General features: G+C 64.5%; 104 protein-coding genes (1 of these 104 running past the window's edge). 59 read left to right on the top strand and 45 right to left on the bottom strand.

The window, feature by feature from the left end; all coding sequences use genetic code 11:
• The 5 genes from KVT37_RS13225 to moaB form a co-directional block, all read left to right on the top strand.
• On the top strand, positions 1-114 hold the final stretch of the coding sequence (locus KVT37_RS13225; RefSeq protein WP_217573502.1) for a tRNA1(Val) (adenine(37)-N6)-methyltransferase. The gene continues 684 nt to the left of window position 1, outside the view; the window shows 114 of its 798 coding nt (coding positions 685-798); its start codon lies beyond the left edge, outside the window; the stop codon is at positions 112-114.
• Positions 115-224: 110 nt separating this feature from the next.
• Positions 225-1,082 (top strand): S49 family peptidase, encoded by an 858-nt coding sequence (locus tag KVT37_RS13220; protein ID WP_217573500.1) that lies wholly within the window; start codon positions 225-227, stop codon positions 1,080-1,082.
• 86 nt (positions 1,083-1,168) lie between these two features.
• The gene (locus tag KVT37_RS13215; protein WP_027164591.1) at positions 1,169-1,354 is read left to right on the top strand and encodes a membrane protein; all 186 of its coding nucleotides are present in this window, start codon (positions 1,169-1,171) and stop codon (positions 1,352-1,354) included.
• A 22-nt stretch (positions 1,355-1,376) separates the two neighbouring features.
• Positions 1,377-2,273: a 4-(cytidine 5'-diphospho)-2-C-methyl-D-erythritol kinase gene (locus KVT37_RS13210; protein WP_217573877.1), complete on the top strand. Its 897-nt coding sequence runs from the start codon at positions 1,377-1,379 to the stop codon at positions 2,271-2,273.
• Positions 2,260-2,820: a molybdenum cofactor biosynthesis protein B gene (moaB, locus tag KVT37_RS13205; protein ID WP_217573498.1), complete on the top strand. Its 561-nt coding sequence runs from the start codon at positions 2,260-2,262 to the stop codon at positions 2,818-2,820. Before KVT37_RS13210 ends, moaB begins: the two co-directional genes overlap by 14 nt.
• Positions 2,821-2,828: 8 nt before the next feature.
• Here the strand turns inward: moaB and KVT37_RS13200 are convergent, their stop codons facing one another.
• The 3 genes from KVT37_RS13200 to KVT37_RS13190 form a co-directional block, all read right to left on the bottom strand.
• Entirely contained in the window at positions 2,829-3,182 is a 354-nt protein-coding gene (locus KVT37_RS13200; protein ID WP_217573496.1) for a hypothetical protein, read from the bottom strand.
• A gap of 138 nt (positions 3,183-3,320) precedes the next feature.
• Positions 3,321-4,289 carry a hypothetical protein gene (locus KVT37_RS13195; RefSeq protein WP_217573494.1) on the bottom strand — a complete coding sequence of 323 codons (969 nt, stop codon included), beginning with the start codon at positions 4,287-4,289 and terminating at the stop codon, positions 3,321-3,323.
• A 188-nt stretch (positions 4,290-4,477) separates the two neighbouring features.
• The gene (locus KVT37_RS13190; protein WP_217573492.1) at positions 4,478-4,981 is read right to left on the bottom strand and encodes a glycosyltransferase; all 504 of its coding nucleotides are present in this window, start codon (positions 4,979-4,981) and stop codon (positions 4,478-4,480) included.
• 149 nt (positions 4,982-5,130) lie between these two features.
• Between KVT37_RS13190 and KVT37_RS13185 the strand changes: the two genes are divergently transcribed.
• Together KVT37_RS13185 and KVT37_RS13180 are read left to right on the top strand one after the other, a co-directional pair.
• Positions 5,131-6,285, top strand: coding sequence for a PA0069 family radical SAM protein (locus KVT37_RS13185; RefSeq protein WP_217573490.1), 1,155 nt, complete (start codon positions 5,131-5,133; stop codon positions 6,283-6,285).
• A gap of 195 nt (positions 6,286-6,480) precedes the next feature.
• Positions 6,481-7,182, top strand: coding sequence for a ribonuclease HII (locus tag KVT37_RS13180; RefSeq protein ID WP_217573488.1), 702 nt, complete (start codon positions 6,481-6,483; stop codon positions 7,180-7,182).
• Positions 7,183-7,553: 371 nt separating this feature from the next.
• Here KVT37_RS13180 and KVT37_RS13175 read toward each other — a convergent pair whose 3' ends face one another.
• The 7 genes from KVT37_RS13175 to KVT37_RS13145 all read right to left on the bottom strand — a co-directional run bounded on the left by KVT37_RS13175 (position 7,554) and on the right by KVT37_RS13145 (position 13,252).
• A complete protein-coding gene (locus tag KVT37_RS13175) occupies positions 7,554-8,045 on the bottom strand; it encodes a F0F1 ATP synthase subunit B (RefSeq protein ID WP_112095268.1) in 492 nt (163 codons plus the stop codon).
• 11 nt (positions 8,046-8,056) lie between these two features.
• Positions 8,057-8,638, bottom strand: a complete 582-nt coding sequence (locus KVT37_RS13170) for a F0F1 ATP synthase subunit B (RefSeq protein WP_217573486.1) — start codon at positions 8,636-8,638, stop codon at positions 8,057-8,059.
• Between the two features lie 76 nt (positions 8,639-8,714).
• Positions 8,715-8,939, bottom strand: coding sequence for a F0F1 ATP synthase subunit C (locus KVT37_RS13165; protein WP_027164582.1), 225 nt, complete (start codon positions 8,937-8,939; stop codon positions 8,715-8,717).
• 78 nt (positions 8,940-9,017) lie between these two features.
• Positions 9,018-9,779, bottom strand: coding sequence for a F0F1 ATP synthase subunit A (locus tag KVT37_RS13160; protein ID WP_112095266.1), 762 nt, complete (start codon positions 9,777-9,779; stop codon positions 9,018-9,020).
• Positions 9,780-9,843: 64 nt separating this feature from the next.
• The gene (locus KVT37_RS13155; RefSeq protein WP_217573484.1) at positions 9,844-10,236 is read right to left on the bottom strand and encodes an AtpZ/AtpI family protein; all 393 of its coding nucleotides are present in this window, start codon (positions 10,234-10,236) and stop codon (positions 9,844-9,846) included.
• A gap of 391 nt (positions 10,237-10,627) precedes the next feature.
• Positions 10,628-11,809, bottom strand: coding sequence for a cell wall hydrolase (locus tag KVT37_RS13150; protein WP_217573482.1), 1,182 nt, complete (start codon positions 11,807-11,809; stop codon positions 10,628-10,630).
• 174 nt (positions 11,810-11,983) lie between these two features.
• Entirely contained in the window at positions 11,984-13,252 is a 1,269-nt protein-coding gene (locus KVT37_RS13145; protein ID WP_217573472.1) for an MFS transporter, read from the bottom strand.
• Positions 13,253-13,368: 116 nt separating this feature from the next.
• On the opposite strand from KVT37_RS13145, the gene KVT37_RS13140 reads away from it, so the two are divergent.
• Positions 13,369-14,286, top strand: coding sequence for a LysR substrate-binding domain-containing protein (locus KVT37_RS13140; RefSeq protein WP_217573470.1), 918 nt, complete (start codon positions 13,369-13,371; stop codon positions 14,284-14,286).
• A gap of 222 nt (positions 14,287-14,508) precedes the next feature.
• Here the strand turns inward: KVT37_RS13140 and der are convergent, their stop codons facing one another.
• The gene (gene der / locus KVT37_RS13135; RefSeq protein ID WP_217573468.1) at positions 14,509-15,933 is read right to left on the bottom strand and encodes a ribosome biogenesis GTPase Der; all 1,425 of its coding nucleotides are present in this window, start codon (positions 15,931-15,933) and stop codon (positions 14,509-14,511) included.
• Between the two features lie 67 nt (positions 15,934-16,000).
• Positions 16,001-16,666, bottom strand: coding sequence for a tetratricopeptide repeat protein (locus KVT37_RS13130; protein ID WP_217573466.1), 666 nt, complete (start codon positions 16,664-16,666; stop codon positions 16,001-16,003).
• A 202-nt stretch (positions 16,667-16,868) separates the two neighbouring features.
• Here KVT37_RS13130 and KVT37_RS13125 point away from each other — a divergent pair, with 202 nt between their 5' ends.
• Positions 16,869-17,882: a polysaccharide deacetylase family protein gene (locus KVT37_RS13125; RefSeq protein ID WP_217573464.1), complete on the top strand. Its 1,014-nt coding sequence runs from the start codon at positions 16,869-16,871 to the stop codon at positions 17,880-17,882.
• Between the two features lie 17 nt (positions 17,883-17,899).
• Here KVT37_RS13125 and sbmA read toward each other — a convergent pair whose 3' ends face one another.
• The 3 genes from sbmA to KVT37_RS13110 all read right to left on the bottom strand — a co-directional run bounded on the left by sbmA (position 17,900) and on the right by KVT37_RS13110 (position 20,888).
• Positions 17,900-19,177 (bottom strand): peptide antibiotic transporter SbmA, encoded by a 1,278-nt coding sequence (sbmA, locus tag KVT37_RS13120; RefSeq protein WP_217573462.1) that lies wholly within the window; start codon positions 19,175-19,177, stop codon positions 17,900-17,902.
• 122 nt (positions 19,178-19,299) lie between these two features.
• Positions 19,300-20,415, bottom strand: coding sequence for a YbfB/YjiJ family MFS transporter (locus tag KVT37_RS13115; RefSeq protein ID WP_217573461.1), 1,116 nt, complete (start codon positions 20,413-20,415; stop codon positions 19,300-19,302).
• A 272-nt stretch (positions 20,416-20,687) separates the two neighbouring features.
• Positions 20,688-20,888, bottom strand: coding sequence for a hypothetical protein (locus KVT37_RS13110; protein WP_217573459.1), 201 nt, complete (start codon positions 20,886-20,888; stop codon positions 20,688-20,690).
• A gap of 97 nt (positions 20,889-20,985) precedes the next feature.
• Here KVT37_RS13110 and KVT37_RS13105 point away from each other — a divergent pair, with 97 nt between their 5' ends.
• From KVT37_RS13105 to KVT37_RS13095, 3 genes are all read left to right on the top strand, one after another.
• Entirely contained in the window at positions 20,986-21,900 is a 915-nt protein-coding gene (locus tag KVT37_RS13105) for a LysR substrate-binding domain-containing protein (RefSeq protein ID WP_217573457.1), read from the top strand.
• A 121-nt stretch (positions 21,901-22,021) separates the two neighbouring features.
• Positions 22,022-23,278 (top strand): aminopeptidase, encoded by a 1,257-nt coding sequence (locus tag KVT37_RS13100; RefSeq protein WP_217573455.1) that lies wholly within the window; start codon positions 22,022-22,024, stop codon positions 23,276-23,278.
• Positions 23,279-23,356: 78 nt separating this feature from the next.
• Positions 23,357-23,710, top strand: a complete 354-nt coding sequence (locus KVT37_RS13095) for a DUF488 domain-containing protein (RefSeq protein ID WP_217573453.1) — start codon at positions 23,357-23,359, stop codon at positions 23,708-23,710.
• 245 nt (positions 23,711-23,955) lie between these two features.
• Here the strand turns inward: KVT37_RS13095 and KVT37_RS13090 are convergent, their stop codons facing one another.
• The 9 genes from KVT37_RS13090 to KVT37_RS13050 all read right to left on the bottom strand — a co-directional run bounded on the left by KVT37_RS13090 (position 23,956) and on the right by KVT37_RS13050 (position 33,127).
• The gene (locus KVT37_RS13090; RefSeq protein WP_254633994.1) at positions 23,956-24,303 is read right to left on the bottom strand and encodes an ArsC family reductase; all 348 of its coding nucleotides are present in this window, start codon (positions 24,301-24,303) and stop codon (positions 23,956-23,958) included.
• Between the two features lie 213 nt (positions 24,304-24,516).
• Positions 24,517-24,870, bottom strand: coding sequence for a nuclear transport factor 2 family protein (locus tag KVT37_RS13085; RefSeq protein WP_217573451.1), 354 nt, complete (start codon positions 24,868-24,870; stop codon positions 24,517-24,519).
• Positions 24,871-25,041: 171 nt separating this feature from the next.
• A complete protein-coding gene (locus KVT37_RS13080; RefSeq protein WP_217573449.1) occupies positions 25,042-26,028 on the bottom strand; it encodes a 2-dehydropantoate 2-reductase in 987 nt (328 codons plus the stop codon).
• Positions 26,028-27,557 carry an acyl--CoA ligase gene (locus KVT37_RS13075; RefSeq protein ID WP_217573447.1) on the bottom strand — a complete coding sequence of 510 codons (1,530 nt, stop codon included), beginning with the start codon at positions 27,555-27,557 and terminating at the stop codon, positions 26,028-26,030. Before KVT37_RS13075 ends, KVT37_RS13080 begins: the two co-directional genes overlap by 1 nt.
• Before the next feature lie 50 nt (positions 27,558-27,607).
• Entirely contained in the window at positions 27,608-29,194 is a 1,587-nt protein-coding gene (gene ggt / locus KVT37_RS13070) for a gamma-glutamyltransferase (protein ID WP_217573445.1), read from the bottom strand.
• 22 nt (positions 29,195-29,216) lie between these two features.
• Entirely contained in the window at positions 29,217-30,017 is an 801-nt protein-coding gene (locus KVT37_RS13065; protein ID WP_217573443.1) for an ABC transporter permease, read from the bottom strand.
• Positions 30,014-30,931: an ABC transporter permease gene (locus KVT37_RS13060; protein ID WP_217573441.1), complete on the bottom strand. Its 918-nt coding sequence runs from the start codon at positions 30,929-30,931 to the stop codon at positions 30,014-30,016. The genes KVT37_RS13065 and KVT37_RS13060 overlap by 4 nt, the downstream gene beginning before the upstream one ends.
• Complete coding sequence (locus KVT37_RS13055; protein ID WP_217573439.1) at positions 30,928-32,007, bottom strand: ABC transporter ATP-binding protein; 1,080 nt, start codon at positions 32,005-32,007, stop codon at positions 30,928-30,930. Before KVT37_RS13055 ends, KVT37_RS13060 begins: the two co-directional genes overlap by 4 nt.
• 79 nt (positions 32,008-32,086) lie before the next feature.
• Positions 32,087-33,127 (bottom strand): ABC transporter substrate-binding protein, encoded by a 1,041-nt coding sequence (locus KVT37_RS13050; RefSeq protein ID WP_217573437.1) that lies wholly within the window; start codon positions 33,125-33,127, stop codon positions 32,087-32,089.
• A 233-nt stretch (positions 33,128-33,360) separates the two neighbouring features.
• On the opposite strand from KVT37_RS13050, the gene KVT37_RS13045 reads away from it, so the two are divergent.
• Positions 33,361-34,059 (top strand): GntR family transcriptional regulator, encoded by a 699-nt coding sequence (locus tag KVT37_RS13045; protein ID WP_217573435.1) that lies wholly within the window; start codon positions 33,361-33,363, stop codon positions 34,057-34,059.
• A 13-nt stretch (positions 34,060-34,072) separates the two neighbouring features.
• Here KVT37_RS13045 and KVT37_RS13040 read toward each other — a convergent pair whose 3' ends face one another.
• The 6 genes from KVT37_RS13040 to KVT37_RS13015 all read right to left on the bottom strand — a co-directional run bounded on the left by KVT37_RS13040 (position 34,073) and on the right by KVT37_RS13015 (position 40,171).
• Positions 34,073-35,215, bottom strand: coding sequence for an ABC transporter ATP-binding protein (locus tag KVT37_RS13040; protein WP_217573433.1), 1,143 nt, complete (start codon positions 35,213-35,215; stop codon positions 34,073-34,075).
• Complete coding sequence (locus KVT37_RS13035; RefSeq protein WP_217573431.1) at positions 35,205-35,813, bottom strand: cupin domain-containing protein; 609 nt, start codon at positions 35,811-35,813, stop codon at positions 35,205-35,207. Before KVT37_RS13035 ends, KVT37_RS13040 begins: the two co-directional genes overlap by 11 nt.
• A gap of 179 nt (positions 35,814-35,992) precedes the next feature.
• On the bottom strand, positions 35,993-37,063 hold the full coding sequence (locus KVT37_RS13030) for an ABC transporter substrate-binding protein (RefSeq protein ID WP_217573429.1): 1,071 nt from the start codon (positions 37,061-37,063) through the stop codon (positions 35,993-35,995).
• A 27-nt stretch (positions 37,064-37,090) separates the two neighbouring features.
• Complete coding sequence (locus KVT37_RS13025) at positions 37,091-37,909, bottom strand: ABC transporter permease (RefSeq protein WP_217573427.1); 819 nt, start codon at positions 37,907-37,909, stop codon at positions 37,091-37,093.
• Positions 37,906-38,793, bottom strand: coding sequence for an ABC transporter permease (locus KVT37_RS13020; RefSeq protein ID WP_217573425.1), 888 nt, complete (start codon positions 38,791-38,793; stop codon positions 37,906-37,908). The genes KVT37_RS13025 and KVT37_RS13020 overlap by 4 nt, the downstream gene beginning before the upstream one ends.
• A 94-nt stretch (positions 38,794-38,887) precedes the next feature.
• Complete coding sequence (locus tag KVT37_RS13015) at positions 38,888-40,171, bottom strand: FAD-binding oxidoreductase (RefSeq protein WP_217573423.1); 1,284 nt, start codon at positions 40,169-40,171, stop codon at positions 38,888-38,890.
• 195 nt (positions 40,172-40,366) lie between these two features.
• Here KVT37_RS13015 and KVT37_RS13010 point away from each other — a divergent pair, with 195 nt between their 5' ends.
• From KVT37_RS13010 to KVT37_RS12980, 7 genes are all read left to right on the top strand, one after another.
• Positions 40,367-41,524 (top strand): fumarylacetoacetate hydrolase family protein, encoded by a 1,158-nt coding sequence (locus KVT37_RS13010; RefSeq protein ID WP_217573421.1) that lies wholly within the window; start codon positions 40,367-40,369, stop codon positions 41,522-41,524.
• 105 nt (positions 41,525-41,629) lie between these two features.
• Positions 41,630-43,174, top strand: coding sequence for a sugar ABC transporter ATP-binding protein (locus KVT37_RS13005; RefSeq protein WP_217573418.1), 1,545 nt, complete (start codon positions 41,630-41,632; stop codon positions 43,172-43,174).
• Complete coding sequence (locus KVT37_RS13000; RefSeq protein WP_217573416.1) at positions 43,171-44,205, top strand: ABC transporter permease; 1,035 nt, start codon at positions 43,171-43,173, stop codon at positions 44,203-44,205. Before KVT37_RS13005 ends, KVT37_RS13000 begins: the two co-directional genes overlap by 4 nt.
• A 320-nt stretch (positions 44,206-44,525) precedes the next feature.
• Positions 44,526-45,458, top strand: a complete 933-nt coding sequence (locus tag KVT37_RS12995; RefSeq protein ID WP_217573414.1) for a substrate-binding domain-containing protein — start codon at positions 44,526-44,528, stop codon at positions 45,456-45,458.
• Positions 45,459-45,558: 100 nt separating this feature from the next.
• Positions 45,559-46,545, top strand: coding sequence for an ABC transporter permease (locus tag KVT37_RS12990; protein WP_217573412.1), 987 nt, complete (start codon positions 45,559-45,561; stop codon positions 46,543-46,545).
• Between the two features lie 3 nt (positions 46,546-46,548).
• Entirely contained in the window at positions 46,549-47,343 is a 795-nt protein-coding gene (locus KVT37_RS12985) for an ATP-binding cassette domain-containing protein (RefSeq protein ID WP_217573411.1), read from the top strand.
• 88 nt (positions 47,344-47,431) lie between these two features.
• Entirely contained in the window at positions 47,432-48,454 is a 1,023-nt protein-coding gene (locus tag KVT37_RS12980; protein ID WP_217573409.1) for a LacI family DNA-binding transcriptional regulator, read from the top strand.
• Positions 48,455-48,798: 344 nt separating this feature from the next.
• Here the strand turns inward: KVT37_RS12980 and KVT37_RS12975 are convergent, their stop codons facing one another.
• On the bottom strand, positions 48,799-49,587 hold the full coding sequence (locus KVT37_RS12975; RefSeq protein ID WP_217573407.1) for a class I SAM-dependent methyltransferase: 789 nt from the start codon (positions 49,585-49,587) through the stop codon (positions 48,799-48,801).
• 54 nt (positions 49,588-49,641) lie between these two features.
• Positions 49,642-50,223 (bottom strand): TetR/AcrR family transcriptional regulator, encoded by a 582-nt coding sequence (locus tag KVT37_RS12970; RefSeq protein WP_217573873.1) that lies wholly within the window; start codon positions 50,221-50,223, stop codon positions 49,642-49,644.
• A gap of 250 nt (positions 50,224-50,473) precedes the next feature.
• Here KVT37_RS12970 and KVT37_RS12965 point away from each other — a divergent pair, with 250 nt between their 5' ends.
• From KVT37_RS12965 to KVT37_RS12955, 3 genes are read left to right on the top strand one after another with little or no spacing between them, the layout of a single operon-like run.
• Complete coding sequence (locus KVT37_RS12965; protein WP_217573871.1) at positions 50,474-50,713, top strand: hypothetical protein; 240 nt, start codon at positions 50,474-50,476, stop codon at positions 50,711-50,713.
• A complete protein-coding gene (locus KVT37_RS12960; protein WP_217573405.1) occupies positions 50,707-53,901 on the top strand; it encodes an efflux RND transporter permease subunit in 3,195 nt (1,064 codons plus the stop codon). The genes KVT37_RS12965 and KVT37_RS12960 overlap by 7 nt, the downstream gene beginning before the upstream one ends.
• A 15-nt stretch (positions 53,902-53,916) precedes the next feature.
• Positions 53,917-55,065 (top strand): efflux RND transporter periplasmic adaptor subunit, encoded by a 1,149-nt coding sequence (locus tag KVT37_RS12955; protein ID WP_217573403.1) that lies wholly within the window; start codon positions 53,917-53,919, stop codon positions 55,063-55,065.
• A 61-nt stretch (positions 55,066-55,126) separates the two neighbouring features.
• Here KVT37_RS12955 and KVT37_RS12950 read toward each other — a convergent pair whose 3' ends face one another.
• Positions 55,127-56,065, bottom strand: a complete 939-nt coding sequence (locus KVT37_RS12950) for a LysR substrate-binding domain-containing protein (protein WP_217573401.1) — start codon at positions 56,063-56,065, stop codon at positions 55,127-55,129.
• A 102-nt stretch (positions 56,066-56,167) separates the two neighbouring features.
• On the opposite strand from KVT37_RS12950, the gene KVT37_RS12945 reads away from it, so the two are divergent.
• The 11 genes from KVT37_RS12945 to KVT37_RS12895 all read left to right on the top strand — a co-directional run bounded on the left by KVT37_RS12945 (position 56,168) and on the right by KVT37_RS12895 (position 70,582).
• Positions 56,168-56,959 carry a 2OG-Fe(II) oxygenase gene (locus tag KVT37_RS12945; protein WP_254633993.1) on the top strand — a complete coding sequence of 264 codons (792 nt, stop codon included), beginning with the start codon at positions 56,168-56,170 and terminating at the stop codon, positions 56,957-56,959.
• 97 nt (positions 56,960-57,056) lie between these two features.
• Positions 57,057-57,746, top strand: coding sequence for a GntR family transcriptional regulator (locus KVT37_RS12940; RefSeq protein WP_217573399.1), 690 nt, complete (start codon positions 57,057-57,059; stop codon positions 57,744-57,746).
• 24 nt (positions 57,747-57,770) lie between these two features.
• Positions 57,771-58,874 carry a mandelate racemase/muconate lactonizing enzyme family protein gene (locus KVT37_RS12935; RefSeq protein ID WP_217573397.1) on the top strand — a complete coding sequence of 368 codons (1,104 nt, stop codon included), beginning with the start codon at positions 57,771-57,773 and terminating at the stop codon, positions 58,872-58,874.
• A gap of 1 nt (position 58,875) precedes the next feature.
• The gene (locus KVT37_RS12930) at positions 58,876-60,060 is read left to right on the top strand and encodes a mandelate racemase/muconate lactonizing enzyme family protein (RefSeq protein ID WP_217573395.1); all 1,185 of its coding nucleotides are present in this window, start codon (positions 58,876-58,878) and stop codon (positions 60,058-60,060) included.
• 240 nt (positions 60,061-60,300) lie between these two features.
• Positions 60,301-61,962: an ABC transporter substrate-binding protein gene (locus KVT37_RS12925; RefSeq protein ID WP_217573393.1), complete on the top strand. Its 1,662-nt coding sequence runs from the start codon at positions 60,301-60,303 to the stop codon at positions 61,960-61,962.
• Positions 61,963-62,082: 120 nt separating this feature from the next.
• Entirely contained in the window at positions 62,083-64,437 is a 2,355-nt protein-coding gene (locus tag KVT37_RS12920) for a molybdopterin guanine dinucleotide-containing S/N-oxide reductase (protein ID WP_217573391.1), read from the top strand.
• A gap of 12 nt (positions 64,438-64,449) precedes the next feature.
• Positions 64,450-65,403, top strand: coding sequence for an ABC transporter permease (locus KVT37_RS12915; RefSeq protein ID WP_308642622.1), 954 nt, complete (start codon positions 64,450-64,452; stop codon positions 65,401-65,403).
• Positions 65,400-66,290 carry an ABC transporter permease gene (locus KVT37_RS12910; RefSeq protein WP_217573389.1) on the top strand — a complete coding sequence of 297 codons (891 nt, stop codon included), beginning with the start codon at positions 65,400-65,402 and terminating at the stop codon, positions 66,288-66,290. Before KVT37_RS12915 ends, KVT37_RS12910 begins: the two co-directional genes overlap by 4 nt.
• Entirely contained in the window at positions 66,283-68,310 is a 2,028-nt protein-coding gene (locus KVT37_RS12905) for an ABC transporter ATP-binding protein (RefSeq protein WP_254633991.1), read from the top strand. Before KVT37_RS12910 ends, KVT37_RS12905 begins: the two co-directional genes overlap by 8 nt.
• Positions 68,311-68,475: 165 nt before the next feature.
• Positions 68,476-69,615 (top strand): helix-turn-helix transcriptional regulator, encoded by a 1,140-nt coding sequence (locus tag KVT37_RS12900; protein ID WP_217573385.1) that lies wholly within the window; start codon positions 68,476-68,478, stop codon positions 69,613-69,615.
• 109 nt (positions 69,616-69,724) lie between these two features.
• Positions 69,725-70,582, top strand: coding sequence for a DUF1194 domain-containing protein (locus KVT37_RS12895; RefSeq protein ID WP_217573382.1), 858 nt, complete (start codon positions 69,725-69,727; stop codon positions 70,580-70,582).
• Between the two features lie 12 nt (positions 70,583-70,594).
• Here the strand turns inward: KVT37_RS12895 and KVT37_RS12890 are convergent, their stop codons facing one another.
• Positions 70,595-71,491, bottom strand: coding sequence for a LysR family transcriptional regulator (locus KVT37_RS12890; protein ID WP_217573380.1), 897 nt, complete (start codon positions 71,489-71,491; stop codon positions 70,595-70,597).
• Between the two features lie 127 nt (positions 71,492-71,618).
• Between KVT37_RS12890 and KVT37_RS12885 the strand changes: the two genes are divergently transcribed.
• The 4 genes from KVT37_RS12885 (at position 71,619) to KVT37_RS12870 (ending at position 75,665) form a co-directional block, all read left to right on the top strand.
• Positions 71,619-73,277 carry an ABC transporter substrate-binding protein gene (locus KVT37_RS12885; protein WP_217573378.1) on the top strand — a complete coding sequence of 553 codons (1,659 nt, stop codon included), beginning with the start codon at positions 71,619-71,621 and terminating at the stop codon, positions 73,275-73,277.
• 2 nt (positions 73,278-73,279) lie between these two features.
• Positions 73,280-74,170: a DUF427 domain-containing protein gene (locus KVT37_RS12880; protein ID WP_217573376.1), complete on the top strand. Its 891-nt coding sequence runs from the start codon at positions 73,280-73,282 to the stop codon at positions 74,168-74,170.
• A gap of 91 nt (positions 74,171-74,261) precedes the next feature.
• A complete protein-coding gene (locus KVT37_RS12875) occupies positions 74,262-74,843 on the top strand; it encodes a hypothetical protein (RefSeq protein ID WP_217573374.1) in 582 nt (193 codons plus the stop codon).
• A 57-nt stretch (positions 74,844-74,900) separates the two neighbouring features.
• Positions 74,901-75,665: an SDR family oxidoreductase gene (locus KVT37_RS12870; RefSeq protein ID WP_217573372.1), complete on the top strand. Its 765-nt coding sequence runs from the start codon at positions 74,901-74,903 to the stop codon at positions 75,663-75,665.
• Positions 75,666-75,730: 65 nt separating this feature from the next.
• Here KVT37_RS12870 and KVT37_RS12865 read toward each other — a convergent pair whose 3' ends face one another.
• On the bottom strand, positions 75,731-77,089 hold the full coding sequence (locus KVT37_RS12865; RefSeq protein ID WP_217573370.1) for an NAD(P)-binding domain-containing protein: 1,359 nt from the start codon (positions 77,087-77,089) through the stop codon (positions 75,731-75,733).
• A gap of 266 nt (positions 77,090-77,355) precedes the next feature.
• Between KVT37_RS12865 and KVT37_RS12860 the strand changes: the two genes are divergently transcribed.
• Positions 77,356-78,072 (top strand): helix-turn-helix domain-containing protein, encoded by a 717-nt coding sequence (locus KVT37_RS12860; RefSeq protein ID WP_217573368.1) that lies wholly within the window; start codon positions 77,356-77,358, stop codon positions 78,070-78,072.
• Positions 78,073-78,218: 146 nt separating this feature from the next.
• Here KVT37_RS12860 and KVT37_RS12855 read toward each other — a convergent pair whose 3' ends face one another.
• From KVT37_RS12855 to KVT37_RS12840, 4 genes are read right to left on the bottom strand one after another with little or no spacing between them, the layout of a single operon-like run.
• Entirely contained in the window at positions 78,219-79,259 is a 1,041-nt protein-coding gene (locus KVT37_RS12855) for a DUF3445 domain-containing protein (protein WP_217573366.1), read from the bottom strand.
• Between the two features lie 9 nt (positions 79,260-79,268).
• Complete coding sequence (locus KVT37_RS12850) at positions 79,269-80,234, bottom strand: PDR/VanB family oxidoreductase (RefSeq protein ID WP_217573364.1); 966 nt, start codon at positions 80,232-80,234, stop codon at positions 79,269-79,271.
• Entirely contained in the window at positions 80,231-80,827 is a 597-nt protein-coding gene (locus tag KVT37_RS12845) for a dimethylamine monooxygenase subunit DmmA family protein (protein ID WP_217573362.1), read from the bottom strand. Before KVT37_RS12845 ends, KVT37_RS12850 begins: the two co-directional genes overlap by 4 nt.
• A 41-nt stretch (positions 80,828-80,868) precedes the next feature.
• Entirely contained in the window at positions 80,869-82,002 is a 1,134-nt protein-coding gene (locus tag KVT37_RS12840; RefSeq protein ID WP_217573360.1) for an aminomethyltransferase family protein, read from the bottom strand.
• Between the two features lie 286 nt (positions 82,003-82,288).
• On the opposite strand from KVT37_RS12840, the gene KVT37_RS12835 reads away from it, so the two are divergent.
• From KVT37_RS12835 to KVT37_RS12760, 16 genes are all read left to right on the top strand, one after another.
• Entirely contained in the window at positions 82,289-82,576 is a 288-nt protein-coding gene (locus KVT37_RS12835; RefSeq protein WP_217573358.1) for a hypothetical protein, read from the top strand.
• An 11-nt stretch (positions 82,577-82,587) separates the two neighbouring features.
• Entirely contained in the window at positions 82,588-82,965 is a 378-nt protein-coding gene (locus KVT37_RS12830; RefSeq protein ID WP_217573357.1) for a hypothetical protein, read from the top strand.
• Positions 82,966-83,001: 36 nt separating this feature from the next.
• Positions 83,002-83,163, top strand: coding sequence for a hypothetical protein (locus KVT37_RS12825; protein WP_027164521.1), 162 nt, complete (start codon positions 83,002-83,004; stop codon positions 83,161-83,163).
• Positions 83,164-83,175: 12 nt separating this feature from the next.
• Positions 83,176-84,582, top strand: coding sequence for an APC family permease (locus KVT37_RS12820; RefSeq protein WP_217573355.1), 1,407 nt, complete (start codon positions 83,176-83,178; stop codon positions 84,580-84,582).
• Between the two features lie 46 nt (positions 84,583-84,628).
• A complete protein-coding gene (locus tag KVT37_RS12815) occupies positions 84,629-85,318 on the top strand; it encodes a hypothetical protein (protein ID WP_217573353.1) in 690 nt (229 codons plus the stop codon).
• On the top strand, positions 85,315-85,644 hold the full coding sequence (locus tag KVT37_RS12810) for a hypothetical protein (protein ID WP_217573351.1): 330 nt from the start codon (positions 85,315-85,317) through the stop codon (positions 85,642-85,644). The genes KVT37_RS12815 and KVT37_RS12810 overlap by 4 nt, the downstream gene beginning before the upstream one ends.
• A gap of 86 nt (positions 85,645-85,730) precedes the next feature.
• Complete coding sequence (locus tag KVT37_RS12805) at positions 85,731-86,627, top strand: glutamine amidotransferase family protein (protein ID WP_217573349.1); 897 nt, start codon at positions 85,731-85,733, stop codon at positions 86,625-86,627.
• Between the two features lie 4 nt (positions 86,628-86,631).
• Positions 86,632-87,363, top strand: coding sequence for a GXGXG domain-containing protein (locus KVT37_RS12800; RefSeq protein ID WP_217573347.1), 732 nt, complete (start codon positions 86,632-86,634; stop codon positions 87,361-87,363).
• A 6-nt stretch (positions 87,364-87,369) separates the two neighbouring features.
• Positions 87,370-88,698 carry an FMN-binding glutamate synthase family protein gene (locus KVT37_RS12795; protein ID WP_217573345.1) on the top strand — a complete coding sequence of 443 codons (1,329 nt, stop codon included), beginning with the start codon at positions 87,370-87,372 and terminating at the stop codon, positions 88,696-88,698.
• A gap of 101 nt (positions 88,699-88,799) precedes the next feature.
• Positions 88,800-90,107, top strand: a complete 1,308-nt coding sequence (glnT, locus tag KVT37_RS12790; protein WP_217573343.1) for a type III glutamate--ammonia ligase — start codon at positions 88,800-88,802, stop codon at positions 90,105-90,107.
• 38 nt (positions 90,108-90,145) lie between these two features.
• Positions 90,146-91,399 (top strand): sarcosine oxidase subunit beta family protein, encoded by a 1,254-nt coding sequence (locus KVT37_RS12785; RefSeq protein ID WP_217573341.1) that lies wholly within the window; start codon positions 90,146-90,148, stop codon positions 91,397-91,399.
• 15 nt (positions 91,400-91,414) lie between these two features.
• On the top strand, positions 91,415-91,690 hold the full coding sequence (locus KVT37_RS12780) for a sarcosine oxidase subunit delta (protein ID WP_217573340.1): 276 nt from the start codon (positions 91,415-91,417) through the stop codon (positions 91,688-91,690).
• Positions 91,690-94,671 (top strand): sarcosine oxidase subunit alpha, encoded by a 2,982-nt coding sequence (locus tag KVT37_RS12775; protein ID WP_217573338.1) that lies wholly within the window; start codon positions 91,690-91,692, stop codon positions 94,669-94,671. Before KVT37_RS12780 ends, KVT37_RS12775 begins: the two co-directional genes overlap by 1 nt.
• Complete coding sequence (locus KVT37_RS12770) at positions 94,664-95,287, top strand: sarcosine oxidase subunit gamma (RefSeq protein ID WP_217573336.1); 624 nt, start codon at positions 94,664-94,666, stop codon at positions 95,285-95,287. The genes KVT37_RS12775 and KVT37_RS12770 overlap by 8 nt, the downstream gene beginning before the upstream one ends.
• A gap of 258 nt (positions 95,288-95,545) precedes the next feature.
• Entirely contained in the window at positions 95,546-97,915 is a 2,370-nt protein-coding gene (locus KVT37_RS12765) for a DUF1989 domain-containing protein (protein ID WP_217573334.1), read from the top strand.
• A 254-nt stretch (positions 97,916-98,169) separates the two neighbouring features.
• Positions 98,170-99,879 (top strand): APC family permease, encoded by a 1,710-nt coding sequence (locus tag KVT37_RS12760; RefSeq protein ID WP_217573332.1) that lies wholly within the window; start codon positions 98,170-98,172, stop codon positions 99,877-99,879.
• A gap of 59 nt (positions 99,880-99,938) precedes the next feature.
• Here KVT37_RS12760 and KVT37_RS12755 read toward each other — a convergent pair whose 3' ends face one another.
• The 5 genes from KVT37_RS12755 to KVT37_RS12735 all read right to left on the bottom strand — a co-directional run bounded on the left by KVT37_RS12755 (position 99,939) and on the right by KVT37_RS12735 (position 108,704).
• Complete coding sequence (locus KVT37_RS12755; protein WP_217573330.1) at positions 99,939-101,288, bottom strand: LLM class flavin-dependent oxidoreductase; 1,350 nt, start codon at positions 101,286-101,288, stop codon at positions 99,939-99,941.
• Positions 101,289-101,480: 192 nt separating this feature from the next.
• Complete coding sequence (locus tag KVT37_RS12750) at positions 101,481-104,636, bottom strand: efflux RND transporter permease subunit (RefSeq protein WP_217573327.1); 3,156 nt, start codon at positions 104,634-104,636, stop codon at positions 101,481-101,483.
• 247 nt (positions 104,637-104,883) lie between these two features.
• Complete coding sequence (locus KVT37_RS12745; protein WP_308642621.1) at positions 104,884-106,029, bottom strand: efflux RND transporter periplasmic adaptor subunit; 1,146 nt, start codon at positions 106,027-106,029, stop codon at positions 104,884-104,886.
• Positions 106,030-106,099: 70 nt separating this feature from the next.
• Positions 106,100-106,705, bottom strand: a complete 606-nt coding sequence (locus KVT37_RS12740) for a TetR family transcriptional regulator (RefSeq protein WP_217573323.1) — start codon at positions 106,703-106,705, stop codon at positions 106,100-106,102.
• A gap of 358 nt (positions 106,706-107,063) precedes the next feature.
• A complete protein-coding gene (locus KVT37_RS12735) occupies positions 107,064-108,704 on the bottom strand; it encodes an acyl-CoA synthetase (protein ID WP_217573321.1) in 1,641 nt (546 codons plus the stop codon).
• A gap of 204 nt (positions 108,705-108,908) precedes the next feature.
• On the opposite strand from KVT37_RS12735, the gene KVT37_RS12730 reads away from it, so the two are divergent.
• The 4 genes from KVT37_RS12730 to KVT37_RS12715 all read left to right on the top strand — a co-directional run bounded on the left by KVT37_RS12730 (position 108,909) and on the right by KVT37_RS12715 (position 113,588).
• A complete protein-coding gene (locus KVT37_RS12730) occupies positions 108,909-109,874 on the top strand; it encodes a sugar-binding transcriptional regulator (protein WP_217573319.1) in 966 nt (321 codons plus the stop codon).
• Positions 109,875-109,959: 85 nt separating this feature from the next.
• Positions 109,960-112,014 (top strand): bifunctional aldolase/short-chain dehydrogenase, encoded by a 2,055-nt coding sequence (locus KVT37_RS12725; RefSeq protein ID WP_217573317.1) that lies wholly within the window; start codon positions 109,960-109,962, stop codon positions 112,012-112,014.
• An 82-nt stretch (positions 112,015-112,096) separates the two neighbouring features.
• Positions 112,097-112,354 (top strand): type II toxin-antitoxin system RelB/DinJ family antitoxin, encoded by a 258-nt coding sequence (locus KVT37_RS12720; protein ID WP_217573315.1) that lies wholly within the window; start codon positions 112,097-112,099, stop codon positions 112,352-112,354.
• 163 nt (positions 112,355-112,517) lie between these two features.
• Complete coding sequence (locus tag KVT37_RS12715) at positions 112,518-113,588, top strand: D-alanine--D-alanine ligase family protein (protein WP_217573313.1); 1,071 nt, start codon at positions 112,518-112,520, stop codon at positions 113,586-113,588.
• Positions 113,589-113,622: 34 nt separating this feature from the next.
• Here the strand turns inward: KVT37_RS12715 and KVT37_RS12710 are convergent, their stop codons facing one another.
• Positions 113,623-115,131, bottom strand: coding sequence for a winged helix-turn-helix domain-containing tetratricopeptide repeat protein (locus KVT37_RS12710; RefSeq protein WP_217573311.1), 1,509 nt, complete (start codon positions 115,129-115,131; stop codon positions 113,623-113,625).
• Positions 115,132-115,343 lie beyond the last annotated feature (212 nt).

Below are 115,343 nucleotides of genomic sequence, written 5' to 3'. Positions count from 1 at the left end.
CGCGGAAAACTGTCGATCCGCCCGCCGCTCACCCTGCACGGACCATCCGGCAACGAACCGACGGAGCGGACGGAAATGATCAATAACGGGCTCTCATCGCTGTTCGGCGATTGATCCGGGGTCGGCGATGCGGCATTGCCGTTGGCTGGCGCGTTCCTTACATGCCCGGGAGCAAAGATGAGTTCTTATCTTTCTCCTGCAAAATTGACCGGAGACACTCGTTCGTGAAACGCCTCTTCAACCGCCTGCTGCCGAAATCCTGGCGCTCCACAGTCGTCACCATTCCGGTCGTCCGGCTGCAAGGTGCCATCATGGCCGGCGGCGGCCAGTTCCGGCCGAGCCTGTCGCTTGCCTCGACGGCCGGCCTGATCGAAAAGGCGTTCGGTTTCGACGCGCCGGCGGTTGCCATCTCGATCAATTCGCCGGGCGGCTCGCCGGTGCAGTCGCGGCTGATCTTCAAGCGTATCCGCGATCTGGCGGCGGAAAAGAACAAGAAGGTTCTGGTCTTCGTCGAGGATGTTGCGGCTTCCGGAGGCTACATGATCGCGGTCGCCGGCGACGAGATCTTCGCCGATCCGTCGTCGATCGTCGGCTCGATCGGCGTGGTTTCCGCCTCGTTCGGCTTTCCCGAGCTGATGAAGAAGATCGGCGTCGAGCGGCGCGTCCATACCGCCGGGCAGAACAAGGCGGTGCTCGATCCGTTCAAGCCCGAGAAGAAGGAAGACGTCGAGCGGCTGAAGACGCTGCAGCTCGAAGTGCACGAGACCTTCATCGACCTCGTCAAGGAGCGGCGCGGCAGCAAGCTCAAGGATGATCCGGACCTATTCACCGGCCTGTTCTGGACCGCCAAGAAAGGCCTCGAGCTCGGCCTTGTCGATGCGCTGGGCGATATGCGCAGCGTGCTCAGGACGCGTTTCGGCGACAAGACGCAGCTCAAGCTGATCACCGCGCCGCGCGGTCTGTTCGGCCGTTTCGGCCTGTTCGGCTCGCGTTTCTCGGCACCCGATATCGCGCAGGCCGCGGCCGGCGGGATCCTCGATGCGGCGGAAGAGCGCGCGCTGTGGGCGCGCTTCGGGCTTTGAAAAAGCCATGATTGCGGATAGCATGACCGCTTGACCGACCCGTACGGCCGGCCTTGCCGCGAGGAAGCGCGGGAGGAGTTCTTGAGATGCCGCAGATCATTTTCTTCGCTGTTGTCGGCGCCGCCGCTTATTTTGGCTACCGCGCTTTCGTGCGTGAGGCCGAGCGCGTGACGGCCAAGATCCGGCGCACCGAGAAACAGGCGGCGAACGGCACGATGGGCACGCTGGTCAAGGATCCGAAGACCGGCGAATATCGTCTCGCCAAGGACTGAAGCCATCTCGCCAGCAGCCGACATTGCGGAGCCCGGCACAGAGGTCCGGACGTGGCTTGCGCCTGCCAAGATCAATCTGGCGCTGCATGTCACCGGACAGCGCGCCGACGGTTATCACCTCATCGACAGCCTTGCCGTCTTCACCCGCTTCGGCGACCGGCTCGAGATCGAGCCGGCGGAGCACGACCAATTCTCGGTGTCCGGCCGTTATGCCGCCGGCCTGCCGCTCGACGGCGGCAATCTGGTGGTGAAGGCGCGCGATGCGCTGCGTCGGGAAGCCGGCGCGCAGCATACGCCGCCCGTTGCCATCCGGCTGGAGAAGAACCTGCCGGTCGCCTCGGGCATCGGCGGCGGGTCCAGCGACGCGGCGGCCGCGCTCAACGCCCTGGCGCGGCTCTGGAAGCTCGCTATCGACGACACTTCGCTGGCGCGGATCGGGCTTTCGCTCGGCGCCGACCTGCCGATGTGCCTCAAGGGCAAGCCGCTGGTCGCGCGCGGCATCGGCGATGAGTTGTCGCCGCTACCTGCGTTTCCGGCGCTCGGCCTGGTTCTGGTCAATCCGGGCGTCGCCGTCTCGACGCCGGACGTGTTCAAGGCGCTCTCCCGGCGCGACAACGAGGCGCTGCCGCCGCTGCCGAAGCGCCTCGACTTCCACGCCATCCGCAACTGGCTGGAGACGACGCGCAACGATCTCGAGGCGCCTGCCCGATCGATCGAGCCGGCGATCGGCGAAGCGCTGAAGGCGCTCAAGCGTGCCGACGCCGCCTTCATGCGCATGTCCGGCTCCGGCGCCACCTGCTTCGGCCTGTTCGAAACCGGCAATGTCGCCAAGCGCGCGGCGATCGAGATCCGCAGCCGCCACCCCGACTGGTTCGTCGCCGCGACGCGCAGCATGGAGGTCAGCGATGGCCAGGATTGACGAGAGCCGGCCCTTCATCCCGGTGCGCATCGCGGTGCTGACCGTCTCCGATACGCGCAGCCTTGCCGACGACAAGTCCGGCCAGACGCTGGCCGACCGCATCATCGAAGCCGGCCACACCCTTGCCGCGCGCGATATCGTGACCGACGACCGCGACAAGATCCGCGACAAAGTGCTCGGCTGGTCGAAGGACGAGAACATCGATGTCGTGATCACCACCGGCGGCACCGGCTTCACCGGCCGCGACGTGACGCCGGAGGCGCTGGAGCCGATCTTCGAAAAGCGCATGGACGGCTTTTCCGAGGTCTTCCACCGCATCTCCTACGACAAGATCGGCACCTCGACGATCCAGAGCCGGGCGACCGGCGGCGTCGTCAACGCCACCTTCGTCTTCGTGCTGCCGGGCTCGCCCGGCGCCTGCAAGGACGCCTGGGACGGCATCATCAAGGCGCAACTCGACTACCGCCACATGCCCTGCAACTTCGTCGAGATCATGCCGCGACTGGACGAGCATCTTCGGCGCGGTGAAAAAGCCCCGCCGCCCTGAACCACGGCTTACTTGCCCATCGCGACCAGTATGACGCCTCTGTAATCGCGGCGGCTAAGATAGTCGTTGACGTTATGCCGCGAAATGCGGCCTGAGATGACACCGTTGATCAAACGTATACAAATTGTCCTGCCGAAGGTTCCGGCCGGTATCCGGAGCATCGGCTCATAGGCCTCCTGGTCCACCTTGGGCACAGAGGACATGATCGACAAGCATCTGGTCGTTTCCGATTTGCGATAGGCAGCGCTTGTCTGTAATTTCGCCCGTACTTCATTGTAGCGCTTTTCGCTAACCGGAGTTGCGCAATTTGCCAGCGTAAGCGCGATCGCAAGCAGAGCTGCGACCAGTTTCAGAGATTTCATTATTTCCCCCACAGAGATGTTCAATATCACCGCCGGACGTGGGAATTGTCAATTTTCAACTTACTTGTCTCGATCACCGGAGATACGGCGCCTTGCCGGCAAAGCAAGTCGCCGTGCCAGCGTTTGATTTAGGACCAGCTAACGGATGACCGGCTCGCCGTGAAAGCGGCGGCGCGACGGCTTGGAGACGCCAAAGCCGATTTCCATCATCAGCCGCGGCGTATGCGCCGGCACGGTGCCCATGTGGAAGCCGAACGGATCCTCGACGAAGCCGAGCCCCGCCTCGCCCGTCAGCGTGACCGGACTTTGCTGGCCATAGACATCCAGCACGTCTTGCGCCGGATGGCCGACCAGCAGCGTCAGCTGATGCCTGAGCGCGCGGCGCCTGTGGCTGCCACGGACATAGACATGCGGCCCGGTGCCTGCATCGACCGGCACCAGGTAGAAGAAGAATTTCAGCATCCGCCAGTCATCGAGGTCGAAATGATATTTGCCCAATGAGGCGAGGTTCTTGTCGGCGTCCGACGCCTTGCCGGTCGGGAAACTCCACCAGACGCGCGTGGTGATCAGCTTCGCCTGGCCGCCGAGATAGTGCCGGGCGACGTCGAGCAGCAGCGGGTCCTTCTGGATGGCGAGCGCTGCCGGACAATCCAGAATGCGCTCGAAATAATGGCCGCTGAGCAGCGAGCGACCGAGGCGCTTCTCGGCTTCGGCATGGTCGCCCGGCATGAATTCGAGGCGGCGGTCGAAATTGCCGAAGCAAGGTGTGCGCTGCGCGAAAGCGGCGATCTCCTGATGGATCGCCGCAGGCAGCATAAAGCCTGAAAACAGACCGTCCGAACGCAACGCCTCGACCACGGCGCCGCGTTCGACACCGGCAAACATCGTCTGTCCCGCATCGTCGAGCGGGCGGGCGCGTCTGGCACCCAGCCAATGCATGCGGCGCCCGGGCATGGTTCGCGCCAGCACGAACATCGGCAGCCAGGCCGGGTTCTCGCGCAGGTCCTTCAGATAGGTCGGGATGCGCACGGCGATGCGCCTGAACAGGCTGCCGTTGCGGGCGATGGCCTCAAGACTGGCCGCGCCGGAGTTGTCTGCAAGATTCATCGGTCCCTCAAATGCATGGCGTCAGACGGAGCGTCAGCCACCTGCCGCGCGCTTCGCCGTTACCCCATCCCGATTGTCCCGCATCAATGACGATGCTAATCACGCCGCAGATTTTTGTGCAATGCACAATGTGGTGAATTTTCCCACATTTTTTGCTCCGCGGCGGCTTTTGCTGCGAACCATGAGGTTCACTTCGGCGGCGCCACCCAGATCTCGGCGTTCAGCCTTCTGGTCGCGAGGCCCCGGGCCAGGGCTTCGGCGCTGCGCGCGCTCTTTGCCAGAGCCGCGGCCTGACGCTTGCTGACAACGAGGCCTTCGGCCAGCGCCCGGTTGCCTGAAAAGACGCGGGCCAGGAAAGGCGCGCGGTCGGCGCGGGCGCGCGAGAACCGGGCCGGCATGGTCTGTTTTGCCGTATGCGCGACGACCTCGTCGATCCAGCCTTCAGATAGCCGGGCACCGGGTTCCAGAAGCAGCAACCAATCGCCCTTGGCCTGGCCGATGCCGGCGCCGATGCCGCCGGTCACATAGTGGCAGCCGGCATGCTCGGCGACACGATGCGTCTGGTCGGTCGAACCGGAATCGCAGACGATGACGTCGCGCACCACGCCCTCGACCGCGCCGCCGACCAGCGAGGCGAGCGTGCGGGCAAGCCCCTCTTCGTCGTTGCGGGTTTCGATGAGGACGCTGAGCATGCTTAGCCGAATAGCCGAAAGCCGCGGCTTGCGCCAGTTGCGCTTTTCTGCCGAAAAAGTTCTTGCTTTGTTCTCATCAGCAAAATAGGAATAGTTTCATGAACAGAGCGATTCGACAGCCTGCCGACAGTCCCTGGGAGAGGGCGAAAATGGAACAGATCGTGCGCGCCGACATTGCTGCTTTCGGAGCAGGCAGAGCCGAGATGGCAAATGCGATGATCGAGCAGAGCGGCATGCGCGTGCGGCCCGACCGCAATCGCGGCCGCTCGGCCGGCATCAACCCATCGGGCCGCTTCGAACCGGTCAGCCGGCATGTCTTCGACGACGGCTGGAACTCGCTGGAGGAATTGCCGCCGTTCAAGACCGAAGTGCAGGTCGAGAAGCCGCGCACCATCATCACCCGCAACGAGTCGCCGGACATTTCCTTCGACCGTTCGATCAATCCCTATCGCGGCTGCGAGCATGGGTGCGTCTACTGCTTCGCCAGGCCGACGCATTCCTTCATGGGCCTGTCGCCGGGGCTCGATTTCGAATCGAAGCTGTTCGCCAAGCCCGATGCGGCGCGCATGCTGGACCGGGAATTGTCGAAGCCCGGCTATCAGCCGCGCACCATCGCCATCGGCACCAACACCGATCCCTACCAGCCGATCGAGAAGCAGTACCGGATCATGCGCGAGATCCTGGAGGTGCTCGAGGCGCGCGGCCATCCGGTCGGCATCGTCACCAAGTCGGCGCTGGTGACGCGCGACATCGACATCCTGTCGCGCATGGCCGAACGCGGCCTTGCCAAGGTGGCGCTTTCGGTGACGACGATGGACCGCATGCTGGCCCGCACCATGGAACCGCGCGCGTCGACGCCGACGAAACGGCTGGAGGCGATCAGGCAGCTTTCTGACGCCGGCATCCCGGCCTCGGTGATGGTGGCGCCGATCATTCCCGGCCTCAACGATCCGGAGATGGAGCGCATCCTCGATTCGGCGCGCGCCGCCGGCGCGCGGGAGGCAGGCTACGTCATCCTGCGCCTGCCGCTCGAAGTGGCGCCGATCTTCAAGGACTGGCTGCTGCGTCACTATCCGGACCGCTACCGGCATGTGATGTCGCTGATCCGCTCGATGCGCGACGGCAAGGACTACGATTCCGAATGGGGCAAGCGCATGAAGGGCGCCGGTCCCTATGCCTGGCAGATCGGCCGCCGCTTCGAGATCGCCGCCAAGCGGCTAGGCCTCAATGTCGAGCGACGGCAGCTTCGCACCGATCAATTCGTCGCAGGCTCGGGCGCCGGCGAGCAGCTGATGCTGCTTTGACGCTGTGCCGGCCGTGACAGGCCGGCGCCAAGCAATTCCAGGCAAAGCGATTTTCCGCCTGGAACTGCAGTCCTTTTCAAGAATCCCGTCCGGCCACTGTCCCCCGGCCGCGAGACGGTGCCTTCCCGGTCCGACGCCCCATCCGACCCGGAAGGACTTGCGGAGAATCGGAGCCGATGCGAACCTCGCCGCACCATGGCTCGCGCGCGTTCCGATTCTCCGCTTCTCTTTGAAATGGTCGAGAAGCCCGACTTCTCGATCGAGACCAAGGCGATGGCCGACGGGCTGTGGCCGGTCGCCGGCATGGACGAGGCAGGCCGTGGGCCGCTCGCTGGGCCGGTGGTGGCCGCCGCGGTGGTGCTCAACCCCGCCAACATTCCCGAAGGCCTCGACGATTCCAAGCGTTTGACCCATCTGCAGCGCGAGGCGCTGTTTCTCAAGATTCTAGGCTCGGCGCTTAGCGTCTCGATGGCGTCGATCAGCGCCGAAGGCATCGACAACAGCAACATCCTCAAAGCCAGCCTGGAAGCGATGCGGCGCGCCGCCGCCGGCCTGTCGCTGCAGCCCAAGCTTGCCTTGGCCGATGGCCGTGACATCCCGCCTGGTCTCGCCTGCGAAGGCCGCGCGCTCATCAAGGGCGACCAGCGCTCGCAATCGATCGCCGCCGCCTCGATCGTCGCCAAGGTGATGCGCGACCGCATGATGTGCGGCTGCGGCGGACACCACGAGCATTACGGCTTCGAAGTGCATATGGGCTACGCGACGGTGAGGCACCGCACCGCGATCGAGACGCATGGACCGGTGGCGAGACTGCACCGCGCGTCGTTCGCACCGTTCAGGCTGGGCGGCGCCGAGGCGGCAGAAGAGGAAGAGAGTTTCGCCGGGCTGGAGCGATAGCTAATCTCCCCCCTGTGGGGGAGATGTCCGGCAGGACAGAGGGGGGCGCTGTCCCGCCAACGTTTCGATACTTGGGTTCCTCTCCCCCTCCTTTGGCGGGGGAGAGGTGTCCGCGAAGCGGACGGAACGGGGGCCTTCGTAGGGCGCTCCCCTCTCCGTCTCGGCTTCGCCGAGCCACCTCTCCCCACTTTCGTGGGGCGAGGAACCTTGATCCTGCTGGGCCGCGATCCTTCGCGCCCCCCTCTGCCCTGCCGGGCATCTCCCCCAACGAGGGGGGAGATTGGCAGCTTCTGCGCCTCGCTCCCTTTTCAAACAACAAAAAAGCCGCCGGGTTGCCCAGGCGGCTTCATGTTGTTGGCTTCAGAACCAGCTCAGTTCAGCTTGGCCTTGACGTCGTCCAGCGCCGACTTGAACAGGTCCGCGCCGGCCTTGGCGTCGACCTTGGCGGCGAGCAGCGCGCGGGCGGCCTCGACGGCGATGTCGACGGCTGAGGCGCGCACTTCGCTGACCGCTTCACGCTCGGCCTGGCTGATCTTCTGCTCGGCAAGCGCGGTGCGGCGGGCGACATAGTCCTCAGTCTTCTTGGCCGCCTCGGAGGCAAGCAATTCAGCTTCACGCTTGGCGGCGGCGACGATGTCGGCGGCCTCCTTCTCGGCTTCCTTGCGCTTCTGCTGATACTGGCCAAGCAGCTGCTGGGCCTCTTCACGAAGCTTGCGGGCCTCCTCGAGCTCGCCGCTGATCTTGGCCGCGCGGGCGTCGAGCGACTTGGCGAGCATGCCCGGCACCTTCAGATAGATGACGGCGCCGAGGAAGATGAACAGGGCGATAGCGGCCCAGAGCGTGGCGAGTGATGTGGCGTCCATGATCCCGCTCCTCACCGGCTCGCGGATTTGACCGCGGCCGCGATCTCGGACTTGTCGGACTTGCCGCCGACAAGCGCCTCGACGATGGCCGATGTGGTGTCCTCGGCGATCGTGCCGACTTCCTTCATCGCCTTGGCCTTGATCGAGGCGATGCTCGCCTCGGCCTCGCCAAGCTTCTTCTCAAGCTCGGCCTCGAGCTTCTTGCGCGTGCCTTCGGCCTCAGCCTTGGCGGCATCGTTCGCCTGCTGGCCGATCTTGTTGGCGTTGACCTTGGCTTCCGCCAGTTCCTGCTCATAGGCAGCAACGGCGGCATCCGCCTCGCCCTTCAGCCTTGCGGCATGGTCGAGGTCCTGGGTGATACGGTCGTTGCGGACATCGATGATGCCGCCAAGGCGCGGCATCACGACCCGCTTCAGGAACAGGTAGAAGAGCCCGAAGGTGATGACCAGCCACAGGATCTGCGACGGGAAGGTCGCGGCATTGAACGGCGGGAAGGTTTCATGCTCCGCGGCAGGCACCGCGGTGCCTGCATGCGTATCGCCCTCGGCCGCGGCCGGCGCTGTTTCTTGCGCATAGGCAGATGTCACGAACATCTCATTCCCCTGTCCATGTGGCCCCTGTCCATTCGGCGGGGCCGCATCATGCGGCCCCTTTCGTCAGCTCTGGCTCTTACTTGAAGACCAGGAGCAGAGCGATCAGGAGCGAGAAGATGCCCAGAGCTTCGGTCACGGCGAAGCCGAAGATCAGGCGGCCGAACTGGCCATCAGCAGCCGACGGGTTGCGGAGCGCACCCGAGAGGTAGCTGCCGAAGATGTTGCCGAGGCCGATGCCCGCGCCGCCCATGCCGATGCAGGCGATACCAGCGCCGATAGCAGCTGCTGCAGTTGCGTCCATTTCAAAACTCCTGTGGTTGCTTGTTCGTTGCAGTTGGTACGTTGGGTATGCTGGCGCCGGGGCGCCGGTAAAAATCGATCAGTGGCTCGGGTGCAGCGCGTCGTTCAGATACATGCAGGTCAGCACCGCGAACACATAGGCTTGCAGGAAGGCGACCAGCAGTTCGAGCGCCGTGAGCGCGACCGCCATGGCGAGCGGCAGAACAGAGCCGGCAATGCCGACGGCGCCAAATGCGCTGAGGCTGACGACGAAGCCCGAAAACACTTTCAGCGTGATGTGGCCGGCCAGCATGTTGGCGAAAAGACGAACCGAAAGGCTGACCGGGCGCGAGACGAAGGAGATGATCTCGATCGCCACCACCAGCGGCAGAAGATAGCCCGGCACGCCATGCGGCACAAACAGCTTGAGGAAGCCGAGGCCATGCTTGGCGAAGCCGTAGACGAGGACGGTACCGATCACCAGCGCGGCAAGCGTGAAGGTGACGATGATGTGGCTGGTGACGGTGAAGAAATACGGGAACAGGCCGATCAGGTTGGCGACCAGCACGAACATGAACAGCGAGAACACCAGCGGGAAGAACTGCATGCCCTGCTTGCCGGCGGCGTCGCGCAGCATGTTGCCGACGAACTCATAGGCCATTTCGGAAACAGACTGCAGACGACCCGGGATCAGGGCGCGGCTGGCGGTGCTCATATAGAGGAAAGCGGAGGCGACGAGGACCGTCACGACCATGAACAAAGCGGAATTGGTGAACGAGACGTCATAGCCGCCGATATGCAGCGGGATGATCGGATGGATCTGGAACTGGTGGATCGGGTCGACCTTGTCAGCAGCAGCCACTTTTAATCCCCGTCAAAGCCACAACCGGCTTCTTAAGTTTCTTTGGCGCCTTGCGGCGCCTCATTCATTTCTTCGGTTCGTGCGGCTTGCCGCTCTGGCCGAATTCCGATGCCAGTCCCGCCGAGCGCAGGACATTGAGTATACCTGCGCCAAAGCCCAGCAAAAGGCCCACGATCAAACCCCATGGCGCCGTTCCCGCCAGGCGGTCGATGAACCAGCCCAGGCCGACACCGACCACCACTCCGGCGATGAACTCGCTGGACAGTTTCAGCGCCTGACCGTAACCGGTCGCAGCTTTCGCTTCGTCTTTCCCCTCGAGCCGGTCCGTGCGTCTCGTCGCAAGCGATGCTTCGAGATCGCGCCGGCGGCGCTCAAGTTCGTCGTCGCGGATGGTGGCTTCTGGCTGCCTGCCGCGGCCGGTTTCTCCGGTTCCGTCTGGCCCGGTTTTGTCGGCCATCGCAACCCCCCTGCCCGGGCAGACGATTGCCGTCCGTCCGCTTCTAAAGTCGCCGGCAACATAGTTAGAGGGTCCGCCCCCGTCAAGCCACGGGCCGAACTTCAAAGCGATGTATTTTTGGCTGTTAAATCAATGACTTATCGAGGTGCGACATCGTGCCCTTCACGCCCGCTTGAGGACTCGGCGCGAATCCGCGCAACAAGGCACTCCCGCCGGAGTGTGCCGGGGTCGGAGGAAGCACTGGCGGAGACCTCGTTCAAGCGGCTCAGCCGGAGCCGTCTAAAGCGCGTCGCGATCTTTCAGATTCGCTCCATGCGCTTTAGGTTTTGATTTCGCGCATGTCTTTGGTCCCGAAACCGCCTGCCACTTTCGGGAGACATGCTTCAGCGGCTCAGCTCCAGCCGCCGCCATAGGTGCGGTAGAAGATATGCAGGCCGATCCTGGTCATGCGCTGCATGGCGCGCGCCCAGCCGGGATGGACGTAGTTGGCGTAGTAATGCGTCGACGAGCCGACCTCGGGAATGAAGATCTTGCCGGCGGTCACCGCCATGGCGACCTCCTGGGCGGTCTTGTAGGAAGCCTGGTCGGTGATGGTCTTCTTCCTCCCGTCGCAGGCGAAGGAGAACTGGCAACGGTTGAACCAGTCGTCGTTCTGATAGACGACGCCGCAGATGGTCTTCGGATAGGCCGGGTTGCGGACGCGGTTCAGGATCACCTGGGCGACAGCCGCCTGACCGCGCACGGGCTCGCTGCGCGCCTCGAAATAGATGCCCTTGGCAAGGCAGGCCTGCTCGGGCTTGGAAAACACGCTCGCCGGCAGCGGGTTCTGCATCCAGGCATGGTCGCCCTTGCCCATCGGCGGGATGAAACGGCCGTCATTCGGATCGTCCTGCAGCAGCGCCTCGAAGGGCGAGGACTTGGCGTAGTCGGGCGCAGACTGGGCGTAAGCGGTGGCGAGGATATCCGGCTTGTCGTTGTTGACCAGGGCAACGAGAGCGGCCGGCAGCTCGGGATCGGGCTTCTTGTCCTCGCGGATGTGGAAGGCCTGGGCGATCTGGACTTCCTTGCCCTTGATGCCGGGCTTGGCGAAGGTGAGCTTCAAATTGCTGTCCATCGAAGGACGAAGCAGCGAGGAGGTGCGCTCGAAGATCGAGCCGGCGCTGAAATTCTTCGGCGGCGCGACCGGCGCCACCTTGACCAGGCGGCCCTTCTTGTCGGCGCGCATGACGCGGTCTTCATCGGGCGTGGCGCCGGCGACATTGCCCTTGCCGCGGAAGGCCACGGTGCCGACGCCCGGGAGCTCGACACCGGAGCCGGAGAGCGAGCCGGTGGTGACGGAATCGACGAAGGGCATTTCGGCGGCGTGCACCGAGCCGGCGGCGGATCTCTCGATATAGGCGTTCCAGCGGGCGTTGGGCGACTCCAGGCCGGAAATCAGGCTTGTCATATCCTGATAGCCGACGACCGACGGAAAGCCGATCCAGATACCGAGCCCGAGCACCAAAGGAGGAAGGAAGGAACGTTTTTTCGCAACGGCGGCGGCGGCAAGCCGCAATGAAACGCGTCGATGCACGGAACTCTCCAGAACGCTACTGACCCCGGAGAGCCAAAATGAAGCATTAACCTTGATGCGGGGTTAACGACATCGATCATGTTCTTTTCATGTTTGAGTGAAGCCGGCTTGCTGTTTCCACAGCAAGCCGGCGAAGAACCAGACCTTGATTGGGGTGAATCAGGTTCGGGTTAATCAGGCGGCACGCAGGAAAATCGGAAAAGCGAGCGCCGCGCAGACCGCGGCGGCCAGCCATACGCCCGGCCATGCAAAAGCCACCAGCAGCCAGGGAATGGCGATCGGCACCAGACAGAAGCCGATGAAGACGAAGCTGTTGGCGAGGCTGAGCGCCGTGCCGACATGGCCGGCGCCGGCAAGCGTGGCGAGCTCCGTATAGGCGACGCCGTGCCAGGCCGAGACGGATATGCCGGCGATGACGATCATCAGCGGCAGCAGCGGCGGGACTGCGGCGGCGCCGACCACCAGCAGCCAAAGCACCAGAAAGGCAGATGCGCTCAACGCGCTGCAGAATTTGAGGAACGGACGGCGGTTGCGGTGACGGTCGGTGAAGCGGCCGCTCCAGACCCGCATGACCATGGCGCCGGTCTGCACGGCGGCAAGGGTTGCGCTGGTGACCCAGGTGCCCACGCCGGCAAAGTCGTGTAGGAAGACAGAGGCGAAGGTCAGCACCGCGACCTGCGGGAAGCAAAGCAGACCGATGGCCGTCGAGATCCGCCATACCTCAATGTTGCGCAGCGGCGCCGGGCCGCTTGTCGCGGCCGCGGCGTGACCGGCGCTTTCCACCGGCGGCTCGTGCAGCCACCGCCAGGCAAAATAGGCCGAGACAGCGGAAACGGCCGCAAGCAGGCCGAAGACCGCGGTGAAGCCCAAAGCCAGCGCCAGCGACGGCAGCACGATCGCGCCGAGCCCGCCGCCGAGCGGCACCGCCGTCTGCCTTATGCTCATGGCAAAGCCGCGCTCGCCCTCGCCGAACCAGCCCATGATGGCGCGGCCGCTGGAGCCGTTGACGCTGCCGCCGAGCAGGCCGGCGACGAGCAGGCTTGCCGACAGCAGCGTAATACCTGGGATGACGGCTTTTGTCGGCACGACGAGCACAGCCATGATGAAGAGCCATGCCGCCGTCGCGCCGAGCCCGGTCAAAAGTACGCGGCGGTCGCCCCAGCGGTCGGTGAGCACACCCCAGGGCAATTCGCTGAGCGCCACGCCGAGACCGAGGAGACCAAGAGCAAGGCCAAGCGAAGCATTGTCGAGGTGGTAACCCTGGCGCATCACCACCGCGGTTGCCGGAATGCCGGAGAAGGTGGCGGAAAAGCCGGCATTGGCGGCAACGCCGATGCCCAGCACCTTCCAGCGATGGTTGGGGCCAAAGGCGCGACGGGCGGATGTAGTGGCAAGGTCCGCCGTTGGCGGCTGGCAGTCGTTGCGCGTGACGATGGCGGACATGAGCTCATTCCCGTGGCGGCCGGTTGACGGCCTTGACGGACGGAATGTAGCGCCATAGCTTCGTTCAAAAAATCAGGAAGTTTTTGATTAATACTCCTGAAAATCGGGACAATCTCATGCACCGCGTCACATTCGACCTCGATGTCCTCAGAACCTTCGTCACCGGCATGGAACTGGGCAGCTTCGCCAGGGCGGCGGAACGACTGGGGCGCTCGACGTCCGCCGTCAGCGCACAATTGAAGAAGCTCGAAGAGCAGGCTGATACGCCGATCTTCCGCAAGGCGGGGCGCGGCCTGGCGCTGACCGAAGCCGGCGAGACCATGCTCGGCTATGCGCGGCGGCTGATCGAGCTGAACGACGAGGCGGCCTCCGCCATCCGCGATGTCGAACTGGAGGGCTGGGTGCGGCTCGGCCTGCAGGAGGATTTCGGCGAGGCCGTGCTGCCCGACGTGCTCGGCCGCTTCGCCCGCGCGCACCCCAAGGTGCGCATCGAGGCGCGGATCGGACGCAGCCACGATCTTGCCGAGCGCGTCCTTTCAGGCAATCTCGACATCGCGCTCGCCTGGCATGACGGCATGACACTGCCCTACAGCCGCCACGTCGCCGACGTGCAGGCGCGCTGGATCGGCCCGGCAAAGCCGATCGAGGCAGGCCCGCGCAAGGGCGAGGCGCTGCCGCTGGTGGTGTTCGAGGCGCCCTGCCTGTTGCGCACTGTCGCGACGGAGACGCTCGACCGCGCCGGCATGCCCTGGCGCATGGCTTTCTCCAGCCCGAGCCTCGGCGGCATCTGGGCGGCGGTGGCGGCGGGTCTCGGCCTGACGATCCGCACCGATATCGGCCTGCCCGCCAATGTCAGGGCGATCGCGCCGGGCGTGCTCGGGCTCCCGGCCCTGCCGATGATGGCGCTGCACCTGCACCAGAAGGACGCCGAGCTCGACCCGGTGGCGACGAGATTGGCGGAGATTCTTTTGCAGGCGGCGATGGAGGCGCTGCCGGAGGGGGCAGAGACGAAAGAGTTGCTTAGGGTGGCTTAAGCCCTGCGCGGTTCGTCATCCACGGGCGGAGCGACGCGAAGCGGAGCGTAGACCCGAGGATCCATTCCGTTACATCGAGCGAAGAATGCAGCGGTGCAGAATTCTGGATCGTCGCGGCGCTTCTAAGTCAAGGAATGATCCTCGGGTCTGCACGCGTCGCTTCGCTCCTTGCTCCGCCCGTGGATGACGAGGGACCGGCGTTGGCGCCCATCCCCGAAGGCGTCACCGCTTCTTCGCGCGGCCCGCAAACGGATTGTCGGAGGTGCGAAGCGCCATGCGGATCGGCACGCCGGGCATGTCGAAGGCTTCGCGCAGGCTGTTGGTCAGGTAGCGGACATAGGATTGCGGCATCGCGTCCGGCCGCGAGCAGGAGACGACGAAGCCCGGCGGCCGGGTCTTTGCCTGCGTGACATATTTGATCTTCAGCCGGCGGCCGGCGACGGCGGGCGGCGGATGATGCGCGAGAATGCCTTCCAGCCAGCGGTTGAGCTTGCCGGTCGAGACACGGCTGTTCCACACCTTGTGCGTCTTGATGATGCTTTCCATCAGCCTGTCGAGGCCGCGCCCGGTCTCGGCCGAAACCGTCACCGCCTGGATGCCGCGCACCTGCGGCAGCAAGCGCCCGGTCTTTTCGCGCAGCTCGGCCAGCAGCTCCTGCGGGTTGTCGATCAGGTCCCATTTGTTGAAGGCGATCACCGGCGCCCTGCCCTCGCGGATGATGAGGTCGGCGATCTGCAGGTCCTGCTTCTCGAAGGGAATGGTGGCGTCGAGCACGATGATGACAATCTCGGCGAAGCGGATGGCCCGCAGGCCGTCCTGCACCGAGAGCTTTTCGAGCTTCTCCTGCACCTTCGACTTGCGCCGCATGCCGGCGGTGTCGAACAGCTTGATGCGGCGGCCACGCCAGTCCCAGTCGACCGAGATCGAATCGCGCGTGATGCCGGCTTCCGGGCCGGTTAGCAGCCGCTCCTCGCCGATCAGCGCGTTGATCAGCGTCGACTTGCCGGCGTTCGGGCGGCCGACGACGGCGATGCGCAGCGGCTTGGTGTCGTCATAGGCGGGCTCGGCATCGGGGTCGGCGATGTCCTCGCCGATCAGCACCTCGCTGGCGGCGATCTCGTCGCCGTCGTCTTCCTCGCCGAAAGCGCGTTCCGCGCCAAGCGCTTCGACCACCGCGTCGCGCAGGTCGGGCATGCCCTGGCCGTGCTCGGCCGAGACCGGGATCGGCTCGCCAAGGCCGAGCTCCCATGCTTCCAGCATGCCGCCTTGAGCGCCACGCGCCTCGGCCTTGTTGGCGACGAGCACCACCGGCTTGCCGGATTTGCGCACCACATCGGCGAAGGTGCGGTCGTCTGGCATCAGGCCCGACTTGGCGTCGACGGTGAAGAAGATCAAGTCGGCTTCGCGGATGGCGATCTCGGTCTGCTGGCGCATGCGGCCCGGCAGAGTCGAAGCCGCCGCATCCTCGAAGCCAGCGGTGTCGATGACATCGAAATAAAGATCGTAGAGTTTTGCCGCATGGACGCGACGGTCGCGCGTCACGCCCGGCGTGTCGTCGACGAGCGCCAGCTTCTTTCCGACCAGCCGATTGAAAAGAGTCGATTTGCCGACGTTAGGTCGGCCGATGATGGCGACTTTGAAGCCCATCCAGTCTACCGTTTATTTTGCATGTCGTTTGTCCCAAAACCGCTGCGCACTTTTGGGCGACATGCAATCACGACGCGTTGCCCGACCCGCGGATCAGCTCGGACATCAGTTGCGCCCGCTGGCGCACGTTGCGCGGGGCAGCCTCATCCGAAGAGATCTGGTCGAACAGTTTGAGCGCATCCGCCGACTTGCCCTCCTTCCAGGCGGCGAGGCCGAGCGCCTCGCGCGCCGAATGGCGCAGCGGATTGGTGTCGGCGGTCAGCGCCTCGATGCGGCTGGAGACATCGGCGTAAGAGCCATGGTCCACGAGCAGCAGCGCTGCTCTCAGCCGCGCGATGTCGCGGATGCCGCCGGGGATGGCTGCGTCGGCAGCGACCTCGTCGAAATCCTTGACCGCGCCGTCGACGTCGCCCTTGTCTGCCTTGACGGTGGCGGCGCGCATGCGGGCGAGCAGCGGATAGGCGCCGTAGCCGTCCTTCTCCAGCTGGTCGAGCGCGGCGATCGCCTCGTCGTTCTTGCCGTCATTGGCGAGCTTCAACGCGGCCGAGAAGGCGTCGCCCGAGCGGTTGGCGCGGCTCTCGTCCCAGTAGCGGTAGCCAACGACGGCGGCGGTGCCCAGCACGATCAGGATGGCGATGCCGAGCACGGCCGGGCCAAAACGGTCCCACAGCTTCTGCGCCTGCTCGCGCCGGATCTCTTCGTTGACTTCGCGGATAAAACTGTCGTCCGACATCAATCAAAAACCATTGTTGCCCCATGCGGGGCGCTTCTTGAGCCCGCGTTTTAGCGAAAATTTGTCGGCATGGAAGGGGGAGAGCCGGAAAATCGGCGGAGAACGGCAGATGCCCCACAGGGCTTGCCGGACCGCATCGACGCCACATTTGCGCGATAGCCGGCTTGCGATCGGCCGGAAGGGTCCTGCCAGAAGGTTGCCAATGCTTCGTTCGTACCGCGTCCTTGCTTTCAGTCTCGCCTCGCTCGCCGGCGCCAACGCGGCCTTCGCCGATCCGCCGAAATCGCCAGGCGCGTCGCCGGCCAGGCCCAAGCAGGTGGTGCTGATCTCGTTCGACGCCGCGCGCGAGATCTCGCAGTGGGAACGCAGCCGCGCGCTGGCAAAGCGCACCGGCGCGCATTTCACCTATTTTTTGTCCTGCGTCTTCCTGCTCTCGCCGGACACGCGACAACAATATGCTGGGCCCGGCAAGGCCGCCGGCAAATCCAATGTCGGCTTCGGCGCCTCGAAACAGGACGTCGCTGACCGTCTGGAGCAGGTCCGGCTTGCGGCTGCCGAGGGCCATGACATCGGCAGCCATGCCTGCGGCCATTTCGACGGCAAGGACTGGAGCAAGGCCGACTGGCTGGCCGAATTCGCCTCCGCCCGGCGCATCTTCGAAAACGCCTATGCGATCAACGGCATCTCGCCCGAGCCGCCCGGCTGGCGCGATTTCGCCCGTCATGCCGTGACCGGCTTCCGCGCGCCTTATCTTTCGACCGACAAGGCGCTTTACGAGGCGCTGCCGGAGGCCGGCTTCCAATATGACGCGAGCAGCGTCTCGAACGGCCCCGAGCTGCCGCCGACCCGGAACGGTGTAGCCCGCTTCGCCCTGCCGCTCATCCCGGAAGGACCGAAGGCGAAGCCGGTGGTCGCCATGGATTACAATCTCTATGTCCGCCATTCCGCCGGCACCGAGCAGCCGGCCAAGGCGGGCGAATTCGCCGAGCGCGCCTATCAGACGTTCCGTGCCGCTTTCGAGGCGCAGTACAACGGCAAGCGCCTGCCGCTCGAGCTCGGCTTCCACTTCACGCTGATGAACGATGGCGCCTACTGGAACGCGCTGGAGCGATTTGCCGGTGAGGTCTGCGTGAAGACGGACGTCGAGTGCATCAGCTTCCGCGATTATGTCGCGCGGCAGCGCGCCGGGCAGGCAAAGGCGACGGCGGGCGGCTGACTGGACATAGCCGCGCCTTAACTCGCGGGCTGATCTTCGGGACGCATGCCAGCTTGCTCGCGTTCTAGATAATGCTGATCGATAACCGGCAGTTGCTCGCCCTGCAGCGTCGCCTCGAAGGCTCGCAAACGTTTATGCACGGACTGCAGTTCGACAATCGTCGACCAGGAATTCAGCAGGAATTGCAGCGAATTCGTCACCTTGCCGAACGCGTTCGATATCTGGTTCAGGGCGCCGAACGTGATCTTATGCGCAACCAGCGAGGGCCCCAGGATGAGCAGCGAGAAGATGTTGTCGGCCTGGAGGTAGGTGTAACGAACAACGTTGAAATAGATATAGTGGAAATATAGCTTGAAATAATTGCGGCGGACGTTGGCGAACAATTGTGTCGTCGTCGCCGGCTGAGCCCGGTCGGCATGATCTTCGCCGTATACGAGTTCCTTGCGATAGGCTGCCTCAACGCGCTGGTTGCGGAACTGCAGGCCCGGTAGCTTGAGACCCGCTACCATGACGGAGATCGTCCCGAACAAACACCAGCCCAATGCGGCAATGACCAATGGCTGCGGGACCGCGCCAACGATCGGCAGTTCGGTAATATGGGCCTGCAATTGAATCAGGACCGGCAGAAAGGCGATGAGGGTCATGATTGACTGAACGAAGGTCGAGCCAAGGTCCTCCATAATCTGCGAAAAGCGCATCGTGTCTTCCTGGATACGCTGCGAGGCACCTTCAATGTGGCGCAGCCGGCCCCAGTTCGCCATGAAGTAATCGTTCATCGCGGTGCGCCAGCGGAAGATCCAGTGGCTGACGATGAAGGCATTGACCACTTGCACGTTCATGCCGACCAGCGCCAGCCAGGAGAAATCGGCCAATCCTATGTAAAATTCCGAGTCAGTCGACTTCCCCGTGCCCGACATCAGGCCCTGCACGTAGTCGAAGAACGGACCATACCAATTGTTGATGGCGACGCTGATCTGAACGTTGAAATAGATGAAGAACAGAATGACAGCGGTCATCAGGATCGACCAGTTCTGCCATGGATGCGGGGCGTACCAGCTCCAGAATGCGTAGAAGACCGCCACGCAGGCCACGAAGTAGATATAGAACCACAGGAACGGCTTCGACCACAGAACCGCGATGCCGATGATGGTCGGGGCGTCCGCTGCGGCCGGCGGCAGGCCGAAGACGGCGCCCAGTTGCTCACCACCGAAAAACCAGAACAGGATCGCCGCAAGGCTCCAGAGGGCGGCCGAGGTGAAAAAGAGCTTCGGCTGCGGGAAGAAAGATACGAACACTGTGGCGGGTTTCCTCGGTCTGACCGCAAATCAGCGGCATTGCTGTTCGGCGGGCATAAGGTCACACATTAGTGGGAAAGAAAATGCCCTGTCCGATGCCCGTCAGCGAGCAAGGCCGCAAATCATGGCGATTTTGGCGCGGCCGACCAGGCAATGACGCCGGACGCCAGCAGTGCTGCCGCCGCCATGATCGAGGCAAGGGTATAATTGCCCAAGGCCTGGGCAAGCAGGCCGGCGGCGACCGGGCCGACGATCTGGCCGAGGCCGAAGGCCGCCGTCATCACCGCGAAGACGCGGCGCGGCGCCTGCGGCGCGAGTTGCCTCCCAATCTGTATCCCCAGCGCCGTGATGGCGATGAAGGTCCCGCCCAGCAGAATGCCGGCGATCAGCGGCCCGGCAGCGCCTTTGACGACGACGCTGGCGGTGACGCCGACCACCTCGATCAGGCAGGTGACCGCATAGGCGGCATAGAGTCCGATCCGGCCGGCAAGCTTCTGCCAGAACCATGTCGAGGGAAAGCCGGCAAGGCCGGCGACCATCCAGACGCTCGCCTCGAAGACGCGGCTGCCGCCGCCTTGGCGAACGATGGCAATCAGAAACGTCGCCGTCACCACATAGCCGAAGCCGAACAGCCCGTAGGCGACGATCATCTTCGCCAGGGATCCGTCCTTCGGCAGCGCCGGCTCGGGACCATCGACGCCATTGGCCGGTGTGGTCGAGCCGGCGAGCAGCATGACGATGAGCAGACCGACCGCCGAAAGCGCTCCGGACCAGAGCCAACCGGCGGCCCAATCCGCATGTTCGGAGACGAGGACCGCCAGCAGCGCGGAGGACACGGCTATGCCGAGGCCGACGCCGCCGAAATGCAGCGCCTGCAAATCGCCGCGTCCGGCCTCCGCCAGATGGCTGAAGACGATCGAGGCCATGAACACCATGACGAAGGCGCTGGCGAGGCCGGCGAAGAAGCGGATGACGAGGAAGGCTGCCATCGTCTCGTTGAGCCCCATGAGAGCCGCAAGCACGGCGCTGGCGGCGAGGCTGGCGAACATCAGCATACGCTCGCGGCCATGCGCCCAGCCGCCGGCAGCAGCCAGCGCGCCGACGAGATAACCGAGGTAATTGGCGGAGGCGATCCAGCCGGCATCGGCCGGCGTCAGGTGCAATGCCTCCATCATGCCGGGCAGGATCGGCGTATAGACGAACCGGCCGATGCCCTGCGCGACAGCGAGCGCGACCATGCCAGCAACGGCGAGACGCAAGGGAGACGGCGAGGCGTTCATTGCGGCGCACAATAAGTCTGTGCGCGCGCGAAACAATCTGCTTGCGTTGGGCCAGCTTACATCCCAGCACGTAGACGTCCCCTCACCCAGCCTCCGCTTCGCTCGGCTGACCTCTCCCCGGTGGGGAGAGGATCTTGCCAGCGCCGACGCCAATCTCTTCTCCCCCACGGGGAGAAGGTGGCCGCGAAGCGGACGGATGAGGGGGAGCGCCGCCGAATGAGCCAATAACCTCAGCGGCCAGTGGCACCCATCGTTTCGTATGCGGTGCGGCCGGCGGTCAGCCGGAACGGCATGTCGCCAAGCTCGCGCTCGGACATGGTGTCGAGCACGGGATGCGACAGCGGATCGGTGACCCAGCGGGCGATCTCGCCGTCGTCGCGCGGCCTGGCCTCGGCGCCGGAAAGCCCTTTCAGCAAGGATAAAATCTTCATGGGACAAGCTCCTGGCTCAAGGCTAGTCCGGCTAAATTCTGGCTTTTCCCGACAGGATTCAATTGAGATTTCGCCTCGCACACTTTAGAAAAACTGAATGGCTATGCTGAACCGCGTCCATCTCAACGGCCTGCGCGCCGTGGAAACCGTGGCCCGTCTGGGCTCGCTCGCCGGAGCGGCCGCTGAACTGAACGTCTCGGTCAGCGCCGTCAGCCAGCAGGTCAAGCGCACGGAAAAGCAGCTGGGGCAGGCGCTGTTCGAACGGACGCCAGGCGGGCTGGTACCAACGGAATTCGGCACCGCCTTCACGGCGCGGCTGAGCGCCGGCTTCCGCGAGCTTGCGCAAGCGGTGGCGCTGGCCGACGAGACGAGCCAATCCACGCTGGTTGTCTCGGTGGCGCCGGCCTTCGCCTCGAAATGGCTGCTGCCGCGGCTGTCGCGGCACTTCGCGCGCCATCCGAATGTGCTTTTGCGCATCGACGCATCGGGCAAGCTCTCCGATCTCGACCATTCCGATATCGACGTCGCGATCCGGATGGGCGACGGCGCCTGGCCGGGCGTGCATTCGGAGCTGCTGCTCGCGCAGGAGGTGTTTCCGGTCTGCGCGCCGTCGATCGCGGCCAGGCTGCATTCGATCGAGGATCTGGCGCAGACCTGCGCCATCACCGACGAGCGGGCGATGTTCAACTGGGACGGCTGGTTCAAGGCGGCCGGCGTCAAGCCGGTGACCTTCCAGAAGGGCGCGCGCTTCACCGATCCGATGCTTTGCGTGGAATCGGCGATCGCCGGCCATGGCGTGATGCTCGCCTGGCAATTGCTGACCGCCGACGCGCTGACCGACGGCCGGCTGGTCGCGCCCTTCGGCGTGCGCGCCGACAGCGGGCTCGGCTATTGGATGGCGACGTCCGCCGCCAAGAGCGAAAGCCGCAAGGTGCGGGACTTCAAGGTTTGGATCCGCGAGGAGATCGAGGCGACCATGGCGCAGTTCCGGGCGCTGGACAGCGCCGCCTGAACCCCTGCGCATTTTTCGCTGACGCGGTCCTGCAGTTCACCAGGCCCAGTCGATCGCGGTGGAAAGGCCAGGCCCACCGGTCTATGTAAGAACCAGACCCCAACAAATGGCAGGCAGGATCATGACCACACATTCACGCGGCGTCTCGGCAAGCATCGACCCGGTGAAGCTCGACAGGCTGGCGGAAGTCGCCATCAAGGTCGGGCTGCAGCTGCAACCCGGACAGGACCTGGTGCTGACCTCCTCGATCGCGGCGCTGCCGCTGACGCGCCGCATCGTCGAGCACGCCTACAAGGCGGGCGCCGGGCTGGTGACGCCGATCTTCAACGACGACGAGATCACGCTGGCGCGCTTCCGCTATGGCGCTGATGCCGGTTTCGACCGCGCCGCCGGCTGGCTCTATGAGGGCATGGCGAAAGCCTTCTCAAACAATGCGGCGCGGCTCGCGGTGCGCGGCGAAGACCCGTCGCTGCTCTCTTCGCAGGATCCGGCCAAGGTTGCGCGCGCCAACAAGGCGAACTCGATGGCTTACCAGCCGGCGCTGGAAAAGATCACCGGCTTCGACATCAACTGGAACATCGTCGCCTATCCCGATCTCGCCTGGGCCAAGCAGGTGTTTCCAGGCGAGCCGGATGACGTGGCGGTGGTGAAGCTCGCCGACGCCATCTTCTCGGCCTCGCGGGTGGACGTCGAGGATCCGATCGGCAACTGGAAGGCGCACAATGCGGCCTTGGCCGAGCGCACGAAATGGCTGAACGAGCATAATTTCCACGCGCTGCATTTCACCGGCCCGGGCACCGACCTGACCGTCGGGCTGGCGGACGGCCATGAATGGATGGGCGGCGCCTCGACGGCGAAGAACGGCGTCACCTGCAACCCCAATATCCCGACCGAGGAGGTCTTCACCACGCCGCATGCAAGGCGCGTCGAAGGCCATGTCTCCTCGACCAAGCCGCTTTCCTACCAGGGCACGCTGATCGATGATATCTCGGTACGCTTCGAGGGCGGGCGGATCGTCGAAGCCAAGGCCTCGAAGGGCGAGGACGTCTTGAAGAAGGTGCTCGACACCGACGAGGGCGCGCGCCGCCTCGGCGAAGTGGCGCTGGTGCCGCATTCCTCGCCGATCTCCAAGAGCGGGCTCTTGTTCTTCAACACGCTGTTCGACGAGAACGCCGCCTGCCACATCGCGCTCGGGCAATGCTATTCGAAGTGCTTCGTCGACGGCGCCTCGCTCAGCCAGGACGAGATCGCGGCGCGCGGCGGCAACAAGAGCTTCATCCACATCGACTGGATGATCGGCTCGGACAAGATCGACATCGACGGCGTTGCCAAGGACGGCGGCCGCGTGCCGGTGATGCGCAAGGGCGAGTGGGCGTAGCAGTACTTTTGCTTGCGCAATTCCGAACGGAAAACCGCGGCACACTTTTCCTGGAATTGCTCGGCACAGGAGGCGTAAGTGGCCTTCGACATAGCGGTGAAGCGCGTTTACGAGCCGCCGGCTAAAGCCGACGGCCAGCGGGTGCTGATCGACCGCATCTGGCCGCGCGGCGTCGCCAAGAAGGACGCCTCGCTGACGCTGTGGCTGAAAGAGATCGCGCCGAGCGACGAACTGCGCAAATGGTTCGGGCACGAGCCGGAGCGCTGGGCGGAGTTTCAGAGGCGGTATCGGGCGGAGCTGGACGCGAATAGCGAAGCTGTGGCCCAGCTGCGTGGCCTGATGCGAGAAAGCAAGGTGACGCTGCTCTATGGCGCGCATGACGAGGCGCACAACAATGCAGTGGCGCTGGCGGGGTATTTGCGGGGAACGTGAAGGCCGAGGCAACGCTGGCGATTGGCGAAGGCCGACGCGACGTCCAATCTCCCCCCTTGCGGGGGAGATGCCCGGCAGGGCAGAGAGGGGTGCTGTCCCGCCGACCTCTCAACAACCGTTGCGGCGCGTAAGCAGGTTCGTGAAAGGGGCAAAACGGGCAACGTCGCGTTCCTTCACACCCCCCTCTGGCCTGCCGGCCATCTCCCCCGCAAGGGGGGAGATTGGCAGTTTCGCCGTCACGCCTTCTACTTCACCGCCCCCTCATAAACCTCCGCCTTGAACCCCACCAAAATCCTATCCCCCACCTCAAGCACCGGGCGCTTGATCATCGTCGGCTTTGCCAGCATCAGCTTCTTCGCCTTCTTCTCGTCGAGCGCCTCCTTGTCCTTGTCCGGCAGCTCACGAAAAGTCGTGCTGCCCTTGTTGAGCAGCTTTTCCCAACCGACCTTGCCGACCCAGCCATTCAGCCGGTCAGCCTCGATCCCCTCGGCGCGGTAGTCGTGGAAACGATACGGCACGTCGTGGCTCTCCAGCCAGACGCGCGCCTTCTTGATCGTGTCGCAGGTGGTGATGCCGTACATGGTGATGGTCAATTCAGGCCTCGGTCGGATGGGGTTGCGAATCCGGCCGAACCCTAGGCCCGCCCTGCCCGGTTTGCCAGCGTTTCGCGGTGGCCCGCATTTTGATGGTTTTTCGACCGCTGGGCCAAAATGGCCGACCAGCTCGCAGACTGAGTGAAGACGATTTGAGGCTTGCTTGCGCAGCGGCCGGAGCACATAGCCCGGCCGCTGCGTGAAATATCCGGCCTAGTAGTAGAAGCGCTCTTCGCTGATCTTGCCGTTCTTGACAGTGTAGAGGCCGACCTCGTCCATCTTGACGCGTTCGCCGGAGGATTTGGGCGTGATATCGAAGCTGAAACGCAAGGCGAACTGGTCGCCATTGACGTAGGGGCCTTCGACCGAGCCGCCGTGAACCTCGTGATTCGCTTCCCACCACTCGCCCTTCTGCTTGACGGCTTCCTTGCCGCTGCAGACGGCCATTGGCCCCTCCATCGCTTCGTAGCTGACGATGTCGTCGGCATTGTACTTCGCGGCAGCGCTGTGGCTGTCGCCCTGCTTGAGGAGTTCGGTGAAATCCTTGGCAATTTCGGCAGTGGTCATGATTTCCTCCCGGGGGTTGGACCAGACATCAAGTAGGGAGTGATTGTCCGCCTGCCAGCGGCGGGTCGCTCCGCAGGTGACAATTCGTGTCAGGATGCAGGCGCCAGCCAGTGAATGATAATCCGTCTGAGATGCTCACATGACAGTCAGCGCGTGGAGTTGCCACAAGAGTTACAAGGGCGAATAACACCCGCGCTCGATCGCCAGCCGCTGCACCAGCGCCAGCACTGTGTCGATGGCCGGCGTCGGCTGGCCGGTCAGGCGGCCGAGCTCCTGCACGGCTGTGACCAACGCGTCGATCTCCATCGGGCGGCCGCGTTCGAGATCCTGCAGCATCGAGGTCTTGTGCTCGCCGACATCGCCGGCGCCCTTGATGCGCCGGTCGACGGGGATGAGGAAGCGCACGCCGAGGCGCTCGCCGATCGCCTGCGCCTCCAGCATCATGGCGCGGGCGACGGCGCGTGTGCTTTCGTCGGCGACGATCGCCGCAAGCGTGCTGCCGGTCAGGGCCGAGATCGGGTTGAAGGAGAGATTGCCCCAGAGTTTCACCCAGATCTCCGAGCGGATGTCCTCGCGCACCGGCGCCTGCAGCCCGGCCTTGACCATTTCGCGCGCCAGCGCGGTGGCTCGCTCGCTCTTTTCGCCGGAAGGCTCGCCCAGCGAAAAGCGCGTGCCCTCGACATGACGGATCAGGCCGGGCGCATCGACCTCCACGGCCGGGTAGACGACGGAGCCGATGACGCGCTCCGGTCCGATGCGCTGCCAGATCGCCCCACCCGGATCGACCGCGTCGAGCCGCGTGCCTTCGAGCGCGCCACCCGCCTTGTGGAAATACCACCAGGGCACGCCGTTCTGCATGGTGACGACAGCGGTCTCGGGGCCGAGCAAAGGCGCGATCTGATCGAGCGCCGGCGCCAGCGAATGCGCCTTCAAGGCCAGCACGACATAGTCCTGCACGCCGAGTTCCTCGGCGCGTGCCGCCGCCCTCACCCGCGCGATTGTCTCGTTGCCGCCTTCGATCAGGCGAAGCCCATCGGCCTTGATGGCGTCCAGATGCGCGCCGCGCGCCACGATCGACAGATCGACATTACCTGCGATCGCCAGCTTGGCGGCGAGGTAGCCACCGATGGCGCCGGCGCCAAAGACTGTGATGCGCATCAGCCGAGCCCGAGCTTTGCGGAGAGGCCGATGCGCTGCAGCTTGCCGGTCGCGCCCTTGGGGATTTCGTCGAGGATCACAACCTTGCGCGGCACCTTGAAATCGGCGAGCCGGGTCGCGGCAAAACCGCGGATGTCGGCCTCGCTGGCGCTCTGGCCTTCGCGCAGCACGATCGCCGCCGCCACCTCTTCGCCCAGCTTGTCATGCGGCATGGCAAAGGTGACGACCTGCGCCACCGCCGGATGGTCCATCAGCACTTCGTCGACCTCGAGCGGCGAAATCTTTTCGCCGCCGCGATTGATGATCTCCTTCAGGCGGCCGGTGACGCGCAGATAGAAGTCCTCGTCGAGCACGCCCTGGTCGCCGGTGTGGAACCAGCCATGGGCGAAGGCGCTGGCGTTGGCGTCCGGGTTCTTCTCATAGCCGGCGGTGACGTTCGGTCCGCGAATGACGATCTCGCCGACCTCGCCCGGCTTGAGCAATCGCCCGTCCGGCGCCATGACCGCGACGTCCGGTCCGGCCGACGCTCCGACGCTGCCCGGCTTGCGCTGACCGGGCGGCAGGCGGTTGGAGGCCATCTGATGCGCGGCCTCGGTCATGCCGTAGGATTCGATCACCGGACAGCCGAAGGTCGCTTCCAGTTCACCCATCACCTGCGCCGGGAGCGAGGCCGATGACGAGCGGATGAAGCGCAGCTTCGCCTCGGCGAGTTGCTCGGGATTGCGCGCGGCGCGCGGCAGGATCGCCTGATGCATGGTCGGCACCGCCGTGTACCAGCTCGGCTTCGCTTCGGAGAGCCACTGGAAAAAACGCAGCGCATTGAAGCCCGGCGTGCAGAAGACGCTGCCGCCGGCGGCGAGCGAGGACAGCACCGCGGCGATCAGGCCATGGATGTGGAAGAGCGGCATGATGTTGAGGCAGCGATCGGCGGGGCTCAGGCCGAGCGTGGCGCCTATATGCGTCGCGGATGCCGCGAGATTGGCATGGCTGAGCGGCACCAGTTTCGGCCGCGAGGTGGTGCCGGAGGTGTGAAGCAGAAGTGCCGTGTCGCTGTCCTCGGCCAAGCCGGACGCGACCGGCGAACCGGCCGCGTCGCCCTCGATCGTGAAGACGCCGGCCGGCGCGCCTTCCGGCACGACCAGCCGCAACACAGGGATGCCGAGGCGTTTGGCAACCTCGACCGAGGGACCTGCTTCGTCCTTGCCGACGATGATCGCCTTGACGCCGATATCGCTCAGATAGAAATCGAGCTCGTCGGCGCGGTACGCCGGATTGAGCGGCGCGGTGGACGCCGCCGCCGCCACGGCGATGAAGGCCGTCGCCATTTCCGGGCCGTTCGGCAGAACGATGGCGACGCGGTCGCCACGACCGATGCCGAGCGCATTGAGCCGGGCCGATGTATCGTCGATCAGGCGGCGCAGCCCGCCATGCGAGAGGGCTGTCCGTTCGGGCGCCGCAATGGCCGGCGCGTCTTCGGCGCCGGGGGCGAGGCGATAAGCGAGATCGGTGGCGTTTTCGCTGTTTGTCATGGTTCCAGACTATGTTTCGAACGATCGGCCGATGTCCAGCAAAGGCCTTCTCAATATCCGAGCGCCAGGCCATCCTTGCGCGGATCGGAAGCGCCGGTCAGCGTGCCCTTTTCCCAGTCGATGAGCGCGGCTTGACCTCCGCCCAGCGGATGATCTGCCTCCACCACCCGATGGCCGCGCCGGCGCAGGCCTTCAATGGCATCGGGGTGCACGCTGCGCTCGGCCTCGACGACATCGTGATTGTAGAAGACGCGCGCCGCGTCGATCGCCTGCTGCGGGTCCATGCCGAAGTCGATCATGTTGGTCAAAAGATGCACATGGCCGAAGGGTTGATAGCCGCCGCCCATGACGCCGAAGGGCATCACAGCGCGGCCGTTTTTCGTCATCATGCCCGGCATGATCGTGTGCATCGGCCGCTTGCCTGGCGCTATCGCGTTCGGATGTTTCGGGTCCAGGCGGAAGCTGGAACCGCGGTTCTGCAGCACGACTCCGGTCTTCGGGCCAACGACGCCGCTGCCGAAGGAATAATAGGTCGAGTTGATGAAGCTCACCGCGTTGCGGTCGCGGTCGACGACGCTGATATAGACCGTGTCGCTGCCGGGAAGATCGAGGCGCGGCAGATCGGTCATGGCGCGGTCAGGATCGATCGCGGCGCGCAGGCGATCGGCATAGGCGCCGGAGAGCAGCGCCTGGACCGGCACGTCGACATGATCCTGATCGGCGAAGAACGCATCGCGATCCTGGTAAGCGAGGCGCCCTGCCTCGATCTCCAGATGCAGACGCTCGGCGCCCTCGGGATCGAGCCTGCCGAGGTCGTAGCCGGAAAGCACGTTCAGCATCAGAAGCGCGGTCAGGCCCTGGTTGTTGGGCGGCATCTGGTGGATGTCGTGACCGCGATAAGAGGTGCTGACCGGGGTCCGGTAGTCGCCCTTGGTCGCGGTGAAATCGTCGAGCGTGTGCAGGCCGCCGAGCGCACGCAGCCGGCCGACGATGTCTTCAGCGACCGCGCCTTCATAGAAACCGGCGCGGCCTTTCTCGGCGATGATGCGCAGCGTTTCCGCAAGTTCGGGCTGGCGGTGGAGGTCGCCGGCTTTCGGCGGCTTGCCGCCGGGCAGGAAGATGCGCGTCGCCACCTCATCGGCCGCCAGGTCGGTCTCGGGCTCATGCCAGTCGAAGGCGACACGGTCGTGCACGACATAGCCGTCTTCGGCATAGCGGATGGCCGGAGCGAGCGCGTCGGCGATGCCCTTGCGGCCATGATCCTCCAGCAGCCGGCACCAGGCGTCGATGGCGCCTGGAACCGTGACCGCGTGCGGCCCCTGTTTCGGCAACTCGCTGAATCCCTTGTCAAGATACCAGTCGGTAGTCGCAGCGGCGGGCGCGCGGCCTGAGCCGTTGAAAGCGATCACCTCGCCCTGGCCCTTCGGGCAATAAAGCACAAAGCAGTCGCCGCCGATGCCGGTGGACTGCGGCTCGACCACCGCCTGCACGGCCGCGGCGCAGACGGCGGCGTCCATGGCGTTGCCGCCGGAGCGCAGCATGTCGATGGCGGCTAAAGTGGCGAGCGGATGCGAGGTCGCGGCCATCGCCTCGGTGGCGCGGACCGGCGAGCGGCCTGGGAACTGGAAGTCACGCATGCTGGTTTTGGTATCCCTGAAATCAACGTCCGCGGCCGAAAAGCTGGGCGGCGGACAACAAGACGATCGATAGCACGATCAGGCAAGTCGAAATGGCGGCAATGGTCGGATCGATCTGATCGCGCAACGCATTGAACATGCGCCGCGTCAGCGTCGTGGTCTCGCCGCCGGAGATGAACAGCGACACCACCACCTCGTCGAAGGAGGTGATGAAGGCAAACAGCGCGCCCGAGACGATCGAGAAGCGTATCTGCGGCATCGTCACCTGGAAGAAGGCCGAGAAGCGGCCGGCGCCGAGGCTGCGCGCCACCATCTCCTGGTTCATGTCATAAGACCTCAGCCCCGACAGCACAGTCAGCACGACCAGCGGCAGCGCCTGCACGGTGTGCGCGATGACGAGGCCGGTCAGCGTGTTGTTGAGGCCGATGCGGGCATAGAGGAAGAAAGTGCCGATGCCGATCAGGATGACCGGGATGATGAGCGACGCGGTGAGCAGCGCGTTGATCAAGCCGGTCAGCCGCAGCGTGCGGGCGTTGATGGCGTAGGCCGCGGCGGTGCCGAGCAGCGTCGCGACGACCGCCGTCATCACCGCCACCTTGACCGACACGATGGTGGCGTCGCGCCATTCGAGCGAGCCGAAATAGCTTTCATACCAGCGCAGCGACCATTCCTGCGGCGGGAACTGCAAAAGCGACGAGCCGGAGAAGGACATGATGACGATGATCACCGACGGCGCGATCAGGAACAGCATGACAAGGCCGCCGAGCGCATAGAGCCAGAGGCGTTGCCGATGCGAAATCGGCAGGGCATTTTCCATGCTCATCGCTGGCTCCAGACACCGGTAGCGCGCGCGCCAAGCAGCCATTGGAAGAGGCCGAGCAGCGCCAGCGTAACGCCAAGCAGCACGACGCCGAGCGCCGCGCCCGCGCCCCAGTTGGAATAGAGGCTGGTGGTCTGCTCCATGCGCATCGCCCACATGATGACCTTGCCGCCGCCCATCAGCGCCGGCGTGACGAAGAAGCCGAGGCAAAGCACGAAGACGATGACCACGCCCGAGGCGAGGCCCGGCAGCGACAGCGGGAAGAATATCTGGCGGAAGGTAGCGGAGGGGCTCGCGCCGAGATTCATGCCGGCACGCAGGCAATCGACGTCGATGGTCTTCATCGAGGCGTAGAGCGGCAGCACCAGGAAGGGCAGCATGATGTGGGTCATGCCGATGACGACGCCGGCGAAATTGTTGGCGAGCGGCAGCGGCTGGGAGATGACGCCGAGATCGATCAACCACGTGTTGACCAGCCCCTTGCGCTGCAGGATGACCAGCCAGGCATAGGTGCGCACCAGCACCGAGGTCCAGAACGGCAGGATAACGAAGATCAGGCAGATTCCAGCCGCGCGGCGCGGCAATTGCGACAGCATATAGGCCAGCGGATAGCCGAACAGCACGCAGGCGCCGGTGACGAAGAAGGCCACCTTGAAGGTGGTGAGGAAGGTCTTGATGTAGGACGCCTGCTCGAAGAAACGCGCGTAATTGGCGGCGCTGAGCTGACCGCTCTCGTCGAACAGCGAGAGCCAGAACAGCCAGCCGATCGGCACGATGATGACGGCGAAGACCAGGAAGAGCCCTGGCGACAGAAGCGCGAGCAGGCCGCGCGCTTCCCGCCGCGCATCGGCGTTGAGCGCATCGGCGTTGAGCGCCCTATCGGGCCTCCTGGCATGATCGAGGCTGGCGATGCTCATTGATCCGCCACCAGCACGACATCCTGCGCATCGATGCCCAGCGTGATCGGCTCGCCGGGCGCCGGCAGTTTCGCCAGCACGTCGGAGCGGCAATAGTCGCGCAAAGTCACCTGCCGGCCATCCTTGAGCGTCGCGTAGCAAACGAAGCTGTCGCCCTGATAGATGACGTCGCCGACGGTTGCCGGCAGCGCGTTGACGTCGCCCGTTTGTTCGCCATTGATCAGGCGCAGCTTTTCCGGCCGCACCACCATCAGATGCCGACCGGCGGAGGGTGCTGCCGTCGTCATGCGAAGCTTTCTGTCCTCGTACCATACGCTGCCGTTGCGGCTTTCCACCGAAATGAAGTTGGACTCGCCGATGAAACCGGCGACGAACTTGGTCTGGGGTCTGGCGTAAAGAACTTCCGGCTGGTCGATCTGCTCGATGCGCCCGGCATTCATGACGGCGATGCGATCCGACATGGTGATCGCCTCGCGCTGGTCATGCGTGACGTAGACGGTCGTCATGCCGAGCCTGCGATGCAGGTTGCGCAATTCGATCTGCATGTGCTCGCGCAGGCTCTTGTCGAGCGCCGACAGCGGTTCGTCCATCAAGACGATGCGCGGCTCGAAGACGATGGCGCGGGCCAGAGCCACGCGCTGGCGCTGGCCGCCGGAGAGCTGGTCGACACGGCGCTCGCCGAGGCCCTTCAGCTGCACCAGGTCCAACGCCCGCTCGACGCGTTCCGCCGTTTCGGCCAACGATACGCGGCGCTGCTTGAGCGGAAAGGCGATGTTGTGGAAGACGTTCATATGCGGGAACAGCGCATAGTTCTGGAACACCATGCCGATGTTTCGCTTGTGCGGCGGCATGGTGATGATCTCCTCGCCGCCGACCTTGATGGAGCCGGCATTGGCCCGCACGAAGCCGGCCAGGATCATCAGCAGCGTCGTCTTTCCCGAGCCTGACGGCCCAAGCAGCGTCAGGAATTCGCCAGCCTCGACATCGAGGCCGAGATCATGCAGCACCGACACGCCGCCGAAGCGCTTCTCGATGCCGCTGATGCCGATGGGCAGCGCGGACTGCGCAAGAGACAAGAGCATCTCCTTCAACTCCGGATCATTTTTCGCGAAACGATGCGGAGCGGCACATTTTGCGTCGCTCCGCACAATTTCGTCATTGCTGGATCAGGTTGTTGAACTTCTCCGTCGCCTCGACGAGGGTGTCGCGCCAGAAGGCGGGATCCTGCAGCACCTGCTTCTTGACGTTCTCAGGCGCGGAATTGATGTCCTTGATGCGCTCCGGCGGGATCTTGCCGGTCTCGAAGGCCTTCTCGTTGGCCGGGCCGTTGTCGACATAGAGCGGCAGGTTGGCCTGGAGGTCGGGGCTGACGAATTTGGCCAGCGCCTTCATGGCGATGTCCTTGTTCTTCGAGCCTTTCGGGATGACCATGCAGTCGGCGGTGAGCACGCCCTGGTCGAAGGAGAAGCTGACCGGGGCACCGCTCTTCTTCAGCGTGCCGGCGCGGCCGTTCCAGATGCTCGCCATGTCGACCTCGCCGTCCTTGACGAGTTGCATGGCCTGCGCGCCGGAGGTCCACCAGGCATCGATATGGCCCTTGACCTTGTCGACGGATTGCAGGGCGCCGTCGATGTCGACCGGGTAGACCTTGTCGATCGGAATGCCCTTGGCAAGAGCGGCGACGCTCAGCGTCTCGGTCGCCTGGCTGCCGGAGAGCGCGCGGCGTCCGGGGAATTTCTGCACGTCCCAGAAATCGGCCCAGGTCTTGGGGCCTTTGTCGCCGAAAACGTCGGTGCGGTAGATCAGCACCACCGAGGTGTAGGAGATGCCGACCCAGTCGTCATGCACGAGCTTCGGATTGATGCCGGTCTTGTCGATGACATTGTAATCGAGCTTCTCGAACAGGCCTTCCTTGGAGCCGCGGGCGCATTCGTCGGCGCCGAGCTCGGTAATGTCCCATTTCACTGCATTGCCGGTGACCTGCAGGCGCACGTCGTCGAGGCCGTTGGTTGTGTCCTGCTTGATGGTGATGCCGAGATCCTTGGCCGTCGGATCGAAGAAGGCCTTGGTCTGCGCTTCCTGATAGGTGCCGCCCCATGAGGCGACGGTGATGGTGTCGGCGGCCGACGCCGGAACGGCGGCCGAGGCCAGCAGCCCGGCGATGGCCAGGCCGTGAATACAAAGTCTCTTCGTCATGTTCGCTTCTCCAACCGGTGTTCCCGTTATCGTTGCTTTGGTATGCGAATTTGTATACAATTTTGAGTGTAATTTTTTGGAGACCGATGTCAACACGGGTTTTCGCGTTTTTTGGGCGTTCGAAGACAGGCCGTTTCGTAGGGCGATTGCTTGCCCTGAAATGCTCCTGTTCAAGCGTGCCCTAAAACGAACTAAACTCGCGAATCCGTGACGCAACGTTGGAGGCGGGACGCTTGAAAGAGAGAAAGAACACGTTGCGCGACTCGGTGTTCGAGGCGCTGAAGGCGTTGATCATCACCGGGCAGATCCCGCCGGGCGGGCGCGTGACGGAAAACGAGATCGCCGAGCGCCTGAAGGTGAGCCGCACGCCGGTGCGCGAGGCCTTCAACCGGCTGGAGCGCGACGGCCTGGTGATCGGCCGCCCGCGCCAGGGCTATGTGGTGGCCGAGTTCAACCTGACCATGTTCCGCGAGGCCTTCGACATCCGCGAATTGCTCGACGGGCGCGCGACCGAACTGGCGGCCGCCAATGCGAGCGCCGCCGACAAGGAGCGGCTGCGCGAGATGCTGGCCGAATGCGAGCGGCTGGCGGCGATCCCGGACCGCAGCACGCGAGAGAAATTCGAGGAGTTGCAGGTCGGCATCGACCTGCACCGGGTGATCGCCGAGATCAGCGGCAACGAGATGCTCTCCGGCATGCTCGGCGGCATCCTCGACAAATGCCAGCAATATGTCTGGACCGAGCTTCTGTGGCTGGACGAGTGGAAGCTCACCCGCGAGGAGCACACCGGCATCGTCGATGCGATCTGCGACGGCGATGTCGCTCTAGCCGGCGAGCGCGCCCGCGCGCATGTGCGCGGCTCGCGCGAGAACATCCTGCGGCTGCTGCAGGCCAAGTCCGACTACCAGGGGTTCTTCGCCAAGGCGTCGTAAGTAAGCCAGCGCCTCAGTTCGAAAGCACAGGGCAGTTGGCGCCGCGCCGCAGGCTGATATGCGCAACGTCGCCGACGCCGAATTGAGAACCGTCGGCGCGGCGTGGCGCATCGATGACGATCGGAGTCCCCTGCCCGAGTTCGGCATGAAGACGCAGCGTGCGGCCGTGGAAGACGACGCCGCTGACCCGCGCCGGCGCGGTGCCTTCGGTGGCTTCGCTGGCAGCCAGAAGATCCTCCGGACGAACGCCGATGGTGCGCGTGTCGCCGGCGGCCGGCGTCTCGCCGTTGTCGGAGGTAGCCTCCAGCGGCAGGTCGCCGGCGGCAAAGCGCAGGCGCTCACCGTCGCGTCCGACAAAGCGCGATTGCAAAAGGTTCATCGTGCCGATGAAGGAGGCGACGAAGCGCGTCGCTGGGCGGTCATAGAGCGTTGCCGGCGCGGCGGTCTGCTCGATGCGGCCCTTGTTCATGACGACGATGCGATCGGAGATCGACAGCGCCTCGGTCTGGTCGTGGGTGACCATGACGAAAGTGGTGCCGAGCCGCGACTGCAGCCGCTTCAGCTCGACCTGCATCTGCTCGCGCAGATGCGCGTCGAGCGCCGACAGCGGTTCGTCGAGCAAGAGCACGCGCGGCTCGCAGACGATGGCCCGTGCCAGAGCGACGCGCTGGCGCTGGCCGCCGGACAATTCCGAGACGCGGGCGCGCAGCTTGTCGGCGAGCCCGACCATGTCGAGCGCGTCGCGAACCCGTTTTGCCTGCTCGGCTCCGGTGAGCTTGCGCAGCGACAGGCCGAAGCCGACATTGGCCGCGACGTCCATATGCGGAAACAGCGCGTAGTCCTGGAAGACGGTGTTGACCGGACGCTCGAAGGGCCGCAGCCCGGTGATGTCGCGGCCTTCGAGCAGGACATTGCCGCCGGTCGGGCTCTCGAAGCCGGCAATGACGCGCAGGCTGGTCGTCTTGCCGCAGCCGGACGGGCCGAGCAGGGTGAGGAACTCGCCCGGCGCGATGTCGAGATCGACGGCATCGAGGCCGACCACGCCGCCCGGGAAAACTTTCGAAACCTTCTGCAGTCTAACTAATGAGTCCCGCAATTCCGGACGGAAAACCGCTTCGCACTTTTCCTGGAATTGCACTGTCGCATCAGGCGCCATCGCGCACCTCGGACGGTTTTGTCGTGTTGACCCAGAGGATCTGGCAGCGCTCGGCGCCCGGGTTGCGGAAGGCATGCAGCAGCGTGCTCTTGAAGGCAAAGCTGTCGCCGGCCTTGAGCACATAGGTCGTGGCGTCGACCACCAGCTCGACCTCGCCGGTCATCACGAAACCGAATTCATGGCCGGCATGGGCATAAGCTTCCGCCGTGCCGCCGCCGGCCTCGACCGTCACCAGCATGCCGGTGAGCGTGGCGGCGGGCGGCGACAGCAGCGCCTTGGCGATGCCTTCGGATTTGACCGGGATCGAGCGCCGCTTGTCGGCGCGCACGCAATAGAGGTCGTTGACCGCTTCATTGCCGTCGGTGATCAGCGCCGAGGGCTCGATGTCGAGCGCGGCGGCCAGCGGCCAGATGACCTTGACGCGCAGCGAGGACATGCCGCGTTCGATCTGGCTGAGCGCGCCGATGGAGATGCCTGCCTTGGCGGCCAGGTCGGCCAGCGAGAGCTTGCGCTCCAGTCTGAGCGCCCGCACGCGCCGGCCGACGCGAATGTCGGCATCGTCTTTCGGTTTTGTCGCCGCTTCGTCAAGGATGTCCATGCATCGGTCCTCGTTGTCTTTCCCTTCTCCCCTTGTGGGAGAAGGTGGATCGGCGCGATAGCGCCGAGACGGATGAGGGGTGTTCCAGCGGAGTGAGACGTCGGCTTTCCCTGGAGCACCCCTCATCCGGCCGCTGCGCGGCCACCTTCTCCCACAAGGGGAGAAGGGGGCGTCTCAGCTCAACCCCCAGCCTTCACCTTCTCGAACATCTTGGCCATATCGTCATTCTGCTTCATCGGGCCGGTGAAGATGGTGCTCTTCAGCATCACGTCCGGGTCGGCCGGCAGCTGCAGCTTCTCCAACTCGTCCTTTGACACGCCGGCGAAAGCGGTCGAGAGCGAGCTGCCATAGCCATAGGACTGGATCAGGAACTTGCCCGAGTCGGCATCGAGCCGGCTGTTGATGAAGTCATAGGCGAGATCGACGTTCTTAGCGTCCTTCAGCATGACGAAGCCGCAGGCCCAGGTCAGCATGCCTTCCTTCGGCTTCATGAACTCGACCGGAACGCCCTGCTTCTTCAGCGACGTGGCCGACGCGTTCCAGGTCATTGCGGCGACCAGTTGGCCGCTTGCCAGCGCCTGCTCGACCGAAGTCATGTCGGTGGTGTAGCTGGACAAAAGCGGCCGCTGCTCGCGCAGCTTTTCGGCCACCTTGTCCATCTCAGCCGGCGTCATGTCGAAGGGGTTCACGCCGGCGAGAAGGGCGGCGACGATCGGCGTGTCATGCACCGCATCGATGGTCGCCATGCGGCCGGCATACTGCTTGTCCCACAGAAGGTTCCAGCTCGCCTCGGGGTTCTTCACCAGATCGGTGCGGTAGAGGATCGAGGTGTTGCCCCAGTCCCACGGCACCATCCACACCTTGCTGTCGCCGGCCTGCAGGTCGGGCAGGTTCTTGAACACCGGGAAGATCGAATCCCAGTTCTTGATACGCTTGGTGTCGATCGGCTGCAGCAGGCCTTCCTTGTTCCAGCGCGCCACCTTGTCGTAGCAGGGGTGCGCGATGTCGGGCCGGAAGCCGGCCTTGACCTTGGTGAAGGCATCGTCGTCGTCGCCGAAGATCGTCGCCTCGACGCCGTCCGGATGCGCGGCGAGGAAGCTCTTGTTGAAGTCGGGCAATTCGTAGCCCGACCAGGTGAAATATTGCAGCTTGTCGGCGGCAAACGCGACCGTCGACGACAGCGCCAGGGCGAGTGCGGCAAGGCCCGCCCGTGCTTTGTGTCCGGTGATCGATTTCAGGTGAAATGTCATTTTCGTTCTCCTCTTCTTTGTTGTGGTTCAGGCTGGATTGCGGCGCGCGGCGCCGAGGCCGCGATGGCGCAGGATTTCAGCGGTGCCGGCGATGATGAAGGAGACGGTAAGGATCACCGTTCCCAGCGCCATCACGGTCGGTAGCGAGCGCGGGAAGCGCAATTGGCTCCAGATGTAGAGCGGCAGCGTCGGCTGGGTGCCGGCGAGGAAAAAGACGACGATGAACTCGTCGAAGGAGATCAGGAAAGAGAGCATGAAGGCTGACAGCACGGCCGGCGCGCTCAGCGGCAGCATGACGCGCCGGAACGTCGTCCAGTCGGAAGCGCCGAGGTCGAGGGCCGCCTCGCGGATCGTCTTCGGAATGGCGGCGAAGCGGCTGCGCATCACCACCACCGTCGTCGGCAGCGCGACGAGGATATGGCCGAGCACGATGGAGATGCGCGACGGGCCGAGGCCGATGAGGTTGACCAGGATCAACAGCGAAATGCCGACGATGACGCCGGGGATCAGGATCGGAAGCCGGGCGATCGCGCTGATCGTGGCGGCGAGCGGCGAACGGCCATAGAGGTCCATATAGGAAACTGTGATGCCGCAGAGCGTCGCCCCGAAAGCGGCGATGACGCCGATGACGAGACTGTTGGCCAAGGCGCCGGTGAGCGCCGGATTGCCGTAGAGCGTCCGGTACCAGTCCAGCGTAAAACCCTGCAGCGGAAACGCCGCCTGGATGGAGTTGTTGAAGGAAAACAGCGGGATCAAAAGCACCGGCAGATAGAGGAAGACGAGATAGCCAAGCACATAGAGGCCGAGCCAGCCGCCGCCTGAGTTTGTGTCGGTCCGCGCGCTCATGTGCGGCTGCCAAACCGGCGGTCGGCGCCGCGCGCGAGAAGCACCACGCACAGGATCACCAGCATGACGCAGACCGAAAGCGCTGCGCCGAACGGCCAGTCATTAGCCTTGCCGAACTGCGACTGGATCAGCGTGCCGATCATGGTGCTGGCCGGGCCGCCGACCATGGCCGGCGTGACATAGTCGCCGACGGTCGGCACGAAGACGACGAGCGCGGCGGCCAGAACGCCCGGCATGGAGTTCGGCAGCACGACGCGGCGGAAGCTGGTGAAGGGACGAGCGCCGAGATCGGACGCGGCTTCGAGCAGCGATTTCGGGATCGTGTCCAGGGCCACATAGATCGGCAGGATGGCGAAAGGCGCGTAGGCGTGGGCGAGCGTCACCACCACCGCGGCCGGCGTGTTGAGGAAAGCGAGCGTCGGCTGCGACCAGAGGCCGGTCTCGATGAAGGCCGAGTTGAGCACGCCATTATAGGCAAGCACGATCTTCCAGGCGAAGACGCGCAACAGATAGCTGGTCCAGAACGGCAGCGTGACGAGGAAGAGCAAAAGGTTGCGGCGGCGGCCGGCATGGAAGGCAAGGTAATAGGCGACCGGATAGGCGGTGACCACTGTGGCGAGCGTCACCAGGCCGGCGATGACCAGCGAGCGCAGCGTCACCGTCCAGTAGAGCGGATCGGTGGCGACGGTGAGGAAATTCTCCGCCGTCAGGCCGACGCCGAGCAGCGAGCCGTCATTGCCCCTGAAGGCGAGGAAGACCACCAGGCCGAGCGCGAACAGGATGAGGAAGAAGGTGACCAGCCCGCCCGGCAGCAGCATGGCGAAGCGGAACACCGGCGAGATGCGGTTTTCCGGCAATGGCCGAGCTGCGGCGATGGTCGACATCCGGCTGTCCATCGGATTTTTGAAATCCACTAATGCTTTTTCATATTCATGAAACTGTCAAGCTGAATCGCTTGTGCACTGCACGCGTTCGGCGTCAGCGCTCGAATGCGTCGAGCATGCGGTACCAGGTGATCGTCGCGGCAACGCCGACCTGGCGGAAAGCGTGGAACGGGATCGGCTTGATCTGCGACAGCGGGAACGGCAATTGCCTGGCATCGCCGCTCGCGAGGTAGCTCGCCATGCGCTTGCCCAGCGCGCTCATCAGGCCGACGCCCCTGCCCTGGCAACCGACGACGGCGAGCAGGCCTTTCTCCGGCTCATGCAGATGCGGCAGGTGATCCGGCGTCAGCGCGACGCGGCCGAACCAGCGCTTCTCGATGGCGATGCCGGCAAGCGCCGGATAAAGGCGGATGAGCGCGCGCTCGCAATGCGCCCAGTCGGCAGGGCTGGAAGGCAGCGCCATGCGGCCGCGGCCACCAAGCACCATGCGGCCATCGGGGCTTTTGCGATAGTAAACGAGGATGCGGCGTGAATCGGAAACGGCCTGCCCGCCAGGCAGGATGCTTGCGGCAAGCGCCGCCGGCAGCGGCGCGGTGGCGATCTGGAAGGAATGCAGCGGCACGATGGTCTGGGCAAGCCCAGGCAGCAGGCCGTCCGTATAGGCATTGGTGGCGAGCACGACCGACTTGGCGCGCAGTTCGGCGCCGCTCTGCGTCGAGACCCGCCAGATGCCGGCCTGTTTGGCGAGCTTCACCACACGCTGCTGCTCGGCGATGCTGGCGCCGGCAGCCGCCGCGACGCGGGCCAATTCGAGCGTGTAGGACAGCGGATCGATGACGCCGGCACGGCGGTCGAGCCAGCCGCCGAGATAGCCCCTGGCGCCGGTCATCGCCGTGATTCCGGCCTGGTCGAGCAGTTCGACCTCGGCGCCGCGCGAGCGCCATTGGCGATCGCGGTTGGCGGCCGCCTTCAGCGCGGTTTCGGTGTGCGCGGCCTGGATCCAGCCATTGCGCGTGAACGGCACGGCCAGCTTCTCGTCATGGATCACGTCGAACACCGCATCGGCCGTCGAAGCGGCAAACGCGACCAAAGCTTCGCCGCGCTCCTCGCCGAAATGCCTGAGCAGCCATTCCGGATCGTATTTGAGGCCGGGAATGACCTGGCCGCCGTTCAAGCCCGAAGCACCCTGCCCGATCGCTCCGGCGTCCAGAACCTGGACGGAAAGGCCGGCGCGCGCCGCGTAGAGCGCCGTCGACAGCCCCATAATGCCGCCGCCGACGATGATCGCGTCCAAAGTATCGCCGGACGACAGTTCGGACCGGAAAGCCGGCGCCGTTTGGGGTTTCTGCCAGACCGGATCGGAGAAGGCTGCGGGCAAAGATCACCTCGGCGCTGAACTGCGTGAAAATCCTATTGTCGATTTCACAGATTTGAAAGATCGTTTCGATGGGCCAGATCACCGGCGGCTGTGAGGCAGCAAGCCCATTGGCCCCATAGACCACACCAGCAACGGGATAGACGTTTGGGCAAAATGCGGGGAAAGTGCCGCCTGCAAAATCGAGAGGACAGCGCCATGACCGATCCGACCCGCCTGCCCGCCGACGGACTTTTCGTCGGCCGCGCCAGGACCAGCCACGCTGCCCACCCGTTGGTGGTCACGGTGCGGAACGGCGAGGTCATCGACATCACCTCGAGCGCGGCGCCGACGGTGCGCGACCTTTGCGAGCTGACCGACCCGGCCGGCTATCTGCGCTCCGCACAAGGCAAGGCGATCGGCGCGCTCGCCGACATCGCGGCGAACAGTTTTGAGGCCACGCGCGACGCTGGGAAGCCGACCCTGCTTTCGCCCGTCGACCTGCAGGCGGTAAAAGCTTCCGGCGTCACCTTCGTCGTCAGCCTGCTCGAGCGCGTCATCGAGGAGCAGGCGCGCGGCTCGGCGGAAAAGGCCGACGCCATCCGCGCCGACATCGCCGGACTGATCGGCCATGACCTCTCCAAGCTAAAGCCCGGCTCGCAGGAAGCGATGGAGATCAAGGCCAAGTTGATTTCGCGCGGCGCCTGGTCGCAATATCTGGAAGTGGGCATCGGCCCGGACGCCGAAATCTTCACCAAGTGCCAGCCGATGGCCTCCGTCGGCTTCGGCGCTGATGTCGGGCTGCATCCCGTCTCCACCTGGAACAATCCGGAGCCGGAGATCGCCATGATCGCCGACAGTGCGGGCCGTATCGTCGGCGCCACGCTCGGCAACGACGTCAATCTGCGCGACGTCGAGGGGCGCTCGGCGCTGCTGCTCGGCAAGGCCAAGGACAACAATGCTTCCGCCTCGCTCGGGCCGTTCATCCGGCTCTTCGACGAAACCTTCTCCATCGCCGACGTGAAGCGTGCCACGGTGCGGCTCAGCGTCGAGGGCGAGGACGGCTTCTCGCTGGAGGGTGCGAGCTCGATGGCGGAAATCAGCCGTTCGCCGGAAGAGCTGGTCAAGGCGGCGATGGGGCCGCACCATCAGTATCCCGACGGGCTGGCGCTCTATCTCGGCACCATGTTCGTGCCGTCGAAGGATCGCGGCGAGAAGGGCAAGGGCTTTACCCATAAGGTCGGCGACATCGTCACCATCTCGTCGGAAAAACTCGGCGCGCTCACCAACCGCGTGCGGCTGTCGCCGGACTGCGCGCACTGGACTTACGGCGCCAGTCACCTCATGCGCGACCTGGCGAAGGCCGATCTTCTCTGAAACACGGGCAAAAAGGCCGGCCCCATCAACACAATTTTATGCAACCACAGGTGACTAAGGGCGCGATCCGCTCCAAGATCGCGCTCTGGCCGGGGGGCCGCCTGAATGTCCGATTCGCCATTGATCGTGGTGCGCAGCCTTGCCAAGCGCCTTGGCGGCTTTGTCGCGCTCGAAGATATGAGCCTCGCCGCTGAGCGGGGCACGATCCATGCCGTCGTCGGCGAAAGCGGCGCCGGCAAATCGGTCATGGCCAGGATCCTGGCCGGCATCGAGCGCCCGGACGGCGGCGCGATCGAGATCGACGGCCACAAGGTCGCCATCGACAGCCCGAACGCGGCGCGCAAGCATGGGCTTGCCGTGGTGCTGCAGCAAACCGCGCTGTTTCCCGACCTGTCGGTGCTCGCCAATCTGTTCGTCAACCGCGAGCCGGTGCAGAGCGGCCTGATCGCGCGCCGCGAGATGCAGGCGCGCAGTTTCGCGCTGCTGCGCGAGCTCGGCCTTGTGGTCGACGTCGGCGCGCCGCTGGGCGAACTCAGCGCCGCCGAACGGCAGCTCGTCGGCATCGCCCGCGCGCTCCTCGATCACCCTAGGCTGCTCGCGCTGGACGAGCCTTGCGAGGCGCTCGACCGAAGCCAGGCCGATCGACTGTTTGCGGTTCTGCGCGAGCTGAAGGCCCGCGGCATGATCATGCTCTATCTGACCAACAGGCTGGAGGAAGCGCTCGCGCTCGCCGATCAGGTCACGGTGATGCGCAATGGCCGCGACGTGCTCAGCAAGCCACGGTCCGATCTGACGCCGACCGAGGAAGCGATGATCGGACAGCTAGGCCTGACGCTGTTTCCATTGCCGCTCCGCTCGCTGTCGAATGTCGCCGGCACGCTGCGGCCGCAACTGACCGTAAGCGGGCTGAGCGGCGGCAGGCTTGCCGACGTCGAGTTCAGCGCCCGCGCTGGCGAAATCACCGGTCTCGCCGGCCTTCCCGGCTCCGGCGTGTCGGACCTTCTCGCCATGCTGTTCGGCCAGCGCCGGGCGCGCAGGGGCAAGGTGCGTTTTCCCGATGGCGACGGCCTGCCAAAGTCCCGCACCGAAGCCGCGCGACGCGGCATCTGCCTGACCTCCGGCCGAGCCGGCAACGGCCTGATGGCCGACAAGTCGATCGCCTTCAACCTGTCCAGCGTGGTGGTCGGCGCGCGCGACTGGGGCCGCCGCTGGTATTCGCCGAAGACCGCGACCGAGCGCGCGGCGCGGCAGGTCGAGGCGCTGCGCATTCGCAGCGGCAGCGATGAACTTGCCGGCTCGCTGTCCGCCGGTGGCCGCCGGAAAGTGGCTTTCGGCAGATGGCTGGAGATCGGTCCCCAGGTCGTGCTGCTCGACGAGCCGGCGCGCGGCATCGACATCGGCAGCAAGCAGGAAATCTATGCGCTGATCCGGCAAATGGCCGCCTGCGGCTGCGTCGTGCTTTTGCATTCGACCCAGATGTCCGAGCTGGCGGGGCTTTGCGACCGCGTCATCGCCTTTCGCGAAGGCCGGATCGCCGGCGACGTCGCCGGTGCCGAGATGGACGCCGCAGCGCTCCGCCGGCTGATCACCGGCGATGCGGCGGCCGCCGCGCAGGAGCCGGCAACGACCAGCCAAAGGGACGCCGCATGACCAGCGCCGACACTAGTCCACGCCTGGCCGGATCGGCGGCAGCGAAGACGAAGCCGAACTTACGGTTGCCTGCCGAGACCGGTGTGGTCGTGGCGCTGGCCGTGCTTGTCGGATTGCTCGGCTGGCTGCAGCGGCCATTCCTCGAACCCGCCAATCTGTTTGCGCTGCTGGAGCAGGCCGCCCTGCCCGGCATCGTCGCCGTGGGCATGGTGTTCGTCCTCACGATCCGCGAGATCGACCTCTCGGTCGGCGCGATGTTTCACCTTACCGCGGTCGTCGCGGCGGTGCTGATTGCAGCCGGGGTCGATCCCTGGCTTTCGGCTTTTGCCGGCGTCGCGCTCGGCATGTGCCTTGGCCTCGCCAATGGCCTGCTTGCGCTGGCTCTGCGCGTGCCGGTGATCGCGGTGACGCTCGGCACCTGGTGGATGGCCGACGGCCTGTCGTCGGTCATCGGCAAGGGACAGGCAATCGCGCCGTCGACAGGCGAAGGCAACTTCTTCCCCGCCCTCTCCGGCAAGGTCTTCGGCCTGGTGCCGGCAAGTGTCGTGATCTTCATCCTGCTGGCGGTGACGCTGCAGACCGTGCTGCATCGCACCCGCTTCGGCTACCGCGTGCAGGCGACCGGCAGCAATCCGGAAGCCGCGGCCCATGCGGGCATTGCCACGGCCACGGTGCGGCTGATGGCGCTGGCGTTGATGGGCGCGGTCGCGGGGCTCGCCGGCGTCATCCATCTCGGCGCTCAGGGCACGGTCGCGCCTGCCGACGGCAATGGCTTGGCCCTGTTCGCCATCACGGCGGCCCTGCTCGGCGGCACGCGGTTGTCGGGCGGCCACGGCAGCGTCATCGGCGCGGCGATCGGAGCGCTGGTGATCCAGGTCGCGCTGAGCGGCATGGCGTTGCTCGGCGTCGACGGCGCATGGGAGAGTTTCGCGATCGGCGCGCTGCTGGTCGCGGCACTTGCGGCCGACTATCTCGGCAGGATTTGGCGCAGCCATCGCGCCGAACGCAGACTTGCGACCAGGCGCGGCTAAAGCGCGTCGCGCTTGAACGGCCTCATGCGACGCGCTTTAGGTTGTTGTTTTTATGCATGTCGTTGTCCCAAAACCGCTGCGCACTTTTGGGCGATATGCATTGAGCCCAGCCCCCTCACAGAAATATCACCGCAGCTGATGCAATCTGATGGGATCGGTGATGGCGTGCGCGCCTCACCCAACATCCATTGGCGATGGAGGCTTGCCATCGGCTGAAAAAGGGAATGCTCTGGACGTTCCGATCGGCGCTGGCAGGAGGTGCGGTCTCTCTCGACCGTCGCGCTTGATGTGGAACTGGTTTCAACATGGGAGGAAATCGAATGCTTTCGAGGCTAAGACTGCTCGTGCTTGGCTTGATCGCGCTCATCGCCATTCCGGCGATGGCGCAGGCCAAGACGTTCTACTGGATTTCACATGGCGGCCCGGCCGATCCGGTCTGGACCTACTTCCTGGCCGGCGCCAAGCAGTGGGCCAGCGACACCGGCAACAAGGTCAACACGTCCTTCCACAATGGCGACGTCGCCTCGCAGCAGGAAGCGATCCGCGCCGCCATCTCGGCCAAGGCCGACGGCATCGTCACCACCAGCCCCGATCCGGGCAGCCTGATCGAACTGGCCAAGGAAGCGCGCGCGGCCAACATCCCGATCATCAACTTCAACACGCCGGACCCGAAAGCCAACTTCAACGCCTATGTCGGCGGCGACAACGTCACCTTCGGCAAGCACTGGGCGCAGTATCTGGTCGACAAGGGCCTGGTGAAGAAGGGCGACTTCGTCTGGATGCCGGTCGAGGTTCCCGGCGCCACCTATGGCGTGCAGGAAGAGGAAGGCATCAAGAGCGTGTTCGGGCCGGCCGGCATCACCTATGAGATCACCGAGGCCACGCTCGACCAGGCCGAGGTGATCAGCCGCATGGCCGACTACCTCACCGCGCACAAGGGCAAGGTGAAGGCGATCATCGGCCTCGGCGACCTCGTCACCGGATCGATCAAGCGCGTGTTCGACCAGGTCGGCGTCAAGCCGGGCGAAATCCCGGTCGTCGGCTGGGGCAACTCGCTCGACACGACGCAGGAAGTGCTGAACGGCTATGTCAACGCCGCGCAGTGGCAGGACCCGCAGGCGACCAGCTATGTGGCGCTGTCGCTGGCCAACATGGCCGCCAGCGGCATTCCTCCGGGCTTCAACGTGATCACCGGCGCGCTCTATGAGAAGGACACCGCCGGCGTGTACGACAAGATCCTGTCGGGCAAATAATCCCCTTGAGCGAACGGTCGCGACCACAAAAGTCGCGACCGTTTTCCTGTCCCGCCGCGCCCGCCTTCACAGGCAGGCCGGCCCTCACGACGCGGGTTCAATGGAAAACCGTTCCTTCATCCAACGCCTGATCGCACGGCCTGAATTCGGTCCGCTGGTGCTGCTCCTCCTCGAACTCGTCGTCTTCTGGGGCATCAACCCCGACTTCCTGTCGCCGCAGAACATTTCCAACATCCTGGCCTTCACCGTCGAGCTCGGCCTGATCGCGCTGGCGATGACGCTCTTGATGACATCGGGTGAATTCGACCTCTCGGTCGGCTCGCTGTTCGGCTTCTCGCCGGTGCTGATGTGGACGCTCTTCAACAGCGGCGTCACCTCGCTGGAGGTGGGGCTGCTGATCGCGCTTATGGTCGCCGCCCTGATCGGCCTGGTCAATGGCTGGTTCGTCACCCAACTCAAGATCCCGTCCTTCCTGGTCACGCTCGGCATGTTGCTGGTCGTGCGCGGCACGGCACTCTTCGTCACCGACGGGTTCCCGCAGCGCACCTGGAGCGCCGAAGGCAGCTGGCTGGCGAACATCCTGGTCGGCGATTTCTATGTCGGACCGTTCCGCATCTACGCCTCGCTGTTCTGGTTCATAGGCGCTGCGATCGTGCTCGGCTATGTGCTGACACAGAGCCGCACCGGCAACTGGATCCAGGCCGCCGGCGGCAATCCGCTTGCGGCCCGCGCCCGCGGCGTCAACGTCAACCGGGTCAAGGTCGGGCTGTTCGTGCTCTCGGCGCTCATGGCCTCGCTCGCCGGCGTGATCTCGTCGCTGCGCACTTCGGCCGCCAACCCCAACAGCGGCACCGGCTACGAGCTCGAGGTCATCGCCATGGTGGTGATCGGCGGCACGGCGCTGACCGGCGGGCGCGGCACCATCATCGGCACCGTGCTCGGCATCCTGATCCTGCGCGTCATGCGCAACGGCATCGTGCTGATCGGCGTGCCGGGGCTGGCCTACAACATCTTCATCGGCGCGATCATCCTCGGCATGATGGCGTTGCATTCATGGCTCGAACGCCGGCACCAGGCAGGGACGTGAACGATGACTGAGCCGCTGATCCGCATGGAAAACATCCGCAAGTCCTACGGGCGCGTGCAGGCGCTGGTGGACGCCAATTTCCACGTCAACGAAAAGGAGATCGTCGGCCTGCTCGGCGACAACGGCGCCGGCAAGTCGACGCTGATCAAGGTGCTGTCGGGAGCGGTGCCGCTGACCAGCGGCGACATCTTCATCCGCGGCAAGAAGGTCGCGCTTCGCTCCACCAGCGATGCCATCGCGCACGGCATCGAGACGATCTACCAGGACTCCGCGCTGGTCACGCAGCTGTCGATCGCGCGCAACCTGTTCCTCGGACGCGAGCCGATCAAACCGCCGCGCTTCCTCAACCGCATGGACCAGGAGGCGATGAACTCTGTGGCGCGCGAGTTGCTCAGGCAGGTCGGCATCACCAAGAACATCCCGCCGACGACGCCGATCGGCTCGCTGTCGGGTGGCGAGCGTCAGGCGGTGGCGATCGCGCGTGCCATGCATTTCGACAGCGACCTCATCATCCTCGACGAGCCGACCAACAATCTCGGCGTCGCCGAGACGCAAGGCGTGCTGAGCTTCGTGCGCAGCGCCCGCGATTCCGGCCATTCCTGCATCTTCATCGCCCACAACATCCACCATGTCTTCCAGGTGGTCGACCGCATCGTGGTGATGCGCCGCGGCAAGGTGGTGGCCGACGACATCGACCCGAAAAAGACCACGGTGGCGGAAGTCGAGCGCGTCATCACCGGCATGTCGGACAAGGAAATCCGCGACGCGATTTCCGATCGCCCGCAGCCGCACGGCTGATTGCCGACCTGCAGGTCGCATCGGCCGCCAAGCGCCGTTTCACGCCTGCAGCTGGCACGGGATTGCATCAGCGCCTATGACTGGACCCATGAAAGCCACCGTATCCGACATCGCCAGAAGCTGCGGCCTGTCGACCGCGACCGTAGACCGGGTGCTGAACAACCGGCCGGGCGCCAGTGCGGCCAACCGGCAGCGCGTGATGGAAGCGGCCAAGCAGCTCGGCTACCTGCCGACGCTCGACCAGGTCGTGCTGCCGTCGAAGCCGGCGCATCTCGAATTCTTCCTGCCGATCGGGTCCAACGCCTTCATGGCCGACCTCGCCCATCACATCGAGGACTATGCGGCGCGCCTGCCGCTGGTCGCTTCCTGCCGCATCCACAACCTTGCCGGCATTTCGCCTGGCGCGCTGCAGGGGGCGGTGGAGAACCTCTCGCTCAAGGCCAACGGTGTCGGCGTCATCGCCGTCGACCACCCGCGCACGCGCAACATCCTGCGCGAGCTGGTCGAGGCCGGGATCAGGCTGGTGACGCTGGTCTCGGATGTGCCGGCCGCGCCCCGCTCGGCCTATGTCGGCATCGACAACCGGGTGGCGGGCCGCACCGCGGCGCTGCTGATGGGGCGCTTCCTCGGCGGCCGCACAGGACATCTGGCGATGGTGGTCGGCTCGCGGTCCTATCGCGGCCACGAGGAACGCGAGATGGGTTTTCGTTCGGTGCTGAGCGAGGAGTTTCCCAATCTCACCGTCTCAAGTGCCGCCGAGAGCCATGACGAGCCGGAGGCCAGCTACAGCGCCACGATCAAGGCGCTGCACAACGAACCCGAGCTGCTCGGTATCTATTGCGTCGGCGCCGGACGCTCCGGCGTGGCCAAGGCGCTGCTCGAGGTCAAGCCGCGCCGGAAGCCGGTGTTCATCTGCCACGACCTGACCAAGGAAACGCGCCGCTACCTCGTCGACGATCTCGCCGATGTCGTCATCGACCAGAATGCGCGGCTGATCGCGGAGCAGGCGGTGATCCGCCTGCTCGGTTCGATCGCCTCGTCGGCGCCTTATCTGACGAAGAAGTTCATCGAGCCGCGGCTGATCTTCAAGGAAAACGTGCCGGTGCAGTAGCGCCTGGAGGCGCAATTCCGGACGGGCGGCTACGGCGAGGTCGCCGAGCTCTAGCCGCTCGCCCTATTTGTCTGATAATTGATCCCACAATTCTGCACAGCAGCTATGCACGTTTCGCAATTGCCGAATCGTTGGGCAACTCGTAATTATGAACCTGTCAGATGTCTTCCTCCTCCCAGACACTGACGGTGAATACGGTACACCTCCTCCCGTGCCGTATTCGAAATCAAGCCCGCTGCCACCTCCTCCCGGCAGCGGGCTTTTTCTTTGCGCGCGTGGATACAACGCCGGGCGACGCCAGTCCCGTGGAGCGAGCGTCCATCTGACGCTGCTCAACTACGCGCCTAGCCCTTGGCGGTCACCAGATTGGAGCTGACTTCGAAAACGACTCCCGATCCATCGGCGTGGGACTGCAGCACGGGCGCACTCCCGCTCACGATGTCCTCTACGACGCGTTGGCGTTCCTGATCGGCCATTGCCTTGCCGGCAGCACTCATGCCGACCAGCGCCATCGTGTTCAGTCGCAGGAGGGGCGCGCCGTCCTCAAACCGTATCGTGCGCGATATCGTCCTTGATCGAACCTCGTGGAAGCCGGCGTCCCGCAGCAGTGCTTCGAGCGGCGCAGCATTGCCAAGGCTGTGGCGCAGGTCCGCGATTGGGCCGAGGAGCCGCTCGGCGACGCGGCGGAGTTCTCGAAAGAAGGGGATTTCCTCATCGGAGCGCCAGGTGGCAACGGCCAACCGGCCACCCTGCGCCAGCGCTCGCCGCATCTCGGCCGCCGCGGCGGGCTTGTCGGGGAAAAACTGCAGCCCCTGCTGACAGACGATCACGTCGAACTGCTCTTTGTCATGGAGAGGCAGAGCACTGGCATTACCTGCGCGCCAATCGATGTCTGGCGCCACGGTGCGCGCGACGGCAAGCATTTCCGGGTTGATGTCGATGCCGACAACATAGCCGGCGGCACCGAGCCGTTCCCTGGCAACGCGCGCGACTATTCCTGTGCCGCAGGCGATGTCCAAGACACGGTTGCCTGGAGACAGCGTCACCTCATCGAAGGTCGCTTCGGCCCAGGGGCGAAAGAGAGGCCCCACGAGCCAGCGCTCGTACATCCCCGGAAAACTTGCCTGACCCATCGCGCAACGCCCGATTCCGAGACAGCATAACAGAATCAGGATGAGGCGAAGACGTCAGCGCGCCCGGAACGAGGCGATCAGGCTCTCTGCCATGCGCACGAATTGCGCGCTCGGGCCTTCACTGCCTATGGTTTGTACGCTCACCCGTGCGCCCTCGAACAACAGCGACAGCGTATCGGCCAAAAGCTCGGCCTGCCCGATACCGGCATCCCGGCAAAGCGCCACAAGACGATCGCGCTGGGCCTGCTTGAGTTCCTTGATCACGCGCCTGGCCGGATGATCCGTTTCCGTCAGCTCGACCGCGGCGTTGGCCATATCGCAGCCGCGGCTGTCGGAAGCGAGCATGTCGGCGACTTTGCGAACCCAGGCATGGAGTTGCGCCAGCTTGTCGCCAGGATGCTGGGCCTCGAATTCGTCCCAGACCGCGGCGCCCTTGGCCGCCGTGGCGCGCAGGCATTCGATGACCAATTCGTCCTTCGATTCGAAGTGACGATAGAGCGTCATCTTGTTGGTGCCGGCAGCCTCGGTGATGGCGTCGACGCCCACACCCTTGATGCCGTGCTTGTGGAACATGTCCTGCGCCGTTTCCAGGATTCGATCCCGGGGACGGGAACGCTCCGCAACGCCGTCAGTCATCATGCTCTCCTTTCGTCGTTTCCAAAAAAACCGAGGTCACCTCTTGACTAGGGTGTTACCGGTCTGTAACTTTTAGATGTTACTTACTGGTAACACCTATATCACTTCCCGTCAAACGACAAGGCCACCGATAGGCCCGCCAGAGTGAGATAGGACGAAAAAACAGCCTGTCATGCGGCTTCGGCCGGTGAAGAACGAGAAAAAAGCGGCCCGTGATCAACCGATGCGGGACGAGCAAGGAGCCACTCCTATGCAAAAGCGCAAAGACCTGACGATCGACGAAGCCATCCGGGATCCGATGATCCGGCTGGTGATGAAGGCGGACGGGATCGATCCCAAAGCTTTCGAGCGGATGCTGCGCCAGCGCGCGGCGGAACAGGCGCCGGACGATGACGTCCTGCCATCCTTCCTGGCGGATTCCGGCTCCGGCCGGGCCCGGCGCCTGCGCCATTTCGCAAAACCCTTCGGCGAGGCGTCCGCATCATGGTAAATTTCTTCGTCCACCGTCCGATCTTCGCGTCGGCGATCGCCATCATCATGGTGCTCGCCGGCGCGATCGCTTATTTCCTTTTGCCGGTCTCGCAATTCCCGGACATCACGCCGCCGCAAGTCGTGGTCAGCGCCCATTATCCGGGCGCCAGCGCGCAGGTCGTCGCCGATACGGTGACGACACCGCTCGAGCAGCAGATCAACGGCGTGCAAGGCATGACCTACATGTCGTCGACGAGCTCGAATGACGGCTCCTCGACCATCACGATCACCTTCGACGTCGGCTATCCGCTGAGCACGGCGGCCGTCGACGTGCAGAATCGCGTCAGCCAAGCGGCATCCTCCCTGCCGGCCATCGTCAACCAGGGCGGCGTGACGATCAAGAAGCAGAACCCCAACTTCGTGCTGATCGTCGACCTCACCTCGCCCGACGGCTCGGTCGATCCGGTGGCGCTGAGCAACCTCGCCTATCTCCAGGTGGTCGATCCGCTGAAGCGCCTGCCCGGCGTCGGCGACGTGCAGATCTTCGGCGAGCGCCGCTATTCGATGCGCGTCTGGCTCGACCCCGACAAACTGGCCAATCTCGGCATCACCGCCGTCGATGTTCAGAACGCCATTGCCGAGCAGAACGTGCAGGTCGCGGCCGGTAAGATCGGCCAATCGCCGGCGCCCGCCGGCACAGCCTTCGAGATGCAGGTCAACGCCGTCGGCCGCCTGAGCGACCCCAAGGAATTCGGCGACATCGTCGTGCGCGCGAACTCCGAGAACGGCTCGCTGGTCAGGCTGCGCGACGTCGCCCGCATCGAGCTCGGCGCGCTGCAATATTCCTCATCCGCCTTCTTCGGCAAGGACCCGACCGTGGTGCTGGCCGTCTACCAGATGCCCGGCTCCAACGCGCTCGACCTGCAGCAGCGGGTCAAGGACAAGATGCAGGAGCTGTCGCAGCGTTTCCCGAAGGGCGTCAACTACGCCATGCATTATGACACGACGCGCTTCGTGTCGGCCTCGATGCATGACGTGCTGATCACGCTCGGCGAAGCGCTGGTGCTGGTCGTGGCGGTCGTGTTCATCTTCCTGCAGAGCTGGCGCACAACCATCATTCCGACCATCGCCATTCCCGTGTCGCTGATCGCGACGCTGGCGATCATGTATATGCTAGGCTTCTCGCTCAACATGCTCTCCCTGCTCGGCATGGTGCTGGCGATCGGCCTCGTCGTCGACGACGCCATCGTCGTGGTCGAAAATGTCGAGCGACAATTGGAAGCGGGCTTGAAGCCGCTTGCCGCGACGCGCGCGGCGATGGCCGAAGTGACCGGGCCGATCATCGCCACCACCGCGGTGCTGATGGCGGTGTTCATTCCGGTCGCCTTCATCCCGGGCGTCTCCGGCCGGCTCTACAACCAGTTCGCGCTGACCGTGGCGATCTCGGTCGGCATCTCGGCCTTCAACTCGCTGACGCTGTCGCCGGCGCTGAGCGCCGCTTTCCTGCGCCATCGCGGCGAAACGCAGTTCGTGCTGTTCCGCTGGTTCAACGCCGGCTTCGACTGGCTGTCGCATGCCTATGCGCATGGCGTGCGTATCCTGATCAAGCTGCGCTGGATCATGCTCGGTCTGTTCGCGGCTGGCCTCGTCGCCACTTATTTCGTCTGGCAGAAATTGCCCTCGACCTTCCTTCCCGTGGAGGACCAGGGCTATTTCTTCGTCGTCATCCAGTTGCCGGACGGCGCTTCCCTGGAACGCACCGACGCGGTGGCGCAGAAGGCGCGCGACATCCTGCAGAACACACCAGGCGTCGACATCGTCGGCTCGATCAGCGGCCTAAACTTCCTGACCAGCGCCGCGCAGTCGAACTCGGCGGTGGAGTTCGCCATCCTGAAACCATGGGACGAACGCGGCCCTGACCAGAGCGCGTCGAAACTGGTCGAACAGGTGCGCGGCAAGCTCTTGCAGATGCCGGATGCGTTCGCGCTCTCCTTCGATCCACCCTCGATCCCGGGCATCGGCACCACCGGTGGCTTCGAATTCCAGGTGGAGGATCTGTCGGGCCGCGGCAGCGCGGCGCTGAACGACGTCACCCAGGCGCTGCTGGCCGAGGCGCGCAAGCAGCCGGAGCTCAATCCGCAGCAGCTGTTCTCGTCCTTCTCGACCTCGACGCCGCAGTTCAACTACGACCTCGACCGCAGCAAGGCGAAGCTTCTCGGCCTCAACCTGCCGGATGTCTTCAACACGCTGCAGATCTATCTCGGCTCGCTCTACGTCAACGACTTCAACCTGTTCGGTCGCACCTTCCGCGTGACCATCCAGGCCGACAAGGACGCGCGCGCCGACGCCACCGACATCTCGCGGCTCTATGTGCGCAACGCGTCGGGCGGCATGGTGCCGCTGAGCACGCTGGGCAAGCTGGTGCCGATCGTCGGACCGGAGACCGTGCCGCATTACAACAACAATGCCTCGGCCCTGATCAATGGCGGTGCTGCCCCCGGCTTCTCGTCCGGACAGGCGGTGGCGGCCATGGAGCGGGCGGCGGCGAATGTGCTGCCGCGTGACTTCGGCTACGAATGGACCGGCATCACCTTCCAGGAACTCAAGGCCGGATCGATCGCCTCGGTCGTCTTCGGACTGGCGATCGTCTTCGTCTTCCTGATCTTGGCGGCGCAGTATGAAAGCTGGGCGATGCCCTTCATGGTGCTGCTCGCCGTGCCACTCGCTCTGTTCGGCGCCTTCGTGGTGCTTTTGCTGCGCGGCATGCAGATCGACGTCTACTCGCAGATCGGCTTCGTCATGCTGATCGGGTTGGCGGCCAAAAACGCGATCCTGATCGTCGAGTTCGCAAGACGACGGCGCGAGGAAGGCCTGACCATCGTCGAGGCGTCGATGGAAGCCGCAAGGCTGAGGCTGCGGCCGATCCTGATGACGGCCTTCGCCTTCATCCTCGGCGTGCTGCCGCTGATGTTCGCGACGGGCGCGGGCGCGGCCAGCCGGCAGTCGATCGGCACCACCGTCTTCGGCGGCATGGTGGCGGCGACCATCCTGTCGCTGGTCTTCGTGCCGGTCTTCTACGCGGTGATCGAACAGCTGCGCGAGCGCGGCGAAAAGAAACCAGCCAAGGGACACCACGACGCCCCCCAGCCAAAAGAAATTGAACCGACCGCCGAGCCGGCGCCCCAGCTCGCCCAGGCGGCCGAATAGGATTGGAGAACCAAGATGCGTAAATGGAAAATCGCTTTGGGAACGGCCGTTGCGCTCGGCGCAATCTCGGTGGCCAGCGTGCATTTGCTCGACATGGGCAATCTCAGCGGCGGCACGGCGGGCGCGGCGCCCGCGCCGGCGGCCTTCGTGATGCCGGTGCCGGTGGTGAACGTCGTCAAGAAGACGCTGCCGATCTATCTCGACTACGCCGCGCGGGTGGAGTCGATCCGCAGCATCACGCTGCAGGCCCGCGTGCCGGGCTATCTGCAGGAGCAGACCGTCGCCGATGGCAGCGACATCAAGCAGGGCGACCTGCTGTACCGGATCGCGCCGGAGGACTATCAGGCCGCGCTCGACCAGGCCAAGGCGCAGGTGCAGCGCGACACCGCAACGCTCGACTATGCAAGGTCGAACCTCGGCCGCGGCACCGACCTTGCCAAAGCCGGTTATCTCGACAAGGACAGCTTCGACCAGCGGACCAGCAATCTGCGCACGGCGCAAGCCGCGCTTGCGCTCGACCAGGCGGCGGTGCGGACGGCCGAGCTCAATCTCGGCTATGCCGAGATCAAGGCGCCGTTCAACGGCCGCATCGGCCGCAACCAGGCCTCGGTCGGCACACTGGTCAGCGTCGCCGGCACGGTGCTCAACACGCTGGTGCAGCTCGACCCGATCTATGTGACATTCAACCCGAGCGAGAGCGACCTCGTGCAGATCAAGCAGGCGAAGGCTAACGGTCCGATCGCCGTCGACGTGCTGTTGCCCGGCGAGACCCAGCCCAGCCAGAAAGGTGAGCTCACCTTCATCGACAACACGATCGACCATTCGACCGGGACGATCACGGCGCGCGCCACCATCGGCAACGCCAAGTTCTCGCTGCTGCCGGGACAGTATGTGCGGGTGCGCCTGCATGTGAAGGAACAGCCCAACACGCTAATGGTGCCGCAGGTGGCGCTGGGTTCCAGCCAGCTCGGCAAATACCTCTATGTGCTGGGCAAGGGCAACACCGTCGACCAGAAGCTGGTGTCGCTTGGGCCCACCGACGGCGACCTGATTTCCGTGACCTCCGGCATTTCCGAGACCGACCAGGTGATCACGGGCAATTTGCAGAAAATCGGACCCGGAATGCCGGTTTCTCCCTTGCCGCAACCGAAACCGGCCAGCTGATTCCCCCATCAGTTTCCGGTCCGACGGCGCCCTCGGTTCCTACTCCGAGGGCGCCGTTTTGCTATCTGGGCTCAGGCGATTCCGAACGGAAGTCATTGCGTGCTTTCATAGAGTTGCTTCCAAGCAGTTCGACCAGGCCGGCAACGTCGGCGCGCTCGGCCTTCGCCGGCAACATGAAGGCGCAATAGGGCTGACCAAGGCGAACCGACACGGATGACAGCGCGATGAGCCGGCCGGCTTCGAGATCGGCGCTTGCCATCACCCTCTGCCCGAGTGCTATTCCAAGCCCCAGCCGCGCGGTGCCGATCGCCAGGCTGGAGAGGCCCACGCGGCGGCCATGCGAGGGGTCGGGCGCACGGCTTCCGCCGGCAGCGGCGAACCAGTCCGCCCAGCTTGGATGCGAGGCATAATTCGGGCCCCAATTGGTGTGGATGAACTGGCTTTCATGCACTTCGGCCAGATCTGAAGCACCGTGGTGTTGCCAGTAATCGGGCGATGCCACCGGCAGCACCTCGTCATGGACCAGCCGGACCATCTTCAGCGCCGGGTAGTGGTAGTCGCCATAGGAGATGCGCAAGTCGATGTTCTGGCGCACGACGTCGACGGGATCGTCCTCGACGCGGACATCGATCGCCATCCGCGGAAAGCCGTCGAGCAGCACGGCAAGCCTTGGCGCCAGCCAAAGCTCCGCCAAAGAGAACGGCACGCTGACGACGAGGCGCGTCCGCAAGCCGCCTTCCAGCATGCGCCTGCCGACCGCCGCGATCTCGCCCAGCGCATGCGCCGTCTGCGGGTAGATGGCGTGGCCGGCATCGGTGAGCGCTATGCGGTTGCCGTTGCGCACGAAGAGCTGCTTGCCGAACCAGTCTTCCAGGTTGCGGATCTGCTGGCTGACCGCGGCCGACGAGACCCCGAGCTCGGTCGCGGCAAGCGTGAAGGAACCGGCGCGCGCGGCGGCCTCGAAAACCCGCATCGCATTCAAAGGCGGAAGCTTTTCCAAGCGCTATCCTCAAAAGATTTTCTTGGGCAAGCCTAACAATTTTCCGCGTTGCTGCAAAGATTTCCTTGCTGTGTAGTGACCCCAGATTTTTTGGAGGACGCTATGATCGACAACATGCTCGACCTGGACCGATACCCGCTCGACCGCGAAGGCAGCCCTGACTGGCAGCGCCTGGTGGACGACTCCAAGGCCGCACTAGAGGCCAACGGCATGTTCAACCTCGAAGGCTTTTTGCGCCCCGGCATTGCCGAAAAGGCGGTCGCCGAGATCCGGCCGGTGATGGACACGCGCTCGCATGTCCACAAGCGCATGCACAACATCTACTTCAAGCCGTCGATTCCGGAACTGGCGCCGGACCATCCCGCGCTGCGCAAGGTGGAGACGATCAGCCACACGGTGTGCGCCGACCAGATCCCGGGCAGCACCGTTCTTTCGATCTATGAATACGAGCCGCTGGTGCGGTTCCTCTCGGCGGCGATGGACAAGCCGCAGTTGCATGTCATGCAGGACCCGCTGGCCCGCGCCAATGTCATGGGCTACCGCGCCGGCGAAGCCCTCAACTGGCATTTCGACCGATCGGAATTCACCACGACGCTGCTGCTGCAGGCCCCCGAAATCGGCGGCGACTTCGAATACCGCACCGACCTGCGCTCGGACAGCGACCCGAACTATGACGGCGTGGCCAAGCTGCTCGAGGGGCGCGATCCCGAGGCAAAGATCCTGCGCATCAAGGCCGGCACGCTGAACGTTTTTCGCGGGAAGAACACCGCGCACCGGGTCACCACCGTCGAGGGTAACCGCGAGCGCATGATCGCGGTGTTCTCCTACTACGAACGTCCGGGCGTGATGTTCACCGATGAGGAGAGGATCGGCTTCTACGGAAGAGCAGCTTGAGGCTACCGGTCTAAAATCCGCTGTTCGTGGAAATCGGCTCTTGTTAGATTGTCGACAATCTGCTTGTCTTGCAGAAATTCCTCTTGAGGGTCGACCTATGGCAAAGCTGGATTTCAGTCCGATCGCGGATACGACGCGCAGGGCGGAGATCGTCGCCCTGCTGCGGCGCGCCATCCTGACCGGCCAGTTGGAACCGGGGCAGAAGCTCAACGAGCTCAGGATCTCGGAACAGATGCGGGTGAGCCGCGCGCCGCTGCGCGAGGCCATGCGCGAGCTGGTGCAGGAAGGCATCCTGACCAGCATCCCCTATGCCGGAACCTTCGTCATCGAGGTCACGGCCAAGGACATTATCGATGCTTATTCGCTCAACCAGGTTCTGGATGAGTTCGCCATCGAGAGGACCTGGCCGCAGCGCGACCAGCGCTTCTTCGACGAGCTCGACCGCCGCCATGAGGCGGTGAAGCAGGCGACACGGGCGCTCGACACCACGCGCCAGATCGAGACGGCGCTGCAACTGCACGGGCTGATCTATGAGTGGGCCGACAATTCGGTGCTGCTGGAGACCTGGCAGCGGCTGACCAGCCGGCTGCAGATGTATTTCGCCCTGCATCAGCGCGCCCGCAACGAGCCGGTGCCGGCCGAGGATGTGCACGAAACCTATGTGGCGCTGCTCAAGGGCTCGGACATGCGCGCCGCGCAGCGCCATGCGCGCGAGCATATCGACCTCGATTTCGAGGAGCTGCTTGCCTATGCGCGCGGCCTCGAAAAGCGCGCATCGAAGAACTGACAGACCCGGACAGCGGACACAAACGTGAAGATCAAGAGCATCAAGGCCTACCATGTCGTGCAGCCCTTCGTGGACGGCCCCTACCGCATGTCCAAGGGGCGGGTCGCCGACTGCTTCGACGCGGTGATCGTCGCCATCACGTCCGACAGCGGCGTGACCGGCTGGGGCGAGATGGCGCCGCTCGGCAATTTCTATTCGGCCGCGTTCCCGGCGGGAACGCGCGCGGGCGTGCCGGAAATCGCGCCGCATCTGATCGGCCAGGATCCGCGTGGGCTTGCCGGCATCGGCAGGCTGATGGACACGGTGTTCAAGGGCCATCCCTACATCAAGTCGGCGCTCGATATGGCGTGTTGGGACCTGGCGACGCGAGCGGCCGATGTGCCGCTGGTGACCATGCTCGGCGGCCGCGAAAGCGACATGGCTGAGACCTACCGGGTCGTCACCCACGGCACGCTCGATCAGATGGCGGCTTTGGCCAAGCGGATCATCGCCGAAGGCTGCCGTCGGCTTCAGGTCAAGGTCGGCGGCAATGTGCATGACGACATCGAGCGGGTGACGACGGTGGCCTCGGCCGTGCCGAAAGGCACGGTGATCTTCTGCGACGCCAATGCCGGCTGGACGCCCTACCAGGCGCGCCAGTTCGCCGACGCCACGCGCGGCATCGACTACACGTTCGAGCAGCCCTGCACGACGCTCGATGAGAACATGTCGGTGCGCCGCATGCTCGACAAGCCGATGGTGCTGGACGAGTCCGTTACCTCGCTCGGCGAGATGCTGGAAATCCACCGCCGCGGCGCTGCCGACGGATTGACGCTGAAGATCTCGCGGCTGGGCGGCGTGACACAGACACGGCTGATCCGCGACGTCGCCGTCGATCTGGGCTTCATGATCACGGTGGAGGATACCGGCGGCGCCGAGATCGACACCGCCGCCATGGCGCATCTGTCGCTGTCGACGCCGGCGGAGCGCCGGCTGCATGCCATCGCCTTCCACGAATGGGTGACGGTGCGCACGGCCAGGAACGCGCCACCGGTGACCGGCAGCCATATGGGAGTTCCCGACGGCCCCGGCCTCGGCATCGACGTGGACCCAGGCCTGCTCGGCCAACCCTTCTTCGAGATCGGCTGACATGAAGATCAGGCGTGTCAAGGCAACCCCGATCAACTACCGGCTAGAGGCGCCTTACGTCTGGGTGTTCGGCGAACTGGACGGCTTCTCGCCGACCATCGTAGAGGTCGAGACCGAGGACGGGCTTGTCGGCATTGGCGAGGCGCCGACACCGGGTGCCGCCCCTGTCATCAACGACGCGCTGGCGCCTAGGCTCGCCGGCCGCGACGCCTTCGACATCGCCGGCGCCGAGGAAGTCTGCCTGCCGTTCTGGAGCGGCGTTCAGTCGATCAACGACCGCACCCGCATCATGGCTTTCGGCGCCATCGAAATGGCGCTCTGGGACCTGCGCGGCAAGGCCTGGAAGCAGCCGCTCTACCAGCTGCTCGGTGGCGCGGTGCGCAAGGACATCCCCTTCACCGACTATTTCGCGCTGCGCGGCGATGGCGCCAGGGTGAAGGGCGAGAAGACGCCGGAAGAAGTTGCCGACTACTGCGTCGAACTCAACGAGCGCCACGGCACGACCTTCTTCGAGGGCAAGTTCTCGACGCATGACCCGAAGGTGTCGATGAAGATGGTCGAGCTGATCCGCAAACGGCTCGGCGACGCGGCGATGATCCGCATCGATTCCAACCAGGCCTATTCGCTGGCAACCGCCCGACAATTGGCGCGGCCGCTGGAGGAGCTTGGCGTGCGCAACTGGGAAGACCCGGTGGCAACCATCGAGGAGATGCGCGAACTGCGCCGTCACACCTCTATTCCCTTCTCGACCCACAACATCGACATCGCCCGCGCCATGGAGCTGAAGGTGCCGGACGCCTTCGTCGGCAATCCGACGGCGCATGGCGGCATCAACCGCATGCTGCGCTTCGTCGGCGCCTGCGAGCATGCCGGCATCGACTACTGGTGCTACAGCGGCGACACCGGTGTCGGCAGCGCCTGCTACCTGCACCTGTGCGCCGCGCTTGGCTGGATCAGGGAGCCCAACCAGTCGCTGTTTCGCATGCAGCCGATGGACATCATCGAGGAAGGCCCGTTTTCGCCGAAGAACAACACCGTGCCGGTGCCCCAAGGCCACGGCCTCGGGGTCACGCTGTCGCAGGAGCGGCTTGCCGCCTGCCATCGCGATTTCGTCGAGAACGGCCCCTGCAACAAATATCACGACCCGGAAAAACCCGGGACTTACCGCAGACTGCCGCTGAATTAGGAGGGATGTCGAAAAGCAAGCAGGATTTATCGGGAAAAAGGCGGCCATGGGTCGCCTGGCCGACAGACAATTCATCAAGAAAATCTGACTTTTCCGTCCCAACGAGCGGATGGATCGGTCGGAGCCGCATGCTACTGTACATCGACCGATACTGACGAGAGCCGGGAACAGGAGAACTCCACGGAACTCGCAAATCGAATGCACTCGCCAACCACAACAACTGGGGAAAGGGCTCAGACCATGAGCAAGAACTATCGCATTCTCGATCTCCTCCGGCGCGGCCGCACGCCGCTCGAAAACCACCTCATCGACGGCCTGATCGACGGCCGCATCAGCCGCCGCGAATTCGTGCGCCACGGCAGCCTGCTCGGCCTGTCGCTGCCGCTGCTCGGCCGCATCGGCATGGCGGCCGGCTTCGGCGCCGCGCCCTCGCTGGCGCACGCCGGCGCGCCAGGCGCCACCATCCGCGTCGGCAGCAGCGTGCCGGCAGCCGCGATCGACCCCGTCACCATCGCCGATGCCGGCGGCCTGCTGGTCATGCAGCAGGTGGCGGAATTCCTCTGCGTCGACGGTCCGGACCTGGTGCTGAAGCCCGCGCTGGCGGAAAGCTGGAAGCCGAATGCCGACGGCACGGTGTGGACCTTCACGCTGCGCAAGGGCGTCAAATTCCATTCGGGCGGCGAGATGAAGGCCGAGGACGTGATCGCCAGCATCGACCGGCTCGCCGATCCGGCCAATTCGTCCAACGCGCTGTCGGTGTTCACCGGCATCCTGCAGAAGGGCGCCTCGAAGAAGGTCGACGACTACACCGTCGAATTCCACCTCGACGCGCCGAACGGCAACTTCCCCTACATGCTGTCGTCCGACAACTACAACGCCGTCATCATCCCGGCGAGCTACAAGGGCGGCTACGAACAGAGCTTCGACGGCACCGGGCCGTTCAAGCTCGAGAAATACACGCCGAAGGTCGGCGCCTCCTTCGTGCGCAATGACGACTACTGGGGCGAGAAGGCCTTGCCGGACCGCACCGAATTCACCTTCTTCACCGACATCCAGCCGCAGATCCTGGCGCTGCAGGGCGGCCAGATCGACATCATCAACCAGATGCCGGTGCTGGCCGGCGTCGCCGTGCTCAACGACCCGAATGTCGACATCATCAGCCTGAAGTCGTCGGCGCATCAGCAGCTGCACATGCATTGCGACGAAGGCCCGACCAAGGACGCCCGCGTGCGCCGCGCCATCGCGCTGTGCCTCGACCGCGAGAAGCTCGCCGCCGGCCTGATGAAGGGCCGCTCGGCGCTCGGCAATGACAGCCCGTTCGCCGCCGTCTACCCGTCGACCGACACCAGCGTGCCGCAGCGCAAGCAGGATATCGCCCAGGCCAAGCAGCTGATGGAAGCGGCCGGCCTCGCGCAGGGCTTCAAGATGACGCTGACCACCGAGCGCTATCTGGAGATCCCGGAATACGCGCAGCTGATCCAGAACTGGGTCAAGGAAATCGGCATCGAGCTCGAGCTCAACATCCTCGACCAGGGCGCCTATTACGGCGATGCCGTGTTCGGCAAGTCGAACTGGCTGGATTCGGCGATGGGCATCACCGACTACGGCCACCGCGGCGTGCCCAACGTCTATCTCGCCGCCCCCTTGAAGAGCGACGGCACCTGGAATGCCGCCCACTTCAAGAACAAGGACTACGACCAGCTCGCGGCAAGCTATATCGGCGCCCTCGACCTCGAGGCGCAGAAGGCCGACGCCGGCAAGATCCAGAAGCTGCTGCTCGAGGAAACGCCGGTGGTCTTCGGCTATTTCTACGACTATCTGACGGCGACGGCGAAGGGCGTGGCGGGCGTGCAGCCCACCGCCATGTCGCAGCTGTTCCTCGATAAGGCGTCGAAAGGCTGAGCATGAGGCAAGCGTAGGTCCCGCGGCGCCGGCCTCGAAAGAGGCTGGCGCCTGCCAGCGAGATCGGGATGGGGCGCCGTGCGCCCTTTCCGTTATCGCTGCCGCGGGATGATGCGTCGCATGGGAACCGCAACCCTGCTCACCACCATGCATTGGGGGACGTACGAGGTCCGCGCCGAGAACGGCAGGCTCGTCGGCGTCGAACCGTGGCATGGCGATCCCGACCCGTCGCCGATCGGCAGGTCGCTCGTCGGCACGGTGCAAGGTGAACTGCGCGTTGCCCGCCCCGCGATCAGGCGCGGCTGGCTCGAGGGCGACAGGTCCGGCCCGGCAGGCAGGCGCGGCGACGAGCCCTTCGTCGAAGTGCCTTGGGAGACCGCGCTGGATATCGTCGCGGCCGAGCTCGACCGCGTTCGCTCGGCGCATGGCAACAGCGCCATCTATGCAGGCTCATATGGTTGGGCGAGCGCCGGGCGCTTTCACCATGCGCAGGGCCAGGTCCATCGCTTCCTCAACACGATCGGCGGCTATACCGGCTCGGTGCTGAGCTATTCCTATGGCGCGGCCGAGATCATCCTGCCGCATGTGCTGGGCAGCACCGATGCGCTGACCGGTAATCATACAACCTGGGATGGGATCGAGCGCCATGCCAAGCTGATCGTCGCCTTTGGCGGGTTGCCCTGGCGCAACACGCAGGTGCAAGGCGGCGGATCGGCAAGGCACGAAGCGTCGGCGGCGTTGCGCAACGCCGTCGCCAACGGCGCGCGGCTGATCAACGTCTCGCCGGTGCGCGACGACGCTCCGCGCGGGGCCGACACCGAATGGCTGCCGCTGCGGCCGAACAGCGACACCGCCGTGATGCTGGCGCTCTGCCATGTGCTGCTCAGCGAGGGCCTGCACGACGAGGCGTTCCTCGCGCGCTACTGCACCGGCTTCGAGACTGTGCGCGCCTATATTCTTGGCGAGAGCGACGGCCAGCCGAAGGATCCGGCCTGGGCGGCGAAACTCAGCGGCGTCGACGCGGCGACGATCTATGCGCTGGCTCGCGACATGGCCGCCAGGCGCACCATGCTGATGGTCAGCTGGTCACTGCAGCGGGCCGACCACGGCGAGCAACCCTACTGGGCGGCGATCACGTTGGCGGCGTTGCTCGGCCAGATCGGACTGCCGGGCGGCGGCATCGGCTTCGGCTATTCCTCGACCAACGGCGCCGGCCGGCCGGAGATGGGTTTCCGCTGGCCTTCGGTGCCGCAAGGCAGGAACGCGGTGACGCATTTCATTCCCGTCGCGCGCATGGCCGATATGCTGCTCACTCCGGGTGGGTCGTTCGACTTCAACGGCGCCGCCCTGACCTATCCCGACATCAGGCTCGTCTACTGGGCCGGCGGCAATCCGTTCCACCATCACCAGGACCTCAACCGGCTGGTCGAGGCCTGGCAGCGGCCCGAAACGATCATCGTCAACGAACAGTTCTGGACGGCGACGGCGCGTCACGCCGATATCGTGCTGCCTGTCACCACGCCGCTGGAGCGCAACGACCTCGCCTTTTCGAACCGCGAGAACCACATCGTCGCCATGAAGCAGGCGATCCAGCCATTCCAGGAGGCGCGTGACGACTTTGCCATCTTCGCCGATCTGGCAGCGCGGCTCGGCACAGGCGATGCCTTCACCGAAGGGCGCGGCGCCGACGCATGGATCCGGCATCTCTATGGCCAGGCGATGGAGAATGCCGAGGCAGTCGGCGTGGCGATGCCGCCCTTCGAGCGTTTCTGGCAGGACGGCCATGCCGAGCTTACCCGCTCGGTGACGTCGCAGACCTTCCTCGGCGCGTTCCGCGCCGATCCGGAACGGCATCCGTTGGCGACACCATCCGGCCGTATCGAGCTCTTCTCGGCGACGGTCGAGTCCTTCGGCTACGATGAATGCCCCGGCCATGCCGTGTGGCGCGAGCCGCGCGAGTGGCAGGGCAATGACCGCCTCGCCGAACGGTTCCCGCTGCATCTTCTGTCGCCGCAGCCGGCCGACAAATTGCACAGCCAATACGATCACGGGTCGGTCAGTCGGGCGAGCAAGGTCGCGGGCCGCGCGCCGCTGCTGATCAACCGCGAGGACGCAGCGGCGCGCGGCATCGCGGACGGCGCGGTGGTCAAGGTCTTCAACGACCGGGGATCATGCCTTGCCGGCGCCGTGCTGACCGACAGCCTGATCCCCGGCGTCGTGCAACTGCCGACCGGCGCCTGGTTCGACCCGGCCCGTCCAGGCGAACCGGAAGGTCTCGAAAAGCACGGCAATCCGAATGTGCTGACGCCCGATCGCGGCACGTCGCGGCTCGCACAGTCGCCGACCTGCAATTCGACGCTGGTTGAGGTCTCGCGGTTTGCCGGTCCCGTTCCGCCCGTGACAGCCTTCGATCCGCCTGCCACTATTGATCTGTCCGATGTGCCCGACATGGCTGGGCGCAAGGGCCTTTGCTAAGGAGACGCTGCCATTCTAGCTTTCCTCACCCGGCGCCTGGCTCTGTCGCTCATCACGCTGTTCCTGCTCAGCGTCATGGTCTTCCTCGGCGGCCAGGTGCTGCCCGGCAATGTCGGGCGGGCCATTCTCGGGCCTTTCGCCGACCAGCGCGCGGTCGATGCGCTCAACCATTCGCTCGGCGTCGATCGGCCGCTGCTCGTCCAATACGGAAGCTGGATCTGGAACTTCCTGCATGGCGACATGGGCACGTCCTATGTCTTCCGCGCGCCGGTGGCGCCGTTCGTCGTCGATGCCTTGGGCAATTCGATGAAGCTGGCGCTGGTCGCCTTCGTGCTGGTGGTGCCGATCGGCATTTTTGGCGGCGTGATCGCCGCGCTCAACTTCAACCGGCCGCTCGACCGCATCATCAGCCTCGGCGGCCTCTCGGTCACGGTGCTGCCGGAGTTCGTCACCGGCATCATCCTGATCCTGATCTTCGGCGTCTGGCTGCGCTGGCTGCCGATCGCCGCCGCCTGGCCGAAAGGCGCCGGCTTCTTCACGCAGCTCTATTACCTGATCCTGCCTTCGCTGCCTTTGTTCCTGGTGCTGTTCGGCTACATCGCGCGAATGGCGCGGTCCGGCATGATCGAGGCGCTCGATTCCGACTACACGCGCACCGCCGTGCTCAAGGGCCTGCCGTGGCGCACGGTGATCTGGCGCCATGTGCTGCGCAACGCGCTGTTGCCGACCATCACCGTGATCGCCACCCAGACCGGCTATCTCATCGGCGGCCTGGTCGTGATCGAGACTTTGTTCCGCTACCAGGGCATCGGCTCGCTGATCTTCACCGCCGCGCGCGGCAAGGATTTTCCGATGCTGGAGGCCGGCATCCTGACGATCGGTATCGTCTATGCGGTGGCGACTTTGGTCGCCGACTTCCTTTATTCCGTGCTCAATCCACGCATCCGGCTGGGAGCAGAGCAATGAGCGCCACAGACACGCCCGCCGGCCTGCCGGCGCCCGCCTCGCCCGACACGGCATCGCGCAGCCCCTGGGGCGAAATGCTGCATTCGCTGCTGAGATCAGGCACCTTCCTGACCGGGCTTTTCATCCTCTTGTTCTGGGTCGTCTGCGCGCTGTTCGGCCAGTACTTCGTTCCCTACGATCCGCTGGCAAGCGACATCATCAACGCGCTGACGCCGCCTGCGGCCGATCACTGGTTCGGCACCGACCAGCTCGGCCGCGACGTGTTCTCGCGCGTCATCGTCGGCTCGCGCGATATCCTCACCGTGGCGCCGCTGGCGACCATCCTCGCGACCATTGCCGGCACCGCGCTCGGCCTGCTGATCGGTTATTTCCGCGGCATCGTCGACGACATCGTCAGCCGCGTGCTGGAAGCCTTCATGGCGATCCCGGTGGTGATCATCGCGCTGCTCGCCATCGTCGCGCTCGGCACCTCGAAGGTGACCGTCATCGTCGTCATCGGCCTGAGCTTCGCGCCGATCATCGCGCGCACGGTGCGTTCGGCGGTGCTGGCCGAACGCGAGCTCGATTATGTCGCGGCGGCAAAGCTGCGCCACGAAGGCGCGCTGCACACGATGTTCGTCGAGATCCTGCCCAACGTCATCCCGCCGATCCTGGTCGAGACGACGGTGCGGCTTGGCTACGCCATCTTCGCGGTGGCCACGCTGTCCTTCATGGGCTTCGGCATCCAGCCGCCCTCACCCGACTGGGGCCTCTCGATCTCTTCCAATTACGGCATGATCGGCGGCGGCTTCTGGTGGACGGTGCTGTTCGATGCCCTGGCCATCGCCTCGCTGGTGATCGGCGTCAATCTGGTGGCTGACGGTGTGCATGGAGCGTTCAATGACTGACAAGAACGCGCTCGAACTGAAGGACCTCTCGGTCGCCTATCGCGTCGGCCGCCGCAATCGCGCGGTGCTGCGCAACGTCAACCTGACCATCAAGGCCGGAGAGGCCTATGGGCTGGTCGGCGAATCCGGCTGCGGCAAGTCCACCGTCGCGCTTTCGGTGGTGCGCTATTTGCCGCGCAACGGCTCGATCACCGGCGGCTCGATCGCGCTCGACGGCCAGGATGTCATGAAGCTCGACAGCGAGGCCCTGCGGCGAGCGCGGGCCGACAGCGTGTCGATGGTCTATCAGGATCCCGGCAAGGCGCTGAACCCGTCGCTGCGCATCGGCCGGCAATTGACCGAGATTTTCGAGCTCGCCGGCATCACCGGACAGGCGGCGACCGACAAGGCGACCGCAATGCTCAACCGGGTCCGCATCTCCGATCCGGTCAGCGTGATGCAGCGCTATCCGCACCAGCTCTCCGGGGGCATGCAGCAGCGCGTGGCGATCGCCATGGCGCTGGCCAACGACCCGTCCATGCTGATCCTCGACGAACCCACGACCGGCCTCGACGCCACGGTCGAAGCCGAGGTGCTCGACCTGATCGGGCAATTGCGGCGCGAGCTGTCGGCGTCGATCCTGTTCATCAGCCACAACCTCGCCGTCGTCTCCAACATGTGCGACCGCGTCGGCGTGCTCTATGCCGGCATGCTGGTCGAGGAAGGCTCGACCAAGGACGTCTTCAACGATCCGCGCCATCCTTACACGGTGGCGCTGCTGCGCTGCCTGCCGCGCGGCGGCCAGCGCAAGGACCAGGGCCGCCTCGACACCATCCCCGGCTTCCTGCCCGGCATCGGCGCTACCATCGTCGGCTGCGCCTTCGCCGACCGCTGCGCGCTGGCGACGGAGCGCTGCCGCGCCGAGCCGCCGCCGCTCTACGATCTCGGCGATGGCCGCCTGTCGCGCTGCCACTACCACGACAACGCCCAGTCGCTGCCGCGCGCCACGCCCGCCGATGTTCCAGCCGCCCAGCCGAAACAGGCGCCGCCGGTGCTGCAGGTCGAAGGCCTGAACAAGACCTATGGCAGTCACGGTCATCCGCTGCGCGCGGTCAAGGACGTCTCAGTCAGTTTGAGGCCCGGCGAGACGCTCGGCCTGGTCGGCGAATCCGGCAGCGGCAAGACCACCTTCGCGCGGCTCCTGCTCGGCCTCGTCGCGCCCGACGACGGCGGCTCGATCGAGCTCGAAGGCAAGAAGCTTGCGCCACGGCTCGCCAGCCGATCGGAGGACCAGGTCAAGGCGGTGCAGATCGTCTTCCAGAATCCGGACTCGGCGCTCAACCGCTCGCATTCGATCCGGCATATCCTGAGCCGCGCCCTGAAGCGGCTTGGCGGGCTCAGCGGCAGGACGCTGGACACGCGGCTGGAAGAGCTCGTCCGCTCGGTGCGGCTCACCGACCGGCATCTTGCGGTCAAGCCGCGCCAGCTCTCGGGCGGGCTGAAGCAGCGCGTGGCGATCGCGCGCGCCTTTGCCGGCGATCCGCGCATCGTCGTCTGCGACGAGCCGACCTCGGCGCTCGACGTCTCAGTGCAGGCGGCGATCCTCAACCTTCTGGCCGACCTGCAGTCGAGGCAGGACGTCAGCTACATCTTCATCTCGCACGACCTCGGCGTGGTGCGCTATCTCTCCGACAAGATCGCCGTGCTCTATCTCGGCCGCATCATGGAGTTCGGGCCGTCGGAAGCGGTGTTCTCCGGTCCGCACCATCCCTACACCGAAGCGCTGCTGTCGGCCGTGCCGAAGCTCGACCGGACGGAGAGCTCGCGCATCCGCCTCGACGGCGAAATCCCGAGCGCCGCCAACCCGCCGACGGGCTGCGTCTTCCACACGCGCTGCCCGCGCAAGATCGGCGCCATCTGCGAGACGCAGGAGCCGCAGCTGACCGAGGCCCAGCCCGGCCATACCATCCGTTGCCACATCCCCTATGCCGAACTGGCGAGGCTGCAGGCGCCGAAGATCACAGCTGCGGAACCGGCATAGAGGCCGACAGGCGATTGGTATCCGCGTCCTTGGCAAGGGCGGCCCATCCGCGACGCTCGTCGAGTCAACAAGACCGACAGACGATCGCTGGCTGACCATTCTTGATTTCACCGATCTGTGGTAACTTGGAGAGCGGTAATCCATCCAGACGAGGGGTCGGTTTGAATGGCTGCCAGGGAAGCAAACGCATCCGCGATAGAAGCTTGCTACGACGCTGCTTTCGAATTTGACCGGTGGCCGGGAGCGCTTCAAAAGCTCGCGGATTCGCTGGGCGCGACGAGTTGCGCTCTACGCACCCGCGACCAAACACACCCCTTTCGATGCGATCAGCGCCACAAGACCGTGCGGGCACCGGACTCGACGGAACACGCTGAATTTACGGCTCTTTGGCACGAGAGAATCGGAAACGGACCCAATCCCCTTCTCGACAGGCCGCAGTTGCTCGCGAAACCGCCGATCAGTTTCACCGTCGAGGACGAAATCACAACCCCGGAAGAACGAAGGATCCTGCCTTATTACAATGAAATAGCTCGCCCCGGAAACCGCGAATGGTGGGCCTCCATCTGTGTGATGGTGAAGAACCGCAGTTGGTGCGTGCCGCTGTACCGCGATGCCCGAAGGGGACCCTTCCGCCCGAGCGAAGCAAATCGTTTCCTAAGGGTGGCGCCGGACCTGATCCGGATCATAAGTGTAGCGGAGAAGGCTTGGGATATTTCGCTCGGCTCGAGCCTTGCCGCGCTCGATCGACTCAATTGTGCCGCCGCGCTGCTGGACTGTCGTGGCTATGTCACACGCGTCAATGAGCATGCGGATGCCCTCTTCGGCTCCGGTCTCGTCATCCGTCACCGCCGTATTCACGCGATAGATCGGGCGAGCGATGCCCGTCTGCAGGGGCTGGTGGGGGCTGCTGTTTCGAGCCCGTCGAGTGGGTCGCTCCGGGCTGAGCCCGTAGTCATCACCCGCAACGGGTCTCCCTGGCTTCTGGTTGAGATCGTGCCAATGACTTCCTTCGCGCATGATCTCTTCAATGGCGGCGATTCATTGCTCTATTTCACAGCTCTCGTGACCGAACAGGCGCCAAGCGAACGATTGCTCAGCCAGACTTTCCAACTGACGGCAGCCGAAGCGCGGCTCGCCTCCCGCCTGGCGACCGGCGAAGGGATCGGTGCGGCGAGTGCTGGATTGGCCATCGGCCGCGAAACGGCCCGAACGCAGCTCCGGGCTGTCTTTGCGAAAACGGGAACGCGACGCCAGGCGGAACTTACGGCACTCTTGTCCCGATTGCGCATACGCTTTCCGCACTGAGACGACGCCATCCCCCATTCGGGTGAAGCGGGACACCGCGTATCGCCCCAGCATCGCCCCCACAGACATCCAGCCAATGGCAGCAAGATGCGCCCGGGGGCGGTGCCAGATGCGGACGCAGCATCCTTCGAACGTTCGTCATGATCCGGAGGGGACACGGCCGCCGCCAGGATCACGCCTCAAGATCCTGGCTTTGCTTGTCGGCGTCTTCGGGCCGACGTCTGTGGGTGCTGCGCCCGAAAGGCGCGCCGTCGATCTCGAACTGATCCTTGCTGTCGACGTCTCACCATCGATGAGCCAGGCCGAGCAACGGGTTCAACGCGACGGCTATGTCAGCGCATTCCAGCACTCCGATGTCGCGCGGGCCATAGCAACGGGAGCACGCGGCAGGATTGCCGTCGCATACGTCGAATGGGCTGGGCCGAAGTATCAGCGCGTCGTTGTGCCGTGGACGATCATCGGCAGCTATGATGATGCGAAACGGTTCGCCGACGCCCTTGCAGTCCGGCCGATCGTCAGGGAAGCAGGAACATCGATTTCGCGCGGCCTCCAGGCAGCAGAGGATTTGTTTGCCCACAATTGGGCTCTGGGCGAGCGCCGGGTGGTCGACGTATCCGGTGATGGCCCCAACAATGCCGGGCCGCCAGTCGCCCCGGTGAGAGACGAGCTGATAGCCTCCGGCATCACAATCAACGGCCTGCCGGTGTCGCTGCCGCACGGTACTTCCAACGGCTTTGAATCCTATGGCGGGGGCTATCTGAACGCCTACTATGAGCACTGCGTTATCGGCGGGCCTGATGCATTCGTGATCGGGGTTGATGATCTCGCTCTTTTTGCAGTCGCAATCCGCAGAAAACTGGTCCGAGAGATCGCGGATATCTCCTCACGACCAAGGCTCGCATCCTATGTGCCATCACGCCGTTCGGCGTTCGATTGTTCGACCAGCGGAGAGGCTCCGCACCCGTAAGCGATCCCTGGCCTACCCTCCCATGCTGAAAGCGCGGTCACTTTCGGCGAAGGCCTGGTCGCCCGACAGGTTCCCGGCGAGCGTGCGCAGCCCCGTCAAGGCGATGTCGAGAGCGTCGGACGACGCCGGGTTGGCGGGATAGGCGAGATAGATCGGGCGCTGGAACACCGGCGCGCCCTCGACGCGCCGCAGTTCGCCGCGCTCGACATGCGTGCCGACCGCGCTCAGCGGCAGATAGGCGGCCGCCTTCCGCGACAGCACATGCTGCAGGCCAATGAACACCAGCCCGGCCGAGATGGCGGGCTTCACGACACCGGCAAAGGCACGGTCGTGCTCGATACGGAACTCCAGCCCCCAATCCATCAGGATGTAGTTGTCGGTCCACGATCCCGGCTGCTCAACGTGCTGGACGAGAACCACCTGGTCGACGGCTAAAGTCTCATAGACGATGCCCGGATGCGGCTTGGGCAGATAGAGGATGCAGATGTCGAGCAGGCCCTCGGCGATCTGGTCGATCGCCAGATCCGGGAAACTGCCTTCCAGCCGCAGCGCCACATTCGGCCGCTTCGCTCGCATCCAGTCGATCCAGGGCGAGGTGATGCTGTCCCAGAGATAGGCGGGCGCTGTCAGCCTGAGCAGCGTCTCATAGCCATCGGGAACTGCGATGTCCTGGCGCGACTGCTCCCAGGTGCGGGTGATCGTCGAGGCATGCGGCAGGAACTGCCGGCCGGCCGGGGTGAGCGAAACGCCGTCGCTGTCGCGGACGAACAGCTTGCGGCCCAGCTGCTCCTCGAGGCCGCGAATGCGGGCGCTGACCGTCGACTGGGCAAGGTTCAGCCGATTGGCCGCGACGGTGAAGCTGCCATGCGTCGCAACCTCCAGGAAGCTGCGCAGATTCTCGGTGTCCATGGCTTCCCGCCTCTCAATGCGCCGCCATCGAAAATTTCGATGGCTGCAATCAAAAAATATCGCTTTCCGGCTGCGGTCAACAGTGACCTAAATGCCGGCATCTCCACAAGACGCGAGGAATGCAGCCATGCCGAAGCATTTCAGGACGATCGACGCCGCTCGCAAAACGCTCAGCGCAATCGAAAATTCCGCTATCGATGAATTGCTCGCCGGCAAGATCGGCAGGCGCGAATTCCTGCGCCATGGCAGCGTGCTCGGCCTGTCGCTGCCGTTCCTCGGCGGCATCGCTTCGGCGGTCGGCCTCGGCGCTCCGCAGGCACGCGCCGAAGGCAAGCCCGGCGGCACCGTGCGCGCCGGCGTCGCGGTGCCCGGCGGCGCCATCGACCCGGTCACCTTCTATGACAGCGGCAGCTACCAGCTGGTCTTCCAGGTGGCCGAGTTCCTGTGCGTGACGCAGCCGGACCTGACGCTGAAGCCGGTGCTGGCCGAGAGCTGGTCGCCGAACGCCGATGGCAGCGTGTGGACCTTCAAGCTGCGCAAGGGCGTGAAATTCCACAATGGCGAGGATTTCAAGGCCGACGACGTCGTAGCGACCTTCGACCGCCTCGCCGACCCGAGCGGCACCTCCAACGCGCTCTCCGTGTTCAAGGGCCTGCTGTCGAAGGGCGGCACCCGCAAGGTCGACGACCACACCGTCGAATTCCACCTCGACGCGCCAAACGGCAGCTTCCCCTATTCGGTGTCGATCGACAATTACAACGCCGTCATCCTGCCGGCGAGCTACAAGGGCGACTACGAGAAGACCTTCGAGGGCACCGGTCCGTTCCGGCTCGAAAGCTATACGCCGAAGGTAGGCGCCAGCTTCGTGCGCAACCCCGACTACTGGGGCGACAAGGCCCTGCCCGACCGGCTCGAGTTCAAATTCTATGGCGACGTGCAGCCGCGCATCCTGGCGCTGCAGGCGGGCGAGGTCGACGTGCTCGACGCCATCCCGCTCGACGTCAGCCAGGTGGTGCTGGGCAACCCCGATATCACCGTGCTGCGCGTCGCCTCGACCGCGCATCGCCAGCTCCATATGCGCTGCGACATGGCGCCCTTCACCGACAAGCGCGTGCGCCAGGCGCTGGCCTTGTGCATCGACCGTTCGCAACTGGTCGACGGGCTTTGCCGCGGCATGGCGGCGACCGGCAATGACAGTCCGTTCGCGCCAGCCTTCCCGGTCACCGACAAGTCGGTGCCGCAGCGCTCGCGGGACATCGCCAAGGCCAAGCAGTTGATGGAAGCGGCGGGACTTGGAAGCGGTTTCGACATGACGCTGACCACGCTGCGCTATTCCGACATTCCCGGCTATGCGCAGCTGTTCCAGAACTTCGCCAAGGAGATTGGCGCCCGCATCTCGCTCAACATCGAGGACCAGGACAAATATTACGGCAAGGCGGTGTTCGGCCAGTCGGACTGGCTGGACAGCCCGCTCGGCATCACCGACTACGCGCATCGCAGCGTGCCGAACGTGTTCCTGAAGAGCCCGCTGGTCAGCGACGGTCCATGGAACGCGGCGCATTTCAAGAACGCGACCTATGACGGGCTGGTCACCGGCTATCTCAAGGCGCTCGACCTCGACTCCCGGCGCAAGGCAGCTTCCGATATCCAGAAGCTGCTGCTCGATGAGACGCCGGTGATCTTCAGCTATTTCCCGGACCTGCTGGTGCCGGTGCGCAAGAATGTCTCCGGCCTGCCGCCGATCGCCGCCGGCCTGCTGCTCGATCGTGTATCGGTGGCGTCATGACCATGACCGCACGCAAGAATCCGGCGGCAAACGACGAGAAGAGGACAAGTACCATTCGCAAGCCCCATCTGCGCGGCCGCGGGCCGCATTTCCCGGTGCTCGACAGCATCGTGCAGTACGAATTCGAGCCGGGCTATGTCGCCTTCACCATGCCCTCGCCCAAGCGGATCAGGGTGCAGGTCGGGCCGATGATCGTCGCCGACACCACCAGGGCGCTGGTGTTCCAGGAGAGCGATCACCTGCCGGTCTATTACTTCCCGATGAGCGACGTGCGGGAGGAGTTCCTGCTGCCGAGCCGGACGACGACGGAAGACCCGTTCAAGGGCGTCGCAACGCATTACTCGCTCAACACCGGCATCACGCTGGTCGAGGACGGCGCCTGGCGCTATCTCGATCCCGTCAAGGGTTGCCCGCCGATCGCCCACTACATCTCCTTCTATTGGCCGAAGATGACCCACTGGTTTGAAGAGGACGAGGAGATCTTCGTCCATGCCCGCGATCCGTTCCGCCGCGTCGACTGCCTGCCTTCGTCGCGGCGCGTGCAGGTGATCCTCGACGGCGAGCAGGTCGCCGATTCACGGCGCGGCGTGTTCCTGTTCGAGACCGGACACCCGGTGCGCCACTACCTGCCGATCGCGGACACAAGGCTCGATATGTTCTCGCCCAGCCGCTACATCTCGCGCTGCCCCTATAAGGGCATGTCCAATTACTACCATGTGACGACGCCGAAGAAGCGGCACGAGAACCTCGTCTGGTATTATCCCGAGCCGGTGCACGAAGCCGAGCGCATCAAGGGTTTGGTGTGCTTCCATCACGAGCTGGTCGACAAGATCCTGGTAGACGGCGTGGAAATCCCAAAGGAAGCGACGGCGGCGTCGGACGGGTATTTTTGAGCCAGCTGCTAGGCCGAGCGAAGCCCGAGTTTCACATTTTGCATCCGCGCGCGCCGATGCTATTTTCGCATCGCGCGGCGGACGACTGGCTATGAGGAAACCATTCCATCACCTGGCCTGGCCATGGCTTGTCGTCCTGGTAGCGACGGCGACGCCGGCGCTTGCCGAAAATGCTCCCACCTTCGAATTGAAACTCGACATCGATCAGGACGGAAAAACCGACCGGGCCGTGATTATGCAGGAGCCCGGCGAGGCAGCAGATCTGTATATCTATCTGGGCGAGGACAAGGCCGATGCTTCACGCCAGGCTGATTTCGTCAAGAAGGGGCTGACCGAGGACCAGGTCATCGACCTCGAAAGCAAGGGCAAGGGATCGCTGTCAGTGACGTCCTGCTCCGGCTGCGGCGCCAACAAATCGACCGAAGAGACGCTGACGATCGTCTATCGCCGGGGAAAATTCCTGGTCGGCGGCTATAGCCGCAACTGGGACTGGAACCAGCAGACGTCGAGCGGCGTCGAGACGACCCTCGGCGATTGCGACATCAACTATCTCATCGGCAAGGGAACCGCCTCCAGGGACCTGGAAGACGGCAAGCCGATCAGGGGCAAATTCAGGCCCGTGCCGCTGAAGGATTGGTCCTCTGAAATGCGTCCCAAGGCCTGCGATTTCTGAGGAGGTTGATCGAAGGACGACATAGCGAATACCCTCGCCGCACAGGGAGGGCTGACAATGGATCTTTTCAAGCTGAATGGTGACGTCGCGCTGGTCACCGGGGCCGGCAGCGGCATCGGCCAGGCCATCGCGATCGGGCTGGCCGAAGCAGGCGCCGACGTCGCCTGTTTCGGCCATGCGTCCAACGGCGGACTGGAAGAGACCGCTCACAGGATCACGGCCCTTGGCCGCAAGGCGTTGGCGCTGACCGGCACGGTGACCTCCGAGCGCGACCTCGCGACGGCGATCGACCGCGTCGAGGCTGAACTCGGCGCGCTGACCGTCGCCGTCAACAATGCCGGCATCGCCGGCTCCGACCCTGCCGAGACGTTGTCGCTGGAGACCTGGCGCAAGGTTCACGACGTCAATGTCGCCGGGGTGTTCCTGTCCTGCCAGGCGGAAGCGCGCAAGATGCTGACGCGGCAAAGAGGCTCCATCATCAACATCGCCTCGATGTCGGGCACGATCGTCAACCGGGGGCTGACGCAGGCGCATTACAACTCCTCCAAAGCCGCCGTCATCCACATGTCGAAGAGTCTCGCCATGGAGTGGGCCGATCGCGGCCTGCGCGTCAACGTCGTCAGCCCGGGCTACACGCTGACGCCGATGAACAAGCGGCCCGAAGTGGCGGAGGAGATAAAGATCTTCAAGCGCGACACGCCGATGGGGCGTATGGCGGCGCCGGAGGAAATGGTCGGGCCGACCGTGTTCCTGGCCAGCCGCGCGTCCAGCTTCGTGACCGGCCTCGACCTGATCGTCGATGGCGGCTACGTCTGCTGGTAGATAAGTGGGGTGTCCCGCGAGACACCCCACCTTGCCGATTGAGCGAATGTGGGCGGCGCGCCGTCCTACTCGGCCGCGACACCCTTCACTTCGAGATAGCTCTCCATCGAATCGTCCAGCGCCTGCAGCCAGGGCGTGTGATGGACCGGCGCCATGGTGCCGGTCATCAGCGAGCGGTAGGCGTTGTCGCGGAAGGTCATGATGTTTTCCATCTTGTGGTGCTCCCACTCCATGAAGGTGTGGTTGACCGCCTCGACGTCGAAGCCCGGATAATCGGTCTGGTCCATCAGTTCCTTGGTGTAGTCGCCCTGGAACCAGATCATCTGCTCGGCGTCTTCCAGCGTCTCTTCGCGCGCCCGCCACTTGGCGCCGTGCTCGGCCATCGCCTCGGCCGACGGCAGCTTGATGCGGCCCATGATGACGTCGCGGGCGTACCAGGCCTGCGCGTCGAACATGTTGAAGGTGTAGAACTGGTCCTGCATGCCGATGTAGAAGAGTTTCGGATTCTTCTCCCAGACGACACCTTCATAAAGATCGAGCGGCCACATGCGGTTGGCTGTCTTCAGCTTGAGGTCGTCGGTGAGGAACGGGAAGGAGTGCAGATAGCCGGTGCACAGGATGATGGCGTCGACATCCTTGGTGGTGCCGTCCTTGAAATGCGCCGTCTTGCCGACGACCTTCTGCAGCAGCGGCACTTCCTTCCAGTTCTCGGGCCATTTGAAGCCCATCGGCTTGGAACGGTAGCTGGAGGTGATCGATTTCGCGCCGTATTTGTAGCATTGCGAGCCGATGTCCTCGGCCGAGTAGGAGCGGCCGATGATCAAAATGTCCTTGCCCTTGAACTCCATCGCGTCGCGGAAGTCATGGCTGTGCAGGATCCGGCCGTTGAAGGTCGGAAACCCCTCGAAGAAGGGCACGTTGGGCACCGAGAAATGCCCGGACGCGACGACGACATTGTCGAACTCTTCCGAATAGGTCACGTCCTTGGTGCGGTCATGCGCGGTGACGGTGAATTTCTTGGTCTCGTCGGAATAGGTCACCATGCGTACCGGGCTGTTGAAGCGCACCCAGTCGCGCAGGCCGGATTTCTCGACGCGGCCCTTGATGTAATCCCACAGCACGGCGCGCGGCGGGTAGGAGGCGATCGGCCGGCCGAAATGCTCCTCGAATGTGTAGTCGGCGAATTCGAGGCATTCCTTCGGGCCGTTCGACCATAGATACCGATACATCGAGCCATGCACCGGGTCGCCGTGCTCGTCCAGGCCGGTGCGCCAGGTGTAGTTCCACAGGCCGCCCCAGTCGCTCTGCTTTTCGAAGCAGACGATCTCCGGGATCTCGGCGCCCTTGTCAGCGGCCGACTTGAAGGCCCTTAGCTGCGCCAGACCCGACGGTCCGGCTCCGATGACGGCAACACGAGTTTTCAAGGCGGACCTCCTTTTTTTGATTTCCCCAGCGAAACAAATTTCACTGTCAGTGACAGTAATTGGCCCTTCGCTGCTGTCAACTGGCGTTGAGCCGAAACAGCGTTGCGCCGAGGTAACTTTCTACGAAAAGCGGTCGAAGGGACGAGCGCTGGAGAAAGCGGACCCAATCCACCACAAGGGCTTGGCGCCCCCGTTGTGCTCCTATATCGACAACGAATATGTTCACTTAGAGTGAAATAAATCGGCAGATTCTAACGGGAGGCGACATGACGAAACCCAAGCCCGGCCAGCGGCCTGTGGCGGCCAAGACCAAGCCATCGCCTAAGGGCATTGGCCCGAACGGGCGAACGATCCGCACGCCGCTGACGCAGGATCCGCACGCCATCCGCGACACGCGCGAGAAGGTGCTGGAAGTGGCGATCGGCCATGAGGTGCGGGCGTTCCGCAAGAAGCTCGGCATCACCGTCGCCGATCTCGCCGCCGCCACCGACATCTCGCTCGGCATGCTGTCGAAGATCGAAAACGGCATCACCTCGCCGTCGCTGACGACGCTGCAGGCGCTGTCACGGGCGCTGGGCGTTCCGGTCACCGCCTTCTTCCGCCGCTTCGAGGAAGAGCACAGCGCCGTCTTCGTCAAGGCGGGCGAAGGCGTCGATGTCGAGCGGCGCGGCACGCGCGCCGGCCATCAGTACAATCTGCTGGGACATATCGGCGCCAACACCAGCGGCGTCGTCGTCGAGCCCTATCTCATCACGCTGACCGAGAATTCGGACGTGTTCCCGACCTTCCAGCATGCGGGCATGGAGTTCCTCTACATGCTCGAAGGCGAGGTCGTTTACCGGCACGGCAACAACCTCTATCCGATGAAGCCGGGCGACAGCCTGTTCTTCGACGCCGACGCACCGCATGGACCGGAAGAGCTGACGCAGCTGCCGATGCGGTATCTGTCGATCATCTGCTATCCGCAGAACAGCGCCGGGTGAGGCACGTAGTTTCCTCGCCCCACGATAGTGGGGAGAGGTGGCTCGGCGAAGCCGAGACGGAGAGGGGAGCGCTCTACGAAGGCCCCCTCTCCGTCCGCTTCGCGGACACCTCTCCCCCGCTTCGCGGGGGCGAGGAACGTCAGTGATCAGTCCGGCCCAAATCCCGGGCTGGTCGGGCTGCCGTCATCGAGCTTCGACAGCCACTCCACCAGCGTCGGACGATACCGCGTCAGGCCCTTGTAGGTGGCGAGCTCTTCCGGCAGGTCGCGGATGACGCGGTGCAGGCGGCGCGCCCATTTCGGCTGGGTGACCAGCTCGTCCATCTTGATCAGATAGCAGCGGATCGGGAAGACGATGCCGTTGGAGCGCGGCAGCCGCCAGAAGCTCTGCAGTTCGACGCGCAGATGCACCTTGTCGCCGACATTTTCCGGCGTGACGGTGGCGCGGTCCGGACCCCATTTGTGATAATTCTCGGGGCTGGTGTCGAGGCGCGGATTGATGGTCATCGTCCAGTTGAGGCGCCTTGCCGGCTTGCCTTGCTGGATGTTGGTCAGGAATTTCAGCGCGCGTGTGAATATCCCCTTCTCATGCGCCAGCGGCACCGGCGCGTGCCACTCGAAGAAATTCATGCCGATGTCGAAATCGAGCGACCAGTCGGCCTGGGTGGTGACCATACCGGCATCCATCCACAGATTGCCGTCGCGCTGGTCGAGGATGCAGAAATCGCCCTGGCTCTGGCGGGTGATGTACTCCATCGGCCCATAGGGCAGCGTCGAGGTGTCGCCGAATGTGAAGGTGTCGTCGATGCCGAGGGGACGGTTGATCCAGCGCCAGCGGTCGCCGTCACGCTCCAGCGTGAAATGCTCTGGGTAACCCAGCGCCTGCTGTTCCATCAGAAGCTCGAGCAGGTCCCAGCCGGCGAGCGTCATATGCGGCAGCGACTGGCAGCGCAGCGGGTCCTCGGCCAGCACCAAAGCGCGGTCCTGCATCTCGGCGAAATAGTGCTCGTCGACGTCGATCAGGTTTTCCAGCACCGAGCCCTTCGGACCGACGACATGCGGCTCGATGTTGACCGCATACATGTAGGCGTCTTCGTTGAACGGGAAGGGAAAACGCCTGATGTGCTCCGGACTGTTCTTGAAGGTGAAGTCGTCGCGGAAAGTTTCCTTGCGAAAGGTGATGCCCATTGACGCCTCCTATCTTTCCAGGACCAGCGACTTGCCCTCGAAGCGCGAGACGCAAGGCATGATCTTGCAGCCGGAACGGTGGTCTTCCTCGCTCAGCCAGTGATCGTTGTGGATGAACTTGCCGTCGGAGGAGATCACATTGGTCTCGCACTGGCCGCAGACCCCGCCGCGGCACAGATAGGGCGGGTCGACGCCGGCCGCTTCGATCGCCTCGAGCAGGCTCTGTTGCTCGCCGACGCGGATCGTCTTGCCGCTGACGGCCAAGGTCACATCGAAGGGCGCGCCGGGCTGGGGCGCCGCGAAATGCTCGAAATGCACGGTTTCCGAGGGCCAGCCGAGTGAAGCGGCGCGGTCGCGCACCCAATTGATCATGCCGGCCGGGCCGCAGACATAGAGATGCGTCCCGAGCGGCTGCGAGGACAGCAACCGGTCGAGATCGATGCGCTCCTCGCGGTCATCGTGATAGAGCCGGACGCGGCTGCCGTAGCGCTCCCGGAGCACATCGGCATAGGTGCCGAGCGACGCCGTGCGGCAGGTGTAGTGCAGTTCGAAATTGCCGCCGGCGCCCGCCAGTTGCGACGTCTGCGCCATGAAGGGCGTGATGCCGATGCCGCCGGCCAGCATCAGGTGTTTTTTGGCTCGCAGATCGAGCGAGAACAGGTTGACCGGATAGCTGATCACCATTTCGAGGCCGGGCTTGACCTGTCGGTGCATGAACAGCGAGCCGCCGCGGCCGACATCGTCGCGCCTGATCGAAATCGTGTATTCCCGCGTGTCGAGCGGCGAGCCCATCAGCGAATAGGGATTGAGCCTGGTGCGGTCGCCGTCGCGCATCTCGACCACGACATGGGCGCCGCCGGAAAAGGTCGGCAGAAGCTCGCCATCGCGGCGGCGGAAGTGGAAGCGAGTGACGAGATCGTTGACGGGGACGACGTCGCTGACGACGACATCGAGCTTAGTGGTGCCGGTGCTCATGGGAAGGCCTCCTCCATCGGAGGAATCTCCGAGCGATCCTCGGCATTGATGCAGACGCCCTGGAAGGCGGCCAGCCGGCGCGAATAATGATCGCGCACCAGAAGCAGCAGGCCGCAATGCGCGCAGGTGGCCGGCTGGGTCGTCACATTCTCGGTGATGCCCTTGCAGTGCACGCATTGCATGCGCCGCGCCAACGAGCCGCGCTGCTCGGTCTGCATCGAGGTGTGGTCGATGCCGGCCTCGAGCGCCGCCTGCATCGCCTGGCCGATCAGGCCTTCGGTGCCGGCAAGATAGAGGCGCAACCCCATATGGGCGTTGGTCAGCGTTTGCCTCAGCCGGGGCAGGAGGCTCGCGAAAGACGGCGCGACGTGGAGCTGCGCCGGCTTCAGCGCCTCAAGGGCCGCGATGTGCTTGCCCTCGGGTCCCGGAATGAAGACGATTTCCGCGCTGCCGAAAAAGCCGGACGGAGCCTTACCGGCCATGTCCGTTATCGCCACCGCGCCTTCGGCATCGGCGATGAAGAGGTGGTGCTTGCCGGGCTGCGGAGACAGAGTTCCGTAAATAGGCCGGCTGATGATCGTCTTGGCTGCCATTCTCTCTTAGTGCCTCGAACCCCCTCGCTGCGGATAATGCCTCAACCCTTGGCGGTGCGCTTGGCCTTCTTCGGGTCATCGAACGGCAGTGGCTGCGCCGTCGCCTTGATGGAACCGCTTCTGTTGCGGATCTCGAGCTTGGTATCCTTGACGGCGCAGTCGACATCGAGGCGGGCGATGCCCATCGATTTCTCGACCAGCGGCGAATACATGGCGCAGGTGACCACACCCACCTTCTTGCCGTCGCGATAGACGGGCGCGCCCTCATCGGCCGGCTCCTTGCCGTCGAGCAGCACGCCATAGATCTTGAAGCGCTCCTTGCCCATCAGCCGGTAATGTTCCTCGGCGCCGCGGAATCCGGTCTTGCCAGGACTGACGGTGAAGTCGAGGCCGAGCTCCCACAGCGTGTCGCCGGGGCCTTCGTTCTCGAACGGATATTTTTGCGAATTATCGTACGGATAGAAGAGCAGGTAGCTCTCGACGCGCAGCATGTCGAGCGTGGTGAAGCGGCACGGAATGATGCCGGCGCTTTTGCCCTCTTCCAGAATCCGATCCCAGATCGCGCCGGCGTCCTGGCCGCGGCAGAAGATCTCGTAGCCGCGCTCGCCGGTGTAGCCGGTGCGCGAGATCATCACCGGGAAACCGAAGAGCTGCGTGTGCATGTGGTGGAAGTAGTTGAGGTCGCGGATGCCAGGCACATGCCTGGCGAGATAGTCGACCGCGGTCGGGCCCTGCAGCGACAGGTCATGCAGATTGTCGTCGAAGCGCAGCGACACGTCACGCCCCATGGCAGCGCGCTGCAACTCCTCATGGCCGGTGCCGGAGCCGTGCACGACCATCCAGGAGTTCGGGCTGATGCGATAGAGGATGCAGTCGTCGGTGAATTTGCCGGCCTCGTTCAGCATGCAGGCATAGGCCGACTTGCCGGGATAGATCTTTTCCACGTCGCGCGTCGTGGCCAGATCGATGAGGTGCGAGGCATGCGGCCCGGTGATGTGGACCTTCTTCAGGCCGGAGACATCCATCAGCCCGGCCTTGGTGCGGATCGCGACATATTCCTCGTCGGCATCCTTGTCATAGGTCCAGGCGGTGCCCATGCCGCTCCAGTCCTCGAGTTTCGAGCCGAGCGCGCGATGGCGATCCGCCAGGGTCGAGAATCTCCAGGATGCCGTCATCCGATCGTCCTCCGTGCAATTTAAGTCGTTGCTGTTCCCTGCTCCTGCTTGGTGGCGGAGCTTGGCTGAATATTGACCGCAAACGGCGAGGCGCCGCAATCCCCTTGAAGCAAATAATTTCATTGTCAGGCAAATTTCTTGACTGGGAACAAACGGTTTACGACGCGTAAATGCGGCTTGACAATTTCGAAGATCGGTCGGAATTTATGAAAAAAATTTCACTCTCTAGAAAGAGTGGACGCCCGGTCGATCTCAGGGCCGGACGTCGCCAGAAGGGGAAAAACCGATGTCCGACCTGCAGCAGCGCGTCGAAGCGCTGTATCGTTCCGACGTGCGTGGTTCCGTGCTCCTGATCGTGTGCCTGTGGGCAACGATCCTCTTCGTCCTCCTGATGACATGGTCCTACATCCCTGACGGCGGGATCAAGCTCGTGGTGGCGGTCGCGGCCGCCGCGGTGCTGATCTTCAACACCGCCGCCATCCTCGCCATGCTCAACCACTACAAGGAAGACAAGGACTTCATCTACGGGCTCGACATCAAGAACGCCGACGCGGCCCGCAACCGTCAATCCTGAAGGGAGAAACCATGGCCCGCTATACACCGCCGGAGCAGAGCAAGGCCGGACAGGTCTTCGACATCGCGGTCGTGGTGGTCGCTATCTTCGTGGCGCTGTGGCTGCCGCTGAAGCTCGGCCTCGCCGGAGCGGCGAAGTCGATCGACCCGCTCGACGCCAAGACCTGGGACGCGCTCGGCCAGAACGCCACCATGGCCTCGATCTGGGAGAAGCTCGGCTACACGCCGGAGACGGCGCATGACATCATCCAGAACCGCTTCCATTACGTCATCGACTGGCCGACGCTGATCATCATGGCGATCGTGCTGATCGCCTATTTCGTCTTCCTGTTCCGGGCCTCCGACAAGGAATATCGCGAGGTCATCAACGAGAAGTTCGACGACAAATAGACCTTCGACGACGACAAAGAGTCCGGGGAAAACATCATGTGGATGGGACTGTCTTATGTTTGCTGGGGCATCTCGGTCGTACTCGCGCTGTGGATGCTCTACGACTGGTTCAAGGTCGACACGACCTATTCCGAGGACGTGCTGACCTCCTCGCGCGAAGGCGAGCTTGAAGCCGTATCCGAAAAGCACCGGATCTGAGTGGGGATTGACATGACGGCTGCGGTTGAAACGGCACAAACCACGACAATCGACGGCGACAGGGTCTCGCTGCTGCGGGTGCTCGGCCCGGCCCATGTCTGGGCGCTCGGCGTCGGCATCGTGCTGGTCGGCGAGTTCACCGGCTGGAATTTCTCGGCCGACAAGGGCGGCGCGCTCGCCGCGCTGATCGTCTGCTGGATCGTCGGACTGCTTTACACCTCGGTCGCCATGATCGACTCGGAGGTGACGTCCACCGTCGCCGCCGCCGGCGGCCAATACGCGCAGGCCAAGCACATCGTCGGCCCGCTGATGGCCTTCAACGTCGCGCTGTTCCTGGTGTTTGCCTACACCATGCTCGAAGTGTCCGACGCGATCCTGCTCGGCGACACCATCGTCGCCAAGGCCGGCGTCGAAGGGCTGACGCACAACTCCTTCATCGCAGCCACCATCGTGGTGCTCGCCTGGCTCAACTATCGCGGCGTGCTGATGACGCTCAACGTCAACTTCGTCATCACCGCGATCGCCTATGTCTCGATCGTCATCCTGTTCTTCTCGGTCAGCCCGTGGACGCAAGGCGCGGTGCTGAAGCTCAACGAACTCGTCACCCCCGGCAACGCGCTGCCCTATGGCTGGATCGGCGTGATCGCCGCCTTCCAGTTCGGCATCTGGTATTATCTCGGCATCGAGGGCACGACCCAGGCCGCCGAGGAAGTGCGCTCACCGGCGCGCTCCCTGCCCTACGGCACCATGGCCGGCATGATCACGCTTTTGATCGCCGCTGCCATGACCTGGTATGTCTGCGCCTCGCTGATGCCCTGGGAGTATCTCGGCATCACCTACTATCCGCTGTGGGATGCCGGCAAATTGACGGGCAGCCCGCTGCTTGAGAACCTGCTCTTCATCGCGACGCTGCTGGCGGCGCTTGCCTCGGCCAATGGCTGCATCAACGACGCGGCGCGCGCCTGGTTCTCGCTCGGCCGCGACCGCTACCTGCCGAGCTGGTTCTCGGCGGTGCATCCGAAATACCGCACGCCTTATCGCTCGATCCTATTCCTGCTGCCGATCGCGCTGGCCTTCGCCTTCATTGCCGACCTCAACCAGGCGATCACATTCTCGATCCTGTCGGGCGTGCTGCAATACACCTTCATGAGCATCAACATCATGATGTTCCGCAAGAAGTGGCCGCTGGGCACGATCCGTCGCGGCTATACGCACCCCTTCCATCCGCTGCCGGCGATCGTGCTGTTCTGCCTGTGCATGGTGACGTTCTTCGCCATCTTCCTCGGCTTCGGCTCACAGCTGATCGCGATGACCGTGTTCTATTTCCTGATTTCGCTATGGTTCCACTTCTACCGCTACAAGTTCGTACGGCGCGGAGATCAGTTCTCCATGCCGTGGCCGAAGCCGCAGGGTTATTGAGTGGAGTGAAGGCCCGTCTGTTGACGACGGGCCGTGGCGTGTCGAGATGTCAGAACTGGCGTCAGTACTGCTTACCGGGGCGATCGCATTGGCCGTCGTCGCCCATGTTGCGTGGCTAGCCCGCGCCAGCCGCAACAAAGCGAAGGCAGCTTTGGCCGCCGATCTGGCCAGCGTTCGCAGCGTCGTTCCCGATGCCGCCGACATTTCCGACGGCACGGCCGGCGTCGTCACCTGGGCCGGTTCCTGGAACGGTCAGCGCGTTCAGGTCCGCACCATCGTCGACACGCTGGCGACGCGAAAACTACCGACACGCTGGCTTAGCGTTTCGATCACCGAGCCGGTCGCGGTGCCTGGAATTTTCGACATGATGATGCGGCCGAATTCGGCAACGACATTTTCCAACTTCGATCATCTGCCCCACATCCTGCCCAAGGTTCTCGGCCTGCCGGCCGAAGCGGTGCTGCGCACCGACCGCAAGGGCGTCGCCTTTCCGCAGGACCTGATCGCCGCGCATACCGGTATCTTCGCGGAAGGCCGCGCCAAGGAATTGCTGATCACGCCGAAGGGCGTGCGCATCGTCTGGCTTCTGGCCGAGGCCGAGCGTGCTCGTTACGGTGTGTTCCGGCAGGCCGCGTTCGGCGATGCCGGGATCGACCCCGCTGTGGTCGAACGCCTGCTCGAGGCGGCGTCGGGCCTTCGCGAAGCCATCAACCGGCGCGAAAGGCAGGCAGCATGACCGACGGACCAGCTTCCTCTCCCCCAGCCAATCCGTATCTCGTGCTCGGCGCGGCGATCGTCTTGCCGGCAAGCGGCCATGTCATGCTCGGCGTGCCGGTGCGCGGCCTGCAGTTCCTGTTCTTCATGGTGATCCTTGGCTGGGTAACGACCAAGCTGGCGCCAGCCGACGCCGGCTTCATCGGCCGCCATGCCGGTGGCTTCCTGATCTATGCGCTGTCGATCCTCGACGCCTACCGGATCGCGCGCATCCGCCATGCGATCTGGGTTCACAAGGCGCGTCCGGGCGGTGATAGTGCCGAGGGCAATGCGCCGTCTAACATATAACGACAGGAAAATTTCTTTCATACCATTGAATTCGGCAAACTCATTCGGTACATCATTTTGAGAGCCAGAAAACGTCGGAGGCTGACATGTGCGGAATTGTTGGACTTTTCCTGAAGGACAAGGCGCTGGAGCCGAAGCTCGGCGCGATGCTGTCGGAGATGCTGATCTGCCTCACCGACCGAGGCCCGGACAGCGCCGGCATCGCCATCTATGGCGCCGCGACGGGCAATGAGGCCAAGATCACAGTGCAGTCGCCGAAGCCCGACCGCGACTTCCGCGGCCTGGACGCCGAACTCGCCAAGGCAATCGGCGCGCCGGTAAGCGTTGCCGTGAAGTCCACGCATGCGGTGATCAGGACCACGCCTGACAAGGTCGACACGGCGCGTGAGGCGCTGCAGACGCTGCGGCCCGACATCCGCATCATGGGCGCTGGCGAGGCGGTGGAAATCTACAAGGAAGTTGGGCTGCCCGAAGCCGTCGTCGACCGCTTCGACGTGCGCTCCATGACCGGCACCCATGGCATCGGCCACACCCGCATGGCGACCGAATCGGCGGTCACCACCATGGGCGCGCATCCGTTCTCGACCGGCGCCGACCAGTGCCTGGTGCACAATGGCTCGCTGTCCAATCACAACAATGTGCGGCGCGAGCTGGTGCGCGACGGCATGAAGTTCGAGACCGAGAACGACACCGAAGTGGCGGCTGCCTACCTCTCCAACCGGATGGCGCATGGCAAGAATCTGGGCGAGGCGCTGGAAGGCACGCTCTCCGACCTCGACGGCTTCTTCACCTTCGTCGTCGGCACCAAGAACGGTTTCGGCGTGGTGCGCGACCCGATCGCCTGCAAGCCGGCCGTGATGGCCGAGACCGACCAGTATGTCGCCTTCGGCTCGGAATATCGCGCGCTGACCAAACTGCCCGGCATCGACAATGCGCGGGTCTGGGAGCCGGAGCCCGCAACCGTTTATTTCTGGGAGCATTGAGCCGATGCCGGCAAACACAATGTCGAAAGCCGAGCGCGATCAGGGCCATGCGAGGGTGTTCGACCTCTCGCAGCATTCGCTGCGCGAGTTGAACCAGGCGCTGCATAAGCTCACGCCCGGCTCGAACGAGACCGCCTGGGAAGTGCTCCACCCGAAGGGCAGCCATTCCGTCGCCGTCGGCGTCGACCAGCCGGTCTCGATCGATGTGCGCGGCAGCGTCGGCTACTACTGCGCCGGCATGAATGACGGCGCCACGATCACCGTGCATGGCTCGGCCGGTCCGGGTGTCGGCGAGAACATGATGTCGGGGTCGATCGTCATCAAGGGCGACGCCAGCCAATATGCCGGCGCCACCGGCCGCGGCGGTCTGCTGGTCATCGAGGGCAACGCCTCGTCGCGCTGTGGCATTTCGATGAAGGGCATCGACATCGTCGTGCACGGCAATATCGGCCACATGTCGGCCTTCATGGCGCAGTCCGGCAACCTGGTGGTGCTGGGCGACGCCGGCGATGCGCTGGGCGATTCCATCTACGAGGCGCGGCTCTTCGTGCGCGGCAAGGTCGAAAGCCTCGGCGCCGACTGCATCGCCAAGGAGATGCGGCCGGAGCATTTGGAGTTGGTGCAGGGCCTGCTCGACAAGGCCGGCGTCACCGGCGTCAAGGCGTCGGAGTTCAAGCGCTATGGCTCGGCCCGCAAGCTCTACAATTTCAACATCGATAACGCCGACGCGTATTGAGGCAAGATGACCTACCGCAACCCGCCGACGACGCCGCGCAAATCCGCGACCTTCGACGACTACACGCTTTCCGAAATCCGCCGCGCGGCCGCGACCGGCATCTATGACATCCGCGGCGCCGGCGCCAAGCGCAAGCTGCCGCATTTCGACGACCTGCTTTTCCTCGGCGCCTCGATCTCGCGCTATCCGCTGGAAGGCTATCGCGAGCGTTGCGACACCTCGGTGGTGCTCGGCTCGCGCCATGCCAAGAAGCCGATCGAGCTGAAGATCCCGATCACCATCGCCGGCATGAGCTTCGGGTCGCTGTCCGGCCCGGCCAAGGAAGCCCTGGGGCGCGGCGCGACGCTGTCCGGCACCTCGACCACCACCGGCGACGGCGGCATGACCGAGGAAGAGCGCGGCCATTCCAAGCAGCTGGTCTATCAGTACCTGCCGTCGCGCTACGGCATGAACCCGCGCGACCTGCGCCGCGCCGACGCCATCGAAGTGGTGGTCGGCCAGGGCGCCAAGCCGGGCGGCGGCGGCATGCTGCTCGGCCAGAAGATTTCCGACCGCGTCGCCGAGATGCGCACGCTGCCCAAGGGCATCGACCAACGCTCGGCCTCGCGCCATCCCGACTGGACCGGGCCCGACGATCTCGAGATCAAGATCCTCGAGCTGCGCGAGATCACCGACTGGGAAAAGCCGATCTACGTCAAGGTCGGCGGTGCGCGGCCCTATTACGACACGGCGCTCGCGGTGAAGGCCGGCGCCGACGTCGTGGTGGTCGACGGCATGCAGGGCGGCACGGCCGCGACGCAGGAAGTGTTCATCGAGAATGTCGGTCAGCCGACGCTTGCCTGCATCAGGCCGGCGGTGCAGGCGCTGCAGGACCTCGGCATGCACCGCAAGGTGCAGCTCATCGTCTCCGGCGGCATCCGTAACGGCGCCGACGTCGCCAAGGCGCTGGCGCTCGGCGTCGACGCGGTGTCGATCGGCACGGCGGCGCTGGTCGCGCTCGGCGACAACGATCCGCGCTGGGAGGCGGAGTACAACGCGCTGGGCAGCACCGCCGGCGCCTATGACGACTGGCACGAGGGCCGCGACCCGGCCGGCATCACCACGCAGGACCCCGAATTGATGAAGCGGGTCGATCCGATCGCGGCCGGGCGGCGGCTGGCGAACTACCTCAAGGTGATGACGCTCGAAGCCCAAACCATTGCCCGCGCCTGCGGCAAGAACAGCCTGCACAATCTCGAGCCCGAGGATCTCGTCGCGCTCTCGATCGAAGCCGCCGCCATGGCCGGCGTGCCTTTGGCCGGCACCAACTGGATACCGGGGAAGAACGGCTTCTAGGCCTGTCGCCCAAAAGTGCGCAGCGGTTTTGGGAAAAACGACAGGCCTCAAAACAAAGACATCAGACGACCAGCATCAAAATTCGCGAGGGAACTACATAAATGGGGAACGATCTCGCCGCATTCGCCAAGGAGAACGGCGTAAAATATTTCATGATCTCCTACACCGACCTGTTCAGCGGCCAGCGTGCCAAGCTGGTGCCGGCGCAGGCGATCGCCGACATGCAGAAGGAGGGCGCCGGCTTTGCCGGTTTCGCGACCTGGCTCGACCTAACACCGGCGCATCCCGACATGCTGGCGGTGCCGGATCCGGACTCGGTGATCCAGCTGCCATGGAAGCCTGACGTCGCCTGGGTGGCGGCCAACTGCATCATGGACGACAAGGAGGTCGACCAGGCGCCGCGCAACACGCTGAAGCGGGTGATCGCGGAGGCGGCGGCCGAAGGCATGCATGTCAAGACCGGCGTCGAAGCCGAGTTCTTCCTGATCTCGCCGGACGGCAGCGTGATCTCCGATCAATACGACACGGCCTCGAAACCCTGCTACGACCAGCAGGCGGTGATGCGGCGCTACGACGTGATCGCCGAGATCTGCGACCATATGCTGGCGCTGGGCTGGGGCCCCTACCAGAACGACCATGAGGACGCCAACGGCCAGTTCGAGATGAACTGGCGGTTCGACGACGCACTGCCGACCGCCGACAAGCACTCCTTCTTCAAGTTCATGGTCAAGTCGATCGCGGAAAAGCATGGACTGCGCGCGACCTTCATGCCGAAACCCTTCCAGGGCCTGACCGGCAATGGCTGCCACGCCCATATCTCGGTGTGGGACAAATCCGGCAAGACCAATGTTTTTGCCGACAACTCGATGGAATTGGGCTTGTCCGCCAAGGGCAAGAACTTCCTCGGCGGCATCATGAAGCATGCCTCGGCCTTGGCCGCGATCACCAATCCGACGGTCAATTCCTACAAGCGCATCAACGCGCCGCGCACCATTTCGGGCGCGACCTGGGCGCCGAACACGGTGACCTGGACCGGCAACAACCGCACCCATATGGTGCGCGTGCCGGGCCCCGGCCGCTTCGAGCTCCGCCTGCCCGACGGCGCCGCCAATCCCTATCTTTTGCAGGCGGTGATCATTGCCGCCGGTCTCGACGGTATCCGCTCCAAGGCCGATCCCGGCAAGCGCTACGACATCGACATGTATCAGTACGGCCACACGGTGAAGGGCGCGCCGAAACTGCCGCTCAACCTGCTCGATGCGCTGCGCGAGTTCGACAAGGACAAATCGCTCAAGGCGGCGCTGGGTGAGGAATTCTCGTCGGCATATCTAAAGCTGAAGCACCAGGAATGGAATTCCTATGCTTCGCACTTCACGCAGTGGGAGCGCGACCACACGCTGGACATCTGAAGTCCAGCGTTGCGGGTGAGCGGCCTCGGAATGACGCAATGAAATACTCGATCTTCTCGCTCGCCCGCGCCGCTCTCTCCGGCCACAAGAACTGGAAGCCGACCTGGCGCGACGCAGCGCCCAAGGATCGCTACGATGTGGTGATCATCGGCGGCGGCGGCCACGGGCTCGCCACCGCCTGGTTCCTGGCCAGCGAGTTCGGCATCCGCAATGTCGCGGTGCTGGAAAAGGGCTGGATCGGCTCCGGCAATGCCGGCCGCAACACCACCATCATCCGCTCCAATTACGGCCTGCCCGGCAACACCGGCTTCTACGAATTGTCGATGAAGCTGTGGGAGAAGATGGAGCAGGACCTCAACTACAACGCGATGGTCAGCCAGCGCGGCGTGCTGAACCTCTATCACTCCGATGCGCAGCGCGACGCTTTCGCACGGCGCGGCAACACGATGCGCATCAACGGCATCGACGCGGAACTGCTCGACCAGGCGGCGCTGCGAAAAATGCTGCCGTTCCTGAATTTCGACAATGCGCGCTTCCCCGTGCAAGGCGGGCTCCTGCAACGGCGCGGCGGCACGGCGCGGCACGACGCCGTGGTCTGGGGCTACGCGCATGCGGCAAGCGAACTGGGCGTCGACATCATCCAGAACTGCGAGGTCACCGGCTTCACGCGCGACGCCAATGGCAAGGTGATCGGCGTCGAGACGTCGCGCGGCAAGATCAGCGCCGGCAAGGTTGGCATGGCGGTCGCCGGATCCTCGTCACGCGTTGCCGCGATGGCAGGGCTCCGCCTGCCGATCGAAAGCCATGTGCTGCAGGCCTTCGTCTCCGAAGCGATCAAGCCCCTCATCCCCGGCGTCATGACCTTCGGCGCCGGACACTTTTATGTCAGCCAGTCGGACAAGGGCGGCCTCGTCTTCGGCGGCGACATCGACGGCTACAATTCCTACGCCCAGCGCGGCAATCTGCCGGTGATGGAAGACGTCTGCGAAGGCGGCATGGCGCTGATCCCGATGATCGGCCGCGTGCGACTGCTGCGCCAGTGGGGCGGCATCATGGACATGTCGATGGACGGCTCGCCGATCATCGACAAGAGCCCGGTCGACGGCCTCTACATCAATGCCGGCTGGTGCTATGGCGGCTTCAAGGCGACGCCGGGCTCGGGCTTCGTCTTTGCCCATCTCATCGCCCGCGATCAGTCGCACAAGGAAGCCGCGCTTTTCCGCCTCGACCGCTTCCAGCGCGGCGCCATGATCGACGAAAAGGGCCAGGGCGCCCAACCGAACCTGCACTGAGGACGGGCACAGCCAATGCGTATTACCTGTCCTTTCTGCGGCGAACGCGAGCTCGGCGAGTTCACCTATCTCGGCGACGCCAAGCCGCAACGCCCCGCGGCCGATGCCAGCGAGGAAGCCGTCTATGACTACGTCTATCTGCGCGACAACATCGCCGGCGTGATGAGCGAACACTGGTATCACGGCGGCGGCTGCCGAGCCTGGCTGAAGGTCACGCGCAACACGCTGACGCATGAGATTTCGGCCGTCGAGCCGGCAGCGGGCGCCGGTGCCGCCAAGGTTGGTGCTTAATGCGCGGCGATCAGGCAAACCGGCTGAACAATGGCGGTCTCATCGACCGCTCGGCCCCCCTCAATTTCCGTTTCGACGGCAAGACTTTTTCTGGCTTCAGGGGTGACACGCTGGCCTCCGCGCTGGTCGCCAACGGCGTCAAGCTGGTCGGCCGCTCGTTCAAATATCACCGCCCGCGCGGCATACTGACGGCGGGCTCGGAAGAGCCGAACGCGCTGGTCGAATTGCGCAGCGGCGCGCGGCGCGAGGCGAACACGAAGGCGACGACGGCCGAGCTCTATGAGGGCCTCGAAGCCGCCAGCCAGAACCGCTGGCCGTCGCTCAATTTCGACGTCATGTCGGTCAACCAGCTGTTCGCGCCGATCTTCGTCGCCGGCTTCTACTACAAGACCTTCATGTGGCCGGCGAAGTTCTGGGAAGCGATCTACGAGCCGGCGATCCGGCGCGCCGCCGGCCTCGGCCGAGCCGCCCAGGTTCCCGACCCCGATCATTATGAAAAGGCCTGGGCACATTGCGATGTGGTGATCGCGGGGTCAGGCCCGGCCGGTCTCGCAGCCGCGCTTGCCGCCGGCCGCAGCGGCGCGCGCGTCATCCTGTGCGAAGAGGATTTCGTCCTTGGCGGTCGGCTGCTCGCCGATGGCGGCACTATCGACGGATTGCCGGCGGCTGAATGGGTTGCTCGCACGCTAGCCGAGCTTTTGGCGATGCCGGATGTACGCATCATGACGCGCACGACGCTGTTCGGCGTTTATGACGGCGGCACCTATGGCGCGATCGAGCGCGTCAACGACCATCTCCCTACACCGCCGGAGCATCAGGTGCGACAGCGGCTGTGGCGCATCGTCGCCAAGCGCTCCATCGTCGCCGCCGGTTCGATCGAACGCCCCATCGTCTTCGCCGGCAACGACACGCCGGGCGTGATGATGGCGTCGGCCATGCGCAACTACATCAACCGCTACGCCGCCGTGCCGGCCAGGCGCATCGCGCTCTTCACCAACAACGAGGACGGCTGGCGCACGGCCGAGACGGCGATCGCCGCCGGACTGCAGGTGGCGGCGGTGATCGATGCACGGCCGGACGTTTCGCCGGCCCATCGCTCGCTTGCCAGCAAGGGCGGCTTCCCGGTGCTGCACGGCTCCGTTGCCGGCGTCGACGGCGGCAAAGCCGGCGTGCGCAAGATTTCTGTCTCGCTGACCGGTGGCGCCCGCGCCGAGGTCGAGGCCGACGGGCTTGCCGTGTCCGGTGGCTGGAACCCGGCGGTCGGTCTTACCTCCTATCATCGCGGCCGGCCGAAATGGCGCGACGACATCGCTGCCTTCGTGCCGGACGGCGCGCCGCCCGGCATGGTCGCGGCGGGCGCCGCCAACGGCGCCTTCGGCCTGGGCGCCTGCCTGCGCGAAGGGTTTGAAGCCGGTGCCGCCGCGGCGCGTGATGCCGGACGAAGCGGTAGCACGGGCTCGATGCCGATCGCCGACGACGCGGCTTTCTCGCTGACGCCGCTCTGGCATGTCGCCGGCAAGGGCAAGGCCTTCGTCGACCAGCAGCATGACGTCACCGCTTCCGATGTCGAGCTGGCGCAGCGCGAGGGTTTTGAATCGGTCGAGCACCTGAAGCGCTACACGACGCTCGGCATGGCGACCGATCAGGGCAAGACGTCCAACGTCGCCGGCCTCGCCATCATGGCGGCGGTCACCGGCAAATCGATCCCAGAGACAGGCACGACGATCTACCGGCCGCCTTACGTGCCGGTCGCCATCGGCGCCTTCGCCGGCCACCACCGCGATGAGAATTTCCATGCGACGCGGCTGACGCCCTCGCATCATTGGGCGGCCGAGCAGGGCGCGATCTTCGTCGACACCGGCTTATGGAAACGCGCGCAGTGGTATCCTCGCGCGGGCGAGAAGGACTGGCTGGAGTCCGTCACCCGCGAGGTCAAGGCGGTGCGCTCAGGCGTCGGCTTCTGCGATGTCTCGACGCTCGGCAAGATCGACGTGCACGGGCGCGATGCCGGCACCTTCCTCGACCGTGTCTACATCAACGCCTTCTCCAGCCTCGCCGTCGGCAAGGCGCGCTACGGGTTGATGCTGCGCGAGGACGGCATCGTCTATGACGACGGCACGACCTCGCGTCTGGCCGAGGACCATTATTTCCTCACCACCACGACGGCCAAGGCCGGGCTGGTGATGCAGCATCTGGAATTTTGCCGGCAGGTGCTGTTCCCAGAGCTCGACGTGCAGCTGACTTCAGTTTCGGATCAGTGGGCGCAGTTCTCGATCGCCGGACCGAAGACCCGCGATCTCTTGAAGGAAATCGTCGATCCGGCCGAGGACCTGTCGAATGAAGGCTTCCCGTTCATGGGCGCGCGCGAGGTCAAATTGCGCGGCGGCCTGAAGGCAAGGCTGTTCCGCATCTCCTTCTCCGGCGAGATGGCGTTCGAGATCTCGGTGCCGGCGCGCTACGGTGAAGCCATGGCGCGCAATCTGATGATCGCCGGCAAGCCGTTCGGCGTGACGCCTTACGGCACCGAGGCGCTCGGCGTGATGCGCATCGAAAAGGGGCACGTCGCGGGGCCTGAGCTCAACGGCACGACCACGGCGGCCGATCTCGGCCTCGGCAAGATGATGTCGACCAAGAAGGATTTCATCGGCCGCGTCATGGCCGGCCGCGAGGCGCTGGTCGCGCCGGACCGGCAGGTGGTCGTCGGCATCAAGCCGACCGACAAGGCGCGCCGCCTGCGCTCCGGCGCGCATATCATTCCGAAGGGCGAGACACCGGGGCCGGACAACGACCAGGGCTATGTCACCTCGGTCTGCTTCTCGCCGGTAGTCGACCAGTGGATCGGGCTCGGCCTCGTCGAGCGCGGCCGCGAGCGCATCGGCGAGATCGTGCGCGCGCATGATCCCCTGCGCGGCGAGGACTATGATGTCGAGCTCTGCAATTCCGTCTTCTACGATCCGGATGGAGGGCGCCAGCGTGGCTGATTTTTCCTGGGACGTCCGCAGTCCGCTCGACCGCACGCTGGTCGCCGGCCCTTATGGCGTACAGGGCGATGCCGGCGTGGCGCTGACCGAGATCCGTAATTTCGACCTCGTCCAGGTGATGGCGCGGCGCGGCAAAGCAAGCGAGATGGCGCAGACCGCGCAGGCGCGCTTCGGCGTTGCGGCGCCTGAAACGCCGAAGGCTGTCGGCGCATCGGATGCGACGCTGATCTGGTCCGGACCCGACCAGTTCTTCATGCTGTCCAAGGGTGGCAAGCATTCGATCGAAGCGCTCGCACCTGTCTTTGCCGGCTCGGCTTCGCTGTCCGACCAATCGCATGCGCGGGCGCTGATCAACGTCTCCGGAGAGAAGGCGCGTACGATGCTCGCCAAGCTGTCGTCGATCGACCTGCATCCCGATGTGTTCGGGGTCGGTGCGGCGGCTGCGACGTCGATGGATCATACCAGCGTCACGCTCTGGCGCGGCACGGATCGCAACGGGCAGGTTGTGTTCAATCTGCTGGTGTTCGCAACTTTTGCGCAGAGCCTGTGGCACACCATCCTCGACTCCGCTGCCGAGTATGGCGTGACGATCGGCCATTCGGAAGACTTGGCGTAGCGACGCGCGACTCGCCTTCTCCCCTTGTGGGAGAAGGTGGATCGGCGCGCAGCGCCGAGACGGATGAGGGGTGCTCTAGCGGAGTGAGACGTCGGCTTTCCCTGGAGCACCCCTCATCCGTCGCCTTCGGCGACACCTTCTCCCACAAGGGGAGAAGGGGGAGCTTGTGCTTGCCAAATCCATCTCCGCTGCTATTCTCTCAGCGAAAATAATTTTACCCTTAGGCAAACTTGTTTCTCGCTCGGAGGAGGGTTTGAGATGAGCCAGTCGCCCTACCCCGCCGTCCTGTCCGGGCCGCCCAAGCCCAGCCTGATCCTGAGACCCGGCGAGATCCGCCTGCCGCCGGGCGTGGAGCGCTACACGGTGCAGGGCAATGGCGCGGTGCTCATCGACGTCGAGGCGGGCGACAGCGTCAGCGTCAGCAATGTCGAAGGCGGCCAGCCCTGCGAGTTGCTGGCCTGGGACAAGTCCGGCGCCACCGATCCCGGTATTTTCGGCGAGCGGTCCAACAGCAACGCGGCCGGCATCAAGGCGCTGCTCGCCGAGGGCGACGACAGTCTTTCGGCGCTGCGCCTCAACCTCGAGCGCCGCAAGGTGCAGCTCGACCAGCCGAAGGCCGTGCGCGTGTTCGGCGGCGCCACGCCGGCCGGCACCGAGCAGAGCTTTTCCGTGCAGCGCGACGGCGCGCTGCTGATCGCGGCGCCCGGCGGGCCGATGCTGGTCGACGGCCACAACACGGCGACGCCGCTGACCGTGATCGTGCGCCGCGCCAAGGTCCGGCTGAAGACAAGAGGCCAGCTTGCCGATCCGCTCGCCGATCCGGTGCTCGATCTGCGCGTGAAATCGGCGACCGCCGAATCCTATTTCGTCAAGGCTGGCGACTATCTGCAGATCATCGATGTCGACGGCCGGCAATGCACCGACTTCCAGTGTTTTTCGGCGCGCAAGCTGGACAAGGGCCGCGACCTGCCGCTCGACGTCACCACCACCCGCACGCTGATGGGTGCGGCCTATCCGATGCCCGGGCTGCATTCGAAATATTACGACCAGGACATGGAGCCGCTGGTCGAGGTAGTGCAGGACACATGCGGCCGGCACGATGCCTTCGCGCTCGCCTGCGCCGCCAAATATTACGACGACATCGGCTATCCCGGCCACACCAACTGCTCGGAGAATTTCAACAGGGCGCTTGCCGACAAGGGCGTGACGCCCCGCGCCGGCTGGATGGCGATCAACTTCTTCTTCAACACGGCGATCGACGCGCATGGCGTGATGGTGTCGGACGAGCCGTGGTCGCGTCCGGGCGACTATGTGCTGCTCAAGGCCCTGACCGATATCGTCTGCGTATCCTCGGCCTGCCCGGACGACACCACGCCCTCCAATGGCTGGGACCTGACCGACATCCATGTGCGCAGCTATTCCGGCCAGCACAAATTCTCGCGAGCGATCGCCAGACGCATGAAGCCCGACTCGGAACCGAAAATGACCCGCGAGACAGCCTTTCATTCGAGCTTTGCCAAGCACACGCGCGACTTCGTCGAGTACAGGGGCTATTGGCTCGCCAATTCCTTCGCCAAGGAGGGCCCTATCGCAGAATACTGGGCCTGCCGGCAGGACGCGGTGATCATGGACCTGTCGCCGCTGCGTAAGTTCGAGGTCACCGGGCCCGACGCCGAAGCGCTGCTGCAATACACGCTGACCCGCGACGTCAAGAAGCTCGGCGTCGGCCAGGTCGTCTATACGGCGATGTGCTACGAGCATGGCGGCATGATCGACGACGGCACGCTGCTTCGGCTCGGCAAGGACAATTTCCGCTGGGTCGGCGGCGATGATCTTTCCGGCGAATGGCTGCGCGAGACCGCCAAGAAACTCGGCCTCAACGTGCTGGTGCGCTCCTCCACCGACCAGATGCACAACATCGCCGTGCAGGGGCCGAAGAGCCGCGACATCTTGAAGGAAGTCGTCTGGACCTCGCCGGTGCAACCCTCGATCGGCGAACTCGAATGGTTCCGCTTCGCGGTCGCTCGCATTGGCGGCGGCAACGGCATCCCGGTGGTGGTCTCGCGCACCGGCTATACGGGCGAGCTCGGCTACGAGATCTGGTGCCATCCGCGCGACGCTGAAAAAGTGTTCGACGCCGTCTGGGAAGCCGGCCAGCCGCACGGGCTGAAGCCGATGGGCCTGCAGGCGCTCGACATGGTGCGCATCGAGGCCGGGCTGATCTTCGCCGGCTACGAGTTCTCCGACCAGACCGACCCGTTCGAGGCCGGGATCGGCTTCACCGTGCCGCTCAAGACCAAGGCCGACGACTTCATCGGCCGCGACGCGCTGATCCGGCGCAAGGAGCACCCTCAGCACAAGCTCGTCGGGCTCGACATCGATGCCAACGTCGCGGTCGGCCATGGCGACTGCGTCCATGTCGGCCGCGCCCAGATCGGCGTGGTCACGTCGGGCATGCGCTCGCCGGTGCTGGGCAAGAACATCGCGCTCGCAAGGCTCGACGTCACCCACGCCGATATCGGCACCGAGGTCGAGATCGGCAAGCTCGACGGCCACGCCAAGCGGCTGCCGGCGCGAGTCGTCGCCTTCGCCCATTACGATCCGCAGAAGACCAAGCCGCGCTCCTGATATGCCTCCTCCCAGGCTGATCCGCCCCCGCCGGCCGCCGCCGGCGGGCGGTCGGGTCGATGTTTCGCAAGCGTGATGTGCATGACATTCACAAAACGCTTGACGCGAAAGCGCGCCGGATCAATCTTCACTCTTAAGAAAAAAATACGACTGAGTGGAAACACGACAGTCGTGTCGATCATGTGCCGGGGAGCAAGCTTCGCGAGAGCCGAAGCGTCGCTGGCGGGGAACAACAAAAAGGGGAATACAAACATATGAGCACCATAAGCACGGCCCTGGAGCAGCCTGCGGAAAGCAAGCTGCTCAGGCATATCGACTGGCGTGGCGCCTTCTGGGTGGCGAGCGGCGTCCCGGCGCTGGTCCTGTTCTCGATCGGCGGCATTGCCGGGACAACCGGGAAGCTCGCCTTCGTGATCTGGACGGTGTCCATGATCATGGGTTTCCTGCAGTCCTTCACCTATGCCGAGATTGCCGGCCTGTTCCCGAACAAGTCGGGCGGCGCCTCGATCTACGGCGCAACCGCATGGCTGCGCTACTCGAAGTTCATCGCGCCGCTGTCGGTGTGGTGCAACTGGTTCGCCTGGTCGCCGGTGCTGTCGCTCGGCTGCTCGATCGCGGCCGCCTACATCCTCAACGCGCTGGTGCCGATCCCGGTCTTCTCCGAGACCTCGCCGGAGGTTGTCGCCTATATCGCCGCGCATGCCGGAACGGCTCCCGCCGACGCCATCACCGCGGTGACGGCCGCGGCGACGCCGGCGATCCGCACCTGGACGTTGTGGGGCCATACGCTCGGCCCAGTCTCGTTCACGCTCAACGCCACTTTCTTCATCGGCGCGGTGCTGATGCTGGTGATCTTCGCCATCCAGCATCGCGGCATCCTCGGCACGGCCAATGTGCAGAAATATATCGGCCTGCTGGTCATCATCCCGATGCTGATCGTCGGTGTCGTGCCGATCTTCACCGGCCAGATCGACTGGGCGAACTTTTCGCCGCTGGTGCCGCTCGCGGCCGCCTACGCCCCCGACCCGGGCTCATGGAACATCGCCGGCTGGACGCTGGCGCTCGGCGGCATGTTCATCGCCGCGTGGTCGACCTACGGCTTCGAAACCGCGGTCTGCTACACGTCGGAGTTCAAGAACCCCGGCACCGACACCTTCAAGGCCATCTTCTATTCCGGCCTGCTCTGCATGCTGCTGTTCATCCTGGTGCCCTTCACCTTCCAGGGCGTGCTCGGCCTCAACGGCATGCTGGCGACGCCGATCGTCGACGGCTCGGGCGTCGCCGATGCCTTGGCCGGCATGGTCGGCGGCGGCAAGATCATCCACAGCCTGCTGGTGATGCTGATGATCCTTGCGCTGGTGCTGTGCATCATGACGGCGATGGCCGGTTCCTCGCGCACGCTCTACCAGGGCTCGGTCGACGGCTGGCTGCCGCGCTACCTCAGCCATGTCAACGAGCACGGCGCGCCGACGCGGGCGATGTGGACCGATCTCTGCTTCAACCTGATCGTTCTGGCCATCGCCTCGGCCGACGCGACGAGCTTCTTCTTCATCCTCGCCGTGTCGAACTGCGGCTACATCATCTTCAACTTCCTCAACCTCAATGCCGGCTGGATCCACCGCATCGACAACGGCCATATCAACCGCCCATGGAAGGCGCCGACCTGGCTACTCGGCATCGGCGCGATCTTCGCCTATGTCAACGCCATCTTCATGGGCGCCGGCGCCAAGGTGTGGAACCCGATGGCGCTGTGGGCCGGCCTGATCACCGCAGCGCTGATCATCCCGGTGTTCTGCTTCCGCCACTACATCCAGGACGGCGGCAAGTTCCCCGACCACATGCTGGCCGATCTCGGCATGACGGGCGCCGACCTCGCGGTGAAGAAGGCGGGCATGCTGCCCTACCTGACGCTCGCGGCCGGTGTGGCGGTGATGCTGATTGCCAACTGGGTGTTCGTCATCTGACGACCAAGCCTTGAAGAGAAACGGGCGCTCCGGCGCGCCCGTTTGTTTTTGCGCTGTGCTCAGCCGGCCTTGCGAACCGCCTCGCTTTCGAAGAACCGGTTCGGCGGCCGCTTCAGGCCGAGATTCTCGCGTAGCGTCGATCCTTCATATTCGCGCCTGAATATCCCGCGCCGCTGCAGCTCGGGCACCACCTTCTCGGCGAAATCGTCGAGGCCGGCGGGGAGATAGGGGAACATGACGTTGAAGCCATCGGAACCATCGGTGAGCAGCCACTCCTCCATCTCGTCGGCAATGGTCTTGGGCGTGCCGACGAAAGCCAGGCCGGAATAGCCGCCCAGCCGCTGCGCCAGTTGGCGGACAGTGAGGTTTTCCCTGCGCGCCAGCTCGATGACGCGCTCGCGGCTGCTTTTCGAGGCATTGGTCTCGGGAATGTCCGGCAGCGGAGCGTCGGGATCGAAGCCCGACGCATCATGGCCAAGCGCGATCGATAGCGAGGCGATGCCGCTCTCGTAGTAGACGAGGCTGTCGAGCTTGGCGCGTTTGGCGCGCGCTTCCTCGACGCTGTCGCCGACGATGACGAAAGCGCCGGGCAGGATCTTGATGTCGTCGCGCGCGCGGCCGAGTTTTTCCGCGCGGCCTTTGACGTCGGCAAAGAAGCGTTGACCGGATGCTAGATCGGACGGTGCCGCGAAGATTACCTCCGCCGTCTCGGCGGCCAGTTGGCGGCCGACGTCGGACGCGCCGGCCTGAACGATGACCGGCCAACCCTGCACCGGCCGCGCGATGTTGAGCGGACCGCGCACCGACAGATGCTCGCCCTTGTGGTCGAGCACATGCAGTTTCGATGTATCGAAGTAGAGCCCGCTCTCCGCATCGCGGATGAAGGCGTCGTCGGCGAAACTGTCCCAGAGCCCGGTGACGACATCGTAGAACTCGCGCGCCCGGTGGTAGCGCTCGTCGTGCTCGACATGCTCGTCGAGGCCGAAATTGAGCGCGGCGTCCGGGTTGGAAGTGGTGACGATGTTCCAGCCGGCGCGGCCGCCGCTGATATGGTCGAGCGAGGCGAAGCGCCGGGCAATGTGATAGGGCGCGTCGAAGGTGGTCGATGCGGTCGCGACCAGGCCGATGTGATCGGTGACGGCGGCCAGCGCCGAGAGCAGCGTGAACGGTTCGAAGGACGTCACCGTGTGGCTGCGCCGCAGCGCCTCGATCGGCATGTTGAGCACGGCCAGATGGTCGGCCATGAAGAAGGCGTCGAACTTCGCGGCTTCCAGCGTTTGCGCGAAGCGCTTCAGATGCGCGAAGTTGAAATTGGCGTCGGGATAAGCGCCCGGATAGCGCCAGGCGCCGGTGTGAAGACTGACGGGACGCATGAAGGCGCCAAGTCGCAGCTGCCGTTTTTCTGACATGGGATGATCCAGCGATGACGAGCGTTGTCGCTCCGATATCGGCGCAGGATCGGCCTGTATCAAGTTCGTGAAAAGGAAATCTGTTTTGCCGAAACCCCTGCGCGGAGCATTTTTCGCTCCACGCTGGAGCCCTTGATGCGGATCATCCGCCACCGGCTTCTGCCGATGGCGGATGATTTCAGGTTGCCACCTTTATTCCGCGGCGAGCGCCAGCTGCGGTCTTTCAATGCCTTCGATCTGTTCCGGCTCGGGCGCCTGCTCGTCGGTCTTGGCCTTCTTCGGCGCGCGGCCGAAGAACAGGGCGTAGCCAGCCGGCAGCACCAGGATGGTGAGCACGGTGGCGACGAGGATGCCGCCCATCATGGCGTAGGCGAGCGGCCCCCAGAACACGGCGCGCGAGATCGGAATCAGCGCCAGCACGGCGGTCAGCGCCGTCAGCATGATCGGCCGGAAGCGGCGCACGGCAGCACCGACGATCGCTTCCGATCGTTCCATGCCGGCCGCGATATCCTGGTCGATCTGGTCGACCAGGATGATCGAGTTGCGCATGATGATGCCGAGCAGCGCGATGACGCCGAGGATGGCGACGAAGCCGAACGGCGCGCCGCTGATCAGCAGCGCCGCGGCGGCGCCGATGATGCCAAGCGGACCGGTGGCCAGCACCAGCATCGATTTGCCGAAATGCTGCAGCTGGACCATCAGCAGCACGACGATGATGGCGAGCATGATCGGCGCCTTGGCGGCGATCGAAGCCTGGCTTTCGGCCGAATCCTCGGCGCCGCCCTGGATCTCGACCTTGTAGCCGGGCGCCAGGCCGGCGCGCAGGTCCTTCATGTCGTTGTACATCTTGGTGACGACGTCGTTCGACTGCACGCCGTCGGGCAGCGTGGCGCGCACGCTGATCGTCGGCAGGCGGTCGCGCCGCCATTCGATGCCCTGCTCCATGACGGGCACGACCTTGGCCACCTGCGACAGCGGCACCGAGCCGCCGAAGTCGGTCGGGATGTAGACCGAGTCGACCGAGGACAGGAGATGGCGGGTCGCATCCGGCTCGCGGGCGACGATCGAGACCGTCTCCTCGCCGTCGCGGAAGTCGTCGAGCGGCGCGCCGGACATGGTGGCCTGCAGCATCTGGCGGATGCGCTGCGAGGTGACGCCGAGCGCCCGGGCGCGGTCCTGGTCGATCACCAGCTTCATCGCCGGCACCGGCTCCAGCCAGTCGTCATGGATGGCGCCAAGCAGCGGGTTGGCCTGGAACTTCGCCTTCACCTCGTCGGCGATGCGGCGCACCTCCTTGCGGTCCGGACCCATGACGCGCATCTGCACCGGCCAGCCGGTCGGCGGACCGAGGAAGAGACGGTCGACCTTGCCGCGAATCGAGGGGAAATCCTGCGCCAGGATCCTGCGCATCTTGACGATCAGCCGCTCGCGCGCCGGCTCGTCCTTGGCCATCACCAGCAACTGGGCGAAGTTGGGGTTGCGCAGCTGCTGGTCGAGCGGCAGGAAGAAGCGCGGCGCGCCTTCGCCGATATAAGTGGCGATGAAGCGCTTGTCGGGATCGTCCATCATCTTGGCTTCCAGCGCCTGGGCCTGCTTCTCGACCTCCTTGATCGAGGTGCCTTCCGGCAGCCACAGATCGACCAGGATTTCCGGACGCGAGGATTGCGGGAAGAAGTTCTGCGGAATGAACTGGAAGGCCCACAGGCTGGTGGCGAAGGTGACCAGCGTCATGACCAGCACGATGATGCGGTGGCGCACGGCCCAGGTGACCGTGGCGCGCAAGCGGCGATAGAAGCCGGTGTCGAAGACATCGTGATGGGTGCCGGCATGCTTGCGCTGCTTCAGGATCATGTAGCCGAGCCACGGTGTGAAATAGACCGCGACGAACCACGACACGACCAGCGCGATGCCGACGACATAAAACAGCGTGCGCACATATTCGCCGGCGGTGGACGCCGCGAAGCCGACCGGGATGAAGCCCGCCGTGGTGATCAGCGTGCCGGTGAGCATCGGGAAGGCGGTCGAGGTATAGGCGAAGCTCGCCGCCTCGATCTTGACCAGCCCTTCTTCGAGCTTTCGTTCCATCATCTCGACCACGATCATGGCGTCGTCGACCAACAGGCCGAGCGCGATGATCAGCGCACCGAGCGAGATGCGCTGCAGGTCGATGCCGATCTCGTACATGATGGCGAAGGTGGCGGCGAGAACCAGCGGGATGGCGATGGCGATCACCAGGCCCGAGCGCCAGCCGATCGACAGCAGCGAGACGGCAAGCACGATCAGCAGCGCTTCGCCGAGCGCCTCCATGAACTCGCTCACCGCGTCCTTGACCACCTGCGGCTGGTCGGAGATCTGGTCGACCGCGACGCCGTAGGGCAAGCCTGCCTCGAAGCGCTGGTACGTCACTTCCACATCCTTGCCGACGTCCCTGACGTTGAAACCCTTGGCCATGACGACGCCAAGCTGGACGCTCTCATGGCCGTTGAAGCGGTATTTGCGCTCGTAGGGATCCTCGAGGCCGGACGAGACGGTGGCGATGTCGCCGAGACGCGTCACCTGGTTGCCTGAGCGGAGTCTCAGCTCGCGGATATCGGCGGCCCTGGTGACGTCGCCCTCGACCGAGATGCGCACCGAGCGCAGGCCGGTGTCGACATTACCCGCCGGATCGACGGCGTTCTGGCCTTTGACGGCGTTCTGCAGGTCGAGGATGGTCAGGCCGCGCTCGGCCAGCGCCTTGGAGGAGACGTCGATATAGATCTTCTCCGGCTGGTCGCCGATGATGACGGCCTTCTCCACGCCCGGCGTCGTCAACAGCATGTCGCGCGCCTGGATGGCGAATTTCTTCAGCTCCGGATAGGTGAAGCCGTCACCGCTGATCGAATGCAGCGTGATGAAAGTGTCGCCGAACTCGTCGTTGAAATAGGGACCGAGCAGGCCCTGCGGCAGGTCGCCGGAAATATCGCCGACCTTCTTGCGCACCTGATAGAAGGCGTCCTTCACCTGGTCGGCATTGGTATCGCCCTTGACCTGGAGAGTGATGATGGCGCTGCCGGCGCGGGTGTAGGAGCGCACGAAATCGAGATGCGGGGTTTCCTGCAGCTTGCGCTCGATCTTGTTGACGACCTGATCCTCCATGTCCTGGATCGAGGCGCCAGGCCAGATCGCTTGCACCACCATGACGCGGAAGGTGAAGTCCGGGTCTTCCTTCTGGCCCATGCGCATCAGGCCGAGCGCGCCGGCCAGGATGATCAGCCCGAACAGAAAGCGCGCGATGCTCGGATGCCCGATCGCCCAACGCGAAAGATTGAAGGGCCGCTTTTCAGTGCTGCTGTCGGTCGTGGTGGTCATGGCGCAAGTCCAGTCCAATTGATCGGCAAGGCACGCCTGATGTGCCGCCCATGAATTTCTCGGTCGGGTTTCCGGGCGGCGAGACCCCTCAAGCGGAGAGAGAAACGCAATCGCGCTGGACGCGGCACTGCCGCGGGGGAGCCAACATGCCGGCGTCCCGCGATCGGGCGACCGCCGCCCGGAACCCATGCCCTCCCCGGCCCGCGGCTCGATGCAGCGAGAGCGGGAAAAGCGTTCTTCCGCCTGGTTAGTGCAGGCTGCTGGTGGTCGCGACGTCGTCCTCCGCCGAGGCGGATTGCTGAGCGTCGCCGGAAAGCTTGACCTTCAGGTTCTCGGTCATGAACTGGGTGCCGGCCGCGACCACGACATCGCCCTGTTTCAGGCCGTCGGCCACGGCGACGCCGTCGGCGGTGAAGTTGGCGACCTTGATCGGACGCAGATGCACCGTGTCGGAACCGCGGTCGACCGTCCAGACGATCTGCTTGCCGTCCTTCTCGGTCATTGCGGTCAGCGGGATCGACACGAGCTGCGCCTTGCTGCCGACGGTCGCCTGGACATTGGCGGTCATGCCGAGCAGTACGCGCGGATCATTGGGCAGTGACACCCGGACGGCGAAGGTGCGCGACTGCGGGTCGGCGCTGCCGGCGACCTCGCGGACCTTGCCGGTGAGCGCAAGTCCTTCGTCCGACCAGAAGCTCGCCTTGACCTCCTTGCCGGGCTTGAAGCCGGCGATGTCCATTTCCGGCACGGCGATCGACACTTCCTTCTCGCCGTCGACCGCAACGGTCATTACCGGCGTGCCGGCGGCGACCACCTGGCCGACATCGGCGGAAATCGCGGTGACGATGCCATTCTTGCTGGCTTTCAGATCGGCATATTGAACCTGGTTCTGCGCCTGGGCCAGCGTCGAACGGGCGGCATCGCGCGTCGCCACTGCCTGGTCATAGGTCAGCCGCGCCTGGTCGAGCTGCGACTTCGGCGCGAAATTCTTGGCATAGAGCTGTTCGGCGCGCTTCCTGGCGAGGTCGACGGTCTCGACCTGGCGCTCGGCGGCATCGAGGCTCGCGGCGGCGCTCTTCACCGACAGCTCGTAGTCGGAAGGATCGACGCGGGCGAGCACGTCGCCTTCGTTCACATGCTGGCCGATATCGACTAGGCGCTCGGTGACCTTGCCGGCGATACGGAAGCCGAGATTCATCTCGGTGCGGGCCCGCACCGAACCGGAATAGTCGAGCTGGCGAGTGGTCTGCGCCTCGCCGATCTCGACCACCTTCACCGGCCGGACGATTTCCTGGACGACCTCGGCCTTCTCCTGGCTGCAGCCGGCAAGGCCGAGCGCCGCTACGACGATACCGACGGCTGGGAGGCCGGCGGCCGGCAGCTTGCGGAGGATGGAACTGGACAAAGACACCTTAGCACTCCCGAACTGGAGATGATCGTCGACCGCACCCGGCGGACAGCTTCTATTTCAAGGCTCTGATGGCGTAGTCGATAAGTTCGTCGGGCATCGCCCGGTTGGTCTTGGCAAGGCACTGCGCCACCATCTGCGGGTGGCACAGAATGACAGTGGCGGCGCCGAAGCAGCGCGAGGCGGTTTCAGGATCCTGCTGCCTGAACTCGCCGGCCTCGACACCCTCGCGGATCACCTCGGCGAACAGGTCGTGGATGCTGTTGACATGCTTGTCGATGACGCCCCAGTCGCGCTCCAGCGCGACGATGACCATCTCATGCACCTTCTCCTGGTCGAGCATGACCTCCAGCGTCATCTTGTACTGGGCGTGGATGTAGCGCCGCAGCCGCTCCTCGGCGCTGATCGGCAGGTGCATGATCTCGTAGGCCATCTTGTAGCTGGCGCCGAGCATGCGGCCGCAAACGGCCTGGTGGATCTCAACCTTGGAGGCAAAGAAGCGGTAGATGTTGGCCGGCGACATGCCGAGCTCGCGGGCGATGTCGGCAACGTTGGTCTTGCCGTAGCCGTAGTGGCGGAACAGCCGCTCGGCGCAGTCGAGAATGCGGGTCACATTCTCCTGTCTGGCGGGGTCTGCCACGATGTTGGCGGCTTCTGACATGGCGCTTTCGTTTGATGAGTGACGAATTTCAATTTTCGTCAGTCGTAAAACGAAAGAAGCGAGGAGTCAACGCGAAATCGACGTACGCGTATAATTGGTGACAGATGGTGACAGTCTGAAGGGGCGTGCCGCGTGATGAGAAGAGACTATTCTCGAGCGCAGCGATCCTTCGCACCCCCTCTGTCCTGCCGGACATCTCCCCCGCAAGGGGGGAGATTGGCAGTTCCGCCGACGACGCCTGCCTTGCGACGTTGATGACTGGCGAAAGCGGCGGCGACATCCGATCTCCCCCCTTGCGGGGGAGATGGCCGGCAGGCCAGAGGGGGGTGGGCGGGAACTCGGCCTCGCCCGTTGGGGATCAGGCCCCCTTCGCCATCTCCCGCAGCCGGAATTTTTGGATCTTCCCCGTCGAGGTCTTCGGGATTTCCGCAAACACCACCGCCTTAGGCACCTTGAAGCGGGCCAGCAGCCCTCGGCAATGCTCGATGATCTCGGCTTCGGTCGCGGTCTTGCCCGGCTTCAGCTCGACATAGGCGACCGGCACCTCGCCCCATTTGTCGTCGGCGCGCGCAACCACGCCGCAGGAGGCGACCGACGGATGCTTGTAGAGCGCATCCTCGACCTCGATGGAGGAGATGTTCTCGCCGCCCGAGATGATGATGTCCTTGGAACGGTCCTTGAGCTGGATGTAGCCGTCGGGGTGCATGACGCCGAGATCGCCGGAGTGGAACCAGCCGCCGGCGAAAGCCTCGTCGGTCGCCTTCCTGTTCTTCAGATAGCCCTTCATGACGATGTTGCCGCGGAACATCACCTCGCCGATGGTCTCGCCGTCGGCGGGCGTCTCCACCATCGTCTGAGGATCCATAACCGTCAGGCCTTCGAGCGCGGCATAGCGCACGCCCTGGCGCGCCTTCTTCGCGGTCCTCGGTCCTTTTTCGAGATCATCCCACTCATTGTGCCATTCGTTGACGACGGCCGGGCCGTAGGTCTCGGTGAGGCCGTAGAGATGGGTGACGGCGAAACCGGCGTCGGCCATGCCGGCAAGCACCGCCTCCGGCGGGGGTGCCGCGGCCGTGTTGAAGGTAACCATCTGCGGGAACTGCCGCTTGTCCTCGTCCTTGGCGTTGATCAGCACCGACATGACAATCGGCGCGCCGCAGAGATGGGTGACGCCATGGTCGGCGATCGCGTCATACATCGGCTTGGCCCGCACCCAGCGCAGGCAGACATGGGTGCCGGCCTGCACGGCAAGCGTCCAGGGGAAGCACCAGCCATTGCAGTGGAACATCGGCAGCGTCCAGAGATAGACGGCGTGCTTGGCCATACCGGCATGGATGGTGTTGGTGTAGGCCATCAGCGCAGCACCCCGATGGTGGTAGACGACGCCCTTCGGGTTGCCCGTCGTGCCTGATGTGTAGTTGAGCGAGATGGCGTCCCATTCGTCGTCGGGCATCGACCAGGCGAAAGCCTCGTCGCCGCCTGCGAGGAAGTCTTCGTAGTCGAGGGCGCCGATCCGCTCGCCCTTCGGATAGGGCGCGTCGGCGGCGTAGTCCGGATCGTCATAGTCGATGACCAATGGCTTCACCTTGGCCAAGGCCAGCGCCTCTTTGACCACGCCCGAGAACTCGCGGTCGACGATCAGCACCTTCGTGTCGGCATGGTCGAGCTGGAAAGCGATGACGGCGGCGTCGAGGCGGGTGTTGAGCGAATGCAGCACCGCCTTGGTCATCGGCACGCCGAAATGGGCTTCCAGCATCGGCGGCGTGTTGGACAGCATCACCGTCACCGTATCGCCCTTGCCGATGCCGCGCTTGGCAAGCGCCGCGGCAAGCTTCAGCGAGCGGCGCCAGAACTCGCGATAAGTGATGCGCTGGCCGCCATGGATGATGGCGACATGATCGGGATAGGTTTTTGCCGCCCGCTCGAGATAGGTCAGCGGCGTCAGCGGCTGATGATTGGCGGCGTTCCTGTCGAGATCCTGTTCGTAGGGATTGGCCATCCCGTTCTCCCCGATGTTCTTTTCGAGCTTTCTAACCTTAGGTCCGCCGTCACGCTATCCCCCTTCCGCGGCTGAAAATGCTAGGATGCGCCGGCTTGGTGGAATGGCGATCCACGCCGAGCCATCCTGACAGGCGATCGTGACCAGTCGAGCCGAATTTGACTTTTGTCGAGAGCCGTGACTAATGTCAGCCGAGGAGGCGGCATGGCGATCCGACCGGCAGAACAGCTCATCCACAAGGCCGCCTGGCTTTACTATGCGCATGGCCTTCGCCAGGACGAAGTGGCGAGCCAGCTCAACATTTCCCGCGCCTCGGTCGCCATGTATCTGCGCAAGGCGCGCGAGACCGGCATCGTCAACATCTCGACCTCGACGCAGCTCTTCACCGACGACGTCATGGCGCGCCGGCTGGAAGACGCCTTCAAGCTTGACGCGGTCTGGATCGCGCCGGAAAACGCCTACCTCGCCGACCCTTCGACCGACATCGCGGTGCTGGCGGCGAGCGTCTTCCTGGAGCTCGTCAGGAAGGGCGACCGCATCGGCGTCGCCTGGGGCCGCACGGTCTACACGATCGCCGACATCATGTCGTTCGCCGACCTACAGGACGTCACCGTGGTGCAGCTCTGCGGTAATCTTGGCGCGCCCTATTCCTACCGACCCGACCAGTGCACGATGGAGATCGCACGGCGGCTGAATGCCAAGGGCCTGAACTTCTATGCGCCGCTGGTGCTGTCGACGGAAGAGCTGGCGAAGAGCCTGCGCGCCGAGCCGGTGATCCGCGACCAGCTTGCCGGCATCGCCGACTGCGACCTAGCGCTCTATTCCGTCGGCGCGGTCGACGCCGACAGTCATCTGGTGAAATGCGGCGCGCTGTCGCCGGCCGAGATGGAGGCGCTGCGCAGCCAGGGTGCTGCCGGCGTCATCGCCGGGCAGATCATCGACGCCAGCGGCGAGGTGCTCGACTGCAGCTACAACCGGCGCGTCATCTCCGCCGAACTCGCCTCGCTGCGCGCCATCGAGAAGCGGCTGATGGTGGTGCAGGAAGACACCAAGTTCGATCCGCTGCTTGCGGCCGTCGCCGGCGGGCTCTGCACGCATCTGGTGATCGGCGCGCATATGGCCGGGCGCCTGCTCGAGCACGCAGGCGAAGCCGGCAAAAAAGCATCCTAGAAAAACCACCCCTGGCCGCTTCTGTCATCAAGACGTCGCGGCTTTCTGTTCATGAGCAAAAAAGACGGAACTGGACTGGAACGACATGCAGAACCTTTGGAATGACGCCGACGCGGAAAAGATGGTTGCCGACTATGCGAAAAAGGGCGTCGGCCGCGACCTTGCGCTGCGCGTCTACACGACCCGCCTGCTCGGCGGCGAGCCGCGGCTGGTGCTGCATGGCGGCGGCAACACCTCCTGCAAGACCAAAGCCACCGATCTGGTCGGCGACGAATGGGACGTGCTCTGCGTCAAGGGCAGCGGCTGGGACATGGCGGTCATCGAGCCGCAGGGACTGCCGGCGGTGAAGATGGGCGCGCTGCTCAAGGCGCGCGGACTTGTCGAGTTGTCCGACGAGGACATGGTGGCGCTGCAGCGCTCCAACCTGATCGATCCCGCCTCGCCCAACCCGTCGGTCGAGACGCTGCTGCACGCCTTCCTGCCGCACCGTTTCGTCGACCACACGCATTCGACGGCGATCCTCGCCATCGTCGACCAGGAAGATAGCAAGCCGCTGATCAAGACCGTGTTCGGCGACAGACTAGGCTACGTGCCCTACATCAAGCCGGGCTTCGACCTCGCCAAGGTCGCGGCGGAAGTCTTTGACGCCGACCGACAAGTCGAGGGCCTGATCCTCGACAAGCACGGCATCTTCACCTTCGGCGACGACGCGAAGCAAGCCTATGATCGCATGATCCACTACGTGAACGTCGCCGAGGATTATGTCGCCAGGAACGGCAAGCCGCAGGCGGCGAAAGCGGCGCTGCCGGCAAAGCTCGCCAAGCCGAGCGACATCGCGCCGACCCTGCGCGGCGCCGTCGCCGTGGCACGCGGCGAAGGCCGCTTCGACCGCATGATCAGCGATTTCCGCACCTCGGACGCGATCGTCGATTTCATCAATTCGGCCAAGATCGCCGACTATGCCGGGCGCGGCGTGTCGACGCCCGACCTGTCGATCCGCATCAAGACCGGGCCGATGGCGGTGCCGGCGCCCGACGCCGACAAGCTCGGTGACTACAAGGCCGTGGTGCGCGGCCATGTCGACGCCTTCGTCAAGGACTACACCGCCTATTTCGAGACCAATGACGCGCTGGACGACATCAAGCGCACCATGCTCGACCCGATGCCGCGCCTGACGCTGGTTCCGGGGCTCGGCATGTTCGGCCATGGCCGCACGCTGAAGGATGCGAAGATCGCCTCGGATGTCGGCGAGATGTGGATCGAAGCGGTGCGCGGCGCCGAGGCCGTCGGCAATTTCCATCCGCTCTCCAAGGCCGATCTCTTCCCGCTGGAATACTGGTCGCTGGAGCAGGCCAAGCTTGCCTCGAACAAGCCGAAGCCGCTGACCGGCCAGGTCGTGCTGATCACCGGCGGCGCCGGCGCCATCGGCGCCGCGACGGCAAAACTGTTCGCCGCCAACGGCGCGCATGCGGTGATCGTCGACCTGGACCCGACCAAGGCTGCGGAAGCGGCGAAGGCGGCCGGCAACAACTCGATCGGCGTCGGCGCCGACATCACCAACCCGGCCGAGATGCGCGCCGCCTTCGACAAGGCGGTCGCCGTCTATGGCGGCGTCGACATCCTGGTTTCGAATGCGGGTGCTGCCTGGGAAGGCCGGATCGGCGAGCTCGACGACGCCGCGCTGCGCAAGAGCTTCGAGCTCAACTTCTTCGCCCATCAATCGGCGGCGCAGAACGCGGTGCGCATCATGCTGGAACAGGGCACCGGCGGCGTGCTGCTCTTCAACACCTCCAAGCAGGCGATCAATCCCGGCCCGAAATTCGGCGCCTACGGCATTCCGAAGGCGGCGACGCTGTTCCTGTCCAGGCAATATGCCCTGGACTACGGCGCCTATGGCATCCGCTCCAATGCGGTCAATGCCGACCGCATCCGCTCGGGTCTCTTGACCGACGCGATGATCGCCAGCCGTTCCGGCGCGCGCGGCGTGTCGGAGAAAGAATACATGTCCGGCAACCTGCTCGGACAGGAGGTGACGGCCGACGACGTGGCGCAGGCCTTCCTGCACCAAGCGCTGGCCGATCGCACCACTGCCGACGTGACGACGGTGGATGGCGGCAACATCGCGGCGGCTCTGCGGTGATGCTTGTCCTGTAAAAGGGACAGGGTACCTGCTTGCAGGAATGCTCCTCTGTAGCTACATTGTAGCCTCAGAGGAGTCACATATGGCATCAGATACGGTAGTCCGCTCTCGGATCGATACCGCAACGAAGGATCAGGCCACGGAAGCCTTGGCGGCCATGGGATTGTCGGTCTCTGACGCCATTCGCCTGTTACTGGTCCGTGTCGCCGCCGACAAGGAATTTCCCTTTCCGGTGAAAGTCCCGAACGCAACCACGCGAAAGGCCATGGCCGAATTGGAGAAGGGCAAGCGCAAGCGTTTGGCGTCGGCCGACGAGTTGTTCAAGGATCTGGCAATCTGACATGACGCGGCTCAGACCGGACGGCCTTTCACACTTCTGCTGAAAAACTGCTTCAACCGGTCAAAGTCCCACTCCAATCCTTCGCTTATTACTCGGACGGTTGAAGGGGGACGTCTGGTGTTTCGCATGCGAGCTCCAACCCTGATCATTGGTGGAGTTGGCGATGAGCGCAAAAAAACTTCGTATCGGTGTGCTGTTCGGAGGGCGCTCCGCCGAGCACGAGGTGTCGCTGCTTTCGGCGACCAATGTCATGGCTGCGCTGGATCCGGCGAAATACGATGCCGTTCCGATCTTCGTCACCCGCGAAGGGCAATGGCTGCTCAGCCGCTTCGAAAACGGCGCGCTGGCGACACCGTCGGTCGGCATGCAGCTCTGCCTTGTGCCGGGTGGCCGTGGGCGAATGCTGGCGATCCCCGCCAGCGGCGCGGCCCATGAACTTCCCGCGATCGATATCCTGTTTCCGGTGCTGCACGGACTGCATGGCGAGGACGGCGCGGTGCAGGGGCTGGCCGAAGTGGCGCGCGTGCCGCTCGCCGGTTGCGGCATCCTTGGTTCGGCGACCGCCCTCGACAAGGACATCGCCAAGCGGCTGTTGAAGGCGGCTGGCCTGCCCGTCGCCCGCTCGGTGACCATCGATGAGGGTGCGGCGCCTTCGCTTGCCGAACTGGAAGACCAGCTCGGCCTGCCGCTGTTCATCAAGCCGGCGCGGCAGGGCTCGTCGGTCGGTGTCGCGAAGGTCAATGCCAGCCAGGAATTCGACCGGGCGTTGACGGAAGCCTTCCAGCACGACCGCAAGCTCCTGGCGGAAGAATTCGTTCGCGGCCGAGAGATCGAATTCAGCGTGCTGGAGAGCCCCGAGGGCAAGCTCTTCGTCTCGCGTCCAGGCGAGATCGTGCCGGCGGAGAGTCACGGCTTCTACAACTACAACGCCAAATATATCGACGAGAATGGCGCGGCCCTGATCGTGCCGGCGGACCTTTCGCCGGAAGTCGGGGAAGCCATGCGCGACATGGCCGCAAGGGCGTTCCGAGCGCTCGGCTGCGACGGCATGGCCCGCGTCGACTTCTTCCTGGCGCCTGACATGACGTTCCTGATCAATGAACTGAACACCATTCCCGGCTTCACCAACATCAGCATGTACGCCAAGGCCATGGCGGCAAGCGGCGTCAGCTACCCGGAGGTCATCGACCGCCTGGTGGCGCATGGGCTGGCGCGCGCCGGCTCTGACGACTGAAATCTCCTAGCAGCAAGTTGGCCACGTCGCCGCATCACTCCGGAAGACCTGCCTTGCGGAAACCTTCGACGAAATGCCGGAGTGTCGCATCGTCGCGGAACGGCTCTGTGTCGACCCAGCGCTGTGTGGAGAAATGCGGGTTGCCGACGAGGAACAGCGCGACCTCGGTGCGCGCCTCGTCGAGGCGGCCGAGTTGGGCAAGGCTTGCGGCCAGGAAGCGGCGTGAGCTTGTGCGATAGGTCTCGTCGCGGCGCAGCGTCTCGACGGCGGCTTCGTAGTCGCGGGCCGCGTATTGCGCCTGGCCGAGCGTCAGATAGTACCAGCTCGGTGGAAACGGGTTCAACCGGAACGCCTTTCGAATGTGCTCCAGGCCATCGTCCAACCGCCCGGCCAGCACGTCGATATCGGACAATGTCGCCCAGATATCGGCTTCGTTTGGATCGAGCTCGATCGCCTTGGCGAATTCCACATCCGACTGGTCGAAATCCCGTTCATAGGCAAGCAGGTTGGCTAGAACCCAGCGGCAGCCGGCGTCGTTGGGGTCGATCGCCACGGCTTTGCGTGCCAGTTCCAGGGAGATGCTGCGGGCAGGCTCGAACGGCTCGCCCCAATGCACCCAGCTCATCCAGTGGTTCATCGCGAGCCAGCGATAGGCCTCGGCATAGTCCGGATCGAGCGAGATCGCGCGAGTCAGCATCAGATGCGCTTCGCGCGCCATCTGCGGGGATTCGTCGAACGATTTGCGCGCCCGCACGCAGAGATCATAGGCCTCCAGATTCCTGGGCCGGTTGCGGGCCGGCGGCGCGCGCAGCCGGCCGAGCAGCGCTTCAACGATCCTGGCAGTGACCGCGTCCTGGACCGCAAAAATGTCTTCCAGGCCGCGATCGAAGCGTTCCGCCCAGAGATGCTCGCCACTCATGGCGTCGACCAGCTGAGCATTGATGCGCACGCGCCCGGCGGCGCGTCTCGCGCTGCCTTCCAGGAGATAACGTACGCCGAGGTCCTTGGCGATCATGCGCACATCCATCGCTTTGCCCTTGTAGGCAAACACCGAGTTGCGGGCGATGACGAACAGGCCACCTATCCTTGAGAGGTCGGTGATCAGATCCTCGGTCAAGCCGTCCGCGAAGGACTCCTGCTCGGGATCGCTGCTGAAGGCCGCGAAGGGCAGTACGGCGATCGACGGCTTGTCGGGCAGCGGCAAAGATTTCTTCTGCTCGCCTTCGAGCTTTTCGATGACGCCGGTGAAGCGATAGCCGACGCGCGGGACCGTGGCGATCCACTCGCCGCCATCGGTCGTCGGGCCAAGCAGCTTCCTGAGCTGCGCGATCTGGACGGTTAGATTGCCTTCCTCGACGGCGGTGCCCGGCCAGGCCGCATCCATCAGCTCGGCCTTGGCCAGGATTTCGCCCGGACGCCCGACAAGCGCCTCGAGCAGCTTCAGCCCACGGTGACCGGCGGCAACGGGAACATCGCCCCGGAGCAGCGTTCCCGCGCCCGGATCAAACACGAACGGTCCAAAGGCAAAGCGCGATCCCTGCATGCGGCGATCTATAGAGCAATTCCAGGAAAAGTGTGAACGGTTAAGTTCGGCGACTTCGCCGTAACCTTCCGTCCGGAATTGCGTAAAAACAAAGAGATAGAGCGGTTCGCCGTTTCCCTGAAACGGTGAACCGTTCTAGGCTGTAGTGACAATTTAATTATTTGAGCCAGAGCATGATGGCAGCGAGCTTGACGAAGCCGAGGAAGTTTGCG

Origin of the sequence: Mesorhizobium sp. GbtcB19, from assembly GCF_019091085.1 — a bacterium.
GTDB lineage: Bacteria > Pseudomonadota > Alphaproteobacteria > Rhizobiales > Rhizobiaceae > Mesorhizobium.
Note: the sequence above shows the minus strand (reverse complement) of the source record. Positions and strands in the feature narration are given on the sequence as shown.

Bases quoted from the DNA above. Each gene is read 5' to 3' on its own strand.
- KVT37_RS13110 (WP_217573459.1), bottom strand. From the start codon at position 20,888: ATGAAGATTTTATCCTTGCTGAAAGGGCTTTCCGGCGCCGAGGCCAGG.
- KVT37_RS13140 (WP_217573470.1), top strand. From the start codon at position 13,369: ATGCACCGCGTCACATTCGACCTCGATGTCCTCAGAACCTTCGTCACC.
- KVT37_RS12850 (WP_217573364.1), bottom strand. From the start codon at position 80,234: ATGAGCACCGGCACCACTAAGCTCGATGTCGTCGTCAGCGACGTCGTC.
- KVT37_RS12860 (WP_217573368.1), top strand. From the start codon at position 77,356: ATGACGAAACCCAAGCCCGGCCAGCGGCCTGTGGCGGCCAAGACCAAG.
- KVT37_RS13025 (WP_217573427.1), bottom strand. From the start codon at position 37,909: ATGAGCGCGCGGACCGACACAAACTCAGGCGGCGGCTGGCTCGGCCTC.
- KVT37_RS12840 (WP_217573360.1), bottom strand. From the start codon at position 82,002: ATGACGGCATCCTGGAGATTCTCGACCCTGGCGGATCGCCATCGCGCG.
- KVT37_RS12885 (WP_217573378.1), top strand. From the start codon at position 71,619: ATGCCGAAGCATTTCAGGACGATCGACGCCGCTCGCAAAACGCTCAGC.
- KVT37_RS12765 (WP_217573334.1), top strand. From the start codon at position 95,546: ATGAGCCAGTCGCCCTACCCCGCCGTCCTGTCCGGGCCGCCCAAGCCC.
- KVT37_RS12930 (WP_217573395.1), top strand. From the start codon at position 58,876: ATGAAGATCAGGCGTGTCAAGGCAACCCCGATCAACTACCGGCTAGAG.
- KVT37_RS12980 (WP_217573409.1), top strand. From the start codon at position 47,432: ATGAAAGCCACCGTATCCGACATCGCCAGAAGCTGCGGCCTGTCGACC.
- KVT37_RS12880 (WP_217573376.1), top strand. From the start codon at position 73,280: ATGACCGCACGCAAGAATCCGGCGGCAAACGACGAGAAGAGGACAAGT.
- KVT37_RS12715 (WP_217573313.1), top strand. From the start codon at position 112,518: ATGAGCGCAAAAAAACTTCGTATCGGTGTGCTGTTCGGAGGGCGCTCC.
- KVT37_RS12795 (WP_217573345.1), top strand. From the start codon at position 87,370: ATGACCTACCGCAACCCGCCGACGACGCCGCGCAAATCCGCGACCTTC.
- KVT37_RS13200 (WP_217573496.1), bottom strand. From the start codon at position 3,182: ATGAAATCTCTGAAACTGGTCGCAGCTCTGCTTGCGATCGCGCTTACG.
- KVT37_RS12730 (WP_217573319.1), top strand. From the start codon at position 108,909: ATGGCGATCCGACCGGCAGAACAGCTCATCCACAAGGCCGCCTGGCTT.
- KVT37_RS13185 (WP_217573490.1), top strand. From the start codon at position 5,131: ATGGAACAGATCGTGCGCGCCGACATTGCTGCTTTCGGAGCAGGCAGA.
- KVT37_RS12720 (WP_217573315.1), top strand. From the start codon at position 112,097: ATGGCATCAGATACGGTAGTCCGCTCTCGGATCGATACCGCAACGAAG.
- KVT37_RS12945 (WP_254633993.1), top strand. From the start codon at position 56,168: ATGATCGACAACATGCTCGACCTGGACCGATACCCGCTCGACCGCGAA.
- glnT (WP_217573343.1), top strand. From the start codon at position 88,800: ATGGGGAACGATCTCGCCGCATTCGCCAAGGAGAACGGCGTAAAATAT.
- KVT37_RS13180 (WP_217573488.1), top strand. From the start codon at position 6,481: ATGGCTCGCGCGCGTTCCGATTCTCCGCTTCTCTTTGAAATGGTCGAG.
- KVT37_RS12970 (WP_217573873.1), bottom strand. From the start codon at position 50,223: ATGACTGACGGCGTTGCGGAGCGTTCCCGTCCCCGGGATCGAATCCTG.
- KVT37_RS12785 (WP_217573341.1), top strand. From the start codon at position 90,146: ATGAAATACTCGATCTTCTCGCTCGCCCGCGCCGCTCTCTCCGGCCAC.
- KVT37_RS12710 (WP_217573311.1), bottom strand. From the start codon at position 115,131: ATGCAGGGATCGCGCTTTGCCTTTGGACCGTTCGTGTTTGATCCGGGC.
- KVT37_RS13155 (WP_217573484.1), bottom strand. From the start codon at position 10,236: ATGGCCGACAAAACCGGGCCAGACGGAACCGGAGAAACCGGCCGCGGC.
- KVT37_RS12725 (WP_217573317.1), top strand. From the start codon at position 109,960: ATGCAGAACCTTTGGAATGACGCCGACGCGGAAAAGATGGTTGCCGAC.
- KVT37_RS13105 (WP_217573457.1), top strand. From the start codon at position 20,986: ATGGCTATGCTGAACCGCGTCCATCTCAACGGCCTGCGCGCCGTGGAA.
- moaB (WP_217573498.1), top strand. From the start codon at position 2,260: ATGGCCAGGATTGACGAGAGCCGGCCCTTCATCCCGGTGCGCATCGCG.
- KVT37_RS12760 (WP_217573332.1), top strand. From the start codon at position 98,170: ATGAGCACCATAAGCACGGCCCTGGAGCAGCCTGCGGAAAGCAAGCTG.
- KVT37_RS13125 (WP_217573464.1), top strand. From the start codon at position 16,869: ATGCTTCGTTCGTACCGCGTCCTTGCTTTCAGTCTCGCCTCGCTCGCC.
- KVT37_RS12805 (WP_217573349.1), top strand. From the start codon at position 85,731: ATGTGCGGAATTGTTGGACTTTTCCTGAAGGACAAGGCGCTGGAGCCG.
- KVT37_RS12955 (WP_217573403.1), top strand. From the start codon at position 53,917: ATGCGTAAATGGAAAATCGCTTTGGGAACGGCCGTTGCGCTCGGCGCA.
- KVT37_RS12905 (WP_254633991.1), top strand. From the start codon at position 66,283: ATGACTGACAAGAACGCGCTCGAACTGAAGGACCTCTCGGTCGCCTAT.
- KVT37_RS13020 (WP_217573425.1), bottom strand. From the start codon at position 38,793: ATGTCGACCATCGCCGCAGCTCGGCCATTGCCGGAAAACCGCATCTCG.
- KVT37_RS12910 (WP_217573389.1), top strand. From the start codon at position 65,400: ATGAGCGCCACAGACACGCCCGCCGGCCTGCCGGCGCCCGCCTCGCCC.
- KVT37_RS13050 (WP_217573437.1), bottom strand. From the start codon at position 33,127: ATGACGAAGAGACTTTGTATTCACGGCCTGGCCATCGCCGGGCTGCTG.
- KVT37_RS13030 (WP_217573429.1), bottom strand. From the start codon at position 37,063: ATGACATTTCACCTGAAATCGATCACCGGACACAAAGCACGGGCGGGC.
- der (WP_217573468.1), bottom strand. From the start codon at position 15,933: ATGGGCTTCAAAGTCGCCATCATCGGCCGACCTAACGTCGGCAAATCG.
- KVT37_RS12940 (WP_217573399.1), top strand. From the start codon at position 57,057: ATGGCAAAGCTGGATTTCAGTCCGATCGCGGATACGACGCGCAGGGCG.
- KVT37_RS13010 (WP_217573421.1), top strand. From the start codon at position 40,367: ATGACCGATCCGACCCGCCTGCCCGCCGACGGACTTTTCGTCGGCCGC.
- KVT37_RS13130 (WP_217573466.1), bottom strand. From the start codon at position 16,666: ATGTCGGACGACAGTTTTATCCGCGAAGTCAACGAAGAGATCCGGCGC.
- KVT37_RS13115 (WP_217573461.1), bottom strand. From the start codon at position 20,415: ATGGTCGCGCTCGCTGTCGCGCAGGGCATCGGCCGGTTCGTCTATACG.
- KVT37_RS12820 (WP_217573355.1), top strand. From the start codon at position 83,176: ATGACGGCTGCGGTTGAAACGGCACAAACCACGACAATCGACGGCGAC.
- KVT37_RS12990 (WP_217573412.1), top strand. From the start codon at position 45,559: ATGGAAAACCGTTCCTTCATCCAACGCCTGATCGCACGGCCTGAATTC.
- KVT37_RS12925 (WP_217573393.1), top strand. From the start codon at position 60,301: ATGAGCAAGAACTATCGCATTCTCGATCTCCTCCGGCGCGGCCGCACG.
- KVT37_RS13100 (WP_217573455.1), top strand. From the start codon at position 22,022: ATGACCACACATTCACGCGGCGTCTCGGCAAGCATCGACCCGGTGAAG.
- ggt (WP_217573445.1), bottom strand. From the start codon at position 29,194: ATGCGTGACTTCCAGTTCCCAGGCCGCTCGCCGGTCCGCGCCACCGAG.
- KVT37_RS12870 (WP_217573372.1), top strand. From the start codon at position 74,901: ATGGATCTTTTCAAGCTGAATGGTGACGTCGCGCTGGTCACCGGGGCC.
- KVT37_RS13170 (WP_217573486.1), bottom strand. From the start codon at position 8,638: ATGTTCGTGACATCTGCCTATGCGCAAGAAACAGCGCCGGCCGCGGCC.
- KVT37_RS12920 (WP_217573391.1), top strand. From the start codon at position 62,083: ATGGGAACCGCAACCCTGCTCACCACCATGCATTGGGGGACGTACGAG.
- KVT37_RS12825 (WP_027164521.1), top strand. From the start codon at position 83,002: ATGTGGATGGGACTGTCTTATGTTTGCTGGGGCATCTCGGTCGTACTC.
- KVT37_RS13175 (WP_112095268.1), bottom strand. From the start codon at position 8,045: ATGGACGCCACATCACTCGCCACGCTCTGGGCCGCTATCGCCCTGTTC.
- KVT37_RS12750 (WP_217573327.1), bottom strand. From the start codon at position 104,636: ATGACCACCACGACCGACAGCAGCACTGAAAAGCGGCCCTTCAATCTT.
- KVT37_RS13005 (WP_217573418.1), top strand. From the start codon at position 41,630: ATGTCCGATTCGCCATTGATCGTGGTGCGCAGCCTTGCCAAGCGCCTT.
- KVT37_RS13000 (WP_217573416.1), top strand. From the start codon at position 43,171: ATGACCAGCGCCGACACTAGTCCACGCCTGGCCGGATCGGCGGCAGCG.
- KVT37_RS13075 (WP_217573447.1), bottom strand. From the start codon at position 27,557: ATGACAAACAGCGAAAACGCCACCGATCTCGCTTATCGCCTCGCCCCC.
- KVT37_RS13060 (WP_217573441.1), bottom strand. From the start codon at position 30,931: ATGAGCATCGCCAGCCTCGATCATGCCAGGAGGCCCGATAGGGCGCTC.
- KVT37_RS13215 (WP_027164591.1), top strand. From the start codon at position 1,169: ATGCCGCAGATCATTTTCTTCGCTGTTGTCGGCGCCGCCGCTTATTTT.
- KVT37_RS12960 (WP_217573405.1), top strand. From the start codon at position 50,707: ATGGTAAATTTCTTCGTCCACCGTCCGATCTTCGCGTCGGCGATCGCC.
- KVT37_RS12740 (WP_217573323.1), bottom strand. From the start codon at position 106,705: ATGTCAGAAGCCGCCAACATCGTGGCAGACCCCGCCAGACAGGAGAAT.
- KVT37_RS13165 (WP_027164582.1), bottom strand. From the start codon at position 8,939: ATGGACGCAACTGCAGCAGCTGCTATCGGCGCTGGTATCGCCTGCATC.
- KVT37_RS12845 (WP_217573362.1), bottom strand. From the start codon at position 80,827: ATGGCAGCCAAGACGATCATCAGCCGGCCTATTTACGGAACTCTGTCT.
- KVT37_RS12890 (WP_217573380.1), bottom strand. From the start codon at position 71,491: ATGGACACCGAGAATCTGCGCAGCTTCCTGGAGGTTGCGACGCATGGC.
- KVT37_RS12995 (WP_217573414.1), top strand. From the start codon at position 44,526: ATGCTTTCGAGGCTAAGACTGCTCGTGCTTGGCTTGATCGCGCTCATC.
- KVT37_RS12800 (WP_217573347.1), top strand. From the start codon at position 86,632: ATGCCGGCAAACACAATGTCGAAAGCCGAGCGCGATCAGGGCCATGCG.
- KVT37_RS12855 (WP_217573366.1), bottom strand. From the start codon at position 79,259: ATGGGCATCACCTTTCGCAAGGAAACTTTCCGCGACGACTTCACCTTC.
- KVT37_RS12895 (WP_217573382.1), top strand. From the start codon at position 69,725: ATGCGGACGCAGCATCCTTCGAACGTTCGTCATGATCCGGAGGGGACA.
- KVT37_RS13065 (WP_217573443.1), bottom strand. From the start codon at position 30,017: ATGAGCATGGAAAATGCCCTGCCGATTTCGCATCGGCAACGCCTCTGG.
- KVT37_RS12835 (WP_217573358.1), top strand. From the start codon at position 82,289: ATGTCCGACCTGCAGCAGCGCGTCGAAGCGCTGTATCGTTCCGACGTG.
- KVT37_RS12775 (WP_217573338.1), top strand. From the start codon at position 91,690: ATGCGCGGCGATCAGGCAAACCGGCTGAACAATGGCGGTCTCATCGAC.
- KVT37_RS13035 (WP_217573431.1), bottom strand. From the start codon at position 35,813: ATGGACATCCTTGACGAAGCGGCGACAAAACCGAAAGACGATGCCGAC.
- KVT37_RS13085 (WP_217573451.1), bottom strand. From the start codon at position 24,870: ATGACCACTGCCGAAATTGCCAAGGATTTCACCGAACTCCTCAAGCAG.
- KVT37_RS13080 (WP_217573449.1), bottom strand. From the start codon at position 26,028: ATGCGCATCACAGTCTTTGGCGCCGGCGCCATCGGTGGCTACCTCGCC.
- KVT37_RS13195 (WP_217573494.1), bottom strand. From the start codon at position 4,289: ATGAATCTTGCAGACAACTCCGGCGCGGCCAGTCTTGAGGCCATCGCC.
- KVT37_RS13190 (WP_217573492.1), bottom strand. From the start codon at position 4,981: ATGCTCAGCGTCCTCATCGAAACCCGCAACGACGAAGAGGGGCTTGCC.
- KVT37_RS12780 (WP_217573340.1), top strand. From the start codon at position 91,415: ATGCGTATTACCTGTCCTTTCTGCGGCGAACGCGAGCTCGGCGAGTTC.
- KVT37_RS12735 (WP_217573321.1), bottom strand. From the start codon at position 108,704: ATGGCCAATCCCTACGAACAGGATCTCGACAGGAACGCCGCCAATCAT.
- KVT37_RS12810 (WP_217573351.1), top strand. From the start codon at position 85,315: ATGACCGACGGACCAGCTTCCTCTCCCCCAGCCAATCCGTATCTCGTG.
- KVT37_RS12755 (WP_217573330.1), bottom strand. From the start codon at position 101,288: ATGTCAGAAAAACGGCAGCTGCGACTTGGCGCCTTCATGCGTCCCGTC.
- KVT37_RS12900 (WP_217573385.1), top strand. From the start codon at position 68,476: ATGGCTGCCAGGGAAGCAAACGCATCCGCGATAGAAGCTTGCTACGAC.
- KVT37_RS12815 (WP_217573353.1), top strand. From the start codon at position 84,629: ATGTCAGAACTGGCGTCAGTACTGCTTACCGGGGCGATCGCATTGGCC.
- KVT37_RS12965 (WP_217573871.1), top strand. From the start codon at position 50,474: ATGCAAAAGCGCAAAGACCTGACGATCGACGAAGCCATCCGGGATCCG.
- KVT37_RS12975 (WP_217573407.1), bottom strand. From the start codon at position 49,587: ATGGGTCAGGCAAGTTTTCCGGGGATGTACGAGCGCTGGCTCGTGGGG.
- KVT37_RS12985 (WP_217573411.1), top strand. From the start codon at position 46,549: ATGACTGAGCCGCTGATCCGCATGGAAAACATCCGCAAGTCCTACGGG.
- KVT37_RS12875 (WP_217573374.1), top strand. From the start codon at position 74,262: ATGAGGAAACCATTCCATCACCTGGCCTGGCCATGGCTTGTCGTCCTG.
- KVT37_RS13040 (WP_217573433.1), bottom strand. From the start codon at position 35,215: ATGGCGCCTGATGCGACAGTGCAATTCCAGGAAAAGTGCGAAGCGGTT.
- KVT37_RS12830 (WP_217573357.1), top strand. From the start codon at position 82,588: ATGGCCCGCTATACACCGCCGGAGCAGAGCAAGGCCGGACAGGTCTTC.
- KVT37_RS13145 (WP_217573472.1), bottom strand. From the start codon at position 13,252: ATGTCCGCCATCGTCACGCGCAACGACTGCCAGCCGCCAACGGCGGAC.